Genomic DNA, 113,084 nt, shown 5'->3' with positions numbered 1-113,084 from the left:
ATACCTGAAACCAGCGCGTCTACCAATTCCGCCACCTGGGCACACATTCGAGATAAAAGATGCTTTACAGCGCCGCTCATCTCTACTACAACTTCGGGCTTGTCCGTCGTTGTGGTGCGCACTATACGGACGGTCCGAGGGGCTGTAAACCCCCCAAGCAAAAAATTTTTCAAAAAATTCAACTTGTTGATTCCGAAGGCCTATTGCCCCTCTCTATACCCAGCAGCGGGGGCTGTCCAAGGCTGACATTTCCGGTTTCAATACGCACATGCCAGAATTCATATCTATATACCCCAAGGTGAACCCCTTCTGATGGCCGATTGGCAATCCCTCGATCCCGAGGCCGCTCGCGAAGCGGAAAAATACGACAACCCCATTCCCAGCCGTGAGCTGATCCTGCAGCGCCTTGCCGACCGTGGCGAACCGGCCGCGCGCGAGGAGCTGGCGGCAGAGTTCGGTCTTCATGAAGAAGACCAGATCGAAGCCCTGCGCCGCCGGCTGCGTGCCATGGAGCGTGACGGCCAGCTTATCTATACCCGGCGTGGCACCTATGCCCCGGTAGACAAGCTGGACCTGATCTGCGGCCGTGTCTCCGGCCACCGTGACGGCTTCGGCTTCCTTATCCCGGATGACGGCAGCGACGACTTGTTCCTCAGCCCGTCGCAGATGCGCCTGGTATTCGACGGCGACCGCGGCCTTGCCCGCGTCTCGGGTGTCGACCGCCGCGGCCGCCGTGAAGGCGTGCTGGTCGAAGTCATCTCCCGTGCCCATGAGAGCGTGGTCGGCCGCTACTTCGAAGAAGGCGGCATCGGCTACGTGACCCCGGACAACCCGAAGATCCAGCAGGAAGTGCTGGTCACCGCCGGGCGTAACGGTGGCGCCAAGATCGGCCAGTTCGTCGAGATCAAGATCACCCACTGGCCGACGCCGCGCTTCCAGCCCCAAGGTGATGTGGTCGAGGTGATCGGCAACTACATGGCGCCGGGCATGGAAATCGACGTTGCCCTGCGCAGCTACGACATTCCGCATGTGTGGCCCAACGATGTGGTCAAGGAAGCGCGCAAGTTCCGCTCCGAAGTCGAAGAGAAGGACAAGGAGAAGCGCATCGACCTGCGCCACCTGCCGTTCGTCACCATCGACGGCGAGGATGCCCGCGACTTCGACGACGCCGTTTACTGCGAACCGCTGGGCAAGCTGCGCATGTTCTCTGGCGGCTGGCGCCTGTATGTGGCGATCGCCGACGTTTCCAGCTATGTGCGCCTGGGTTCGGCTCTGGACAACGAAGCCCAGCAGCGTGGCAACTCGGTGTACTTCCCCGAGCGCGTGGTGCCGATGCTCCCCGAGGAGCTGTCCAACGGTCTGTGCTCGCTGAACCCGCACGTCGATCGCCTGGCCATGGTCTGCGAGATGACCATGAACAAAGCCGGCCAGATGGTCGACTACCAGTTCTACGAAGGCGTCATCCACTCCCATGCCCGCCTGACCTACAACAAGGTCAGCAGCATGCTCGAGCATGCCCGTACCCGGGAGGGCAAGGCGCTGCGCGAGGAGTACAAGGAAGTCCTGCCGGACCTGAAGAACCTGTACAACCTGTACAAGGTGCTGCTGGATGCCCGCCATGCCCGGGGCGCTATCGACTTCGAGACTCAGGAAACCCGCATCATCTTCGGCGACGAGCGCAAGATCGCGGAAATCCGCCCGACCGTGCGCAACGATGCCCACAAGTTGATCGAGGAGTGCATGCTGGCCGCCAACGTCGCCACTGCAGCGTTCCTGCAGAAGCACGAAGTACCAGCCCTTTACCGCGTGCACGACGGCCCGCCGCCGGAGCGCCTGGAAAAACTGCGCGCCTTCCTCGGCGAGCTGGGCCTGACCCTGCACAAGGGCAAGGACCCGTCGCCGAAGGATTACCAGGCCCTGCTGGCAAGCATCGCCGGGCGCCCGGATTTCCATCTGATCCAGACCGTGATGCTGCGCTCGCTGAGCCAGGCGGTGTACAGCACCGACAACAATGGCCACTTCGGCTTGAACTACGAGGCGTATACCCACTTCACCTCGCCGATCCGCCGTTACCCGGATCTGCTGGTACACCGCGCCATCCGCAGCGTCATCCGTTCCAGGGTCGATACCCCGCACGTCAAGCGTGCCGGTGCCATGAGCATTCCCAAGGCGCGTATCTACCCGTACGACGTCAATGCCCTCGAACAGCTCGGCGAGCAGTGCTCGATGACCGAGCGCCGCGCCGACGAAGCTACCCGTGACGTGGTCAACTGGCTCAAGTGCGAGTTCATGAAGGACCGCGTGGGCGAAACCTTCCCGGGTGTGATCACCGCGGTCACCGGTTTCGGCCTGTTCGTCGAACTGACCGACATCTATGTGGAAGGCCTCGTGCACGTCAGCGCGCTGCCGGGCGACTACTACCACTTCGATCCGGTGCACCACCGCCTGTCGGGCGAGCGTACCGGGCGCAGTTTCCGCCTGGGCGATACCGTCGAGGTCAAGGTCATGCGCGTCGACCTCGACGAGCGCAAGATCGACTTTGAAGTCTCCGAGCAGCAGCTCAAGGCGCCGATTGGTCGCAAAGGGCGTGGTACTGCCGCGCCAGCCGCCGAGAAGCCCGAGCCGGCGGTAGAAGCGAAGGCCACGCCAAAACCGCGTAGTCGCAAGAGCGAAACGGCCGAGGCGTACTTCCCGAAAGATGCCGTGCAGCGCAATGCCGAAGTGCGCAAGAGCCGTGAAATGAAAAAGGCGCTGATGACCGAGGCGCGCAGCGGCGGCCACGCCAGCAGCAAGTCGGACAAGGGCGGCAAGCCGTCCGGCAAGCCGACCAAGCACCGTAAAGGCCCGCCGAAGTCCGGTGCGCCACGCAAGAGCAAGAGCAAGTCATGAGTCAGCTGGAAAAGATCTACGGCGTGCACGCCGTGCAGGCATTGCTGCAGCACCATCCCAAGCGGGTCAAGCAGATCTGGCTGTCGGAAGGGCGCAGTGAGCCGCGCATCCAGGCGCTGCTGGAGCTGGCTGCGGAAAACCGCGTGCCGGTCGGCCAGGCCGAACGCCGTGAGCTGGATGCCTGGGTCGAGGGTGTGCATCAGGGCGTGGTCGCCGAGGTCAGTCCGAGCCAGGTGTGGGGCGAGCTGATGCTCGAAGAGCTGCTCGAGCGCAGCGAAACGCCGCCACTGATCCTGGTGCTGGACGGCGTGACCGACCCGCATAACCTTGGCGCCTGTCTGCGCACCGCCGATGCAGCCGGTGCCACGGCAGTGATCGTGCCCAAGGACAAGTCGGCAACCTTGACCCCTGTGGTGCGCAAGGTGGCCTGCGGCGCGGCGGAGGTGATTCCGCTGGTGGCCGTGACTAACCTGGCGCGCACGCTGGAGAAACTGCAGCAGCGTGGCCTGTGGGTGGTCGGTACCGCTGGCGAGGCCGAGCAGGAGATTTACCAGCAGGACCTGACAGGTCCGCTGGTGATGATCATGGGCGCGGAAGGCAAGGGCATGCGCCGGCTGACCCGCGAGCATTGCGATTTCCTGGTGAAATTGCCGATGAGCGGTAGCGTCAGCAGCCTGAACGTGTCGGTGGCAACCGGCGTGTGCCTGTTCGAGGCCGTGCGTCAGCGTCAGGCCAAGCGCTGATGGTGATCTTTGACCGTGCGCCAGCTCTTGTAGGAGCGGCCTTGTGTAGCGAAAGGACCGCGAAGCGGTCCCGGCGATCTGTATCTTGATGCAAAAACCCTGGGGCCGCTTTGCGGCCCTTTCGCGACGCAAGGCCGCTCCTACAGGCGATCAATGCCAGCTCAGCAATAAAGTGTTTCCTGCTGTTCAAATAATCACCAGTGACCTTGCTTGTGCGCCCCGCCTTCTCTACAATTGCGCCCCTTGCCGAGCTGGCAGGCGCACATGTGCCTCCCCTCCGTGCAAGACATACAGTGTCATTCACTCCTTGTCTGACCAGATTCGCTGGCAGACTACTAACCCGTAAGGAGCATTCATGCGTCATTACGAAATCATCTTCCTGGTTCACCCGGACCAGAGCGAGCAAGTCGGCGGCATGGTTGAGCGTTACACCAAGCTGATCGAAGAAGATGGCGGCAAGATCCACCGCCTGGAAGACTGGGGCCGTCGTCAACTGGCCTACGCAATCAACAATGTTCACAAGGCTCACTACGTGATGCTGAACGTTGAGTGCACCGGCAAGGCCCTGGCCGAGCTGGAAGACAACTTCCGCTACAACGATGCCGTTATCCGTAACCTCGTCATCCGTCGCGACGAAGCCGTAACCGGCCAGTCCGAGATGCTGAAGGCTGAAGAAAACCGCAGCGAGCGCCGTGAGCGTCGTGAGCGTCCTGAGCATGCTGAATCCGCCGACGGCGACGACAGCAATGACAGCGACTCCAGCGATAACGCTGACGAGTAATCCACGGACCTTTAGAGGAGCCTATTAAATGGCACGTTTCTTCCGTCGTCGTAAATTCTGCCGCTTCACTGCTGAAGACGTGAAAGAGATCGACTTCAAAGATCTCAACACCCTGAAAGCTTACGTATCCGAAACCGGCAAGATCGTTCCAAGCCGTATCACCGGTACCAAAGCTCGTTATCAGCGTCAGCTGGCTACCGCTATCAAGCGCGCCCGCTTCCTGGCCCTGCTGCCCTACACCGACAGCCACGGCCGCTGAGACCGGGTCGTCGACAAGCAGTAAGGGACTAGCATGCGAGCGTTAGCAAGTTTCATCATGCGCGGTCGTGTGCAGGCCACCCTGGTGGTGGTCATCAGCGCGGTACTGCCGCTGCTGTTCTGGTTGAGTGCCGCTGCCTGCAGCCTTGTGCTGCTGCGGCGTGGGTTCAAGGATGCTTCAACGGTCATTGCCGGCGGCCTGCTGGCCGGGCTGGCCGTGTGGTTCATGGGCGATCCGATCACCTTTTTGGTGATTGCCGGTGCCCTGGGCCTGGCGGCGCTGTTGCGCGCCGAGCATCCCTGGAGCCGTGTGCTGGTTGCCAGTGCCGTGTTTGCCGTGGTTTTCAGCCTCGTGCTCGACATGGCCCTGGCGCAGACCTTCGATGTGCTGGCCAAGGCGTTTGCCGAAGCCATGCCGAAAATCGAAGGTGAGCCGGTGCTCTCCGGTGAGCTGATCCGCCCTGTGCTGGTCGCTTCCACAGCAGTGACGGTGCAATTGTTCAGCGTGTTGGCCCTGGTGCTGGCGCGTTATTGGCAGGCAGCGTTGTACAACCCTGGAGGCTTCGGCCGCGAGTTTCGCGAGCTGAAGTTGCCGAAACAGACCATGGCGGTCTTGGTGGCAGTAATGGTGGTGGCGCCGTTTATCGGCTCGCAGTTCATCATTCTGGCATCGGCGTCGAGCCTGGTTCTGGTGCTGGCTGGCATCGCCTTGATGCACGGGCTGGTGGCACAGGGGCGACTGGCCGGTTTCTGGCTGGTGGGCATGTACGTGACGTTGCCGCTGATCATGCAGCTGATCTACCCGTTGCTGATGGTCCTGGCCATTGTCGACAGCCTGATTGATTTTCGCGGTCGCAAGTCCCCTCCGGGGAAAGACTCCGCGAACGGTGAAGGTTAAAAGTTAAGAGGTTTTACCAAATGGAACTGATCCTGCTGGAAAAAGTCGCTAACCTGGGCAACCTGGGCGACAAAGTTAAAGTTAAGGCTGGTTACGGCCGTAACTTCCTGCTGCCATTCGGCAAGGCCACCGTTGCCAACGCCGCCAACCTGGCTGCGTTCGAAGAGCGTCGCGCCGAGCTGGAAAAAGCAGCAGCTGACCGTAAATCGTCGGCTGAAAGCCGCGCTGCCCAACTGGCCGAGCTGGAAGTGACCATCACTGCCACCGCTGGCGACGAAGGCAAGCTGTTCGGTTCGATCGGCACCCACGACATCGCTGACGCCCTGACCGCCTCCGGCGTTGAAGTGGCTAAAGCTGAAGTTCGTCTGCCGAACGGCACCATCCGTCAGGTTGGCGAATACGACGTAGCCGTGCACCTGCACAGCGACGTTGAAGCCACCGTACGTGTGGTCGTCGTAGCTGCCTAAGCTGCGCTGACGGGTGGTCCCTCACGGGATAGCCGGTTAACATCGGGCACGGTCCTGTTCATTCAGGCCGTGCCCTTTGTCTTTTTCATCCTCCAGAATTCTTTCGTGGCCATGAACGAGATCACCAACTCCGAACAGCTCGACCTGCAAACCGCTGCCCTGAAGGTGCCGCCGCATTCCATCGAGGCCGAACAGGCCGTGCTCGGTGGCCTGATGCTGGACAACAATGCCTGGGAGCGGGTGCTGGACCAGGTGTCGGATGGCGATTTCTACCGGCATGACCACCGCCTGATCTTCCGTGCCGTGCACAAGTTGGCCGACGCCAACCAGCCATTCGACGTGGTGACCCTGCACGAGCAGCTGGACAAGGAAGGCCTGTCGTCCCAGGTCGGCGGCCTGGCGTACCTGGCCGAACTGGCCAAGAACACCCCGTCGGTGGCCAACATCAAGGCCTATGCCGCGATCATTCGCGAGCGGGCAACCTTGCGTCAGCTGATCAGCATCAGCACCGACATTGCCGACAACGCTTTCAACCCGCAGGGGCGCAACGCCGAAGAAATCCTCGACGATGCCGAACGGCAGATCTTCCAGATCGCCGAGGCGCGTCCGAAGACCGGTGGCCCGGTGGGGGTCAACGAACTGTTGACCATGGCCATCGACCGTATCGACACGTTGTTCAACTCCGACAGCGACATCACCGGTATCTCGACCGGTTACACCGACCTCGACGAGAAGACCAGCGGTTTGCAGGCTGCGGACCTGATCATCGTCGCGGGCCGTCCGTCGATGGGCAAGACCACCTTCGCCATGAACCTTGTGGAAAACGCCGTGCTGCGCAGTGAGAAGGCAGTGCTGGTGTTCTCCCTCGAGATGCCAGGTGAATCGCTGATCATGCGTATGCTTTCGTCGCTTGGGCGCATCGACCAGACCAAGGTGCGTTCCGGCCAGCTCGATGACGACGACTGGCCGCGGCTGACCTCGGCGGTCAACCTGCTTAACGATCGCAAGCTGTTCATCGACGATACCGCCGGCATCAGCCCCTCGGAAATGCGCGCGCGTACCCGCCGCCTGGCCCGTGAGCATGGTGAAATCGGCATGATCATGGTCGACTACCTGCAGTTGATGCAGATTCCTGGCTCGGCCGGTGACAACCGGACCAACGAGATTTCCGAGATCTCGCGCTCCCTCAAGGCCCTGGCCAAGGAATTCAACTGCCCGGTCATCGCCCTGTCGCAGCTGAACCGCTCCCTGGAGCAGCGCCCGAACAAACGCCCGGTGAACTCCGACTTGCGTGAATCCGGTGCAATCGAGCAGGACGCCGACGTGATCATGTTCGTGTACCGCGACGAGGTGTACCACCCCGAGACCGAGCACAAGGGCGTGGCGGAAATCATCATCGGTAAACAGCGTAACGGCCCCATCGGCTTCGTGCGCCTGGCGTTCATTGGCAAGTACACCCGCTTCGAGAACCTCGCGCCGGGCATGTACAACTTCGACGATGACGAATAAGGGCTGAGCGAGAACCCTGTGGGATCGGGTTTATCGGGGCGCCGAACCGCCGCGAATGCGATGTCAGCTCTTACGCCGCATTCGCGGGTAAACCCGCTCCCACAGGGAGTGAAGTTTTGTTTCGTCGATCATCATGAATCCGACAACCACCGTCGGATTTGGTCAAAATTTGTGCTATATTCCGCGCCCGCGATTTCCCTGCACACCAGAACCGGTCACTGACATGCAAGCAGCCAAACCACTCTACGACTATCCCAAGTACTGGGCCGAATGCTTCGGGCCAGCACCATTCCTGCCGATGAGCAGGGAGGAGATGGATCAGCTCGGCTGGGATTCCTGCGACATCATCATCGTGACCGGTGATGCCTACGTCGACCACGCATCGTTCGGCATGGCCATCATCGGCCGCCTGCTGGAAGCCCAGGGCTTCCGTGTGGGCATCATCGCCCAGCCGAACTGGCAGTCCAAAGACGACTTCATGAAGCTCGGCGAGCCGAACCTGTTTTTCGGCGTCGCGGCCGGCAACATGGACTCGATGATCAACCGCTACACCGCGGACAAGAAGATCCGCTCCGACGACGCCTATACCCCAGGTGGCCTGGCGGGCAAGCGGCCGGACCGTGCCAGCCTGGTGTACAGCCAGCGCTGCAAGGAAGCCTACAAGCACGTACCGATCGTGCTCGGCGGCATCGAGGCCTCGCTGCGTCGTATCGCCCACTATGACTACTGGCAGGACAAGGTTCGTCACTCGATCCTGATCGACGCCAGCGCCGATATCCTGCTGTATGGCAACGCCGAACGGGCCATCGTTGAAGTGGCCCAGCGCCTGTCGCAGGGTGAAAGCATCGAGCAGATCACCGATGTGCGCGGCACCGCCTTCGTGCGCCGTGACACGCCGCAAGGCTGGTTCGAGATCGACTCCACCCGTATCGACCGCCCGGGCCGCGTCGACAAGATCATCAACCCGTACGTGAACACCCAGGACACCCAGGCCTGTGCCATCGAGCAGGCCAAGGGCGACCAGGAAGACCCGAACGAAGCCAAGGTCGTACAGATCCTCGACAGCCCTAGCGTCACCCGGGAAAAGTCGGTGATTCGCCTGCCGTCGTTCGAAAAAGTGCGTAACGACCCGGTGCTCTACGCCCACGCCAACCGCGTTCTGCACCTGGAGACCAACCCGGGTAACGCCCGTGCGCTGGTGCAGAAGCACGGCGAAGTGGACGTGTGGTTCAACCCGCCACCCATTCCCATGACCACCGAGGAAATGGACTACGTGTTCGGTATGCCCTACGCGCGTATTCCGCATCCGGCCTATGGCAAGGAGCGCATCCCGGCTTACGAGATGATCCGTTTCTCGGTGAACATCATGCGTGGCTGCTTCGGCGGCTGCACCTTCTGCTCGATCACCGAGCACGAAGGCCGCATCATCCAGAACCGCTCCCACGAGTCGATCCTCAATGAGATCGAGGAAATGCGTGACAAGGTGCCGGGCTTTACCGGCGTGGTTTCCGACCTTGGCGGCCCGACCGCCAACATGTACCGCATCGCCTGCAAGAGCCACGACATCGAGAAGCATTGCCGCAAGCCGTCTTGCGTGTTCCCGGGTATCTGCGAGAACCTCAACACCGACCACAGCTCGCTGATCGAGTTGTACCGCAAGGCCCGTGCCTTGCCGGGTGTGAAGAAGATCCTGATCGCCTCGGGCCTGCGCTATGACCTGGCGGTGGAGTCACCGGAATACGTCAAGGAGCTGGTCACCCATCACGTTGGCGGCTATCTGAAGATTGCCCCGGAGCACACCGAGCGTGGCCCGCTGGACAAGATGATGAAGCCGGGCATCGGCACCTATGACCGCTTCAAGCGCATGTTCGAGAAGTTTTCGAAGGAAGCGGGCAAGGAGCAGTACCTGATCCCGTACTTCATCGCCGCCCACCCAGGCACCACCGACGAAGACATGATGAACCTGGCCCTGTGGCTCAAGGGCAACGGCTTCCGCGCCGACCAGGTACAGGCGTTCTACCCGTCGCCGATGGCTTCGGCCACGGCCATGTACCACTCGGGCAAGAACCCGCTGCGCAAGGTCACGTACAAGAGTGAAGGGGTGGAGATCGTCAAGAGCGACGAGCAGCGCCGTCTGCACAAGGCGTTCTTGCGCTATCACGATCCGAAGGGCTGGCCGATGCTGCGTGAAGCCTTGCAGCGCATGGGCCGTGCCGACCTGATCGGGCCGGGCAAGCACCAGCTGATCCCGCTGCACCAGCCGCAGACCGACACGTACCAGAGCGCGCGCCGCAAGAATTCGACCCCGGCCGGCAGCCACAAGGTGGGCAAGGAGCAGAAGATCCTCACCCAGCACACCGGCCTGCCGCCGCGTGGCAGCGATGGCAGCAAGCCGTGGGACAAGCGCGAGAAGGCCAAGGCCGAGGCGTTTGCCCGCAACCAACAGGCGGCCAAGGAGCGCAAGGAAGCGGCCAAGGGTGGTGGTGGCAAGGGCAAGAAGCCGCGTCAGCCGGTCATCCCTCGCTAACTGATCCAGTTTGGGACCGCTTTGCGGTCCTTTCGCGACACAAGGCCGCTCCTACAGGAGAACGCGTACTTCTGTAGGAGCGGCCTTGTGTCGCGAAAGGGCTGCAAAGCAGCCCCAAATCTGAGGTTCAATCAGGCTTCTTGCCGACCCACTTGGGCAGCACCGGCGATTCGAACCGCTCCATCCCGTCCAGCAGCTCATCTGCCTGCTGGGCCAGCAGCAACATGGCCCGATGCTGCGGCCGCACGAATCCTTCTTCGACGATATGGTCGAGGAACCCACCCAGTTTTTCATAGAAGCCATTCACATCCAGCAGCCCCAGTGGCTTGGCGTGATAGCCCAGTTGCCCCCAGGTCCACACCTCGAACAGCTCTTCCAGCGTACCCAGGCCACCCGGCAGGGCGATGAAGGCGTCGCTCAGCTCTGCCATGCGCGCCTTGCGCGCATGCATGCCGTCGACTACTTCCAGGCGGCTCAGGCCCTTGTGGCCGATTTCCGCATTCATCAAGCTTTCGGGGATGATCCCGACCACTTCGCCACCCGCTGCCATGGCCGCGTCGGCCACCACACCCATCAAGCCGACCGCGCCACCGCCATACACCAGGGTCAGGCCACGGCGAGCAATGGCTTCGCCCAGCGCGACGGCTGCTTCACGGTAGGCAGGGTTGGCGCCGATGCTGGCGCCGCAGAACACACACACGGAACGTACAGGCATTGCTCATCTCCAGTCATTCAGGGTGACAGGGTAGGACGTCTGCCTGTGGGTTCCAAGGGCGGTTTCACTCCGGACGGGAGAACTCGCAGCTGGCGCCAGTGGCGCCGTGGGCGTAGGCGGCGAGCAAGCTGTTCATGAAACTTGAAAGGGACATTGTGTTTGCTCCTAAATGAGAGGTTGTCCCATCGTCTATTAAAAGGGCATGATGTGCCCTTACATTGGTTGTATACAATCCATTGAACAATTCTACTGGCTGGCCACTTGACACCCCCTTGACCCATATCAGCAGGGGGCTGAACGGTTTCAGGCAGTCTCGCAATTGATAAAACCCTGCCAAGGAGATTCATGATGTTTGCGAAAGCTGTAGCGGTATCCCTGCTGACCCTCGCCAGCGCCTCCGTCTTCGCAGCCGAGTGCTCGGTGACCGTTGACTCGACTGACCAGATGTCCTACACCAGCAAGGAAATCACCGTCGACAAGAGCTGCAAGGAATTCACCGTCAAACTGACCCACTCCGGCAACCTGCCGAAGAATGTCATGGGCCACAACCTGGTGATCAGCAAGACTGCAGACATGCAGGGCATTGCTACCGAAGGTATGAGCCAGGGTCTGGAAAAGGACTACATCAAGGCCGACAACGCGAACATCATCGCCCACACCAAGATGATCGGCGCGCCGGAGAAGGAAACCGAAGTGAAGTTCGACACTTCCAAGCTGGAAGCTGGTGGTGACTACAGCTTCTTCTGCACCTTCCCGGGCCACATCTCGATGATGAAGGGCAAGGTTGTCGTCAAGTAATGACGGCTGTGTAGGCTTCTCAGGCCTATTCGCGGGCACGCCCGCTCCCACAGGTACTCCACAGATGCTGAATTTTGGGTACTTGTGGGAGCGGGCGTGCCCGCGAAGCTTTTAAGGAGCGAACGGCAGTTCGCGCTTGTGCTGGGTCTTGCGGTAGGTAGCGACGATGATGTCGAACGCTTCCTGATCCACCGGCAATCCGTGCAGGAAAGCATCGATCTGCTGGTAGGTCACGCCATGCGATGCCTCGTCAGGCTTGCCCGGCTCCAGATCTTCCAGGTCCGCAGTCGGTACTTTCTCCACCAGTGACTCCGGCGCACCGAAGCTGCGCGCTATCGCCCGTACCTGGTTCTTTACCAGCCCGCTCAGCGGCGCCAGGTCGCAGGCACCATCACCGAACTTGGTAAAGAAGCCCATCACCGCCTCGGCGGCATGGTCGGTGCCGATCACAAGGCCTGCGCGAGCGCCGGCGATGGTGTACTGGGCAACCATGCGCGTGCGTGCCTTGACGTTGCCGACCACGAAGTCCACCAGGGTGGGCGAGCCATTTTTCAACTCCACCACTTCCGCTGCCAGTGCCCGTACCGCCGGGGCGATGTCCACGGTGTGCACTTCATCGGCCTTGATCACCTCCAGGCAGGCCTGGGCGTCGTGCTCGTCGTGCTGTACCTGGTACGGCAGGCGCACGGCGATGAAGGTGTACGCCTTGTCGCCGGACTCGGCGCGCAGCTCGCTGACGGCGCGCTGGGCGAGCAGGGCGGCGGTCAGCGAATCGACGCCGCCGCTGATGCCCAGCACCAGGGTCTTTAGCCGGGCGTTGGCCAGGCAGTCCTTGATGAACGCCACGCGACGGGCGACTTCGGCCTCGAGCGCAGCGGCATCGGCGAACGGCGGCTGTACTTTCAGCGCCTGGGCAATCTCTTGCTGAACCGCTTGCATGGGTTACTCCTTGCTGGGGACTTTGAATACGTGACGCATGTAGGCGACGAAGTTCTCGTCGCGGCATTGGGTCTTGGCGGCTTCGTCCGAGATCTTTGCCACCGGCGAGCCGTTGCAGTCGGTCATTTTAAGCACGATGTTCATGGGCGCCACACCGGGGATGTCACAGGTGAGGTTGGTGCCGATGCCGAAACTGACGTTGATGCGACCGCGCAGGGCACGGAAGATTTCCAGCGAGCGGGTCAGGTTGAGGCCGTCGGAAAACACCAATGTCTTGGTCATCGGGTCGATACCCAGCTTCTGGTAATGGCCGATGGCCTTTTCCGCCCAAGCCACCGGCTCACCCGAGTCATGGCGCAGGCCGTCGAACAGCTTGGCGAAGTACAAGTCGAAATCGTTGAGGAAGGCATCCATGGTGATGCAGTCGGTCAGGGCGATGCCGAGCAGGCCGCGGTACTCGCGGACCCAGCAATCCAGCGCGGCGATCTGGCTGTCGATCAGGCGCGGGCCGAGTTGCTGATGGGCCATGATCCATTCGTGGGCCATGGTGCCCAGTGGCTTGATATCCAGCTTCCAGGCCAGGTCGACGTTGCTGGTGCCGACGAAGCGGCCCGGAAACTCGTCGCGCAGCGCGCGCACCACGTCCTCCTGCACACGGCTGGAAAAACGCCGACGGGTGCCGAAATCGGCCACCTGCAGCTCGGCCAGTTCGTCGTCGCTGGCGTGGGCGCGCAGCCAGTCGAACTTGCGGTACAGCTGATCACGGGCCTCGGCCAGGCGCATGCGCGGGTGCAGGTGGCGGTTGCGCACCTCGCTGATGATGGCCAGCAGTGGCACTTCGAAAAGGATCACATGCAGCCATGGGCCTTTCAGGCGCAGAAACAGCTGGTCGTGTTCGATGCCGATGCGCACATAGCGCAGGTTGAAGCGGAATAGACGCAAAAAGCGCAGGAAGTCGGGCTTGAGGAAGCTGATGCGCTCAAGAAAGCCCAGCTGGCCATCATCGAGAGTGAGGTCGCCTAGCAGGTCGAGCTGGTGGCGAATCTCGCCAAGATAGGGACGCAGATCCTCACCGTTGCGGCAGCGGAATTCCCATTCGACGTCGGCGTCCGGGTAGTTGTGTAGCACGCCCTGCATCATGGTCAGCTTGTAGAAGTCGGTGTCGAGCAGGTTGTGCACGATGCGCTCGGCGAATGCGCTCTCGCTCATCAAAAAGGGCTCCAGAAGCGGCGAATGGCGGACATTGTGCCAGTCTTTGGCCTTGTTGTACCGGTTCCGGCCGCATCACGGGCAGGCCCGCTCCCACAGGGCCAAATCAGGTGTTTTTCCGTGCACCAGCTAGCCTTGAAACAGTGCTGCCTGTAGCAGTCGCGCACCAGCGGTGTGCACTTCGGTGACGTCAGTTGTTACAGGGCGGTTGCACGTAAACACTTGCCGGGGTTGCAATGATGGCACCAGATGGTTGCTCCTTGTCTGTACGTGTGGTGGCGCCTGTCGCGTGGCAGACGGTTGCACGCTCAGTAAAGGAAAGGCCGTCGGTCGCCTGGGGGCGACCTCTGCAGTGTGTTTTCCCGGAAGACAAAACCGATGGCACGGCCCTTGCTCTGAGCACAGGGCTGAGAAGTTGTAGTGCCACACTAAAAAAACTCTAGGAGCACCACCTCATGTCGCAGACGTTTTACAAGAAAGGTTTCCTGGCTCTGGCCGTAGCTACGGCACTGGGTGTTTCTTCGTATGTTCAGGCCGACGTCAAGATCGGCGTCGCGGGCCCCATGACCGGGGCCAACGCAGCGTTTGGCGAGCAGTACATGAAAGGTGCGCAGGCAGCGGCCGACAAGATCAACGCCGCAGGCGGCGTCAATGGCGAGAAGATCGTCCTGGTGAAAGGCGATGATGCCTGCGAGCCGAAGCAGGCCGTGGCCGTGGCCAACCGCCTGGTCGACCAGGACAAGGTGATCGGTGTGGTCGGTCACTTCTGTTCCTCCAACACCATCCCGGCCTCCGAGGTGTATGACGAAGCCGGTGTGATCGCCATCACCCCGGGCTCCACCAACCCGCAGGTCACAGAGCGCGGCCTTTCCGCCATGTTCCGCATGTGCGGCCGCGACGACCAGCAGGGCATCGTTGCCGGGGACTACATCGTAGACGTGCTCAAGGGCAAGAAGGTCGCGGTGCTGCATGACAAGGACACCTACGGCCAAGGCCTGGCAGATGCGACCAAGGCACAGCTGGAGAAGCGCGGCGTCAAACCGGTGCTGTATGAAGGCCTGACCCGCGGCGAGAAGGACTTCAGCGCCGTGGTCACCAAGATCCGTGCCGCCGGTGCCGACGTGGTCTACTTCGGTGGCCTGCATCCGGAAGCCGGCCCGCTGGTGCGCCAACTGCGCGAGCAGGGCCTGAAAGACGTCAAGTTCATGTCCGATGATGGCATCGTCACCGACGAGCTGGTGTCCACCGCTGGCGGCGCGCAATACGTCAATGGCGTGTACATGACCTTCGGCGCCGACCCGCGCATGCTGCCCGACAGCAAGGCAGTGGTGGAAGAGTTCCGCAAGGCAGGTACCGAACCTGAGGGCTACACCCTCTACGCCTATGCCTCGCTGCAGGCCCTGGCCGCCGCGTTCAACGGCGCCAAGTCGAACAAGGGCGAAGACGCCGCCAAATGGCTCAAGGCCAACCCGGTCAAGACCGTCATGGGCGAGAAGAAGTGGGACCAGAAGGGCGACCTGACCGTCTCCGACTACGTGGTCTACCAGTGGGACAAGGACGGCAAGTACCACCAGCTGGAAAAACAAAAATAATAACGGCCCACGGCCCGGGGCCTTGCTTCGGGCCGCAGTCCCTGCGGTACCTGTCTTTTTTCGGAGATCTGCACGGTTTTGCGCCGCTTGAGGCCGCTTCATCCGTGGCCGGCGTCCGTGCAGTCTCGCTCAGGTGAGATTGCGTTATGGATGGTATTTTCCTGCAGCAACTGGTCAACGGCCTGACCCTCGGGTCGGTCTATGGCCTGATCGCCATCGGCTACACAATGGTCTATGGCATCATCGGCATGATCAACTTCGCGCACGGCGAGGTGTACATGATCTCCGCGTACCTCGCGGCGATCAGCCTGGCATTGCTGGCCTACTTCGGTATCGAGTCGTTCCCCCTGCTGATGCTGGGCACGCTGTTGTTCACCATCGTCGTCACGGGCGTGTATGGCTTCACCATCGAGCGCATCGCCTACAAACCCCTGCGTAACTCCACCCGGCTGGCACCGCTGATCAGTGCCATCGGCATTTCGCTGATCCTGCAGAACTACGCGCAGATCAGCCAGGGCGCCCGCCAGCAAGGCGTGCCGACCCTGCTCGAAGGCGCCATGCGCATCGAGGTCGGCACCGGCTTCGTGCAGCTGACCTACACCAAGATCTTCATCCTGGTGGCGGCTTTCGTCGGCATGGGCCTGCTCACCTACGTGATCAAGTACACCAAGCTCGGCCGCATGTGCCGCGCCACCCAGCAAGACCGCAAGATGGCCTCGATCTTAGGGATCAACACCGACCGGGTCATTTCCTATGTGTTCGTCATCGGTGCAGTGATGGCTGCGCTGGCCGGGGTGCTGATCACCCTGAACTACGGCACCTTCGACTTCTACGCCGGCTTCATCATCGGTATCAAGGCGTTCACCGCTGCGGTGCTTGGCGGCATCGGTTCACTGCCTGGCGCGATGCTTGGCGGGATCATACTGGGGATTTCCGAGTCGCTGTTCTCTGGCCTGATCAACTCTGACTACAAGGATGTGTTCAGCTTCTCGCTGCTGGTGATGATCCTTATCTTCCGCCCACAAGGCCTGCTGGGTCGCCCGCTCGTGGCGAAGGTGTAAACATGTCGATTGCCAAAATTGCCTCTGCCTCCGAAACCAAAGGTTTCGATATCAAACGCAGCCTGCTCGAAACCATCGTCGCCGGCCTGCTGGCGCTCATCGTCTTCGGCCCGATCGTCGGCGTGGTGCTCGACGGCTACACCTTCAATGCCGAACCCCGCCGGGTGGCGTGGCTGGTCGGCGGGGTGATGCTCGGGCGCTTCCTGCTCAGCCTTTACGTGCAGACCGCCGCCGGGCGGCGCATGCTCGAAGGCTTCGACAGCGGTGGCTCGGGTGTGCACGTCAACTCGCCGGACTACAAATCGCGGTTGCGTTACATCATCCCGGCGCTGGTGGTCATTGCCATCATCTTCCCAGTGTTCGCCAACAAGTACCTGCTGACCGTGGTCATCCTCGGCCTGATCTACGTGCTGCTGGGCCTGGGCCTGAACATCGTGGTCGGTCTGGCCGGTTTGCTCGACCTGGGCTACGTGGCGTTCTACGCCATCGGTGCCTATGGCCTGGCGTTGGGTTATCAGTACCTCGGCCTGGGCTTCTGGAGCGTGCTGCCGCTGGCGGCCATCGCTGCTGCGCTGGCGGGGTGCATCCTCGGGTTCCCGGTGCTACGGATGCACGGTGACTACCTGGCGATCGTGACCCTGGGCTTTGGTGAGATCATCCGCCTGGTGCTGAACAACTGGCTGTCCTTCACCGGCGGCCCGAACGGCATGCCGGCACCGTCGCCGACCTTCTTAGGCCTCGAGTTCGGCCGCAGGGCCAAGGACGGCGGTGTACCGATTCACGAATTCCTCGGCATCGACTACAACGCCAACCTCAAGTTCGTGTTCATCTACGCCGTGCTGTTCATGGTGGTGCTGGCGGTGCTGTACATCAAACACCGGCTGACCCGCATGCCCGTCGGCCGCGCCTGGGAAGCGCTGCGCGAAGACGAGATCGCCTGCCGCTCGATGGGCCTCAACCATGTGCTGGTGAAACTTTCGGCCTTCACTCTCGGTGCTTCCACCGCAGGCCTGGCAGGGGTGTTCTTCGCCACTTACCAGGGCTTCGTCAACCCGTCGTCGTTCACCTTCTTCGAGTCTGCGCTGATCCTCGCCATTGTCGTGCTCGGCGGCATGGGCTCGACCGTTGGTGTAGTGATCGCAGCATTCGTGCTGACCGTGGCGCCGGAGCTGCTGCGCAGCTTCTCGGAGTACCGCGTGTTGCTGTTCGGCGTGCTGATGGTGCTGATGATGATCTGGCGACCGCGGGGGCTGATCCGCATCAGCCGTAGCGGTGTGACCCCGCGTAAAGGAGTGGCGCCATGAGCGACGAAATCATTCTCTCGGTCGACAACCTGATGATGCAGTTCGGCGGCATCAAGGCGCTCAGCGACGTCAGTCTGAAGGTCAAGCGCAACCAGATTTTTGCCCTGATCGGCCCCAACGGTGCCGGCAAGACCACCGTGTTCAACTGCCTGACCGGCTTCTACAAGGCCAGTGGCGGGCGCATCGAGCTGAATGTGCGCGGTAGCCATACCAACGTCATACAGCTGCTCGGCGAGCGCTTCCAGGCAGCGGATTTCGTGTCGCCTGCGCGCTTTGCCAGCCGCCTGTACTACAAGATGTTCGGTGGCACCCACCTGGTCAACCGCGCCGGTCTGGCGCGGACCTTCCAGAACATTCGCCTGTTCAGGGAAATGTCGGTGGTGGAGAACCTGCTGGTTGCCCAGCACATGTGGGTCAACCGCAACCTGCTGGCCGGCGTGCTCAACACCAAGGCCTACCGCAAGGCCGAGAGCGATGCCTTGGACCACGCGTTCTACTGGCTGGAGGTGGTCGACCTGGTCGATTGCGCCAACCGCCTGGCCGGTGAACTGTCGTACGGCCAGCAGCGCCGCCTGGAAATCGCCCGGGCCATGTGCACGCGGCCGAAGATCATCTGCCTGGACGAACCGGCCGCGGGCCTCAACCCGCAGGAAACCGAAGCCCTGAGCCGCATGATCCGCGTGCTGCGTGACGAGCACGACATCACTGTGGTGCTGATCGAACACGACATGGGCATGGTCATGAGCATTTCCGACCACATCGTGGTGCTCGACCACGGCAACGTGATTGCCGAAGGCGCGCCGCAGGAAATCCGCCACAACCCGACGGTGATCGCCGCCTACCTGGGTGCCGACGAAGAGGAGCTGGTATGAGTGCACCCATTCTCGAACTGAAGGAACTGGACGTGTTCTACGGGCCGATCCAGGCGCTGAAAAAGGTTTCGATGCACATCAACGAGGGCGAGACGGTGAGCCTGATCGGGGCCAACGGCGCCGGCAAGTCGACCCTGCTGATGTCGATCTTCGGCCAGCCGCGGGCGGCGGCGGGGCATATCGTCTACCGAGGGACCGACATCACCCGCAAGTCGTCGCACTACATCGCCTCCAACGGCATCGCCCAGTCACCGGAAGGGCGCCGGGTGTTCCCTGACATGACTGTCGAGGAGAACCTGATGATGGGTACCATCCCGATCGGCGACAAATACGCCGGCGAAGACATGCAGCGCATGTTCGAACTGTTCCCGCGCCTGAAGGAGCGGCGCAATCAGCGGGCCATGACCATGTCCGGTGGCGAGCAGCAGATGCTCGCCATTGCCCGCGCGCTGATGAGCAGGCCGAAGCTGTTGCTGCTGGACGAGCCATCGCTGGGGCTGGCGCCGATCGTGGTCAAGCAGATCTTCGCGACCCTGCGCGAACTGGCCAGGACCGGCATGACCATCTTTCTGGTGGAGCAGAATGCCAACCATGCGTTGAAGCTGTCGGACCGGGCTTATGTGATGGTCAACGGTGAGATCCGCATGAGTGGCACGGGGCAGGAGCTGCTGGTCAACGAGGAAGTGCGCAACGCCTATCTCGGCGGGCATTGAATTGTGCCTGGGGCTGCATTGCGGCCCCTTTTGCAATGTGGACAACTTGTCGCATATCTTTCTCGAGGTACTCCACAATTCCCTCGCAAGCCCTTGTTTCCACAGGTTGAAACTTTTCCACGATTAGTGTGGAACCGCCTGTGGAAAACATGGTGGCACCTCGCTCTATCCCTTTATTTTCATGGCTTGCAGGGTTCTGTTCATAATTTGATCAGTTGCCCTTTATGCATGATTTCACAGGCATTTTCCAAGCAGCGCAGATCCTGGGCATAAAAGTCGAGGGTCTGTGGATAAGTCTGTGGGAAACCCTTGGACAGACCGCTGCAGGCGGCATACTTGAAAGCGTTGCGCCATCACCGCAAATGTCTCCAGCGACCATCATTCGCTGAAAGGGTTCCGCGCAATGGACAAGTTGCCCCCAATCCGTGGGGAAAGCCTTGTGGATAACATGCGCATAGCTGGCGCAGAGCCCTCTGCCACAAGGGTTTGCCACATATGAACAAAAAATGAACAACGACCCGAACGGCTTGCTGCCGGCGCTCGGCACGGGCATGCTGCAAAGCTGCCGATGACAACCTACCGTGAGGAAACAGAGCATGACGTCCACCGTATTCATCACTGGCGCGACTTCCGGTTTTGGCGAGGCCACTGCCCGGCGCTTCGCCGAGGCCGGCTGGAAGCTTGTACTCACCGGTCGTCGCAAGGAACGCCTGGATGCCCTGTGCGCAGAACTGTCGGCCAAGACCGAAGTGCATGGTCTGGTGGTCGACGTGCGTGATCGCAAGGCCATGGAGCAGGCCATCGCCAACCTGCCGGCCGGCTTCGAGAAAATTCGCGGCCTGGTCAACAATGCCGGCCTGGCGCTGGGTGTGGATGCGGCGCAGAACTGCAGCCTGGACGATTGGGAGACCATGGTCGACACCAACATCAAAGGCCTGATGTACACCACCCGCCTGCTGCTGCCACGGCTGATCGCCCACGGCCGTGGTGCGTCGATCCTCAACGTCGGTTCGGTGGCGGGCAACTACCCGTACCCGGGCAGCAACGTGTATGGCGGCACCAAGGCCTTTGTCGCCCAGTTCTCGCTGAGCCTGCGCTGCGACCTGCGCGGCACTGGGGTGCGGGTGAGCAATATCGAGCCGGGGTTGTGCGAGAGCGAGTTTTCGCTGGTACGCCATGGTGGGGACCAGGCCAAGTACGACGCCACTTACGCGGGCGCCGAGCCGATCCAGCCGCAGGACATCGCCGAGACCATCTTCTGGATTCTTAACCAGCCGGCACACATCAATATCAACAGCCTCGAGCTGATGCCGGTGAGGCAGGACTTCGCCGGGCTCTCGATCGACCGTTCGGTCAAGGGCTGATCGGGGGCCCTTACGCCGACCTGTGGGAGCGGCCTTGTGTCGCGAAAGGGCTGCGAAGCAGCCCCGGGGGTTTCAGCGCTAATGCACAAATTGCTGGGGCTGCTTTGCAGCCCTTTCGCGACACAAGGCCGCTCCTACAGGGGATGTGTCAGGCTAGGCGCTGCAGACCTTCCAGGCAGGTCGCCAGGTGATAGGGCGTAGTCGACGGCATGTCATGCCGGCTCACCGTCCCTTCACCATCGCGGCACTCATACCAGCCACCTGCATGCAGGAACTGTTGTTCCATCGCCTTAAGCTGGACCAGCAGCTTCGCCTCGTTGCCCGAACGCAACACCAGTGCCCGCAAGTATTCCGCCTGTGCCCAGATCCGCTGGGTCGCGTCGAGCACATTGCCTTCTACATCGAGCATCGCCAGCACTGCCGCATTGTTCACCCCGCACAGCTCGGCATAGCCGAAGGCCCGTTCGATTGAAGCATGCAGTGGCGTCCCCCGCAGCAGCGGCGAAGTTTCCAGCAGGTAGAACCATTCGAACTGATGCCCCGGCTCGAACCAGTTATCCACAGCGCCCCGTGGCTTCTCCAGCATCAGCCCATGCTGGGGTTCGATAAAGTGTTCCTGCAGCGCCTCGCACAGTTGCAGCAGCGATTGCTGCACGTGCTCGTCCTCGCGAACCGCCAGCACCTGCAGGAAGGCCTCGGCCAGATGCATCTGCGGGTTCTGCAGCGGGCCGCTGCCGAGGTCGGCCCAGTCTTCGCCCAGGCTGGCTTCATACAGGCCATCATCCCGGGCGAACTGCTCATCTACCACTTCCAGGGCGGCATTGAGGGTGGCTTCCACCAGCCCTTCGCCGACCTTGCCCCAGTAGTGCGCGCAAGCAAACACGATGAAGGCGTGGGTGTAGAGGTCCTTGCGCCGGTCCAGCGGCTTGCCCTGGGCGTCGATGCTGTAGAACCAGCCGCCGTGCTCGGCGTCGTGGAAGTGCTTCTGCAACGAACGAAACAGCGCCGCCGCCCGCTCGGCCGCGCCCGGTTGCTCGATACGGCTGCTGAACAGGTACAGCTGACGGGCGCAGGCCATGGCCCGGTAGCGCTGCACAGGCAACGGACGGTGCTGGGCGTCCAGGGCCTCGTAGGGCAGGGCCATGTCGGCGTTCCAGCCCGGGCCTTGCCACAGCGGCACGATGCGTTCGGCGAAATGCTGGTTGAAGCGGGCCAGTTCGGGCAGGGTGGGGCGGGGGTTGGGCATGTTGGCGCTCGTCGCTTTCGGGCAGGGCGCCATGGTAGCAGAACTAAGGTTGCGGGTTGCCCAGCCCTTGCCAGTGGCGCGCGCCGACGAAGATGAAGCGCAGCTGTTGGGTGATCTTTTCCTGTGCCGTCAGCGCCTGTGGATAACCTGGCTCCGGGCTGTCGATCAATTCCGGCAGGGTGGCGAACACGGTCTTCACTACCAGGTCGGCCATCACCGCCAGCGCGGCGTTGTCCAGATGCTGCCAGCGCTGCATGCGGGCAAGGTCAGTGGCCAGGTCGTCGCTGATGTCCTGGCGCAGGCGGGCGATAGCCTGGCGCACGGCGTGCGAACCGCCGTACTGCTCGCGGGCGAGGAACAGGAACTGGGTGCGATGGGCGGCGACCACGTCGAGGAAGATCCGCACGGAAGCATCGGTGATGCCACCGAGTTCGAATTCGTTTTGCCGCACCAGGCGGATGGTCTGGCGGAACGTGGCGTCGACTTCGGCCACCAGCGCCAGGCCCAGGGCGTCCATGTCGGGGAAGTGGCGATAGAAGCCAGTGGGCACGATGCCTGCCGTCTTGGCCACTTCGCGCAGGCTGATGCCGCCGAATCCGCGGCCGCTCTCCATGAGCAGGCAGGCGGCGTCCAGCAGGGCCTGGCGGGTTTGTAGCTTCTGTTCGGCGCGCGGCAGCATGGGGCATGCTTCTATGACGGTGAGGCTGGGCACTCTAGATAAAAAAACGAAGCCCGGTCAATGGACCGGGCTGGGAGGGGAGCAAGCCGTGTGACAGCGGTTGTTCTTTTCGGCCATGGCGATCAGCTCACGTGGCTGATTTCAACCAGGCGATCCGAGCCACCTTCGGCAACGCGGCCACTGCGTTCGATCAGGCGATCCGAACCACCTTCGGCAACACGGCCACTGCGTTCGATCAGGCGATCCGAACCACCTTCGGCAACACGGCCACTGCGTTCGATCAGGCGATCCGAACCACCTTCGGCAACGCGGCCACTGCGTTCGATCAGGCGATCAGAGCCCCCTTCGGCAACGCGGCCACTGCGTTCGATCAGGCGGTCCGAACCACCTTCGGCTACGGTTTTCAGCGGTTGGGCTATTTCCGCAGCGCTGGAGCGCGATTCGGCGGTCAGATGCTGGTCGGCAGCTGGCAGGGCGAAAGCGTTGGCTGCAAGGATGGACAGGGTCAGGGTCAGCAGGGTGCGTTTCATGGTTCGGTGCTCCTCTCGGGGGCTGGAAAGTGGGTACGAAGCCAATGCTACGCGCGGTGACGCCAGAGAGAAGTTCATACGGGTAATGGTAACAATCGACGGTATTGATAGCGTCTTGTGAAGGCTCTATCTCAACTGTTTGGTCATGGCGTGCGGCTTTTTGCCAGCAATGAATTCTGGTAACACCCGAGTCGAGGCATGAGCCAAGCCCGAGCAGGAAAGCCGAAAAAACTCGCTATCATGGCCCTCTTCGATAAAACCCAGCGGGTTTTCATCAGTCCGAGATATTGAGTGCCATCGTTACGCCCGCTTTGTGCCATGCCGTCAGGAGAATCACGCAATGACGCGTCCCGCCAGAATCCTCGTCTGGACCCTAACCACCTTGTTGACCCTGCTGGCGATCCTGGTCGTGATAATCGCTACGTTCGACTGGAACCGCGTCAAGCCGCTGCTCAATGAAAAGGTGTCCGAGGCCTTGCACCGGCCGTTCGCGATCAATGGCAACCTCGCCGTGCACTGGCGTACCGAGCCGGAAGAAGGCGGCTGGCGCGCCTGGGTGCCGTGGCCGCATTTCATTGCCGAAGATCTGACCTTGGGCAACCCGGAGTGGCTCGAGGAACCGCAGATGGTCGGCCTTGAGCGTGTGGAGTTCCGCCTGGCGCCGCTGCCGCTGATGTTCCAGCAGATCAGCATCCCGCGCATCGACCTGACCAAGCCCACCGCCAGTCTCAAGCGCCTGGCGGATGGTCGCGCCAACTGGACATTCGACTTCGGCCCCAAGGATGAAAACGAGGAACCGTCCAAGTGGCAGCTGGACATCGGCGCCATCGGTTTCGACCAGGGCAACGTCAGCTTCGACGACCAGACCTTGAAAACCAGCATGAAGGTGCAGATAGACCCGCTGGGCAAACCGATCCCCTTCAGTGAGATCGTCGGCAAGGCCAGCGCCGAGAAAGCGGGAGGTGCCCAGGATTATGCGTTCGGGCTCAAGGCCCAAGGCCGCTACAAAGGCCAGCCGGTATCCGGCACCGGCAAGATCGGCGGCTTGCTGGCGTTGCAGGATGCCAGCCAGCCATTCCCGCTGCAGGCAGACCTGCGCATCGCCGATACCCATGTGGTGCTGGCCGGCACCCTGACCGACCCGCGCAACCTCGGTGCGCTGGACCTGCGCCTGCGCCTGTCCGGCGCCAGCCTGGGCAACCTCTACCCGCTGACCGGCGTGACGCTGCCCGACACCCCGGCCTACGCCACGGATGGCCGGCTCAGCGCTAACCTGCATGCCGCTGAAGGCGCCACCTTCAATTATCAGGGCTTCAACGGCAAGATCGGCGACAGCGACATTCATGGCGACCTGACCTTCGTCGCCAGCCAGCCTCGGCCCAGTCTGTCCGGCAACCTGGTGTCCAACCAGCTGTTGTTCAAGGACCTGGCCCCCTTGATCGGCGCTGACTCCAATGCCGAACAGAAAGCCCGCGGCGGCGCCAGCAAGCAGCCGGCCGACAAGGTGCTGCCGGTGGAAGAGTTCCGTACCGAGCGCTGGCGCGCCATGGACGCCGACGTCACCTTTGCCGGCAAGCGCATCGTGCACAGTGAAAAACTGCCCTTCAACGACCTGTCGGCCCACGTGATTCTCGATGACGGCCTGCTACGCCTGGAGCCGCTGCGCTTTGGCGTGGCCGGTGGCAACCTGGCGTCCAACATCCGCCTCGACGGCCGCAATGTACCGCTGCAGGCCCGTGCCCAGGTCACGGCCCGTGGCTTCAAGCTCAAGCAACTGTTCCCGACCTTTGCGCCGATGCAGACCAGCTTCGGCGAGCTCAACGGCGATGCCGACATCAGCGGCCGTGGCAACTCGGTGGCGGCGTTGCTGGGCACGGCCAACGGCAACCTGCGCATGCTGATCAATGACGGTGCCATCAGCCGCAGCTTGATGGAGATTGCCGGGCTGAATGTGGGTAACTACGTGGTAGGCAAGCTGTTCGGCGACGAGGACGTGAAGATCAACTGTGCGGCAGCGGATATCGGCATCAAGGACGGGCTGGCGACCACGCGGTTGTTCATCTTCGATACCGAGAACGCGATCATCTACATCAACGGTACGGCCAACTTTGCCAGTGAGCAGCTGGATATGAAGGTTACCCCGGAGTCCAAGGGGCTGCGTTTGTTCTCGTTGCGCTCGCCGCTGTACGTGCGCGGGCCGTTTGCCAAGCCGAGTGCAGGGGTGCAGGCGGTGCCGCTGGCGTTGCGTGGGGCGGGGATGGTGGCCCTGGGTGTGGTGGCGGGGCCGGCAGCGGGGTTGCTGGCGCTGGTGGCGCCGAGCAGTGGTGATGAACCCAACCAGTGCACGCCGTTGTTGCAGCAGATGAAAGCCGGAAAGGCGCCGGCTGCGGTGAAGAAGCAGAAATAGCAGGGGGCCGCTTCGCGACCCTTTCGCGACGCAAGGCCGCTCCTACAGGGGATCGCGTACTCCTGTAGGAGCGGCCTTGTGTCGCGAAAGGGGCGCAAAGCGCCCCCAGCAATTACAGCCCCTGAAGCAAATCGGACATGTCGTCCGCGTGCTCTTCTTCCTGAGCCAGGATGTCTTCGAAGATGCGCCGGGTAGTTGGATCTTTATCACCAATGTACTGAATGATCTCGCGGTAGCTGTCGATGGCGATCCGTTCCGCCACCAGGTCCTCCAGCACCATCTCCTTCAGCGAACTGCCCGCCACATACTGCGCATGGGAATTCTTGGTCAGGTTGTCCGGATTGAAGTCCGGCTCTCCACCGAGTTGCACGATGCGCTCGGCCAGCTTATCGGCGTGCTCGGCTTCCTGGTTGGCATGCTCGAGGAACTCGCTCGCCGCCACACTGGCCTTGATGCCGCTGGCCATGAAGTAATGGCGTTTGTAGCGCAGCACGCAGACCAGCTCGGTGGCCAGCGACTCGTTGAGTAGCCGCAGGATCTCCTGGCGGTCAGCGTGGTAACCCTCGGTCACTGCACCTTGCTCGACGTGCTGGCGGGCACGCTCGCGCAGGGTTTGCACATCGGTCAGTTCAACGTTGCTCATGATTGTCTCCAAACAGATCAGGACGGGTGGTGAAGGCGAACGGGAGGCTTAAGCGCCCTGGGCGGCTTTGCTGTCCTCTTCTCGTTGTTTGCAGGTCTTGAAACCCTTGGCATCGACGTGGCCAGTGGCATCGAACCGCACGTAGTACGGCTGCTGGTGGCCGTCGCGGTTGAGGATGTAGTCGTTACAGGTGCCGCCGTGTGGCAGGTCGATCGCATTCGATGGGCTGCCGCCGATGGCGATGACCTTCTGCATGGTCATGCCGTTTTCCACCTGCTTGACCAATGGCTCGTCGCGGAATGTGACGTAGTCCACCGGGTTTTCCGGGCGGTTGCTGCTGCAGGCGGCCAGGGCCGCGCTTGCCAGAAGGACTGCCAGGGTCTGCTTGTACATGGTCCCGCTCCTTGCAAAGGGTCTGTTCAGGATTGGAACCGCACGGCGCGTCGGGAGTTCGATTGCGATCGTCACCTAAGCGGCGCTAGTGTTGGCCGATCGTCCACGGCAAGGAGCTCGAGCCATGCAGCAGGATTTGGCCACGCGATACCCGTTGGTGCTGGTACCGGGCATGCTCGGATTCGTTCGGGTGCTGCTCTACCCCTACTGGTTCGGCATCGTGCCTGCGTTGCGTAAGGGCGGCGCGCAGGTGTTCCCGGTGCAGGTCTCGCCGCTGCATTCCAACGAAGTGCGCGGCGAACAGTTACTGGCGATCATCGAAGACATCTGCCAGCGCACGGGGGCGCACAAGGTCAACCTCATCGGCCACAGCCAAGGTGCGCTAAACGCCCGCTATGCAGCAGCCAGGCGCCCGGACCGGGTGGCATCGGTCACTTCGGTGGCCGGGCCCAACCATGGCTCGGAACTGGCCGATCACCTTGAACGCACGGCGCCAGGTGATTCCCCTCAAGGGCGCATCCTCAAGGCCATCCTGCATGGCCTGGCGGTGTTGCTGGTATGGCTGGAAACCGGCTGGCGCCGCGACCCGCTGCCCGTCGACGTGCATGCTTCGCACCAGGCGCTGACCAGCGACGGCGTGGCCCTGTTCAACCAGGCTTATCCACAAGGGCTGCCGGAAACCTGGGGCGGGGAAGGGGCGTACGAGGTGAACGGCGTGCGCTACTATTCCTGGTCCGGCACCTTGCAACCCGGGCTGACCGATCGAGGGCGCAACCGTTTCGACGGCAGCAACCGCTTCTGTCGGCTGTTCGCGCGCAGTTTCGTCAGGGAAAAGGGCCATTGCGACGGCATGGTCGGGCGTTTCAGCTCGCACCTGGGGCAGGTGATCGGCGATGACTTCCCGCTCGACCACCTGGATATCGTCAACCAGTCGCTGGGCGCCGTGGGCAAGGGCGCCGAGCCGCTGCGGCTGTTCACCGAACATGCCGCGCGGCTCAAGGCTGACGGGCTCTAGCGGCGTACCGGTGTGGTCCAGCGCTCGGCGAGGATGACGCCGACCAAGGTCAGCAAACCACCGATCAGATGGTAGCTGGCCAGGCGTTCGTCGAGGACCACGGCGGCGATAACCGCGGTCACCACCGGCAGCAAGTTGAAGAACAGCGTGGTCCGGCTTGGCCCTAGACGGTGCACGGCCTGCATCCACAGCAGTGGGGCGATCATCGAGGCGAGCACGCAGGCGTACAGCACCAGGCCGATGTTGTGGCCGTTCAGGCCGGTCTTGTCCGACAGCAGGAACAACGGCAGCAGCACCAGAATGGCCACCAGCACTTGCAGGTACAGCAGCTGCAACGGCGGCAGGCGCAATTGCCACTTCTTCAGCAGGAAGCTGTACAGCGCGTAGGCCAGGGTGGCCACCAGCATCAACAGGTCGCCGCTGTTCAGGCCTTGCGTCAGGAGGATGCCGGGTTGGCCTGCGGAGACTACTTCGAGCACACCGACGAACGACACCACGGCGCCTGCCAGGGCACCATAGCTCAGGCGCTGGCCCAGCCAGGCGATGGACAGGGCCAGTGACATCAGCGGCATCAGCGAGAGGATGATGCCCATGTTGGTGGCGCTGGTGATGCCGGCGGCAAAGTACGCCAGGCTCTGATAGACCGCCATGCCCAGCACGCCGAGGATGGCCACCTTGCCCAGGTGCGGGCGGATGGCCGCACGGTTGCGCCACACGGCGGGCAGCAGGAACGGGGTGAACAGTGCGCCAGCCAGCAGCCAGCGATAGAAACCGATTTCGGCGGGGAAGATGGCGCCGGCCGACATCTTGGTGACCACGGTATTGCCGGCCCAGATGAGGATGGCGAAAAGGGGGAACGCGTAATTCATGCAGCGAAAGACTCTTTCGTTTGGCGGTAACGCCTTGGCTCGCCATTATGAAGGCCCACGCCCGGGCAGAATGTAAAAAATCTTGTCTACACTCAGGCGCATGTCCGTGCATCGGGCGCGGAGCCGAGGAGACCACTCCATGAAGATGCTGCACGTGCCACTGCTGGCGCTGGCTGTGCTGTTCAGCGCGCAAGGGTTCGCCGCGACCCCTCAGCAGGAGAAAATGAAAACCTGCAACACCGATGCTACCGCCAAGGCCTTGAAAGGCGATGAGCGCAAGGCATTCATGAGCACCTGTCTGAAGAAGGACGTGCCGCAAACTCAGCAGGACAAGATGAAGACCTGCAACGCCGACGCCACCACCAAGGCGCTCAAAGGTGACGAGCGCAAGGCGTTCATGAGCGACTGCCTGAAGAAGAAGTGACCTGCGCCCGGAAGGCTGGCAGACTGCGGGCACTCCCGCTGTCTGCCGTCGAGGCTGTATGACTTTCACCCCCCGTCAGATCACTCTGGCCAGCCTGATCATCGTCATGGCTGGTCTGTTGCTGGCCTTGCCCCTGAAGTTGCTGCCCAGCCTGCTGGCGGGCCTGCTGGTGTTCGAACTGGTCAACATGCTCACCCCGCGCCTGCAGCCACTGATCGCCGGGCAACGTGCGCGCTGGCTGGCGGTGGCGCTGCTGGGGGTGCTGGTGGTCAGCGTCCTGACCCTGCTGATTGCCGGTGCCTTCAGCTTCCTGCTGCACGAAGCCGAGAACCCTGGCGCCTCGCTGGACAAGTTCATGACCTTGGTCGAACGCGCCCGCAGCCAGTTGCCGCCGTTCATCGAAGCCTACCTGCCGGCCAGTGCGGCGGAGTTCAAGGTGGCCATTGGTGACTGGATCAAGAGCCACCTGAGCGACCTGCAACTGGTGGGCAAGGGCATGGCGCACATGTTCGTGACGCTGCTGATCGGCATGATCCTCGGCGCCATCATCGCCCTGCAGCGCATCCCCGACATTTCCCGGCGCAAGCCGCTGGCGGCGGCCCTGTTCGAGCGGTTGAACCTGCTGGTGCAGGCGTTTCGCAACATCGTCTTCGCGCAGATCAAGATTTCGATGCTCAACACCGCATTCACCGGCATTTTCCTCGCCGTGGTGATGCCGTTGTTCGGTGTGCACCTGCCGCTGACCAAGACGCTGATCGTGCTGACCTTCCTGCTCGGGCTGCTGCCGGTGATCGGCAACCTGATGTCCAACACCCTGATCACTATTGTCGGCATGTCGTTGTCGATCTGGGTGGCGGCGGCGGCGCTGGGTTACCTGATCGTGATCCACAAGGTGGAGTACTTCCTCAACGCGAAGATCGTCGGTGGGCAGATCAGTGCCAAGGCCTGGGAACTGTTGCTGGCAATGCTGGTGTTCGAGGCGGCGTTCGGGCTGCCCGGGGTGGTGGCGGGGCCGGTCTATTACGCCTACTTGAAGAGTGAGCTCAAGCGCGCCGAGCTGGTCTGACAGGTTGCTGGGGCCGCTTTGCGGCCCTTTCGCGACACAAGGCCGCTCCTACAAATGAACGCGCTCTCCTGTAGGAGCGGCCTTGCGTCGCGAAAGGGCTGCAAAGCAGCCCCCAAATGGCTCAGGCAGCGCCGTAGCGCTTGCGGGCCTCGATAGCCAACCCGCTACCGATGCTGCCAAAGATGTTGCCTTCCACATGCCGCGCATTCGGCAGCATCGCCGCCACGCTGTTGCGCAGGGCCGGAATGCCGCTCGAACCGCCGGTGAAGAACACCGTGTCGACCTGGCCCGCGCTCACGCCAGCCTTGGCCAGCAACTCGGTCACACTGCCGCGCACGCGCTCCAGCAGCCCTTCGATGGCTTCCTCGAACAGCACCCGCGTCAGGTCCACACCCAGCTCGCGCTCGACACGGCTGAGGTCGACGCGGCGGCTGGTCTGCTCGGTCAACTCGATCTTGCTGGCCTCCACTTCCATCGCCAGCCAGTGCCCGGCGCGCTCTTCGATCAGCTTGAACAGGCGATCGATGCCCAGCGTGTCCTCGATGTCGTAGCGCATGCTGCCCAAGGCCAGTTGCGACTTCTGCGAGTAGAGAGCGTTGATGGTGTGCCAGGTGGCCAGGTTCAGGTGGTAGCTGGTCGGCATCAGTGCGCCGCTTTTCATCCGGCTGCCATAACCGAACAGCGGCATCACGCCCTGCAGGCTCAGCTGCTTGTCGAAGTCGGTACCGCCAATGTGCACACCACCGGTGGCGAGGATGTCGCTCTGGCGCTCGGCCACCAGATGCCGCTCGGGCGACAGGCGGATCAAGGTAAAGTCCGAAGTACCACCGCCGATATCGACGATGAGCACCAGTTCTTCACGGCTGATGCCCGACTCATAGTCGAACGCCGCGGCAATCGGCTCGTACTGGAACGACACCTCCTTGAAGCCGATCTTGCGCGCCACCTCGGCCAGGGTATCCTCGGCCTCCTGGTCGGCAGCCGGGTCTTCGTCGACGAAGAACACCGGGCGGCCCAGCACCACCTGGTCGAATTCACGACCTGCGGCAGCTTCGGCGCGCTTCTTCAGCTCGCCGATGAACATGCCCAGCAGGTCCTTGAACGGCAGGGCGCTGCCCAGCACGCTGGTGTCATGCTTGATCAGCTTGGAGCCCAGCAGGCTTTTCAGCGAGCGCATCAGGCGGCCTTCGTAGCCTTCCAGGTACTCGTGCAGCGCCAGACGGCCATACACCGGGCGGCGCTCCTCGATATTGAAGAACACCACCGACGGCAGGGTGATCTTGCCCTCTTCCAGGGCGATCAGCGACTCAGCGCCGGGGCGGTGCCAGCCGACTGTGGAGTTGGAGGTGCCGAAGTCGATACCCAGAGCACGGGCCGGCGATACGTCAGACATGGGAAAAGGCTTCCGGAGGCAAAACGGCCGCGCAGTTTATGCCAGTTGGCTACAGAATCAAGACCGATCGTCTGCCTTGAGGCAACCCCAAGCGCACCTTGAAAGGCTATGCTTGACCCCTATCTTCAGATGCAACACGAAAATTCACATTGGTGATCCACAGATGGACTTCAAAGACTATTACAAGATACTCGGCGTAGAGCCCACGGCGGATGACAAGGCGATCAAGGCCGCGTACCGCAAGCTGGCGCGCAAGTATCACCCTGACGTCAGCAAGGAGCGCGACGCCGAGGACAAATTCAAAGAGGCCAACGAGGCCTACGAGGTGCTGGGCGACGCGCAGAAACGCGCCGAATTCGACGAGATCCGCAAGTACGGCGGCCAGCATGGCCGGCCGTTCCAGGCCCCACCAGGCTGGCAGAGCCGTGGCGGCGCGGGCGGTGCTGGCGGCGGCTTCGAAGGCGGCGATTTCTCCGATTTCTTCAGCTCGATCTTCGGTGCCCGCAGCGGTAACCCGTTCGGTGGTGGCGGCCGGCAACAACAACGCAGCGCCGGCAGGCGAGGGCAGGACGTGGAACTGGAACTGGCGATCTTCCTGGAAGAAACCCTGAGCAAGGAATCCAAGCAGATCAGCTTCCAGGTACCGCAGACCAACGCGGCCGGCCAGCGCACCGGGTTCACCACCAAGACCCTGAACGTGAAGATTCCGGCCGGGGTCACCGACGGCGAACGCATCCGCCTCAAGGGCCAGGGCGCGCCGGGTGTCGGCGGCGGCGCCAACGGCGACTTGTTCCTGACCGTGCGCATGGCACCGCACCCACTGTTCGATGTCGAAGGTCATGACCTGATCATCACCGTGCCGCTGGCACCGTGGGAGGCTGCGCTGGGCACCAAGGTGGCCGTGCCGACCCTGACCGGCAAGATCAACCTGACCATCCGACCCGACAGCCAGAGCGGCCAGCGCTTGCGCGTACCGGGCATGGGCCTGGCGAACAAGAGCGGCGAGCGCGGCAACCTTTACGCGCAGCTGAAAGTGGTGATGCCGCCGGCGTCTGATGCTGCGACCCGTGAACTGTGGACCCAGCTTTCCGAGAAAGCGGCGTTCGACCCGAGGACACAATGGAGTAAGTGATCATGAGCAGCACCCTGATCGTTCAACTGGACATGCGTACCCTGTGTCAGGAGGCCGATGTCACGGCCGACTGCGTGATCGAAATCGTCGAGCACGGCATTGTCGAACCTTCGGGGCGAACGCCCGAGGACTGGGTGTTCGACGATCAGGCGCCGCTATTGGCCAGGCGCGCGGCGAAGCTGCATCAGGAGCTGGAACTGGAATGGGAAGGGGTGGCGCTGGCGCTGGAGCTGTTGCAAGAGGTGCAGCAGTTGCGCAGTGAGAACAGCATGTTGCGCCAGCGGCTGGGCCGATTCACCCAGATGTAGGCCGCACTCCTGTAGGAGCGGCCTTGTGTCGCGAAAGGGCTGCAAAGCAGCCCCGGCAATCTTGCAGTGGGATAAAAATCTGGGGCTGCTTTGCAGCCCTTTCGCGACACGAGGCCGCTCCTACAAGGGATCGCATTTCAGGTGGGTTGGGCACCCGGGTTCAGCACCAGCTGCATGAAGGTCAGGTCCAGCCAACGGCCAAACTTCACCCCCACCTGTGGCATCTGCCCGGTCACCACGAAGCCAAGACGTTCATGAATGCGCACCGACGCCGCATTGCCGCTTTCAATGGCCGCAACCATCACATGCTTGCCGCACGCACGCGCCCGCTCGATCAACGCCGCCATCAGCACCGGCCCCAGCCCCTTGCCGCGCTGGTCACCGCGGATATACACCGAATGCTCCACGGTCAGCCGAAAACCCTCGAATGGCCGCCAGTCGCCAAACGAGGCATACCCCAGCACACCGCTTTCATCCACCGCCACCAGTATCGGATAACCCTGCTGCGCCCGTGCTTCGAACCATGCCTGGCGGTTACCCAGGTCCACCGGGGTTTCGTTCCAGATCGCCGTGGTGTTGCGCACGGCGTCGTTGTAGATGTCGAGGATGCCCAGCACGTCGGTGGGCAGGGCGTCGCGTATTTCGTAACTCATGACAGCGTCTCGCAGGATCGTTGCTTGCAGATTAAATGGTTACCAGCCCGCGTACACCTTCGGCTTGCATGTTTTCGCCACGCCCGTGCTGGATGATCTCGCCGCGGGCCATGACCAGGTACTGGTCGGCCAGCTCCTCGGCGAAGTCGTAGAACTGCTCTACCAGCAGGATGGCCATGTCACCACGCTCGGCCAGGCGCCGGATCACCGCACCAATCTCCTTGATCACCGAGGGCTGGATACCTTCGGTCGGTTCGTCGAGGATCAGCAACCGCGGGCGGCTTGCCAGGGCGCGGCCGATGGCCAGCTGTTGCTGCTGGCCACCGGACAGGTCGCCGCCACGGCGTTGCTTCATCTGCTCCAGTACCGGGAACAGCTCGTAGATGAACGCGGGCACCTCCCGCGCCTCGCGGGCCGGGAAGCGTGACAGGCCCATCAGCAGGTTTTCCTCGACGGTCAGGCGCGGGAAGATCTCGCGGCCTTGGGGCACGTAGGCGATTCCGGCGTGAACGCGTTGCTGGGGCTTGAGCGTGGTGATCGGCTTGCCTTCCCACTCGACGCTGCCTTCACGGGCTGGCACCAGCCCCATCAGGCAGCGCAGCAGCGTGGTCTTGCCCACACCGTTGCGGCCTAACAGGCAGGTGACCTCGCCGACCTTGGCTTCGAAGGACAGGCCGCGCAGGATGTGGCTGCCGCCGTAGTACTGGTGCAGGGTGTCGATTTTCAGCATGTCTTGTCCTTGATAATGATCAGCGACCCAGGTAAACCTCGACCACCCGCTCATCCGCCTGTACCTGCTCCAGCGACCCTTCTGCCAGCACGCTGCCCTGGTGCAGCACGGTGACATGGTCGGCAATGCTGCCGACAAAACCCATGTCGTGCTCCACCACCATCAGCGAATGCGTACCGGCCAGGCTTTTGAACAGCTCTGCGGTGAACTCGGTCTCGGCATCGGTCATGCCCGCCACCGGTTCGTCGAGCAGCAACAGTTGCGGCTCCTGCACCAGCAGCATGCCGATCTCCAGAAACTGCTTCTGCCCGTGCGACAGCAGGCCCGCCTGGCGCTGAGCCAGTGGCAGCAGGCGCAAAGTGGTGAGCACTTGCTCGATGCGGTGCTGTTGTTCGCCGCTCAGGCGCGTGGCCAGGCTGGCCCACACCGACTTGTCGGTCTTCAGGGCCAGTTCAAGGTTCTCGAACACGGTCAGCGCTTCGAACACCGTGGGCTTCTGGAACTTCCGACCGATCCCTGCCTGGGCGATCTGGTATTCACTCATGCGGGTCAGGTCGAGGGTGTCGCCAAAGAAGGCGCTGCCGGTGTCGGGGCGGGTCTTGCCGGTGATCACGTCCATCATCGTGGTCTTGCCGGCGCCGTTGGGGCCGATGATGCAACGCAATTCGCCGACGCCGATGTACAGGTTCAGCGCGTTGAGGGCCTTGAAGCCGTCGAAGCTGACGCTGATGTCCTCAAGGCTCAGCACCGTGCCGTGGCGGGTGTCGAGGCCGGCCTTGCGGCTTTGGCCCAGGCCAATGGCGTCGCGGCCGGCGCCGAGGGTGTCGAACACAGGTTCGAGCATGAATTCCGGATGTACCGGGGGTACGCCTCTCATGGCTGAGTCCTCTTCTTCAACAGACCGACCACGCCTTTGGGCAGGTACAGGGTGACGAGAATGAACAGCGCGCCGAGGAAGAACAGCCAGAACTCCGGGAAGGCCACGGTGAACCAGCTCTTCATGCCATTGACCAGGCCGGCACCGAGCAGCGGGCCGATCAAGGTGCTGCGCCCACCCAAGGCGACCCACACGGCGGCTTCGATGGAGTTGGTGGGCGACATCTCGCTGGGGTTGATGATGCCCACCTGCGGCACGTACAGCGCCCCGGCCAGGCCGCACAGCACGGCGCTGAGCACCCACACCAGCAGCTTGAAACCGCGTGGGTCGTAGCCGCAGAACATCAAGCGGTTCTCGGCGTCGCGCACGGCGGTGAGCAGGCGGCCGAACTTGCTCCGGGTCAGGCGCCAGCACAGGTACAGGCTGGCCAGCAGCAGGCCGACAGTCAGCAGGAACAGTACGGCCCGGGTGCCTTGCGCGGTAATTTCGAAGCCGACGATGGTGCGGAAGTTGGTAAAGCCGTTATTGCCGCCGAAACCCGTTTCGTTGCGGAAGAACAGCAGCATGCCGGCGAAGGTCAGGGCCTGGGTCATGATCGAGAAGTACACGCCTTTGATCCGCGAGCGGAAGGCGAACCAGCCGAACACCAGCGCCAGTAGCCCGGGCGCCAGCACCGCCAGGCACAGGGCCCAGGCGAAGTATTGGGTGCCGGCCCAGTACCAGGGCAGCTCGGTCCATGAGAGGAAGGTCATGAACCCCGGCAGGCCGTCATCGGCAGCCTGGCGCATCAGGTACATGCCCATGGCGTAACCCCCCAGGGCGAAGAACAGGCCGTGGCCCAGCGACAGCAACCCGGCATAGCCCCAGACCAGGTCCAGCGCCAGGGCGACGATGGCGTAGCAGAGGATCTTGCCGACCAGGGTCAGGGTGTAGGCGGATACCTGCATGGCGTGGTCTGCCGGCAACAGTGAGAGCAACGGCAGGGCGACGAGCAGCAGCACGACGATGGCGCCGATGGCCAGGGTCAGCCTTGGCCCGGCCTTTTGCGTAGCGGTGACAAGCAGTGGCTGGTTCATCAGTCGATTACCCGTCCCTTGAGGGCGAACAGGCCTTGCGGGCGCTTCTGGATGAACAGAATGATCAACGCAAGGATGAGGATCTTGCCGAGCACCGCACCGATCTGTGGCTCCAGCAGCTTGTTGGCGATGCCAAGACCGAAGGCGGCCCAGAGGCTGCCGGCCAGTTGCCCGACACCGCCGAGCACCACCACCAGAAACGAGTCGATGATGTAGCTCTGACCCAGGTCCGGGCCGACGTTGCCGACCTGGCTCAGGGCCACGCCACCAAGCCCGGCGATGCCCGAGCCGAGGCCGAAAGCGAGCATGTCGACGCGCCCGGTGGCGACGCCGCAGCAGGCGGCCATGTTGCGGTTCTGGGTGACTGCGCGCACGTTCAGGCCCAGCCGCGTGCGGTTGAGCAGCAACCAGGTGAACAGCACCACGGCGAGGGCGAAGCCGATGATCACCAGGCGGTTGTACGGCAGCACCAGGTTGGGCAGCAACTGGACGCCGCCGGACAACCAGGCCGGGTTGCCGACTTCGACGTTCTGCGCGCCGAACAGCAGGCGGATGGCCTGGATCAGGATCAGGCTGATGCCCCAGGTCGCCAGCAGGGTTTCCAGTGGGCGCCCGTAGAGGTGGCGGATTACCGTGCGCTCCAGGGCCATGCCGACCCCGGCGCTGACCGCGAAGGCTACCGGTAGGGCGATCAGCGGGTAGAACTCGATGGCGCCCGGGGCGTAGCGCTGCAACAGTACCTGGACCATGTAGGTGCTATAGGCGCCTAGCATGAGCATCTCGCCATGGGCCATGTTGATCACCCCGAGCAGGCCGAAGGTGATCGCCAGGCCCAGTGCGGCCAGCAGCAGGATCGAACCCAGGGACAAACCGCTGAAGGCCTGGCCGAGCAGTTCGCCGACCAGCAACTTGCGCTTGACCTGGGCCAGGCTGGTTTCGGCGGCGGTGCGTACGGCCGCGTCACGCTCGGCGTCGGGTTGCAGCAGGGCTTCGAGGCGGGTGCGGGCCAGCGGGTCGCCGGTTTCGCCGAGCAGGCGCACGGCAGCCAGGCGCACCGCAGGTTCGCTGGCGCCCAGTTGCAGGTTGGCCAGGGCCAGTCCGAGGGCAGCGTGCACAGCGGCGTCCACTTCGATGGCGAAGCGCCGGTCGAGGAAGGCCATCTGCGCAGGTTGTGCGCTCTTCTGCAGCTGTTGGGCGGCTGCCAGGCGCGTCGCGCTGATGTCGCTGAGCAGTTGGTGGCTGGCCAGGGCGTTGTCGATCAGGCCGCGCAGGCGGTTGTTCAGGCGCACCTTGCGCGAGTCATCGGCGGCGATGCGGCCCTGGCGCAGGTTGTTCAGCAGCGGCAGGCGCGCGGCGTCGGGTTGCGCCGCCCAGCTTTCGAGCAGTCGGGCCTGCTCGGCAGGTTTGGCGGCGAGGAAGAATTCGCCCTCGTTGGCCTGGGTTGCCAGAGGGATTAGCAGGAACAGGGTGAGCAGCAGTCTGAGCATGCGGATAATCCTGAAAATCGGCGGTGGATTCTTCGCGGGCATGCCCGCTCCCACAGGTACTGTGCAGGTCTTGAACACTGCATGGCCCCTGTGGGAGCGGGCGAGCCCGCGAATGGGCTGCAGATTAGCCCCAGTGCACTCAGTTACCTTTCACTGCATAGTCCGGCCGCTTGTCGTTACCTGGAATGAACGGGCTCCAAGGCTGCGCCCGCAGCGGCTGCTCGGTCTCCCACACCACACTGAACTGCCCGTCATCCTGGATCTCGCCGATCATCACCGGTTTGTGCAGGTGGTGGTTGGTCTTGTCCATGGTCAGGGTGAAGCCCGACGGTGCCTTGAAGGTCTGCCCGGCCAGGGCCTCGCGTACCTTGTCGACATCGGTGGACTTGGCTTTCTCGGCAGCCTGAGCCCACATGTGGATACCCACGTAGGTGGCCTCCATCGGGTCGTTGGTCACCGCCTTGTCGGCGCCCGGCAGGCCCTTGGCCTTGGCGTAGGCCTTCCAGTCGGCGACGAACTTCTGGTTGACCGGGTTATCCACCGACTCGAAGTAGTTCCACGCCGCCAGGTGGCCCACCAGCGGCTTGGTGTCGATGCCGCGCAGCTCTTCTTCACCCACCGAGAACGCCACCACCGGCACGTCGGTGGCCTTCAGGCCCTGGTTGGCCAGCTCCTTGTAGAACGGCACGTTGGAGTCGCCGTTGACGGTGGAGATGACTGCCGTTTTGCCGCCGGCGGAGAACTTCTTGATGTTGGCGACGATGGTCTGGTAATCGGCGTGGCCGAACGGGGTGTAGACCTCTTCGATGTCCTTGTCGGCCACGCCCTTGCTGTGCAGGAAAGCGCGCAGGATCTTGTTGGTGGTGCGCGGGTAGACGTAGTCGGTGCCCAGCAGGAAGAAGCGTTTGGCGCTACCGCCGTCTTCGCTCATCAGGTATTCGACGGCCGGGATGGCCTGCTGGTTGGGCGCGGCGCCGGTGTAGAACACGTTTGGTGACATCTCTTCACCCTCGTACTGCACCGGGTAGAACAGCAGGCCGTTGAGCTCCTCGAACACCGGCAGCACCGACTTGCGCGACACCGAGGTCCAGCAGCCGAACACTACCGCGACCTTGTCCTGGGTCAGCAGCTGGCGGCTCTTTTCGGCGAACAGCGGCCAGTTGGAGGCCGGGTCGACCACCACAGGTTCGAGCAGCTTGCCGTTGACCCCGCCTTTGGCGTTGATCTCGTCGATGGTCATCAGCGCCATGTCCTTGAGCGACGTCTCGGAAATCGCCATGGTCCCGGACAGCGAATGCAGGATACCGACCTTGATGGTTTCGGCGGCCTGGATGCTCCAGCTCAGGCCCATCGCCGCGAGCGATGCGCTGAGGGTAAAGGCCTTGATCAGACTACGACGCTTCATGTGCTCTCTCCGCTGAGTTTTTATGGTGTTGGCCAAAGCGGGGAGGGGCGTTGCAAGGGGTGTGCCTAAGGGCCAGAGGCGCGTAGTAGAGGGGTTGTGCGAGGTGTTGGGGCGTTTTGCCGGGCCAGGTTGGTGCCTGGAAGATTTGCGTGCACAGCATTGGGGCCGCGTAGCGGCCCCAGCAGAATCAGCCGTTACGCACAGCGGTGCGTGGGTGGCGCTTGCTCCGCACGAACTGGTAAGTCACTGCCAGCAGCACAAACCAGATCGGCGTCACCACCAGCGCCGAGCGGGTGTCCGCTTCCAGGCTCAGCAATACCAGGATGAAGGCGAAGAACGCCAGGCACACGTAGCACATGAAGCGCCCGCCCGGCATCTTGTAGTTCGATGCCTGGTGCAACGCGTCGCGCTGCTTGCGGTACTTCAGGTACGACAGCAGGATCAGCGTCCAGACGAACATGAACAGCACCGCCGAAACGGTAGTCACCAGGGTGAACGCCTCGACCACGTTTGGCACCAGGTAGATCAGCACCGCGCCCAGCAGCAGGCAGGCGCAGGAGAAGAACAGGCCGTTGGCCGGCACCGAACGGTTCGACAGTTTCTCGAACGCCCGTGGCGCGTCACCTTCCTGGGACAGGCCGTAGAGCATGCGGCTGGTCGAAAACACGCCGCTGTTGGCCGACGAGGCCGCCGAGGTCAACACCACGAAGTTGATGATGCTCGCCGCCGCCGGCAGGCCGGCCAGCACGAACAGTTCCACGAACGGGCTCTTGCCCGGCACCACGTCGCGCCATGGGGTCACCGCCATGATCGCGATCAGGGCCAGCACGTAGAACACGATGATCCGTACCGGGATCGAGTTGATCGCCCGTGGCAGGGTGCGCTCGGGGTTCTTCGCTTCTGCGGCCGTGGTGCCTACCAGCTCGATACCGACGAAGGCAAACACGGCAATCTGGAAGCCGGCGAAGAATCCCATCAGGCCATTGGGGAACATGCCGCCGTCGTTCCACAGGTTGGCCAGCTGCGCCGTGCGCCCGCTTGGCGAAGTGAAGCCGGTGATGACCATGTACAGGCCGGTGGCGACCAGGCCGAGGATGGCGACGATCTTGATCAGGGCGAACCAGAACTCCATTTCACCGAACATCTTCACCGTCACCAGGTTCAGCGACAGCAGTACCGCCACGCAGGTCAGCGCTGGTATCCACTGCGGAAGGTCCGGGAACCAGAATTGCGTGTAGGCGGCGATGGCGACCACGTCGGCGATACCGGTGACCACCCAGCAGAACCAGTACGTCCAGCCGGTGAAGTAGCCGGCCCAAGGGCCGAGCAGGTCGGCGGAAAAGTCGATGAACGACTTGTAGTTGAGGTTCGACAGCAGCAGTTCGCCCATGGCGCGCATGACGAAGAACAGCATGAAGCCGATGATCATGTAGACGAAGATGATCGACGGCCCTGCCAGGCTGATGGTCTTGCCCGAGCCCATGAACAGGCCGGTGCCGATGGCACCACCGATGGCGATCAGCTGGATGTGGCGGTTGGTCAGGTTGCGCTGCAGATGTTGCTCATCTGGCGCGGTGGGAGAAGTGTGCGTCATCAAGCTGCATTCCCTTGAAAGGTCAGTCTTCTTGTCAGAGGTAGCCGGCAAGGCTAACACGCTCGTGCCAGATAGGCGCGCGACAGATCGACTCGACCTTTCTGTAGGAGCGGCCTTGGGTCGCGAAAGGGGCGCAAAGCGCCCCCCGGCGATCTCAAGCTTGAGCCAGCACCCGGCGGCGCCTGACGACCAGGCTATCCACCACCCACATCACCACCATCGACACCCCCACCAGCGGGAACATCACGCCCAGCACCAGCATCACCCCCACTGCGGTCTTCCAGCGCGGCAGGTCATGGCGCAGCGGCGGCACCCCCAGCCCACCCTCGGGCCGGCGTTTCCACCACATCACCAGCCCGCTCACCGAGCCCAGCAGGATCATCAGGCACACCAGCAGGATGATGATCTGGTTCAACGCCCCGAACATCTTGCCCTCGTGCAGCATCACGCCCAGCTCGGTCGCACGGGCCACCGGGCTGTAATCCTGCCAGCGCACATCGGCCAGGACCTTGCCGGTGTATTGGTCGACATGCAGGGTGGCGTCGTTGCGCGGGTCGTCGGCGAACACGGCGATGGTGTACACGCCTTCTGCAGTGGTCGGGGCGGTGATGCTGTAGCCTGGTTCAACCTGGCGTGCTGTGGCGATATCCTGCACCTGCTGCAGGCTTACCTGTGGCGCAGCCGGTGCACTGTCCATCATGTGGTGCCCGCCATGCTCGGCATGCGCGCCGGATTGCGGCATCGGTGTGTTCTCCATCGCCCACGGCACGGTCTGGCGGTGCGCACTGTTCAATGCGCGGGCCTGCTGGTCCGACTTGGGCACGTCATTCCACATGGCCGCCGGGAAGCGGTTCCACAGGTCGGCGTACTGCTTGCCCCACATGCCGGTCCAGGTCATGCCGCTGACCAGCATCAGCAACAGCAGGGCAGAGCCCCAGAACCCGGTCACCGCATGCAGGTCGCGCCAGAACAATCGACCTTTCGCCGCGAACCGTGGCCACAGCACGCCGGCACCGTTACGTCCGCGTGGCCACCAGAGGTACAGGCCAGACACCACCAGCACGATGCCCCAACCGGCGGCCAACTCAACCAGGCGGTCACCGACGGTGCCGACCATCAGTTCGCCGTGCAGAGCGCGGGCGATGGCCTGCAGGTTCTGCTTGCCGTCCTGCTCGCCAAGGATCTTGCCGCTGTACGGGTCGACAAACACGTTCAGCTCGCGGCCACCGTCATGCACCACGAACTGCGCGCTGCGCTCGGCATCGATCGGCGGCAGGTACTGGCCGACATGGCCTTTCGGGTAGGCCTGGCGCACTTCAGCCAGCAGTGTGTCAGCGCCCTGTCGATGATGGCCGGCTTCGACCACCATCAGGTCTCGGTACAGCAGCGGGTCGAGCTGCGGCTTGAACAGGTAGATGATCCCGGTGAGCGCCAGCAGGATCATGAACGGGGCCACGAACAGCCCCGCATAGAAGTGCCAGCGCCAGGCCAGGTTGTAGAAGGAAACGCGTGTTCCGCTCATGGGAACCTCCTGTTTGACCAGCTGAAGGGCGCCACCGAAGCCGCGCCCGTTGTTGTTGTCAGAAGCTGAAATCGACCTTGGTCCAGAAGGTCCTGCCTGGCTCGTTCACCGGCTGTGGATCAGCGGCCGGGTAGCCGAACCCGGCATTCCCGGCCAGGTTCAGGTGCTCGGCGTAGGTTTTGTCGAACAGGTTGTCGACCCCCGCGCTGAGCTTGAGGTTGTGGTTCACCTTGTAGGCGCCGTTTAGCGAGAACACGCCGAAGCCGGCGCTGGTGCCGAAGTCCTTGCCCACCACGTTGCCCTGGTTCTCGGCGATGCGGTTCTGCGCCGCTACCAGGCGCCACAGGGCACCGGCGCTCCAGCTGTCGCGGCTGTAGGTCAGGCCCAGGCGGCTTTCCAGTGGCGGCATCTGCGGCAGTGCCTTGCCGTCGCTGCTGTTCTTGCCCCAGGCGTAGGCCAGGGTGGCATCGGCCTTCCAGCGCTCGCTGAGCCTGTAGGCCGCACCCAGTTCGCCGCCCATGATGCGGGCGTCGATGTTCTGTGCCTGTGAGGTGCTCATGCCCATCATCCCGGTGCGGTAGTCGAACAGGATGTAGTCACGGATCTGCCCGACGTAGCCCGAGGCCCAGGCTTCCAGACGCTCGTCGCGGTACTGGATGCCGAAGTCGAGCTGGGTGGTCTTCTCTGGCTTGATGCTGTCGAAGGCATTCACCGAGCCGGCCGGGCCCTGGTCCGGGGAGAACAGCTCCCAGTAGTCAGGGAAGCGCTGGGCATGGCCGAGGCCGATGTAGGCGGTGGCCGGCAGTGCCGTCAGGTCGTGCTCGTAGCGCACGAAGCCGCTGGGCAGCGTGTCGGCGCGGGTGTTGCCGTTGGTGGCGCTGTCATCGCGAAAATCTCGGGCCGAGGCGCGGTCCAGGCGGGCGCCGGTGATCAGGCGATCATCACCTGTGACGTACCAGGTCAGCTCGCCGAAGGCACCGTAGTTGTGGAAGTCGGCATCCTTTTCCCACGGCTTGTCCTTGTAGGTGTCGATGCCCATGGCACTGCGTGCGCGGTGCTCGTTGGTCTGCGCGTCGATGCCACTGACCAGCTGCACGTCGGCCCAGCGCCAGGTAGCCTTGATGCGTGCACCCAGGGTGCGGCGGTCGACGGCGGCGGCCATGGGGCTGGCCATCATGCCGGTGCCCGAGGGGGTGCGCAGGCTGTAGTTGTCCATCACGTGGTCGGCGTAGTTGTAATAGACCTGCGCTTCGACCTTGTCGAGCACCTCGCCGAGGTTGGACTTTTCAAAGCGCAGGCCCAGGCTTTCGCGCTTGAACTGCGCGCCATCCATGCCACGCCCGGCATAGCGCGCCTCGCCGTCACCCTTGCCCGCAGTGAGCTCGAGCAAGGTGTCCTGGTCGGGCGTCCAGCCCAGGGCCACGTCGCCGTTCCACTTCTCCCAGCGCGAGGGCACGGTGTCGCCATTGCCGTCGTCATAATCGTCCGAGCGCGACTGGTTGCCAACGAAGCGCGCGTAGCCCTGGCTGTTGCCGGCCGCAGCATCCAGCACCTTGTCGAAGCGGCCATGGGAGCCGGCCAGCAGGCTGGCGTTGACCCGGCTGCCGAGGGTGCCGAACTTTTCCGGCTCACGCTCGAAGAGGATGGTGCCCGCCGAGCCACCTGGCCCCCAGATCACGCTTTGCGGGCCTTTGATCACGGTCAGGCGGTCGTAGGTTTCCGGTGCAATGTAGGAGGTCGGGGCGTCCATGCGGTTTGGGCAGGCGCCAAGCATCACGCCACCGTTGGTGAGGATGTTCAGGCGCGAGCCGAACATGCCGCGCAGCACCGGGTCGCCATTGGTGCCACCGGCGCGGATGGCCGAAAAGCCTGGGATGGTTTTCAGGTAGTCGGCACCATCGCTGGCCGGCACGGGCTGGCGCGGGTCCTTGGGGTTGGTGACGACGGTCAGCGGCGAGCTCGGCGCAAGCGCGGTGATCACCGTAGGGCTCAGCTCGGCCTCGTGGCCTTCATGGCCAGGTTCGGCGGCCATGGCCATGGGCGCGAGCAGCGAGCCGCACAGTGCGGCGAATGTCCCTCGCAGGAAGGGAGCTGATACAGGGGTGCAGCCGGACATAGTGATTCCAGTCGATCAGTCATGGGTGTGCGCGAAGCCTTCTGGCTCCGTGCGATAACGGGGTGTCAGACGATGATCGAAAGGGGCGGCGCGCGGCTGCGCGCACCGGGGAAGACAGCCTGCAGGGCATGGCCCTGGCGCGTAGGGGGTGGGGTCAGGGCGGGGGGAGCTGCGCTGGCGACACTGAGCGGGCTGAGGGTTTGCGGCAGGGCGGGGCAGTTGAACAACAGGCTGCAGTAACCGCACTTTTCCCACATCACATGCAGCTGGCCGTCGTCGCCGTGGCCATGATGGCTGTCGCCTCCATGGGCGTGCTCGGCCGGCATGGACATCGACATGTCCATCGGCATGCTCATGCCGGTGTGATGGTCCATCGGCATCGACTGGGAAATCAGCGGACCGATGAAGATCATCCACATGGCGAACAGGCTCAGCCAGCCGCCACCGACGCGCCTGCGTTCAGGGCGGGTGGTACGGCTGAGGCTGTTGCGCGGCTGGCTCATGTAGGCGAGCGCCTGTCAGCGGACGTCAGTGCGCGTGTTCGTGGGTTTGGTCCGCCGGCGCCTGCTTCTGAACGGCCACGTCGACGGTGATGTCGCCGGCCTTCTGGAAATGCAGGGTCAGCGGGAAGCGCTTGCCATCGCTGAGCAGGCTACGGTCCTTGGGCTGCATGAGCATCACATGGTAGGCGCTGGGCGCGAAGGTCAGGTCCTTGCCGGCGGGCACCACCACGCTTTGCACCTGCTGCATCTTCATGGCGCCGCTGGCGCTCATGGCATGTTCGTGCAGTTGCGCGTCATCGCTGATCGGGCTGTCGACGCCCAGGAGGCGGTCATCGGCCTTGCCGTTGTTATGCACGACGAAATAGGCGGCGACGTTGGGGGCATTGGGCGGTAGTTGCAGCGACCACGGGTGGGCGATGTGCAGGTCGCCCACGGTGTATTCATGAGCGTTGGCGTAGGCGCCGGGCAGCAGCAGGGCCGCCAGTACAAGGGCTTGCTTGAGCATGGTGAGTCTCCGATCGGTTCAGGTTCAGGCACACAGCGTGAGGAACTCAGACCAGGGGAGAGGCTCGGGGATTGATCGCAGGCCAGAGCAGGCGCGGCGTGGGCTGGTAGTCGCCCACCGGCGGTGGATGCCCGGCCAGCAGCGTGAGCGGGTTGTGCAGCTGTGGCGGATAACCCGGCAGCGCCAGCAACGGTGCTGCGCCCGAGCAGCACCAGCAGTGCTGCATGTTGGCGTGCTGGTCGCTTTGCGTGGTCAGGTCGATCTTGGCCAGGGCCTGGACATCGGCCTTGGCCTTGCCCGCCAGGCTGGAACAGAAAGCCCCCCACAGCAGCTGCTCGGCCGGGCCTTTGGGCGCGGCAGAAGACAGCGGCATGGCCAGCAGGTTGAACAGCACTGCAAGGCAGGCTATCCAGGCAATGTGCCGACGTGGGGGCATGGAGAGATCCGGTCAGGAATCGTGGGCGTTATTGTAAGGCGCAGTATAGGTAAAAAAGACGGGGTGCGGTGAAGTGACGCAGGTGGCTGGTATTTGGGCTGCTGAGGAGCCCATCGCGACACAAGGCCGCTCCTGCAGGAGAACGCGTTCCCTTGTAGGAGCGGCCTTGTGTCGCGAAAGGGGCGCAAAGCGCCCCGGCATTCTCAACCCTTGTTACGGCCCATCAGGCCACGCACGGTTTCCTGCAGGTCCGCTGGCAGCACCACGACCTTGGCATTGCTACTGCTGGCCAGGTTCTCCATGGCCCCCACATAACGCTCACCGAGCAGGTACATGGCCGGCACGGTCTCGTTGCCCACCGCTTCCTTGACCAGCGAGATCGCCCGCGCCGAAGCCTCGGCCAGATTGATCTGCGCTTCGGCGTCCAGCTTGGCCGACTGCAGGCGCGCTTCGGCTTCGAGGATGGCCGCCTGCTTGGCACCTTCGGCGCGGGTCACGTCGGCTTTACGCTCACGCTCGGCGGCCGCCTGGCGTTCCATGGCCAGCTGCATGTTCTCCGACGGCTTGATGTCCTGGATCTCCACCGAACGCACGGTCACGCCCCAGTCTTCGGTCTGCTCGGACATGGCCTCGCGCAGGCGCGCCTTGATCTGCTCACGGCTCGACAGTGCCTCGTCCAGGTCCATGGCGCCAACGATGGCGCGCAGCGAGGTCATGGTCAGGCTGGTGACGGCGAAGGAGAAGTTCTGCACGCCATAGGAGGCCTTCTGCGGGTCGACCACCTTGGCGAAGCACAGGGCATTGGCGACGATCACCGCGTTGTCCTTGGTGATGATTTCCTGTTCCTGCACGTCGAGGATGATGTCCTTGGTCGGCAGGCGATAGGCGACCACGTCCATGTACGGGATGACGATGTTCAGGCCGGGCTTGAGGGTGCTGTTGTAGCGGCCCAGGCGCTCGACGATCCACTCTTCGCCCTGGGGCACGATACGCACCCCCTTGAACACGGTGATCAGGACGAACACGGCGAGGGCGCCGACGACGATGAGACTGGTCATGATGCTGGCTTCCTTTTGAATGCGATTCAGGCCCGGACGACCCGGGCGATGTTGCCTTCGATGGCGACGAGGCGCACACGCTCGCCGGCGGGGATGTCGCCGTCGGCGACGCAGGTCCACTCTTCGTTGCCGAGCAGCGGCTTCTGGAAGCGCACGTGGCCTTTCTGGAATTGCGAGACGCTGCTGGTCAGCAGCCCGACTTCACCGATCACGCTGTCGGCGGTCCAGCGCACGTCGGGTTGCTTGCGCTTGAACAGCTTGAACCAGAGGAAGGTGGTCACCGAGGAGAACAGCACCCACAGCAGCACCTGCATGTCCAGCTGCAGGGCGGGGGCGGCGAGGGCGATGAGCGATACCAGTACGGCACCGATACCGAACCAGAGGATGAAGAACGTGGGCAGGACCAGTTCGAGCAGGATCAGGCCGATGCCGAACACCAGCCAGATCCACCATTGCATTTCCATATGAGTGACGCCTTCCGGGAGAGGGAGGGCCTGAGTTTACGGCAGCGAAGCGGCACAGGGCCACTTCATGCCCTGAAGGAAAAGTCTGAAATAGCTGTGATCATTTGAGCAACGGATGTGAAATCCCGATCCACCGCCTGAAGTACCGGACGTTTCAGGATCAGCACCGGTACGCCACGCTCCCGCGCCACGTCCAGCTTCGGCTCGGTTGCGACGCTGCCGCTGTTCTTGCTGACCAGCACATCAATGTGGCGTCGCTCGAACAATACCCGCTCGTCCTCGATGAGGAAGGGGCCGCGTGCACCGATCACCTCGCAGCGTTGATTGCCAGCGCAGGCCTCCAGCGCCCGCAAGGTCCAGAACTGCTCCGGCGGAATTTCCTCGAGATGTTGCAGCGGCTCGCGGCCTAGCGTGAACAATGGTCGCTTGAATGGCTTCAGCGCTTCGATCAGGCCAGCCCAGTCTTCCACCTCTCGCCAATCGTCCCCTGCTTGCGCTTGCCAGGCCGGGCGGCGCAAGGCCCAGCAGGGGATGCCGACGGCCCGTGCGGCGTTGGCGGCGTTTCGGCTGATCTGCGCGGCATAGGGGTGGGTGGCATCGATGAGCAGGTTGATGCCGGCCTCACGCAGGTAAGCGGCTAGTCCGTCAGCGCCCCCATATCCACCGACCCGTACCTGACAGGCCAGGTCCTGCGGCACGCGGCCGATGCCGGCCAGGCTGTAGACGTGCTCGGGGCCGAGCTGGCGGGCGATGGCAAGCGCTTCGGTGACACCGCCGAGCAGCAGGATGCGGCGGGTCATTGCACACCGGCCTTGCCGACGATGCCACCCTGGCGGTCGATGGCAAATACTTCGACTTGCACCTGAGCCGGCACCACGCTGCGGGCGAAGGCCAGGGCATGGGCGCACACCGCATCGCCCAGGGCGATGCCGGCGGCGTGCGCCAAGGCCAGGGCCTGCTGGCTGGTGTTGGCGGCAATGATGGCCGCTTGCAGCTCGGCGTCGGCGCCGATGTCCGCTGCCCAGCCGGCCAGCTGTGGCAGGTCGATGCTCGAGTGGCGGCTGTGCAGGTCCATGTGCCCGGCAGCCAGCTTGCTGATCTTGCCGAAACCGCCGCACAGGGTCAGGCGTGGCACCGGCACTTTGCGCACGTGTTTGAGCACGGCGCCGACGAAATCGCCCATTTCGATCAGGGCGATCTCGGGCAGGTCATAGACCCGGCGCATGGTGTCTTCGCTGGAATTGCCGGTGCATGCAGCGATATGGGTGTAGCCGTTGGTGTGGGCGACGTCGATGCCCTGGTGGATCGAGGCGATGTACGCCGAGCAGGAGAAGGGCCGGACGATGCCGCTGGTGCCGAGGATCGACAGCCCGCCGAGGATGCCCAGGCGCGGGTTCATGGTTTTCAGCGCCAGCGCCTCACCGCCTTGCACATTGACCGTGACCTCGAAGCCGCCCGGATAGCTGCACTCGTCGGCCAACTGCTGCAAGTGCTCGCTGATCATCCGCCGTGGCACCGGATTGATGGCCGGCTCACCCACTGCCAGCACCAGGCCGGGGCGGGTGACGGTACCGACGCCAGAGCCTGCGACGAAGCGTATGCCAGGTTGCGCCTGCAGGCGGATCTGGCTGTAGAGCAGGGCGCCGTGGGTGACGTCAGGATCGTCGCCGGCATCCTTGAGCGTGCCCGCTTCGGCGCGCTCGTTGATCAGGCGACAGAATTCCAGGCGCATCTGCACCACCTTGCCCTTGGGCAGGGTGATGCTCACCGCGTCGTCGCGCTGGCCGGTCAGCAGCAACTTGGCGGCCGCGAGACTGGTGGCGGTGGCGCAGCTGCCGGTGGTCAGGCCGCTGCGCAGGGGCGCGGGTTGCTCGCGGGTTTCTTCACGCATCGAGGGGTTTCACCACGTCGAGCAAGGTGATCGGCAACGCCTGGCGCCATGTGTCGAAGGCACCCAACGGCTGGGCCTGGGCGACATGGATACGGGTCAGTTCGCCACCATGCTGTTCACGGAAGTGCCCCAGGGCCAGCTCGCTTTGCAGTGTCACCGCATTGGCCACCAGCCGCCCACCGGGGCGCAAGCGCTCCCAGCACAGCGGCAACACGCCTTCGCGGGTGACGCCGCCACCAATGAAGATGGCATCCGGGCGTTCCAGTTCGGGCAGGGTGTCGGGTGCCTTGCCGCGAACCAGCTGAAGGCCCGGCACGCCGAGGGCATCGCGGTTGTATTCGATGAAGCCCTGCCGACCTTCGTCGGCTTCGATGGCCAGGGTGCGGCAGGCCGGGTGAGCGCGCATCCATTCGATGCCGATCGAGCCGCAACCGGCGCCGACATCCCACAGCAATTCACCGGGCTGCGGCGCCAGGCGCGCCAGGGTGATGGCGCGCACGTCGCGCTTGGTCAGCTGGCCATCATGGCGGAAGGCGCTGTCCGGCAGTCCGGGCACACGTGACAGACGCATGGCGTCCGGACTGGCCAGGCACTCGATGGCGACCAGGTTGAGGGCGGCGACTTCCCTGTGTGGCCAGTCATCGGCTGTGCCGCAGAGGCGCTGTTCGGCCGCACCACCGAGGTGCTCAAGCACGTGCAGGCGGCTGGGCCCGAAACCGCGCTCGCGCAGCAGTGCAGCAATAGCCGCCGGGCTATCGCCGTCGTTGCTCAGCACCAGCAGGCGCTGGCCGCTGTACAGGTGGGCGTTGAGCGCCGCCAGGGGGCGTGCGACCACGGACACCACGTGTACGTCCTGCAGCGGCCAGCCCAGGCGGGCGGCGGCCAGGGCACAGGACGAGGGCATCGACAGCACTTGCATTTCTTCGGCCGGCACCTGCCGCGCCAAGCTGGCGCCGACGCCATAAAACATCGGGTCACCGCTGGCCAGTACGCAGGTCGGCTGTCCGCGCAGTGCAAGTACCGGGGCGAGGGAGAACGGGGTTGGCCAGTCTTGTCGCTCGGCACTGATGCAGCGCGGCAACAGGGCCAGCTGGCGTGGGCTGCCGATGATCTGCGAGGCACCCAGCAGGGCGCGCCGGGCCTGTTTGCCCAGGCCGCTGAAGCCGTCTTCGCCGATGCCTACTACTGTCAGCCAGGGGGTCATGTGTTGTGTTCCGCCATATGTGGGGCCGCTCCGCGCCCCATCGCGGGTGAACCCGCTCCTACAGGTATTCGGGATCCTGTGGGAGCGGGTTTACCCGCGAAGAGGGCGACGCTTTCCTGAATTTCTGCTCGATCGCTGTCGATGCTCGACCACCGGCTTTTCATGCCGCCGGACAAAGCAGGCATAATACCGCGCCTTCTACACTCAAGCGCATTTTCAGCGATTGCCGGACGCCCCTTTGACGCCAGCCAACACGCCCTTTGCATCACCCCGTCCCTCGGCCTGCCCGGGGTTGTGGCGCATCGTCAGCGCCCGTGACGGTGGCATCTGCCGCATCAAGCTGCCCGGCGGCCTGCTGCTGGCCGACCAGGCAGACGCGGTGGCGGCGGCAGCCGAGCGTTTCGCGGGCGGGGTGATCGAGGCCACCAACCGCGGCAATCTGCAGATCCGCGGTATCGGCAGCGATCATGCCGGGCTGGTCGCAAGCCTGCTGGCCGCAGGCCTCGGTCCCCGTGACGCGGCCAGCGACGACGTGCGCAACCTGATGCTCAGCCCCCTTGCCGGGCATGACCCGGCAATGCTGCTGGATGTGCGTCCGCTGGCGGGGCAGATCCTCGACCTGCTGCAAGGTACGCCGCGCTTCCATCAGTTGTCGGCCAAGTTCGCCGTGCAACTCGATGGGGGTGAAGGCGTGGCGATGCTCGATCACCCTCACGACCTGTGGCTCTCGGCACTGCGCCTGGAGCAACGCGATTGGCTGGCTTTCGGCCTCGCCAGTTGCCCGGCTGAGGGCCCGGTACTGGGTGCGGTGCCGCTGGAGCAGGGGCTGGCGCTGGTGCGCGCGGTGCTCGACCGTTTCCTCGACCTGGCCAGCCCGGAACAGTCGCGCATGCGCCAGCTGCTGCAAGGTACCCCGATCGATGCCTTCATCGACGGACTCGGCTTGCCAGTGCGCCGCGATACGGCCGTGCTCCAGTGGCAGCGCGAAGTCGCGCAAAGCCCATGGCTGGGTGCCGTGACACAGCAGCACGGCATCGCGCTGGGCGTCGCGCCGCCGTTGGGCCGCCTGTCACCGACCATGTTGCGCGGCGCTGCCCGGGTGGCCCGCCAATGGGGCGACGGCAGCCTGCGCCTGAGCCCATGGCAAAGCCTGATGCTGACCAATATCGCCGCTGCCGGCCTCGAACAGGCCCGTGTCGAGCTAGCGGCGCTGGGCCTGCTGTGCCAGGCCGATGAGCCCTTGGCGCGACTGGTCGCCTGCACCGGTAGCAGTGGCTGCGCCAAGGCCCTGGCCGAGACCAAGGCCGATGCCGTCGAGCTGGCGGCGCTGCTGGGCAGTGGCGCACCTGCCAGCGTGCACCTCTCCGGCTGCCCGCGCTCCTGTGCCGTGGCCCATGTTGCCCCGGCCACCTTGCTGGCCCGTTCAGCGGGCCGCTATGACCTCTATCTGCGTGACGCGCACCTGCCGGGCCTGGGCGCCCTGCGTGCCACCGACCTTACCTTGAATGAAGCAGGCGCCATGCTCGCCCTGCCGACGGAGCACCATGATGATTGACTATATCCGCGATGGTCAGGAGATCTATCGCAATTCCTTCCGGATCATCCGCGAGGAAGCCCGGCTCGAGCGGATTCCCGCAGACCTGGAAAAGCTCGCTGTCCGCGTGATTCATGCCTGCGGCATGGTCGATGCGATCGACGGCCTGCAGTTCTCCGAAGGTGCCGGCCGTGCCGGTCGTGAAGCCCTGGCCAACGGCGCGCCGATCCTCTGCGATGCGCACATGGTTGCCGAAGGCATCACCCGCGCGCGCCTGCCCGCCAACAACCCGGTGATCTGCACTCTGCGCGACCCGAGCGTGCCAGGCCTGGCCAAGGACGCCGGCAACACCCGCTCCGCCGTGGCCCTGGAACTGTGGCGCCCGCACCTCGAAGGCAGCGTGGTGGTGATCGGCAATGCCCCGACCGCGCTGTTCTACCTGCTGGAGATGATCGATGCCGGTGCACCAAAGCCCGCGCTGATCCTCGGCTTCCCGGTCGGCTTCGTCGGCGCTGCCGAGTCCAAGGCGATGCTTGCCGCCGACAGTCGCGGCGTACCGTTCGTGATCATGCAGGGCCGCCTGGGCGGCAGCGCGATGGCCGCTGCCGCGGTCAACGCCCTGGCCACGGAGGTGGAATAATGACGCCGCGCGGACGTCTGCTTGGCCTGGGCGTTGGCCCCGGCGACCCTGAACTGATCACCGTCAAGGCGCTGCGCCTGCTGCGCGAGTCGCCAGTGGTGGCGTACTTCGTGGCCAAGGGCAAGCGCGGCAACGCCTTCGGCATCATCGAGGCGCACCTGCAAGCCGAGCAGACCTTGCTGCCGTTGGTGTACCCGGTGACCACCGAGGCACTGCCCGCGCCATTGTCCTACGAGCAGGTGATCAGCGATTTCTACGATGAAGCGGCCGTGCAGGTAGCCGAGCACCTGGATGCCGGTCGCGATGTGGCCGTGATCTGCGAGGGTGATCCGTTCTTCTACGGCTCCTACATGTACCTGCACGATCGCCTCGCCCAGCAGCATGAAGCCGAAGTGGTCCCGGGCGTGTGCTCGATGCTCGGTGGCGCTTCGGTACTGGGCGCGCCTTTGGTGTATCGCAATCAGAGCCTGTCGGTGCTGTCAGGCGTGCTGCCTGCCGAAGAACTCAAGCGCCGTCTGGCTGATGCCGATGCGGCGGTGATCATGAAACTGGGCCGCAACTTCCCCAAGGTGCGCCAGGTGCTGGGCGAGCTGGGGCTGGACGGGCGTGCGCTGTATGTCGAGCGGGCGACGATGGCCAACCAGAAGATCGTGCCGCTGGATAAGGTAGACCCGCAGTCCTCGCCGTACTTCTCGTTGATTATCGTGCCGGGGGAAAAATGGCAGGGCTGAACAAGAACCCGGCGCCGGCCATCGTCATTCTCGGTGCCGGTAGCCTGGCGACGGCGCAGCGCATCCAGCAGCGCTACCCACAGGCGACCATTCATGGCCTGCGTGGCCGGGTAGAGGGCGCCGATCAGTATTACGACGGCTTCGGTGAGACCCTGCGCAGGCTGTACCAGCAGGCCACCCCGATCATCGCGCTCTGCGCCGCCGGCATCGTCATCCGCAGCCTCGCCAGCCTGCTCGATGAGAAAGGTGCCGAGCCGCCGGTGCTGGCTGTGGCCGAGGACGGTAGCGCGGTGGTGCCGCTGTTGGGTGGCCTGAGTGGGGTCAACGTCATGGCGCGTGAACTCGGGGAGGCGCTGGGTGTGGCGGCAGCGATCACCACCAGTGGCGAGTTGCGCTTCGGCACCTGCCTGCTCAACCCGCCGGAAGGTTATGCCCTGGCGGACCTGGAGCAGGGCAAACGCTTTGTCTCTGACCTGCTGGCCGGCGAGCGCGTGCGCATCGAGGGTGACGCACCCTGGCTCGCGCAGGCACAACTGCCAGCCAGTGACACGGCCCAGCGCACCATCCATGTGGGTTGTGACGCGCGCGTGGCCAGCCGTGACGAGCTGCTGATCCACCCGCGTTCAGTGGTGGTGGCGCTCGTGGCAGGTGGCCCCTATCTGGCCGAACAGGTGCGTGGTGCTTTGCGTGAGGCTGGCATTGCCGAGCCCTCGCTGGCTTGCCTGCTGGTCGCCGAGCAGGCGATGGCCGAGCCTTCCTTGCACGAGGCCGCAGCAGAACTGGGCGTCGTGCTGCGCTTCGCGGCAATGGACGGCACGCTGGCCAGCATGGCGGCGCAAGCGTTGCCCGAAGCTCGCCTGATTGAGCAGTCGGGCCTGGTCATTGCATTGGCCCCACTGCCGGTCGACACGGCCCGCCTGGGGCGCAAGCGTGGTCGTCTGGCGGTGATCGGCCTGGGCCCTGGTGCGGCCGAGCTGATGGTGCCGGCGGTGAAAACCGAGCTGGCGCGTGCCGAAGACATCCTCGGCTACGAGACCTACGTGCGCATGGCCGGGCCGTTCCGTGACGATCAGGTGCAACATTGCACCGACAACCGCGAAGAGATGCAGCGTGCTCGCCATGCGTTCGAGCTGGCCGCCCAAGGGCGCTCGGTGGTGGTGGTGTCGTCCGGGGACCCCGGTGTGTTCGCCATGGCCGCCGCCGTGCTGGAAGCCCTGCATGCCTCCACCGACCCAGCCTGGCATCGGGTCGACCTGGAGATCCTGCCAGGCGTCTCGGCTTCGCTGGCGACTGCCGCTCAGGCCGGTGCGCCGCTGGGGCATGACTTCTGCGTGATGTCGCTGTCGGACAACCTCAAGCCCTGGTCGATCATCGAGAAACGCCTGGACCTGGCGGCCCAGGCCGACCTGGTGTTGGCGTTCTACAACCCGATCTCCAGGTCCCGGCCACACCAGCTTGGTGTGGCGCTGGAGGTCGTGCGCCGGCACCGCGACGGGCAGACGCCTGTCGTGCTGGGCCGTGATATCGGCAGGCCCGGGCAGACACTCAGCACTGTGACGCTCGCCGAGCTGACGCCGGCGATGGTCGACATGCGCACCATGGTGCTGGTCGGCTCGTCCACCACCTGCACCTTTGCCCGCGCCGATGGCGGGCAATGGGCCTACACCCCGCGCTGGTACCCAGCCGCGCCGTGAGCCGGAGGGCTAGCCGACAAGGTAGCCCCTGATACCGGTGAAGATGATCTGCGCCGCCAAGGCGCAGACAAAAAGCCCCATCAAACGGCTGACAATCTGCAGGCCCTGATCGCCGAGCAGTTTTTCGATGCCATGCGAGAGGTACAGCACCAGGCCCACGGTGAAGCTGGCCAAGGCAATGCCGACGATGGCCAGCAGCTTGTCGTCCCAGTGCGGTTGGCCCACGCCCATTACCAGCAAGGCACCGATGGTGCCGGGGCCGACCGTAAGCGGAATGGTCAGCGGCACGATGGTCACATCCTGCTGCACGTTGTCGGCCTGCACCGCCGGTTTGCCTTGGGCCATGCCCAGCGCAGAGATGAACAGCACGCTGCCGGCACCGATGCGGAAGGCGTCGGCGGTGATGCCGAAAATGCCGAAGATCACCCGCCCGAACTGATAGAGCAGCACGCTGGCCACCAGTGCGGCGAATGCCACCTTCCAGGCCAGTTGCTTGCGTTCCTTGCTGGAGTGGCCGCGGGTCAGGCTGATGAAGCATGACAGCACGAAGAACGGGCTATAGAGCACCAGCATCTTGAGGTAGACACTGAACAACTCGTGGAGCATGGGATGATCCTTGAGGGATGAGGCCGGCGCGATCGGCTTGGCTATGAAGTATGTGCCGGATCAGCCTTGGCTTCGCGCTGATTGGCCCAGTACTGGATCAGTTCGCGCAATTGCGACAGCTCTACCGGCTTGGCCATGTGCCCGTCCATGCCGGCCAGCCGCGCGCGCTCCTTGTGCTCTGCGAGTATATGCGCGGTGAGCGCCACCACTGGAGTTCGCTGGCGCTGGTGGGTGGTTTCCCAGGCACGCAGCTGCTGGGTCGCAGAGAAACCGTCCAGCACCGGCATTTCGCAATCCATCAGCACCAGGTCATAACGTTGTGCCTTCATCGCCTGCAAGGCCTCCTCGCCGTTGCTGGCGGTATCGGGCTCCAGGTTGAGCTTGCCGAGCATGCCGCGGATGACCTTGGTCGAGATGCTGTTGTCTTCGGCCACCAGCACACGGAAGTCGCTCGGCAATTCTAGAATGGCCTGCGCACCGGGCAGTGGTGCCGGGATGGCCTGCTCGCGACCGCGTTGGGCCAGTTCTTCGGCCAGGGTGGTCTTGAGTGTGTAACCGGCAACCGGCTTGGCGAGGATGCGCTTGACCCCGGCATTGCGCGCGATGACCTTGCTGGGCGCATTGCTGATGCCGGTGAGCATCACCACCAGGATGTCGTGGTTCAGGCTCGGGTCTTCCTTGATCTTGGCTGCCAGCTGCATGCCGGTCATGCCGGGCATGTTCTGGTCCAGCAGCACCGCGTCGAAGTAGTCGCGCAGGTGCGCTTTGGTTCGCAGCAGGGCCAGCGCTTCCTTGCCGGACGGCACCGCGCTGACATTCATGCCCCAGGCGCTGCACTGCTGCACCAGTACCTTGCGACAGGTGTCGTTGTCGTCCACCACCAGCACCCGGGCGTCGCGCAATGGGCCATCGAGGTCCGCCGGCGGTTGTTCCAGGCGTGACGGGTCGAGCGGCAAGGTCAGCCACAGGGTGTTGCCCATGCTGGTACTGCTCTTGATGCCGAATTCGCCTTGCATCAGGCCAATCAGTTGCTTGGCGATGACCAGCCCGAGGTGGCCGCCGAGCTTGTTGCTGGAGAGGAAGTGGTGACTGTGCAGTTCGGCTTGCAGCAGGGCTTCACGCTCGGCAGCTGGCAGCGGCTCGCCACTGTCCTGTACGGCGATGCGCAGACGCGGGATTTCGCCACGCTGGTCCAGTGCCACCACCAGCAGGATCTCGCCCTGGGAAGTGTTCTTCAGGGCATTTTCCAGCAGGCTCGAGAGCGCCTGGCGCAGGCGCGTGGGGTCACCGCTGATCACCCGCGGCACCTGCGGCTGGGTGAAGCTGATCAGTTCGATGTTCTGCTGCTCGGCCTTGGCGCGGAAGATGTTCAGGCAGTCTTCGATCAGGGCGTTGAGGTCGAACTGCACATCATCCAGCTCGATCTGCCGCGATTCGAGCTTGGAAATGTCGAGGATCTCGTTGATCAGCGTCAGCAGCTCGTTACCGGCGCTGTGGATGGTCTGCACATAGTCGCGCTGCTTGACCGACAGCGGTGTGCCGAGCAGCAGTTCGGTCATGCCCAGCACGCCGTTCATGGGGGTGCGGATTTCGTGGCTGATCTTCGCCAGGAACTCCGCCTTGGCGTTGATTTCGGCATCGCTGGCCGCCAACGCACGGCTGGCGCTGAAACGTTCTTCGTTCATGCGCCGCAAGCGTTCGCTGACCGCCAGGTTGAGCAGCAGGCCACTGGCCACGGTCATGCCCAGGAGGATGCACAGCAGCCACGGCGTCGAGGTACGGGTCAGCCCGAGCAGGGCGGGCAGCAACACCAGGCCGCCGAGGTTGAACACCAGCATGGCGATGCTGAACAGCCGAGCGGGAGCATAGCCCTTGTACCAGTGGTAACTGCTGGCCAGCAGCATGGTCACACTGCCGATGGCCAGCAGGGCATAGGTCATCAGGTTGAGCGGCAGGGTATCGACGAACAGCAGGATCAACCCGCTGACCGCGGCGACCAGCATTTCGCCCTGCAGCAGGCGGTTGAGCCGCGGCGAGTTGCAGGGTGAGAAGAAGTGCTGGGTAAAGTACAGCCCCGACAACCCGGCCAGCACCAGGGTCAGGTAGGCGGCCGGGGTCTGCGCGCTGTGCCACAGGTGCCACCACGGGCCGCTGAGGTTGAGCAGGATCAGGCCGCTGAGCATCATCAGCCCGTGGTACAGGGCGAGGTACAGCGTGGTGCTGGAGCGGGTGTAGAGGAAGCGGATAAGGTTGTGCAGGATGAGCATCACCAGGCCGCCGAACAGCATGCCGAACAGTAGGGGCTGGCTGTGGTCGGACGCGGCTACCGCTGCGGGTTCCAGGCTGATGGCCGGGCGCAGTTGGTGTTCCGAGACCAGGCGCAGGTAGATGTCCAGCGCATGCTGGCTGTTGGGCAAGGGTAATACATGGTCACTGCCGCGCAGGGTGGGGCTGGCGTTGCCGGCCTGGCGCCCATGGTGCAGCTGGCGCAGTAGCCTGTCGCCATCCAGGGCGTAGAGATCGAGACGGGACAGGTCGGGAGCGAACACCCGCAGCAGCTGCTCCTGGTCGCCCGGCTCCAGGCGATAGTGCAACCACAGCGCTTGTTCGGCCGGTGCGGCGTCGAGCTCGCCGAGGGTGGTCGGGCTGAACTGGCTGCGATAGCGATCGGAGCGCACGTCGCTCAATTGCAGGTTGGCCTGTTCATCGAGCAGAAGGGACCAGCCTGCGCCCTGTTCGGCCGAAGCCGGGAGCAGGCAGAGCATGGTCAGCAAGCTGACGATCAGAGCTGTGGCAATCCGAAGCCGACGCACTACGAGATCCCTTCCTAGCCGATGTGCCAGATGCTAACTATGCGCGGCGCGCCAAGTCGAAGGCAAGGCCCCCAGGGGGCCCTGTCGACGAGCCGGAGGCCGCAGGCACGAGGCCCAGCGGCACGCTGCGGCAAACCGGTACAACTTACTGCTGCTCACCGCGCTCGCGGGCGATGGCCCGGTAGCCGATGTCGGTGCGATAGAAGCTGCCGTTCCAGCTCACTTCCTTGGCCACGCGATACGCCTGTTGCTGGGCGTCGGCAACGCTCGCACCCATGGCGGTGGCGCACAGCACGCGGCCGCCGTTGGTGACCACCTGGCCGTCTTTCAGCGAAGTACCGGCATGGAACACCTTGCCTTCGACCTTGGCCGCAGCCTCCAGGCCGTTGATCACGTCGCCCTTGGCGTAGTCGCCCGGGTAACCGCCGGCAGCCAGTACCACGCCCAGGCTCGGGCGCGGGTCCCACTGGGCTTCGACCTTGTCCAGGGCCTTGGCGAAGGCGGCTTCGATCAGCAGCACCAGGCTCGACTCCAGGCGCAGCATGACGGGCTGGGTCTCAGGGTCGCCGAAGCGGCAGTTGAACTCGATGACCTTGGGGTTGCCCGCCTTGTCGATCATCAGGCCTGCGTACAGGAAGCCCGTGTAGACGTTGCCTTCTTCGGCCATGCCACGCACGGTCGGCCAGATCACCTGGTCCATCACGCGCTGATGAACGTCCGGAGTTACCACCGGGGCAGGCGAGTAGGCGCCCATGCCGCCGGTGTTCGGGCCGGTGTCCTGGTCGCCGACGCGCTTGTGGTCCTGGCTGGTCGCCATTGGCAGCACGTTGTGGCCGTCGACCATGACGATGAAGCTGGCCTCCTCGCCGTCGAGGAATTCCTCGATGACCACACGCGAACCGGCTTCGCCGAAGGCATTGCCGGCCAGCATGTCACGCACGGCGGCTTCGGCTTCTTCCAGGGTCATGGCGACGATCACGCCTTTGCCCGCAGCCAGGCCGTCGGCCTTGATCACGATCGGTGCGCCTTTTTCCTGCAGGTAGGCGAGGGCCGGCTCGATCTCGGTGAAGTTCTGGTAGTCGGCGGTCGGGATCTTGTGGCGCGCCAGGAAGTCCTTGGTGAAGGCCTTGGAACCCTCCAGCTGGGCTGCGCCCTTGGTCGGGCCGAAGCAATCCAGGCCACGGCTGCGGAACAGGTCGACCACGCCGATCACCAGTGGCGCTTCCGGGCCAACGATGGTCAGGTCGACGTTCTTCTCGGCGAAGTCGGCCAGTTGCTCCAGCGCGCAGACGTCGATGGCGACGTTCTCGCACTTGGCTTCAATGGCGGTGCCGGCGTTGCCCGGGGCAACGAAGACTTTTTCAACGCGTGGGTCCTGGGCGACTTTCCAGGCCAGGGCGTGCTCACGGCCGCCGCTGCCGATGATCAAAACTTTCATGTCAAAACCTCGAATTCTGTTTGGCGCCGATTCTGGCTCTTGTGTGGGAGCGGCCTTGCGTCGCGAAAGGGCCGCAAAGCGGCCCCGGCAGTTTCTGCTGCGAAGCTGAAATCCGAGGCTGCTTTGCAGCCCTTTCGCGACGCAAGGCCGCTCCCACAAAAAGGCCGGGATCGGCCTGACATCTGATTAGTGGCGGAAGTGGCGCATGCCAGTAAAGACCATCGCGATGCCGGCTTCATCAGCGGCAGCGATCACCTCGGCATCACGCATCGAACCACCCGGCTGGATCACGGCGCTGATACCCACTTTAGCCGCATTGTCGATGCCGTCACGGAACGGGAAGAACGCGTCCGAAGCCATGACCGCACCCTGTACCTGCAAGCCGGCATGTTCGGCTTTGATGGCAGCGATGCGGGCGGAGTTGACGCGGCTCATCTGGCCTGCGCCGACGCCGATGGTCTGGCGCTGCTTGGCGTAGACGATGGCGTTGGACTTGACGAACTTGGCCACTTTCCAGGCAAACACCAGGTCGTGGACCTCTTGCTCGGTCGGCGCACGCTTGGTGACGATTTTCAGGTCATCGGCGGTGATCATGCCGATATCACGGCTCTGTACCAGCAGGCCACCGTTGACACGCTTGAAGTCCCAACCGGCAGCGCGCTCGGCTGGCCACTCGCCACATTCCAGCAGACGCACGTTCTGCTTGGCTGCCACCACGTCGCGGGCAGCCTGGGAGATTTTTGGCGCGATGATCACTTCGACGAACTGACGGTCGACGATGGCCTGGGCGGTATCGCCGTCCAGCTCGCGGTTGAAGGCGATGATGCCGCCGAACGCCGACTCGGTGTCGGTGGCATAGGCCAGGTCGTAGGCCTTGCGGATGCCGCCTTCGTCTTCAGGTACGACGGCAACGCCGCACGGGTTGGCGTGCTTGACGATAACGCAGGCTGGCTTGACGAAGCTCTTCACGCACTCCAGCGCGGCGTCGGTGTCGGCCACGTTATTGAACGACAGTTCCTTGCCCTGCAGCTGGACAGCAGTGGAAATGCTGGCTTCGCCTTTTTTCGCTTCAACGTAGAACGCCGCGCTCTGGTGCGGGTTCTCGCCGTAGCGCATTTCCTGGGCCTTGACGAACTGGCTGTTGAAGGTACGCGGGAATTCGCTGCGCGCTTCCGTGCTCAGGGTTTCTTTGGCCTGGTCGATGGTGCCCATGTAGTTGGCGATCATGCCGTCATAGGCGGCCGTGTGCTCGAACGCCTTGAGCATCAGGTCGAAGCGCTGGGCGTAGGTCAGGCCGCCGGCCTTCAGGCCTTCCAGCACGCCGGCGTAGTCGCTGGCGTTGACCACGATGGCGACATCCTTGTGGTTCTTGGCAGCCGAACGGACCATGGTCGGGCCGCCGATGTCGATGTTCTCGATGGCGGTCGGCAGGTCACAGCCTGGCTTGGAAATGGTGGCTTCGAACGGGTACAGGTTGACGGCGACCAGGTCGATCGGCTTGATGCCGTGCTCGTTCATGATGGCGTCGTCGGTGCCGCGGCGGCCGAGGATGCCACCGTGGATCTTCGGGTGCAGGGTCTTGACCCGGCCATCCATCATTTCGGCGAAGCCAGTGTAGTCGGCCACTTCCACCGCGTTCACACCGTTGTCCTTGAGCAGCTTGTAGGTGCCGCCGGTGGACAGGATCTCGACACCGAGCTGTTGCAGCTCACGGGCGAATTCGAGGATACCGGTCTTGTCGGAGACGCTGATCAGGGCGCGGCGGACTGGCAGGCGGGTAGTCTGGTCGGTCATTTCGGATTCCAATAACGCGGTGGAGTCAGCAAAAAAGGCGTCTCTTCACAGAGGCCGCCTTTTCTGATCGGGATTCTGGCTTACAACAAGTCGTACTGCTTGAGCTTCTTGCGCAGGGTGCCACGGTTGAGCCCGAGCATCTCGCTGGCCTTGGTCTGGTTGCCCTTAACGTAGTTCATCACGCTTTCGAGCAGGGGCGCCTCGACTTCGGAGAGCACCAGGTTGTACACGTCGGTGACGGTCGCGCCTTCCAGGTGTGCGAAGTAGTTGTGCAGCGCCTTCTCGACGCTGTCGCGAAGGGTCTGGCCCTCTTCGCTCGGCGTGTTGAGGTGCTGTTTGAGGTTGGCGTTGTCGCTCACGGGCGTTGTTCCACTCACTAATGTCTCGGTCATCATCGTCATGCGGCCACCCCTTGTCCGTCCTCTGTATCAAGGCTCTGTCGACGTTCGCTGAAATACGCGCGAACGTTGGCGCACTGCGCTTGTGTGTCTTCCAAAGCGTTGAACCGGGAGCGAAACTCCTTGCCACCGGGTCGTGTTGCCAGGTACCAGCCCACGTGCTTGCGGGCAATACGTACGCCCATCACATCGCCATAGAAGGCATGCAGCGCGGCCAGGTGCTCTAGCAGGATGCGTTCCACTTCGTCCAACTGCGGGGCCGGCAAATGCTGGCCAGTCCCCAGAAAATGTTCGATCTCACGAAAGATCCACGGCCGCCCCTGGGCAGCCCGGCCAATCAGCAAACCGTCGACACCGGTGGCGTCCAGCACCGCCCGGGCCTTTTCTGGCGAAGTGATATCGCCATTGGCAAAAACCGGAATGGACACTGCCTGCTTGATGGCAGCGATGGTGTCGTATTCGGCATCACCGGTGTACAGGTCGGCGCGCGTGCGGCCATGCACCGCCAGCGCCTGGATGCCGGCCTGTTCGGCAATCTTCGCCACGTTCAGGCCGTTCTTGTTCGCCCGGTCCCAGCCGGTGCGGATTTTCAGCGTCACCGGTACGTCCACCGCGCCGACCACGGCATGGAGGATTTCGGTGACCAGAGCTTCATCTCTCAATAAAGCAGAGCCTGCAGCTTTGTTGCAGACTTTTTTTGCCGGGCAGCCCATGTTGATATCGATGATCTGGGCGCCTGCCTCGACGTTGGCCCGGGCCGCCGCCGCCATCATCTGCGCATCCCCGCCGGCGATCTGTACCGAGCGCGGCTCGGGATCACCTTCATGGATGCGGCGCAGGCTGGACTTGCGGCTGTTCCACAGGCTCATGTCGCTGCTGACCATCTCCGACACCACCATGCCTGCGCCCAGGCGCTTGCAAAGTGTACGGAAAGGCTGGTCCGTGACCCCGGCCATGGGCGCGAGGATCAGGTTGTTGCGTAGTGTGTATGGGCCGATGCGTACCGCCGACATAGGTGTTCCCTGTTGTGGGGCCGAATCATTGGAGTCGAAAAAGGGTTGGCATGATACCCGCTCTCGGTGACCGGATAAAGATGGATTTGGATAAATTCTGAACAATCGGGCGAGCTGCAAGTGGCAAGCTTCAAGCTGCAAGAGGATGCAGACCGGCTATCGGCTTGCGCGTCTTGAGGCTTGCAGCTAGCCGCTTGTCGCTTATTCCGGCGAGCGGAAGCTGAGGCTGTAATTAACGGCCTTGGGGCCCGGGTCGAGTATGTCGAGGGCGATGTGGATCGGAGTCTGGCTGGGCATTTCACCGCGCCCGGCCAGCTCACCCGACAGGTACTCGCTGGGCTTGAAGCGACGGCTGGCGATCAGCTGGCCGTTGAGGTCGGCGAAACGCAGCTCCAGCAGCGGGAACGGCTGGGCGAACGGTGCGCGGTTGTAGATGATCGCGTCGACGATCAGTGCACCCTTGAAGTCCGGGTGGCTGCGCACGACCAGGTTGCTGCTCTTGATCCGGCCGATATCGACGCGGGTTGGCACTTCGCAGCCGAGCATCGGGCATACCTGCAGGAACACCGGCCGGTACTGATCCTGGCGGGCCATTTCGTCGAAGTGGAACCACACATACTGGAACGCCAGCAGGCCAGCGGCCAGCAGGGTCAGGAAACCCCACAACAGGCGTTTGCCCCAATTGGGCTGGGGTTTCTCCCAGCCCAGCTGCAGCGGGTCGTCGACCACGTCGACCAGCGGTTCCTTGCGCGACGGGCGCTCGGGCCTGGCAGCGAAACCAGGCTCAAGGCGTTCGCCGGGCAGTGGCTCGTGCGGGTCGTCGTCGCGGGCCGACAGGTGGAGGCCGGTGTCGTCGTCATCACGGGCACTGAGGCCCTTTTCGTGGATGACATCGTCATCGGGCTCGTCGAGCCGCTGTGCAGGCTCTGGTTTGCCAGCGTGGTGCGCGGCCGGTTCGTCGTCGAGGTCGAGGTCGAGGTTGCCGCCGAGGGTCGGCTCGGTACGATCGCCCGGCTCAGGCTCCAGTGGCTGCTCTTCCAGCAGGACCGGCGCCGGCTCGTGGGCCGCGAGCGGATCGTCTGGGTCGTCGGTGGCGGTGCCGAACAGTTCGTCGCCATGCTCGTCGGCAGCCGGTTCGTCGCGGCGGGCCTGCAGGGCATCGGCCTTGGCGTCCGGCCGCTGTTCGGCTGCATCGTCACGGCGCTCCAGGCGGGCGAGCTCCTGGTCCAGGTCAAGTTCATCCAGTGCCTGGGCGGTAGTCGCCCACTCTTCATTCTTGACCGGCGCCGGCTCGTTGGCGACCGGTTCAGGCGCAGCGGCAGGGGCTGCCACCGCTGGCGGTGGCGGCACGGGGGCGACGCCAGCCGCGGCGCGGTTCTGCTCCAGCAACTGCTTGGCCGCATTGAACACCTGCAGGCAGTGACCGCAGCGCACGACGCCGCGAGCCACGCTCAACTGGTGATGGGTGACGCGAAAGCTGGTCTGGCAATGCGGGCACTGGGTGACGAAACTGTCGGTCATGCGGCAATCCGGGAGCTGTGCAGAGAAGTATTCTAGGCCCGCTTAGCGGCGCCGACCACTGATGCGTACCCAGCCGTCGCGTACGACGATCGGGTCCAGATCGAAGTCGGCAGCGTAGGCGGCAGCCACCTCCTCACCCTGTTCGGCCAGGATGCCCGACAGCGCCAGCAAGCCACCTGAGCGGACCAGGCCGGCCAGCTGCGGCGCCAGCGACACCAGCGGGCCGGCGAGGATGTTGGCGACCAGTACGTCGGCCTGCATGGCCGGCATGTGCTCGGGCAGGTACAGCGCCAGCTTGTCGTCGGCGATGCCGTTGCGCTGGGCGTTGTCACGCGAGGCTTCGATGGCCTGCACATCGATGTCGGTGCCGACGGCTTCGCGAGCACCCAGCAACAGGGCTGCGATGGCGAGGATGCCCGAGCCGCAGCCGAAGTCCAGCACCTGGGTGTCTTGCAGCTGCTGGCCGTCGAGCCATTCCAGGCACAGCGCGGTGGTCGGATGGGTGCCGGTGCCGAAGGCCAGGCCCGGGTCGAGCAGCAGGTTGACCGCGTCCTTTTCCGGGGCATCGTGCCAGCTCGGCACGATCCACAGGCGCTGGCCGAAGCGCATTGGCTGGAACCCGTCCATCCAGCTGCGCTCCCAGTCCTGGTCTTCGATCACCTCGGCCTGATGCTCGGGCAACTCGGCGCCGGTCAGCAATTGCAGGTGGGCGAATACCGCTTCAGGCTCGGCGTCGGCTTCGAACAGTGCCAGCAGGTGGGTGTGCGACCACAACGGGGTGGTGTTGAGGTCGGGTTCGAAGATCGGCTGGTCTTCGGCATCCATGAACGTGACCGATACGGCGCCGACTTCGAGCAGGGCGTCTTCGTAGGTTTCGGCTTGTTCCGGGCTGATGGCCAGGCGTACTTGCAGCCAAGGCATGGCGGGCACCTTTGGTAAATCGACAGGGGCAGCCCGAGGCTGCGCGAAGGCTGGCAGTTTACGCGAGTGTGGGAGGTTTGTAGAGCAGGGCAGAAGGCGCTGGAGCAGGCCGCTCCTACAGGGCAATAAAAAACCCCGGAACATGTCCGGGGTTCTGATGCATCACGCTGCCGAGATCACTCCTGGTTAGCCAGTTTGTGCTCGAGGTAGTGGATGTTGACGCCGCCTTTGCAGAAACCTTCATCACGCACCAGGTCACGGTGCAGCGGGATGTTGGTCTTGATGCCGTCGACGACGATTTCGTCCAGGGCATTGCGCATGCGCGCCATGGCTTCGTCGCGGTCTTTGCCGTAGGTGATCAGCTTGCCGATCAGCGAGTCGTAGTTCGGCGGAACCGAATAGCCGCTGTACAGGTGCGAATCGACGCGAACGCCGTTGCCGCCCGGGGCGTGGAAGTGCTTGACCTTGCCTGGGCTCGGAATGAACTTCTTCGGGTCTTCGGCGTTGATCCGGCATTCCAGCGAGTGACCACGGATGACCACGTCTTCCTGGCGGAACGACAGCTTGTTGCCAGCGGCGATGCTCAGCATCTCCTTGACGATGTCGATACCGGTGACCATTTCCGACACCGGGTGCTCAACCTGTACGCGGGTGTTCATCTCGATGAAGTAGAAACGGCCGTTCTCGTACAGGAACTCGAAGGTGCCGGCACCGCGGTAGCCGATTTCGATGCACGCATCGACGCAACGCTTGAAGACTTCCTGGCGGGCCTTCTCGTCGATGCCCGGGGCCGGGGCTTCTTCCAGCACTTTCTGGTGACGGCGCTGCAGCGAGCAGTCACGGTCGCCCAGGTGGATGGCGTTGCCCTGGCCGTCGGACAGCACCTGAACCTCCACGTGGCGTGGGTTGGTCAGGAACTTCTCCAGGTAGACCATCGGGTTGCCGAAGGCAGCACCGGCTTCGGTACGGGTGAGCTTGGCCGAGGCAATCAGGTCCTCTTCCTTGTGCACCACGCGCATGCCGCGACCACCACCGCCACCGGCGGCCTTGATGATCACCGGGTAGCCGACGTCACGGGCGATCGCCAGGGCGACTTCTTCGTCTTCCGGCAACGGGCCATCGGAGCCTGGCACGGTCGGTACGCCCGACTTGATCATCGCGTCCTTGGCCGAAACCTTGTCGCCCATCAGGCGAATGGTGTCGGCTTTCGGGCCGATGAAGGCGAAACCGGATTTTTCAACCTGCTCGGCAAAATCGGCGTTTTCAGCCAGGAAGCCATAACCAGGGTGGATCGCAGTAGCGCCAGTCACTTCTGCGGCGGCAATGATCGCCGGGATCTTCAGGTACGAATCCTTGGATGGCGCGGGACCGATGCAGACCGACTCGTCTGCCAGGCCCAGGTGCATCAGTTCGCGGTCAGCGGTGGAGTGCACGGCGACGGTCTTGATACCCAGCTCTTTACAGGCACGCAGGATCCGCAGGGCAATTTCCCCGCGGTTGGCGATCAGGACTTTTTCGAGCTTCGCAGACATCGTTGGCTCTCCGCGATTCAAACGATGGTGAACAGCGGCTGGTCGAACTCAACCGGCTGACCGTCTTCTACCAGAATGGCGTCGATGACACCGCCGAAGTCGGCTTCGATGTGGTTCATCATCTTCATCGCTTCGACGATGCACAGGGTGTCGCCTTTCTTCACGCTCTGGCCAACTTCAGCGAAGTTCGGCGAGGTCGGCGAAGGCTTGCGGTAGAAGGTACCGACCATTGGCGAGCGCACCACGTTGCCTTTCAGGGCTGGGGCGGCAGCTTCGGCAGCAGCGGCTGGCGCAGCGGCAGCGGCCGGGGCGGCTACAGGCGCGGCAGCCATCGGTGCAGGTGCGTAGAACTGCTGGGCAGCCGGGGTCTTGCTGTGACGGCTGATACGGACCGACTCTTCGCCTTCCTTGATCTCCAGTTCGTCGATGCCAGACTCTTCCAGCAGCTCGATCAGTTTCTTGACTTTACGGATATCCATTAATCATCAACTCCCAAAGGTTCGGTCAGGGGGCGAAATACAAAAACGTATCTGAACGTTTCTCTCTAACCCCGGCCCACTGAGGCCAGGGTTTTCGTTATCAGGGCTGTGCGTTGGCAGCCAGTTGTTCCAGTGCGGACTCCAGGGCCAGGCGATAACCGCTGGCGCCCAGGCCGCAAATCACACCTACGGCTACATCGGAAAAGTAGGAGTGGTGACGGAACGGTTCGCGTTTGTGCACGTTGGACAGGTGCACTTCGATGAATGGGATGCTCACCGCGAGCAATGCGTCACGTAATGCGACGCTCGTGTGGGTGAAAGCAGCCGGATTGATCAGGATGAAGTCCACACCCTCGTTGCGTGCAGCGTGAATACGGTCGATCAATTCGTATTCGGCATTGCTCTGCAGGTATTGCAGATGGTGGCCAGCGGCGCGGGCGCGTTGCTCCAGGTCCTGGTTGATCTGGGCCAGGGTCACGGCGCCGTAGTGGCCCGGTTCGCGCGTGCCGAGCAGGTTCAGGTTGGGGCCGTGAAGCACCAGTAGGGTTGCCATCTGCGGTTTCCTTGGATTTGTAGGGCAATTCGACACAGCGCGGCGAGTGTGCCGCAAAGCGACGGCAAGTGTCCAGTTCCCGGCAATAGCCAGCACGTTGCCCGAGGTTCGCGCGAAGTATGTGACCAAATAATTAAATCTGGTCACTGATTGGGAGAAAATTCCCGGCTCGCGGGAAGTTATAGACCGAGTTTGCCCCGAACGCGCGTCAGAATTTGCGCAAATTCCCCGGCGTTTATCTCGCCAATGACCCGATCGGTGGTCATTTCGCTGCCGTTCGCAGCAAAGAACAGTAGCGCTGGTGGGCCGAACAGCTGGTATCGGTCAAGCAGCGTGCGCTGTTCGGCGCTGCTCTCGGTAAGGTCGAAGCGCAGCAGCTTGAAGGCGCCCAACTGCCCTTGAACCTGCGGTGCATTGAGCACTTCGTGTTCGATCACCTTGCAGCTGATGCACCAGTCGGCGTACCAGTCCAGCAGTACCGGTTGGCCTGCGGCCTTGGCTTGGGCCAGGGCGGCGTCCAGCGCCGTCGGCGTGGTCACGGTCTGCCAGGCGCCCGAGGTTGCCGCCGCCGGGCTGCTGGCGCTTGCCACGACGCGGGCTGGCAGTGGCCGCAGCGGATCGCCCTGGCCGTTCAAGGCGCCGTACCAGCAGGCCAGGGCATACACCAGCAGGGCCAGGCCGAGCAGCTGTGCCAGGCGTTGATGTGGCGTTTTGACCACCAACTCCAGGGTGCCGAGGAACAACGCCACCCCAGCAGCCAGGAAGCCGACCAGCAGCAAGGTCGCCGGCCCTGGCAGCACGCGGCTTAGCAAGCCGATGGCCAGGCCCAGCAGCAGCACGCCGATGGCGTTTTTAACGGTGTTCAGCCAAGGGCCGCTCTTTGGCAGCCAGGCGGCTCCCCCCGTGGCGATCAGCAGCAAGGGGGCGCCCATGCCCAGGCCCAGGGCGAACAGCTTGAGCGCCCCGCCCACGGCGTCGCCGCTGGCGCTGATGTACAGCAAGGCACCGGCCAGCGGCGCTGATACACAGGGCGAGACCAGCAGGCTGGAGAGTACGCCGAGCACTGCCGCACCGAGCAGTGAGCCACCCCTGGTGTGGTTGGCGACGTTGTTAAGGCGGTTGCTCAGGCCCTGGGGCAACTTGAGTTCGAACAGGCCGAACATGGCCAGGGCGAACACCACGAAGAACAGCGCGAAAGGCACCAGCACCCAAGCCGATTGCAGGCGTGCCTGCAGGTTCAGACCGGCGCCGAACAGGCCCATCAGCGCGCCAAGCACGGCAAAACTGGCAGCCATCGGCAGCACGTAGGCCAGCGACAGGGCCAGACCGCGCAGGCCGCCGACCTGGCCACGCAGGACCACGCCGGAGAGGATCGGCAGCATCGGCAGCACGCACGGGGTGAAGGTCAGGCCGACCCCGGCGAGAAAGAACAGCAGCAGCGACTTCCAGCTCCAGCCCTGTTCGCTGCCTGCGGGCAAGGCAGTGGCTGCGCTGGCACCTTCACCATTGATACTCAGGCGCTCGGTTTCCGGCGGGTAGCACAGGCCCTTGTCGGCGCAGCCCTGGTAGCCGACCAGCAGAGTGAAGGCGCGGGCGTCGGTGCGTGGTATTTCGATGTCGAGCACGCCGTGGTACACCTCGACGTCACCGAAGAATTCGTCGTGCTTGGCTTCGCCCTTGGGAATGTCGGGCGTGCCCAGGGCGATGTCTGCCGGTTCGGTGCGGAAGTGGAAGCGGTGGCGGTACAGGTAATAACCGTCGGTGGCGACGAAGCGTAGTTTGATGGTTTGCGCGTCGGCCTGCACCAGGCTGAGCTTGAAGGCCTCGTGCACCGGCAGGAAGTCGGCGTTGTTGGACAGCGAAGCGGCGCCGAGGGTGGCGCTGGGGCGGTTGTCGAGCAGGCCCGTGGCGAAAGCAGGGCTGGCCAGCAGCAGGAACAGCAGGAAAAACAGGCGGCGCATGGCGGACTCGCGAGGTGGAACGTGCCCGGCATGATAGCGGAGTTGGCGGTGATTTGGGGGGGCAGTGGGCAGGAGGCCTGTTGCGATCCTGATGCATCCACTGTCCTTGTGGGAGCGGCCTTGCGTCGCGAAAGGGGTGCGAAGCGCCCCCAGGATATGTGCATCAGCGCTGATATTGCTGGGGCCGCGTTGCGGCCCTTTCGCGACGCAAGGCCCCCACATGGGTAGCGTATGCCTTGCTAGACCCTGAAGGCCCGCACCGCCTTGCTCAGCTCCCCGCCCAGGCTCAGCAGCTGCTCACCTTGCTCACGACCTTCGCCGATGCGCTGCAGGTTGTCCTCACCCAATTCATGAATCCGCTCACTGTGATCGCGAATCTCGCTCACCGCACCGCTCTGCTGCGCGGTGACATCGGCAATGCGCACCGCGGTATCGGCAATTGTACGGATAGCGCTGACGATTTCGTCCAGCGCGCCATCGGCGGCCTGAGCCTGATTGGCGGTGGCTTCAGCATGTTCGAGCTGGGTGCGCATCCCGGCCACCGACTCTCGCGCTGCCTGTTGCAGGCGGTCGATCAGGGCCTGGATCTCACCGGTTGCACCCGTGGTGCGCTGCGCCAGTGAGCGCACCTCGTCGGCCACCACTGCAAATCCCCGGCCCATCTCACCCGCACGGGCTGCCTCGATGGCCGCGTTCAGCGCCAGCAGGTTAGTCTGTTCGGCAATCGAGCGGATCACCGTCAGCACGCCACCGATGGTGGCCGATTCCTCGGCCAACTGCTCGATCATCCGTGCGTTGCCCTGGACCTCGTCGACCAGCGCCCGCAGCCCCGAGAGGCTCTGGCCGATCACCGTCTGGCCCTGCTCCACCGCACGCCCGGCGTCGCGGCTGGCATCGGCGGCGGAGCTGGCATCGCCGGCCACTTGCTGGATGGTCGCTTCCAGCTCGCCAAGCGCATCGCGAATCTGCCCGGTGTCACCGGCCTGGCGTTCGGCTCCGTCGTGCAGGGCGGCGCTCATGCCGGCCAGGGCATGGCTGCTGCCAGCCACCTGCTCGGCGTTGTGGCGGATGGTGCCGACCAGCTCCACCAGGTACTGGCGCAGGCGGTTGAGTGATTCCTGGATATCGTGCAGCTCGCGGTAGGTCCTGCCCAGGGCGATGGGCGCGGCGAAGTCGCCTTCGGCCCAGCGCGACAGGGCCGGAGCCAGGCTGGTCAGGGTGCGGGCCAGGCGCCGCTGCAAGGTATCGATGAGCAGGGCGATCAGCAGGATCAGGCCGATCATCAACCCCTGCATGATGCGCACTTCGCCGGCAATCTTCGCGTGCTGGCCGCGGACTTGCGGTTCGAGGCCGGCGATGGCCTGTTGCACGGCATCCAGCCGCTGGTTGGTGCTGGCGGCCAGGGCGGTGCGGCGCTCGATCTGCTCGCGGGTACGCTGCAGCTCGGCGGGGTAGCGGTTGAGCAGGCTTTGCAGCTCGCGTTTGAGGCCGACTGCCACATCTTCCTGTTGCGCGCCAGCCTGGGACTCCAGGCCCATCATGGCTGCGAAGTCGTCGGCGTTGGATTCGGCGGCGCGGGTCACGCCCAGCAGCGGCAGGCCGTCGATGACCTGGGCCTGGGTGCGGATCAGTTGCAGTTCGCGCTCGACTTCGTCGGCCAGTTCGGCGCGGCCGCTGCTGACCAGCTTGTCCCGGGCCAGCGACAGGCGGCCCAGGTGCACGGTGGCGTCGAGCAGTGGCAGCAGGTAATCGTTGGCTGCACTGCTGCCGCTGTCGCGGGCATACCCGGCCAACTGTTCGAAATTGGCCCCCAGCTCACGTTCGGCCTGCAACAGCAGAGCCTGCGGGTCGCCTGCCAGCTTGCCGGCAGCGAGCAGCTCATTGGCACTGAAGGCCTGCAGGGTGTTCAGGCTCGGGCGCAGCTTGGCGGCCAGGTCTGGTGGCCAGTCGGCCAAGGAGGCTTCGAGCTGCTTGTTGGCTTCGACCGCAGCGGCGTGGCGCAAGGCATCGCCGCTGCCCAGGTAGGCCTGGACGTTGCCTGCGGTCTGATACTGGAACTGCTGTGACAGCCCCAGGTAGCGCTCCATCAACTGATAGGGCCGCTCCAGGGCGCGTTGCGACCACCACAAGGTCGCACCCAGGGCAATACACACGGTCACCAGCAACAGGGTGTTGAAATTGGTCAGCCACTTCAGGCGCATAGCCGCGAACTTCCTGCGGGGGAGTCGAGAGATAGGTGCCTGAATTTATGGCGAATTTGTTACCAGGTGATGACGCTGGTGGCGTTGCGCCACTGTTCGAGGCTGTCTACATCGACGAAGCTATGCGGACGATTATTCACTGACAGACTCATTGGTCGCTTATGCGTACGGCGGTGTCTGCTTTATAGTGCTGCGACGCGGGCTTGCCGTGGCACCCTGGCGCTGGCCTGTGGTCCAACCCCGTGAACCGTCGTGACTGATTAAGGACAAAGCCATGCTGGACTGGAAAAACCGCGAGGCCAAAGCCGAGCCTCGCGAGCGTGTGGATGGCCGCGGCGCCGCAGCCCGTAGCTACGTTGGCGGCCTCTGGAGCCGTGCCCTGGGGACGCTGATCGGCTTGTACCTGCTGGTCTGCATCGGCCTGGGCTGGTACTGGAGCGAAGAGCCGGACCTGTTCCCGGTTCAGCAGAATGCCCAGGCCGCCGCCGAGCGCAGCGGCCAGCAGATGGTGGTCGGCTATACCACCATCGAAACCCTCAAGACCGTGGCCAGTACCTTGCTGAACAAGCCGGGCGGTTACATTTCCAACGACCGCTTCCCGCCGGGCCTGTGGATGGACAACATGCCGAGCTGGGAGTACGGCGTACTGGTGCAGGTGCGCGACCTGTCCCGGGCCCTGCGCAAGGACTTCGCCCGCTCGCAGTCGCAATCCACCGAAGACGCCGACCTGGCCAAGGCCGAACCGCGCTTCAACTTTGACAACAAGAGCTGGATCCTGCCATCGAGCGAGTCGGAGTTCGAAGAGGGCATCAAGTCGCTGAGCCGCTACCAGACCCGCCTGGCCGCCGGCGACAAGGGCGCGATCTTCTATACCCGCGCCGACAACCTGAACAACTGGCTGGGTGACGTCGCTACCCGCCTGGGTTCGCTGTCGCAGCGCCTGTCGGCCAGTGTTGGCCGGGTCAAGCTCAACTCCACCCTGAAGACCGAGTCGGTAGTCGCCGGCCAGGCGCCGCAGGTGGATGAAGAGCTGGTGGAAACCCCGTGGCTGCAGATCGACAACGTGTTCTATGAAGCCCGTGGCCAGGCCTGGGCGCTGTCGCATGTGCTGCGCGCCATCGAGGTCGACTTTGCCGACGTGCTGGCGAAGAAAAACGCCACGGTCAGCGTGCGCCAGATCATTCGTGAACTGGAAGCCTCGCAGGAGCCACTGTGGAGCCCGATGGTACTGAACGGCAGCGGGTTCGGCATGTGGGCCAACCATTCGTTGGTCATGGCCAACTACATTTCCCGGGCCAACGCTGCGGTGATCGACCTGCGCCAGCTGCTGTCGCAGGGTTGAGCATGGCCATCAGCGCCAACGAGGCCGCCCACCGGGCGGCTTCTGACCGCGAGCTGGTTGCCTGGGTGGACGAAGCCGACCAGGTGCTCGGCGCGCTGCCCAGGGCCGAGCTGCGTGAGCGCGGCCTGATCGGCCGCTGCACCTTCATTCTGCTGTTCAACAGTGCCGGTGAGCTGTGCGTGCATCGGCGGGCCCTGAGCAAGGCGCTGTACCCGGGGCATTGGGATGTGGCCGCTGGCGGCATGGTGACGGCAGGCGAGGCGTATGACGACTCGGCTGCACGGGAGCTGGCCGAGGAGCTGGGCATCGAAGGCGTCGAGCTGCGCTTTCATGAGCGCTTCTATTTCGATCAGCCAGACAACCACCTGTGGTGCGCGGTGTATTCGGCGGTGTCGGATGCACCATTGCGGTTGCAGCCGGAAGAGGTGATCGAGGCGAAATTCGTCAGCCTTGAGCTGGCTGAGCAGGAAAGCCTGATCAAACCGTATTGCCCGGACTCGCTGGCGGCCTTACAGCGTTACAAGGCCAGCCTGGGATAGTTGTTCTGGCTGTCCCGGCCCTTTCGCGGGCGCGCCCGCTCCCACAGGTGCGGCGCCGGTCTCAAGCGCTGCACAGCCCCTGTGGGAGCGGGCGTGCCCGCGAATAGTCGCAAATCATTCGCAAAATGGCGCATTCCAGTACTTAGCAAGAGACTGATTTATCGTTACACTGCGCGCCCTTTTCGGGCTGCCGCAGGATCTTGCGGCAGTAGCGCCGCCCCTGCCAGAGTGGGGCTTCGCGGTCGGTTCCTGCCCCAGGTACCGACCAGTTTTTGTCCTCAGCACAGAGGAACAAAAGTGGCCAAGAAAGCTTCTTCCTTCGCCGCCCTTGGCGGTCTCGTTTACTCCACCGATGCCGGCCGGCATTGCCCCGACTGTGGCCAACCGGTGGACGCCTGCACCTGCAAGCAGCACGTCATCCCCGAAGGTGACGGCATCGCCCGTGTGCGCCGTGAAAGCAAAGGCCGTGGCGGCAAGACCGTGACCACCGTCACCGGTGTGCCGCTGCCGCTCGACCAGCTCAAGGAGCTGGCCACCACCCTCAAGCGCCGCTGCGGTACCGGCGGCGCCCTGAAGGAGGGGGTGATCGAGATCCAGGGCGACCACGTCGAGCTGCTGATTGCCGAGCTGATCAAGCAGGGCTTCAAGGCGAAAAAGTCCGGCGGCTGATTCGCCGGCGCGATTTTTTGCCCAACGCTTTCTAAACTCGTTCCCGTGACCAGGGTCTACCCCAGGGCACGGACGAATCGTCATTTTTGGCTTTTACACTGCGCCCGCCTGCTTGTGGGGCAGTGTCTTCGACTTATCTATAGGGGACTTGAATGTCCGTACGACGCACACGCAAAGACGATGGTAGCCAATGGACCGTGGCCGACAGCCGCAGTGTTTATGGCATCCGCCATTGGGGCGCTGGTTATTTCGCCATCAATGAAGCCGGGCGCGTCGAAGTGCGCCCCAACGGCCCTGGCAGCGCGCCGATTGACTTGTTCGAACAGGTCGACGGGCTGCGCCAGAGCGGCCTGTCGCTGCCGCTGCTGGTACGTTTCCCCGACATCCTCCAGGACCGGGTGCGTCAGCTGACCGGCGCGTTCGATGCCAACATCGCGCGTCTTGAGTATCAGAGCCAATACACCGCGTTGTACCCGATCAAGGTCAACCAGCAGGAAGCGGTGGTGGAAAACATCATCGCCACGCAAAACGTGTCGATCGGCCTGGAAGCCGGTTCCAAGCCCGAGCTGCTGGCAGTGCTGGCGCTGGCGCCGAAGGGCGGCACCATCGTCTGCAACGGCTACAAGGACCGCGAATTCATCCGCCTGGCGCTGATGGGCCAGAAGCTTGGCCACAACGTATTCATCGTCATCGAGAAAGAGTCGGAAGTGGCGCTGGTGATCGACGAGGCCGCCGAGCTCAAGGTCAAGCCACAGGTCGGCCTGCGCGTGCGCCTGTCGTCGCTGGCCTCGAGCAAGTGGGCCGATACCGGGGGCGAGAAGTCCAAGTTCGGTCTGTCTGCCGCCCAGCTGATTTCGGTGGTGCAGCGCTTCCGCGATGCCGGCCTGGACCAGGGCATCCGCCTGCTGCACTTCCACATGGGCTCGCAGATCGCCAACCTGGCCGACTACCAGCACGGCTTCAAGGAAGCCATCCGCTACTACGGCGAATTGCGTGCGCTGGGCCTGCCGGTCGACCATATCGACGTCGGCGGTGGCCTGGGCGTGGACTACGACGGTACCCACTCGCGCAACGCCAGCTCGATCAACTACGACATGGACGATTACGCCGGCGTGGTGGTGGGCATGCTCAAGGAGTTCTGCGACGCGCAGGGCCTGCCGCACCCGCACATCTTCTCCGAGAGCGGCCGTTCGCTGACGGCGCACCACGCCATGCTGGTGATCCAGGTCACCGACGTCGAGAAGCACAACGACGATGTGCCGACCATCGAGAACAAGGAAGCCCTGCCGGAAACCGTGCAGTGGCTGGTGGACCTGCTGGGCCCGACCGACATCGAGATGGTCACCGAAACCTACTGGCGTGCCACCCACTATATGGGCGACGTGGCAGCGCAGTACGCCGATGGCAAGATCAGCCTGGCCGAAAAAGCCTTGGCCGAGCAGTGCTACTTCGCCGTGTGTCGTCGCCTGCACAACTCGCTCAAAGCCCGCCAGCGCTCGCACCGCCAGGTGCTGGACGAGCTCAACGACAAGCTGGCCGACAAGTACATCTGCAACTTCTCGGTGTTCCAGAGCCTGCCGGACACCTGGGCCATCGGCCAGGTACTGCCGATCATCCCGCTGCACCGCCTGGACGAAGAGCCGATGCGTCGTGCCGTGCTGCAGGACCTGACCTGCGACTCCGACGGCAAGATCAACCAGTACGTCGACGAGCAGAGCATCGAGACCAGCATGCCGGTGCATGCGGTCAACGAAGGTGAGGACTATCTGCTGGGCGTGTTCCTGGTCGGTGCCTACCAGGAAATCCTCGGCGACATGCACAACCTGTTCGGTGACACCGATTCGGTGAACATCTACCAGAACGCCGATGGCAGCGTGTACCACGCCGGTATCGAGACCCACGACACCATCGAAGACATGCTGCGCTACGTGCACCTGTCGCCGGAGGAGTTGATGACTCACTACCGAGACAAGGTGGCCAGCGCCAGGATCAGCGCACGTGAGCGGACCCAGTTCCTCGATGCGTTGCGTTTGGGCCTGACTCGCTCGTCCTACCTCTCGTCGTGATCACAGAGGCCGCTCCTTTGTAGGAGCGGCCTTGCGTCGCGAAATGAGGGCGAAGCCCTCCACTACGTCACACCTGGCAATGGTCTGTACGCGGTCCTTGGGGACACTGGGTCTACCGTTGAACGCAATGTTCAAAGGAAAATGACATGTACGGTCAAGGCAATCACCGCCTGAGGCAAGGGCGCTATTCAGAGCCTGGCAGGCTGTACCTGCTTACCACTGTGACTCGTAATCGAAACCCACTCTTCAGCGACCTGCTGTTTGCGCGAGTTGTCATCAGTCAATTGCGGCAATCCGATGAGGAGGGCAGCTGTCGATCACTGGCCTGGGTGCTGATGCCAGATCATTTGCACTGGTTGATCGAACTTGGCTCAGCGAACCTGGGTAACCTGATGTGCGCATTCAAGTCGCGAAGCAGTTGTGCGCTGTATAAAGCTGGGGCTGAGCGACAACACATCTGGCAACCTGGATTTCACGATAGGGCATTGCGCCGGGAAGAGGATGTGAAGGCAGCTGCGCGATACATCATTGCCAATCCTGTTCGAGCTGGGCTGGTTCGACGTGCAGGCGAGTATTCTCATTGGGATTGTGTGTGGCTTTGAGTAAGCAGTGAGGGCTTCGCCCTCATTTCGCGACACAAGGCCGCTCCTACAAGAGAGCACAATTTCCTGTAGGAGCGGCCTTGCGTCGCGAAAGGGCCGCGAAGCGGCCCCGGCGTCACTGAATCCAGCGCCCTCTTTCCTGCAACCTCCACCCAACCCACCCCAACGTCACCGCCCGCAACGCCATGAACCCAAGAAAGGCCAGCCACAACCCATGGTTGCCAAACCCGCTCATGACCACCCCCAAAGGCAGCGCAATCAGCACTGACAGCAGCATCGCATTGCGCATCTCCCGCGCCCGGGTGGCGCCGATGAACAGCCCGTCGAGCAAGTAGCTCCACACTGCAATCAACGGCAGCAGTGCCAGATACGGCAGGTATGGATAAGCCGCTGCCCGCACGCTTTCGATATCGGTCTGCAGGTCGATGAACAGGTGCCCGCCCAGAAGGAACAAACCGGCAAACCCCAGGCTGGTGATCAATGACCAACCGCAGGCCACCACCAGCGAGCGGCGCAAGGTATCTCGGTCGCGCGCCCCGATGGCATGTCCGCACAGCGCCTCCACGGCATGTGCCAGGCCATCGAGGGCGTAGGCGGTGAGCAGCAGCCCGTTGAGCAGCAGGGCATTGGCCGCCACCGTCGCCTCGCCCAGGCGAGCGCCCTGCACGGTAATCAGCAGGAACACCAGCTGCAGCGCCAGGCTGCGCAGGAAGATGTCGCGGTTCACCGCCAGCAATGGCCGCCAGGCCTGCCAGCGCCTGAGTGCCGCCCAGGCGATCTGCCCGGGGTAGGCGCGCAGGGCCGGGCGGGTCAGGGCCAGGCCGAGCAGGGCAGCGCTCCATTCGGCGATCACCGAGGCACGGGCCGAACCCAGCACGCCCCAGTTCAGGCCCAGCACGAACCACACGTTGAGGGCGATGTTCAGCAGGTTGGTGGTCAGCAGGATCGCCAACGGCGCCCGTGCGTTCTGGGTGCCGAGGAACCAGCCGACCAGCGCGTAGCTGGCCAGCGCCGCCGGCAGGCCCAGCAACCGGGTGTGGAAGAAGTCTTCGGTAGATTGCTGCAACGCCTCGCTCGGTTGCATGGCGTGCAGTGCCAGCTGGCTGAAGGGCAGGGCGAGCAGGCCGATCAGCAGGGCAAAGGCTGCCGCAAGCAGCAGGCCCAGCACCAGCACCTGGCGCAGCGCTGCGCCGTCGGCACGCCCCGCGGCCTGGGCGGCGAAGCCGGTGGAGCCCATGCGCAGGAAGCCCATCAGGCCGACCATGAAGGTGAACAGCGTGGCGCCCACGGCCACTGCGCCGAGTTGGTGGGCGTGGGGCAGGTGGCCGATCACGGTGCTGTCGACAAGCGCCACCAGCGGTACCGAGATGTTGGAGAGGATCATTGGTGCTGCCAGCGCCCAGACCTTGCGGTGGGTGGGGCGGTGCTGCCAGTCGGTGGTCAGTTGCGACATTGAAATTCCTGTGCAGATAGGGCCGTTTTGCGCCCCTCGTGTTTCAGCTGGCCACATTGTAACGGCCAGGCAACCAGCCCGCGTCATTGCGCTATAGTTGCTGCCCTCACGTACACGCTGCCAAAGAGTTCCCACTCCATGTTCAACAAAGGATTGTTGCTGGCCTGCGCGCTGGCCTTGCTCAGTGCCTGTGATTCCTCGACGCCGGACAACCCCGCGCCTGCCGAAAAACCAGCCGCGAGCGCTGCACCGGAGGCCCCTGCGGCCAAGCGCGAGGACCCTGCCGTCCTCGCCAAGCGCTACGAGGGGCGAGAGCTCAGCGTGCTGGACGTCTCGGAAGTGCAGCTCGACGGCGCCAGCACCCTGTCGCTCAGTTTCTCGGCACCGCTGGACGCCAACCAGAACTTCGCCGCCAAGCTGCACCTGGTGGATACCGTCAAAGGCAAGGTCGACGGCGCCTGGGAACTCTCCGACAACCAGATGGAGTTGCGCCTGCGCCATCTGGAACCGCAGCGCAAACTGGTGCTGACCGTCGACAAGGGCCTGCTGGCCGTCAATGGCAACACGCTCGCCAGCGAATCGGTAAGCCGCCTGGAAACCCGCGACATGCAAGCCACGGTCGGCTTCGCCAGCCGCGGTTCTTTGCTGCCTACGCGCCTGGCCGAAGGGCTGCCGGTGATCGCACTGAACGTTGCCAAGGTCGATGTCGAATTTTTCCGGGTCAAGCCAGAAATGCTCTCGACCTTCCTCGCCAGCTGGGGCCGCAACAGCAGCCTGTACTACTACCAGTCCAAGGAAACCCTGGACATGGCCGAGCTGGTCTACAGCGGCCGTTTCGACCTCAATCCGGCACGCAACACCCGTGAGACCGTGCTGCTGCCGATTGCCGGTATCAAACCGTTGCAGGCGCCAGGTGTGTACCTGGCAGTGATGCGTGCCTCGGGTACCTATGATTACTCGCAGCCGGCGACATTGTTCACCCTCAGTGACATTGGCGTGTCCGCCCACCGCTACCGTGACCGCCTGGACGTGTTCGCCCAGGCCCTGGAGGGAGGCAAGGCACTGAAGGACGTCAACCTCGAGCTGCATGACGAAAAGGGCAAGTTGCTGGCCCAGGCCAAGACCGATGGCGCCGGCCATGCCCAGCTGCCGATCACGGCCAAGGCCGACACCCTGATCGCCACCCAGGGCGTGCACACCACCCTGCTGCGCCTGAACACCGCAGCCCTGGACCTGGCCGAGTTCGACATCACCGGCCCCCAGGCCAACCCGTTGCAGTTCTTCATTTTCGGCCCGCGCGACCTCTACCGCCCGGGTGAAACGGTGCTGCTCAACGGCTTGCTGCGCGATCAGGATGGCAAGCCGGTCAAGGCCCAGCCGGTCAGTGTGGAAGTGCGTCGCCCGGATGAGCAGGTCAGCCGCAAGTTCGTCTGGGAGGCAGACGCCAATGGCTTGTACCAGTATCAACTGCAACTGGCCACGGAAGCCCCGACCGGCCGCTGGCAATTGCTGCTCGACCTCGGTGGCGGCCGCAAGCAGGTCTACGAATTCCTCGTCGAAGACTTCCTTCCCGAGCGCCTGGCTCTTGAACTCAAGGGTAGCGACACGCCGCTGTCACCTGAGGAAAGTGCACGTATCCAGGTCAATGGCCGCTACCTCTACGGTGCTCCGGCTGCCGGCAACCGCCTGAGCGGCCAGGCCTATGTGCGCCCGCTGCGTGAAGCGGTACCGGCATTGCCAGGCTACCAGTTCGGCTCGGTCACCGAGACCGAGCTGACCCAGGACCTGGAACTCGACGAGGTAACCCTCGACCAGGCCGGCAAGGCGGTGGTCGATATCGAGAGCCGCTGGGCCGAAGCACGTTCGCCATTGCAGTTGACCGTTCAGGCCAGCCTGCAGGAGTCCGGTGGCCGGCCGATCACCCGCCGGCTGGAGCAACCGATCTGGCCAGCCGAGCGCCTGCCTGGCCTGCGCGGCCTGTTCGACGGCGAGGAAACCGACAGCGATGGCCCGGTGGAATTCGAATTCCTCGTGGCCGACCGCGCGGGTAACAAGCTCGCTGCCAACGACCTGAAAGTGCGCCTGATCCGCGAGCGCCGTGACTACTACTGGAACTACTCGCAGAGCGATGGCTGGAGCTACAACTACAACGAGAAATTCCTCACCCAGAGCGAGGAGACCCTGACCGTCAAGGCCGGCTCCACCGCCAAGATGAGCTTCCAGGTGGAATGGGGGCCGTATCGCGTCGAGGTGGAGGACCCCGAGACCGGGTTGGTTTCCAGCGAGCGCTTCTGGGCCGGTTACCGCGCCCAGGACAACGCCGAAGGCGGCGCGGTGCGACCAGACCAGGTGAAGCTGGCGCTGGACCAGCCGGCCTATGCCGATGGCGCCACCGCCAAGGTCACCGTCACCCCGCCAGCGGCCGGCAGCGGCTACCTGATGATCGAGTCCAGCGATGGCCCGCTGTGGTGGCAGGAAATCGAGGTGCCCGCCGAGGGCAAGACCTTCGATGTGCAGCTGGACAAACAGTGGGCGCGCCACGACCTGTACATCAGCGCGCTGGTGATCCGCCCGGGAGAGCGCAAGGCCAATGCCACGCCCAAGCGCGCCGTCGGTGTGCTGCACCTGCCGCTGGCACGTGCCGAGCGCAAGCTCGCGCTCAGCCTGCAGGCGCCGGACAAGATGCGGCCCAAACAGCCGCTGACGGTGAAGATCAAAGCCGCCAATGCCGACGGCAGCGTGCCGAAGCAGGTGCATGTGCTACTGTCAGCAGTCGATGTGGGCATCCTCAACATCACCGACTTCAAGACCCCCGATCCGTTCGCCAGCCTGTTCGGCCGCAAGGCCTATGGCGCTGACCAGCTGGATATCTACGGCCAGCTGATCGAAGCCGGCCAGGGCCGCCTGGCAAGCCTGGCCTTCGGCGGTGACGCGGCGATGGCCAAGGGTGGCAAGCGCCCCAACACCACGGTGACCATCGTAGCCCGGCAAAGCCTGCCGGTGACCCTGAATGATCAGGGTGAAGGGGAGGCGACCGTCGATATTCCCGACTTCAATGGCGAGTTGCGGCTGATGGCCCAGGCCTGGACCGACGAGCATTTCGGCATGGCCGAGGGCAAGACGGTGGTGGCCGCGCCGCTGATCGCCGAGCTATCGGCGCCGCGCTTCCTGGCCGGTGGCGACCGCACCAGCCTGGCGCTTGACCTGGCCAACCTGTCGGGGCGTGCCCAGCAACTGAGCGTCGAGGTCACTACCGATGGCCAGCTGAGCCTGGCCGCAAATGCCCAGCAGAACGTCGCCCTGGCCGAAGGCCAGCGCAGTACCCTTCTGATCCCGGTGCAGGCCCTCGGTGGCCTGGGGCAGGGCAAGGTGCATGTACGGGTCAATGGCCTGCAATTGCCTGGCGAGCCGGCAACAACCTTCGAGCGCGAGTGGACCCTGGGCGTTCGTCCGGCTTACCCGGCAATGCTCAAGCACTACCGCGTGGCGCTCAAGGACCAGCCATGGACGTTGCCGGAAGCTGATCTGGCGACCTTCGAACCGGCTGGCCTGGAAGCCAGCCTGGCGCTGTCGAGCCGCCCACCGCTGAACCTGGCCGAACAGATCCGCGCCCTCGAAGCCTACCCGTACGGCTGCCTGGAGCAGACCACCAGCGGCCTGTACCCATCGTTGTACGCCGATACCGAAAGCCTCGAGCGCCTGGGCATCAAGGGTGAACCGGCCGAGGTGCGCAAGCGCAAGATCGAGATGGGCATCGAGCACCTGCTGGGCATGCAGCGCTACAACGGCAGCTTCGGCCTGTGGAGCTCGGACAGCGAAGAGGAGTACTGGCTGACCGCCTATGTCACCGACTTCCTGCTGCGTGCCCGCGACCAGGGTTACGGCGTGCCGGCCGAAGCCTTGAAGAAGGCCAATGAGCGCTTGCTGCGCTACCTGCAGGAGCGCAACCTGATCGAAGTCGACTACAGCGAAAATGCCGAGCACACCCGCTTTGCCGTGCAAGCCTACGCCGCGCTGGTGCTCTCGCGCAGCCAGCAGGCACCGCTGGGCGCCCTGCGCAGCCTGTTCGAGCGCCGCGCCGATGCCCGCTCCGGCCTGCCGCTGGTGCAACTGGCGGTGGCGCTGGACGCCATGGGCGACAAGCCGCGCGCCGAGCAGGCGCTGCAAGCAGGGCTGGGCATCAGCCGCAGCAAGGGCTGGATGGCCGACTATGGCAGCAGCTTGCGCGACCAGGCGCTGATCCTGGCGCTGCTGCAGGAGAGCAAACTGGCCAGCAGCCAGGTCGATCAGCGCTTGTTCGCCCTGTCGGATGAGCTGGCGGCCAACCGCTGGTTGTCGACCCAGGAGCGCAACGCTTTGTATCTGGCAGGCCGTGGCCTGCTGGGCAAGCCGGAAGCACCGTGGAAGGCGCGCCTGGACAGTGCCGGTGAGGTGCGTGAGTTCAACAATGCCCAAGCAGGCATGAAGCTCGAAGGGCCGTTGCTGGCCTCGCCGCTGAGCGTGCAGAACGAAGGCAGTGAAACGCTCTACCAGCAATTGACCCTGTCGGGTTATCCACGTCAGGCGCCTGCTGCGGGTGGCAATGGCATGGAAATCCGCCGCGAGTACCTGGACATGAACGGTCAGACGCTAGACCTGCACAACCTGCGTAGCGGCGACCTGGTACTGGTGCACCTGGCACTCAAGGCCACCGATCGCGTGCCCGATGCCCTGGTGGTCGACCTGCTGCCGGCGGGCCTGGAGCTGGAGAACCAGAACCTGGCCCAGAGCGCCGCCAGCCTGGACAACGCCAGCAGCGCGGTGAAGCAGTGGCGCGAGTCGATGCAGAACGCCAGCGTGGTGCACCAGGAATACCGTGATGACCGTTACGTGGCAGCCCTCAAGCTCGACGGCTATGGCACCACGCACCTGTTGTACCTGGCGCGTGCGGTAACGCCGGGCACCTACCGGGTGCCGCCGCCGCAGGTAGAGTCGATGTACCGGCCGAACTTGCAGGCGGTGGGGGATGGGCAGGGCGAGATGACAGTCAAGTCGCGTTGAAGGCTGATGCGGACTTTGTGGGAGCGGCCTTGTGTCGCGAAAGGGCTGCATAGCAGCCCCGGCAATTTCATCTGCCTTGCTGAGATCTGGGGGCGCTTCGCACCCCTTTCGCGACGCAAGGCCGCTCCCACAGAAAAGCAACCCAGCTACTTCAGTGAATGACCCAGCTCATCACCCAGAGACCAAGCACCAGCCAGATGATCCCGAGGATGATCGAGGCGCGCATGAAGGCGCGGATTGCCGAGTACAGCAGCACCAGCCCGATGATCAGGGCAAGGATGCTGACCAGCGAGGTGTCCATGCCCAGTGTGCGTGCCAGGCCATCGATGAAATTGCCCCCGGCGTTGGCCAGCAGGTTGAACAGGCCGCTCAAGGCGTCGACGATGAAGCGGATCAACGACCCCAGTGCCTGACCAAGCCACTCGAAAAAACCTTCTACATGCATAGTTGCTTCCTGATGAACGAATCGGCACGTTTGCCGTTCCCAAGCCTTTGGCCATCACCTGGCCAGGTCGGTTCCCGATGCCAAGCTTAGCCCGGCCGCGCACCCGAGCGGGAAGGGTTGTGCGCGCTGGCGTGATCGGTGTGCTGTTGCTGCTCGGGCTGCTATGGCTGGCCGACCGCATCTGGCCATTGCCGATGCCGGGCAATGACCTGGCGCGGGTGGTGCTGGCCGAGGACGGCACGCCGCTGTGGCGCTTTGCCGATGCCGATGGCGTATGGCGCTACCCGGTAAACCCGGAAGAGGTTTCGCCACTGTACCTGCAGGCCCTGCTGACCTACGAGGACCGCTGGTTCTACCGCCACCCGGGGGTCAACCCGCTGGCGCTGGCGCGCGCAGCCTGGCTCAACCTGCGCGGCGGGCGGGTGGTGTCTGGCGGCAGCACGCTTTCGATGCAGGTAGCGCGCCTGCTGGACCCGCACGACCGCACTCTGGCCGGCAAGCTGAAGCAGCTGTGGCGTACGGCGCAGCTGGAATGGCACCTGTCCAAGCGCGAGATCCTGCAGATCTACCTGAACCGTGCCCCGTTCGGCGGTACCTTGCAGGGCGTTGCCGCCGCCAGCTGGGCTTATCTGGGCAAGTCGCCGCAACACCTGACACCCGCCGAGGCTGCCCTGCTGGCGGTATTGCCACAGGCACCGAGCCGCTTGCGCCCAGACCGCCATCCGGCACGTGCCCAGCGTGCGCGCGACAAGGTGCTGCAGCGACTGGGCGAATATCGGGTATGGCCGGCGCAACAACTCAAGGAGGCTGCCGAAGAGCCGCTGTTGCTGGCTCCGCGTCAGGAACCGGCGCTGGCACCCCTGCTGGCGCGTCGGCTGAACACCCCTGACAGTCCGACATTGATCCGCACCACCCTCGACGCCTCGCTGCAACGGCGCCTCGAAGACTTGCTGCTGGGGTGGCGTGCGCGCCTGCCGGAACGCACCTCGGCGGCGATCCTGGTGGTCGAGGCGCAGAGCATGGCCGTGCGCGCCTACCTTGGCTCGGTCGACTTGAGTGACGCGCGTCGCTTTGGCCATGTCGACATGGTCCGTTCACTGCGCTCGCCAGGCTCGACGCTCAAGCCGTTCCTTTACGGCCTGGCCCTGGATGACGGCCTGATCCACTCCGAATCACTGCTGCAGGATGTGCCGCGGCGCTACGGCGACTATCGCCCCGGTAATTTCTCCATGGGTTTCAGCGGCCCGGTGTCCGCCAGTTCGGCGCTGGCGCTGTCGCTCAACCTGCCGGCGGTGCAATTGCTCGAGGCCTATGGGCCCAAGCGTTTTGCCGCGCAGTTGCGCATGGCCGGCGTGCCACTGGCGCTGCCGCCACTTGCCGAACCCAACCTGGCATTGATTCTGGGCGGTGCCGGTAGCCGTCTGGAGGACCTGGTGGGCGGTTATGCGGCCTTGGCCCGGGGCGGCAACAGCGCCCAGGTTCGCCTGCAACCTCAGGACCCGCTGCTGGAGCGGCGGCTGATGTCGCCGGGCGCGGCCTGGATCATCCGGCGCATCCTCAGTGGCCAGGCACGGCCCGACCGCGACCCGCATGCCGAACTGGTGCAGCGCCCGCAGCTGGCCTGGAAGACCGGCACCAGCTATGGCTTTCGCGATGCCTGGTCGATCGGCGTAGGGCCGCGCTACCTGATCGGCGTGTGGATCGGTCGCCCCGATGGCACGCCGGTACCCGGGCAGTTCGGCCTGGCTTCGGCGGCCCCGCTGATGCTGCAGGTGCATGACGTGCTGAGCAACCGCGACAGCCAGCGGGGCATCCGCGTACCGGTGGAGCGCGTGCCCGAAAGCGTCGGCGTGGCGGCCATCTGCTGGCCGCTGGGCCAGCCCATGAACCGACAGGACCCGAACTGCCGGCGTCAGCGCTTTGCCTGGACCCTCGACGGCACGACGCCGCCGACCCTGCAGGCTGCCGATCAGCCGCTTGGGCTGGGGTTGCGCGAAAGTATCTGGGTCAATGCCCGGGGCCTGCGCGTGGACGGAAGCTGCCCCGGTGCCAAAGCGCGCGAAATCGCTTTGTGGCCAGCACCGCTGGAGCCTTGGTTGCCACGGGTCGAACGGCGTTCAGCGCGGCTGCCGGCGGTGGACCCGAGCTGCCCGCCACAGGTACCGGCCAGTGCGCCGCCGCTTTCCATCGTCGGCGTGCGCCCCGGCGACAACCTGCGGCGCCCGGCCACCAGTAGCGAACCCTTGCAGTTGCGTGTGTCTGCCCTTGGTGGCGGTGGGCGCCGCTGGTGGTTCCTCAATGGTCAGCCGCTAGGTGAAAGCGAGGGGCAGGAAAGCGTGCTGGTGCGCTTCGAACAGGTCGGGCAGTTCGAGCTCAGTGCCCTGGACGAAAGCGGCGAAACGGCGCGGGTGGCGTTTCAGGTCAACGAGTAGGCGTTCGACGTTTACCGGGGCAACACCTACGCTTGCAGGTGACGGGTGAGGCCGGCCGACGCCCCGGTGCCCAAGGGATTGTGGAGCGTCCTATGCGTCTTCTGCTGATGCCCCTGTGGCTGTCGCCCTGGGCCAGCCTGGTGATCGCCGGGCCCTTGCCAGCGTTTCTCGATGGCCATGAATACGAACGCCGCCTGCCCAGCGCGAATCTGCCGATCGGGGCTTATCGGCCACTTGCCCAGAGCCTGCAGTTGAGGCCACCCGCGGCGGCTCCCGATACACTGCCCTTGCGAACGCGCTTCGTGCTGCACAAGGTGCGCTTCGAGGGCGGTACGGTCTACCCATTGAGCGAGTTGCGCGAGCACTACCAGCCTTTGCTCGGCCGCGAGGTGAGTGTCGGCGAGCTGCAACAGTTCACCGCACGCCTCACCCGGCGCTACCAGCGTGACGGCTACCTGCTTTCCCGGGCCTACCTGCCTGACCAGGACTTTGCCGATGGTCGTGTGCATGTCGTGTTGGTCGAAGGGTATATCCACGACGTTCATCGCGAAGGGGATATCGGGCCCGCTGGCGCTTACCTCGACCAGCTGCTGGAGCGCCTGCAGGCGGAACGCCCGCTGACCCGGGCGACGCTCGAGCGGTTCATCGGCCTTGCCCAGCGTATCCCCGGCGTGACGCTGCAGGCCGATCTGAGCCAGGTCGAGCCAAGTGATGAAGACACGCGGCTTACGGTCAATGCCTTGCGCAAGCCCTTCGATGCGGCTGTCACCCTCGGCGATGGCAGCCGCGATGGCCTGCAGGGGCTATTCAAGGTGACCAGCAATGCCCAGACCCGCTGGGCCGAACAGTTGACGGCCAGCGTGCTGCTGCCGCCAGGGGATGACCATAGCCATTATCAGCGCCTCGATTACAGTCAGCATCTGGATGCACAAGGCAGCCAACTGCTGCTTTCGGCCGCTCGCTACCGCAGCGAACCGCGCACGCCTGTGCCTTTGAAGCAGGGTTCACCGTTTTACCAGCGGATTGAAAGCGAGCGCTACGCGATCGGGCTTGGCCAGCCGGTTGTCGTCACGCCGGATGAATGGCTGGCGGTTTCAGGGCATGTGTATTCGGTCAGTGAGCACAATGAAGATGGCTCTGCTGGCCTCGGGCGCAACGATACCTACGTGCGCGCACTGTCGTTCGAAGGCGATTGGCGCAAGGTACAGAGCGGGCGGCTACGCCTGGTCAGCGCCGGGGTGTATCAGGGGCTGGATTATCTGGGCGCTCGCAGCGATGCCGACTACGACATGGACTTCCTGCGCTTTCGCGTGGCCGGGTTGCAGAGCGACCAGCTGTTCCAGCGCTGGCAGGGCGTGTTGTCGGGCGCCTTGTACTGGACGGATGACCGGCTGCCCGACAGTGAGCGAGCGGTATTCGGCGGGCAGCACTTCGGCCATGGCTACCCACAGGACCAGGCCGCAGGGGACAAGGGCTGGGGCGTGGCCTACGAGCTGAACTACAGCATCCAGCCTGGTGCGGGTCGGGTCAGGCTGGTGCAGCCCTATGCGCTGCTGGATGCCGCACAGACCTGGTACAACAGTGGGCCATTCGAGGATGCCAGGATGCGTTCGGTCGCATTGGGGGTGCGGCTTGGGGATGGACGATACGGCAATGTGGCTCTGGAGGTGGCCAAGCCGCTGGCGGATGTGGCGCTCGACAGCATGAATCGAGCGCCGCGCTGGGTGATGACCTTCAGCTATTCGCTGGAGTGACAGCCCGCTCCCACAGAGGTCGCGTCGCGCATGTAAATTGCGTTCTGGGTGTGACAGTGCGTATTCAGTGCGTGGTAAACCGCTGATGCACGGGTGAGGAACTCGGCGTCAACGCCAACGCCAGCTGTGTGCGGTTGTGCATGTGGGTCAGGCGCAACACCTGCGACACGTACAACTTCACGGTGTTTTCGGTGATGCCCAGTTCACAGGCAATCTGGTAGTTGGTCTTGCCCTTGCTCACCAGCCGGGCCACTTCCAGTTGCCGTGGGGAGAGTTTTTCGAACGCTGCAGGCAGCTCGCCTTCAACCTCTTCGACAACATCGGTCGCACGGCGGTGGACGCCCTGGCCGCGGGCCTTCTCCAGGTCCTGATAAAGTTCGTCGATCGAGCCGGCCAGGTCCTGAAGGCGCTGGTTGAGGTTGCCCAGGTCCTGCAGGTTGGCCTTGCGCTCCAGCAGCACCTGCTCCTGCCGGCGCACGCCTTCGAGCAGCTCGTCGAGGTCCATGGGCTTCTGGTAGTAATCGGCGAAACCTTCGCGCAGCGCACGGATCACGTCCTGCTTGTTGGCCCGCCCGGTGAGCATGATCGCTTCGAACATGCGCTGGTGCCCGGCAATGTCCTTCAGCGCGCGAACCAGCTCGATGCCATCGCGTCCGGGCATGTGCAGGTCGCACAGCACCAGGCCAATGCCTTGATCAGCTACGAAACGTTCGATGGCTTCGTCGGTGGAGTGGGCCCCGGCACAGTGGTGGCCCCTGCTTTCGAGAAATTCACATAACTGTTCGACGATCAGTGGCTGGTCATCTACGACCATGACTTTCACGTCACTCAATGGCTTGTTCACGATCAACTCCCTGTTCGTAAGCGGCCCTGCTCCCGGGCCAGACGCTCTGGCAGCTTAAAAATAGACGCTCCTCGCGATTCTGTACAAGTTACGTACAAGTGATCGGACAACAGAAATGATCATTGGATCCATACGGCCGTCAGCAGAAAGCCCGCCAATACGTACGGGACGAAGGCTTGTTTGTCGCCCATTTCTTCGGTAAGGGTGGCCAGGCGCTTCTTCACTTTGGGGTTGAGCAGCGTCCACAGGCGCCTGCGGGCAAGCAGCCACAGCATTACACTGACGCCAGCACCGATGAAGGTGCCGAGTACATATTGCGGGCTGGTGGCCAGGGCCAGTGCACCCATCAACTTGACGTCGTCGGCACCGAAGCGGCCCAGCATGTAGCCTGGCAGCGTCAGCAGCATGACGATGGCAAGGGCCCAGCCGGCATCGCTGGCATCGGCGCCGATCCAGCTGTGGCCCGTGGCGAACAGCCAGACCAGGGCGCCAGTGGCGGCCCCCAGGGTCAGCACATTGGCAATTTGGCGTTCGCGAATATCTTGTTCAGTGCACAAGGCAAGCCACATCAGGAGGACAATGCTTTGCATCGGCAGGCCGCCTTTTCCATTCGTTGAACACTTCTATCCGGTCAGACAGGTTTCCTACTCAGGGTAGACGCGATCTGACGAACGGGCAGGAAAGGGCGGCAAAAAGGTCGGCGCGGAAACGGCCTGGGATCACAATCTGGCCGTTTCCGTAGTGGGACAGGGCTACTTCACCCGGCCCGGTGGGTAATTGCCGAGCACCTGGGCAACGGTCTTCTGGATTGCACTGTTGCGCTCTTCCGGGCTTGGCGGATAGTTGTTCATGATCTGCTCGGCACTGCCGCGCCAGACCAGCTTGCCGTCCCGGCCATCGAACATGTCGACCTGGATGGTGGCCACCTTGTAGTCGACGCTGCGGGTTTCGTTGTACATCGGCCCGCCCCAGTAACCGTTCCAGTATCCGCCCCAGGCACCGCCATAGTTGGTGGTGATCTGTTGCTGGCGTTGTTCGACGATCAGGTAGGAGCGGATCGTGACATCCGCTTTGGTATTGCCCTGGACGGGGCGCAGGCCGCGCTGGTCAAGCTGGTCGGCGACTGCCGCACGGATGCGTTGCTCGGTCAGGTCGCTTTTGATGCGCGGATCATCCGGGCGATATTGCAGGCCCGGCTCCTGCCATGCCCAACTGCGATAGGCGGCAAAATCGCGGCTGGCGTCGAAATCCTGCTGGACGTTGTTACTCGAGCAGGCGGCGAGCAACAGCGCGAATGACAGTAGAACGAGGCGGTGCAACATGATGGTTCTCCGTTAAGCACTAACTGGGAGGATAGCCGCTCAGCGCCTTGTGAACCGATTCGCGCAAGGCGGTTTCACGATCGCGCGGCGAGCTTCTGTCGCTGCCGCTTTCAGCGCTGGCACTCCATACCGGCTGACCATCGCGGGCATCGAACAGGTCGATGCGCACCACCATCACCTCCACTTCGTAGGTGCGTACGATCGGCACGCTGCCGTAGGCGCCGTATCCGTTGCGATAGCCGCCGAAGCCGACACCACCGTAGGGAGAGGGGCCGTAATAGGGGTCGTAATAGTCATAGTCACGCACCTGGCGCAGGCGCCGTTCCAGGCGCATGTCGGCGCTCACCAGCAAGTCACCGGTGGCGCCCCGGGCAGGGCGCAGGCCATGTTGGTCAAGGGCGCCGCTGACGGCGTCGGCAATTTGTGCCGGGTCGGCATCGGCATTGCCGCCTGGCAACTGACCGCCGCGCCAGCTCCAGCTGCGGTAGCGCCCGTAATCGCGCGGCGCTGCCGGGTAGGCACTGGCGTCGAAGGTATTGGCCGCTTGCGCAGGGGCCGGCGGCAATGGCCGGCTGCTGGCCACGTAGGGGTTGCTGGCCTGGCAGGCGGCCAGGGTGAGCGGCAGCAAAGCCAGGCACAACGAACGGTACGGCATGTTTCCCTCCCGGAGGGGCACAATCAGCGGGGACGGCACATCCAGTGCAGGTAACGGCCGAGCCCGGCGAAGCTTGGGTGACGCCGGTGGGCCAGTTCCATTTCCAGCAGGTCGAGCAGCTCGGCCTTGTCCTGGAACTCCTTGGGCATGTAGTCGTGGAAAACGCGTACGCCACTCTCGCTTTCGACTTCCCACATCACTTCAAGTTGCGCCTTGAGTTCCCGTGGATCAAGCGGTTTCTGCGGGGTCAGGCTCTGCTTTTCACCTTCCAGGCGGTTGCTGCGCAGCTTGCGGAAATGGCCCTTGAGCAAGTTGCGGTAGACCAGCGCGTCGCGGTTGTAGAACGCCAGCGACAGCCAGCCACCTGGGGCGGTCAGCTGATGCAGCACCGGCAAGATGCTTTGCGGTTCGGCCAGCCATTCCAGCACGGCGTGGCACAGCACCAGGTCATACGGCTCGGTGAGCTGGCCCAGCAGGTCTTGCCACGGTGCCTGAATGAACGTAGCGGATTGGCCCGCTTCTGCGAAACGCGCCTGGGCGCCCTCGAGCATCGGTGCGGCGGGTTCGGCCAATGTTACGTCGTGCCCGCGCTGGGCCAGCCACAAGGCCATGTGGCCCAGGCCGGCGCCAATATCGAGCACCCGCAGCGGCCGGTCGGGCAGGGCATCGGCCAGGTCGGCCTGGAGCACCGCCAGGCGGATCGCGCCCTTGGCGCCGCCGTAGATCTTCTCGGCGAAGCGGGTTGCCAGTTCATCGAAGTGACGGTCGTTCATCGCGCGAAACGCCTCTCGCTGTCGGCCAGCTTGGCCCGCACCACCTGCTCCATGTCCAGGCCCAGCTCGCTGCACAGCAGCAACAGGTAAAGGACCACATCGCCGATTTCCTGGCCGGCGTGGGCCAGCTGATCGGTGGGCAGCTGGCGCGATTGGTCTTCGCTCAGCCACTGGAAGATTTCCACCAGCTCGGCCATTTCGACGCTGGCGGCCATGGCCAGGTTCTTCGGGCTGTGGAAGCCGCGCCACTCGTTGTTGTCGCGGATCTGGTGCAGGCGTTCGGTGAGTTCGTGCAGGTTCATCGGGGGTCTCCTAATGCTGCATAGCTTCTGCGCAGGCCCGATGCAAAGCAAGTGCTGACAGGGCGCTAGAGCACGGCCCAGCGCCCGGCCATGTGCAGCAATTCACCATGCCCGTCCAGTCGCAGCTCGCCGGCAGGCCCCGCTTCGCTGGCACTGAGGACGACTTCCGATGGCAAACGCACCGGCTTGCGGAAATCCACTTCGAAGCGGTAGCCACTGTTCGGCATGTGTGTACGCAAGGCTGCCAACGCCATGGCATTGCTCCACATGCCGTGGGCGATGGCCTTGGGGAAGCCGAACAGGCGTGCGCTGGCGGCGCTCAGGTGGATCGGGTTGTAGTCGCCACAGACCTTGGCGTAGCGCCTGCCGATATCACCGTCGGCGTACCAGCGGGTGACTTCGGCCAAGGCGCCGGGCACGTTCTCCCCGGTATCGTCCTGCTGGCCTTGCAGCTTCAGGCCACGTACCAGCATGCGGCTGGTCTCGCGCCAGAGCAGGCCAAGGCCATCCTCGGCCTCGGTGACCAGGTCGAAGGTGCCGCCCTTGGCATGTGCCTGCAGATTTCCGGCATACACCGCAAAGTGCAGACCGTCGATGCCCCCCAGCGGGCGGAGTACGTCGATGCGGTTGTGCAGGTGAACCAGCCCGAGCAACGGGAAGGGGAAGTCGTGGCCGGTCAGCAGCTGCAGTTGCAGGGTGAAGGCCATCACGTGCGGGTAAGTGCCAGGCAAGCGGCCATCGTCGGTGAAGTGGCAGAGTCGGCGGTAGGCCGCCAGGTTGTCGGGCTGCACGCGGAGGAAGCTGCGCAGGCCGACGGCAGGCAGGGTATCGCCGCTGATCTTGCGTTTGCTGGCGGCACGCAGGTACAGGCTGACACGTGAATCCGGGCTGTGCAGGTCTTGCCATTGGCGGTTCATGTTCAGGCCCCCATCAAGGCCTGGCCGCAGACGCGCAGCACCTGGCCGTTGACCGCACCGGAGCCCGGCTGGCTGAGCCAGGCAATGGCTTCGGCGACATCTTGCGGGCGCCCGCCCTGGCCGAGTGAGCTCAGGCGTCGCCCGGCTTCGCGCAGGCCGATAGGCATGGCTGCGGTCATGTGCGTCTCGATGAAGCCGGGCGCTACGGCATTGATGCTGCCACCGCGCTCTGCGAGCTTCGCCGCCCAGGCTTCGGCAAAGCCGATCAGCCCGGCTTTGCTGGCCGCATAGTTGGCCTGGCCACGGTTGCCGGCAATACCGCTGACCGACGCCAGCAGGGTAATGCGTGCGTTGTCGCTCAGTGCGCCACCGTCATGCAGGGCCTGAGTCAGCAGCTGCGGGGCCTTGAGGTTGACCGCCAGCACCGCGTCCCAGTATTCAGGGGTCATGTTGGCCAGCGTCTTGTCTCGTGTGATGCCGGCATTGTGCACAACGATATCGATACCGTCGGGCAGTGCTTCGAGCAGCCTGGCCGGGGCATCGCTGGCGCAGATGTCCAGGCCCAGGGCCTTGCCACCCAGGCGGGCGGCGAGGGCATCGAGTTCCTGCTGGGCTTGTGGCACATCAAGCAGCATGACCTCGGCACCATCGCGCGCCAAGGTCTCGGCGATGGCGGCGCCGATGCCGCGCGCGGCGCCTGTGATCAGGGCGCGACGCCCACCAAGCGGGCGGGTCCAGTCTTCGACCTGAGTGGCACAGGCCTGCAGGCGCAGGACTTGGCCAGAAACAAAGGCACTCTTGGGTGACAGGAAGAAGCGCAAGGCGCCTTCGAGCTGAGCATCCGCGCCGGTTGCCACATACAACAACTGCGCGGTAGCGCCATTGCGCAGCTCTTTGGCCAGCGAGCGGCTGAAGCCCTCCAGGGCACGCTGGGCGACACTTGCCAGCGGTTCGTCGAGGGATTCCGGTGCACGCCCAAGGATCACCACGTGGGCACAAGGTGCGAGGCTGCGTAGCAAGGGCTGGAAGAATTCGCGCAACTGCTTCAGCTGGTCGCTGTCGGACAGATGACTGGCATCGAATACCACGGCCTTGAGCTTCGGCCCCAGACCCGCGACCCAGGCGGGGGCCTGCAGGCCGTCGCCATTGAAGCTGTACAGCGCATCGGTCAGGCGTGGCGCTATGGCCTCGACCTGGTTCGCCAGTGGCCCGCCACCCAGCACCAACGCCCCTTCCACCGGGCGCAGGCGGCCTGCCTGCCAGCGCTCCAGCGGCGCGGGGCGCGGCAGGCCAAGCGCATCGACGAGGCGGCGGCCGAGATTGGAGTTGGCAAAGCCGAGATAGCGGTCGCTCATGTGCGGGTCTCCCTGAAGGCAAGCTTGCAAGTGTGGACCAACTTTGTGGCAAGGTCGTTCGACTGCGGTAAAAACACCTAGGCTGTACGGATCGAATGGTTTCAGGAGGAACAAACGCATGCGTTCAACTCGCCGGGTCGCGATCCTGGGCGGCAACCGTATCCCCTTCGCCCGCTCGAACGGTGCCTACGCCAACGCCAGCAACCAGGCGATGCTGACCGCAGCCCTGGAAGGCTTGATCGAGCGTTATCGCCTGCACGGGTTGCGCCTGGGCGAGGTAGTGGCCGGGGCAGTGCTCAAGCATTCGCGGGACATGAGCCTGACCCGCGAATGCGTGCTGGGTTCGCGGCTGTCGCCACAGACGCCGGCCTACGACATCCAGCAGGCCTGTGGCACAGGCCTGGAAACGGCGCTGCTGGTGGCCAACAAGATTGCCCTCGGGCAGATCGACTGTGCTATCGCCGGTGGTGTGGACACCACGTCCGATGCGCCCATCGGCGTCAACGAGGGGCTGCGGCGGATCCTCTTGCAGGCCAACCGCGGCAAGACGCTGGGTGAGAGGCTCAAGCCGTTCCTGCAATTGCGCCCCCGCCACTTGAAACCCGAACTGCCGCGCAATGGCGAGCCCCGCACCGGGTTGTCGATGGGCGAGCATTGTGAACGCATGGCGCAAACCTGGGCGATTGGCCGCGCCGAGCAGGACGCGCTGGCCTTGCACAGCCATCAGCAACTGGCCGCCGCGTACAGCGAGGGCTGGCAGAATGACCTGCTGACGCCGTTTCTGGGCCTGACCCGTGACAACAATCTGCGTGCAGACCTGACCTTGGAGCAGTTGGCCGGGCTCAAGCCGTCATTCGACCGCAGCGGCCAGGGCACATTGACGCCGGGCAACTCCACGCCGTTGACCGATGGTGCATCGATGGTGCTGCTTGGCAGCGAACAATGGGCGCAGCAGCAGGGCTTGCCGGTGCTGGCTTACCTGGTCGACGGCGAAACCGCTGCGGTTGATTTCGTCACCGGGAACGAAGGCTTGCTGATGGCCCCCGTGTACGCGGTGCCACGGCTGCTGGCGCGCAATGGCCTGACCTTGCAGGACTTCGACTATTACGAAATCCACGAAGCCTTCGCGGCGCAGGTGCTGTGCACGCTCAAGGCCTGGGAGGACGCCGACTATTGCCGCGAACGACTCGGCCTGGAGGCGCCATTGGGAGCGATCGACCGCAGCAAGCTCAACGTCAAGGGCAGCTCGCTGGCGGCCGGTCACCCGTTCGCGGCTACAGGAGGGCGAATATTGGCCAACCTGGCGAAGTTGCTGGCCAAGGCCGGAAAAGGGCGTGGCCTGATATCCATCTGCGCAGCGGGTGGGCAAGGCGTGACGGTGATCCTCGAGCGCTGAAGCCGGACCCTGTGGGAGCGGCCTTGCGTCGCGAAAGGGCCGCAGCGCGGCCCCGGCAATATTTGCTGCAGCTCTGAAATCCGGGGCCGCTTCGCGCCCCTTTCGCGACGCAAGGCCGCTCCCACAGGGATCGTACCTGACCTGATCACGCCTCAGCTGTTAGGCTTGTCTGCTCAGAACTACAAGAATCCGCTATGCCGACGATCGGACATCCCCGTGCCATTCCTGCCCTGGACCAGTTGCCCCGGCCCCTTTATGCCCGCGCCGAAAGCCTCGGCGCCGGTTCCTGGACAACTCGCCATAGCCACGACTGGGTGCAGTTTTCCTACGCTATCAGCGGTGTATTGGGGGTGTATACCGACGATGGCAGCTACTTCGCCCCACCGCAGTGGGGCGTATGGATACCGGCCGATGCCGAGCATGAAGTGGTGACCTCCGGGCAGGCTGAAATGCGCAGTCTGTATATCCGCCGTGATGTGTGCCTGTGGGCGCCGGCGCAATGCCGGGTGCTGGAGGTGACGCCATTGGCACGGGAGCTGATCAAGCAGTTCTGCCTGTTGCCGGCTGAATACACTGAAGGTGACAGCGTCGAGGGGCGATTGGTCGCCGTCTTGCTCGATCAGTTGCGCACCTTGCCCGAGGTGGGGTTCTCGCTGCCGCTGCCGCGCCATCCGGGGTTGTTGGCGTTGTGCAATGGCCTGATTGCCGAGCCGGACCAGGTGCAGACCTTGCAGCAGTGGGCGGTGCAGTTGGGGTGTTCGGAAAAGACCTTGATGCGGCTGTTCCAGCGTGAGACGGGGTTGAGTTTTCGTAATTGGCGCCAGCGGATGCGGCTGCTGTCGTCGCTGGCGTTGCTGGAGGCGGGGGAGAGTGTGACCGAGGCGGCGTTGGGCTGTGGGTATGATTCGACTTCGGCTTACATTGCGGCCTTCAAGCAGTTGTTCGGGGCGACCCCGGGTGAACTGAAACTGTAGCGCTGTCAGTACCGGCCTATTCGCGGGTGAACCCGCTCCCACAGAGATCGCACAGATTTCAAATGCTGTGCGGTACCTGTGGGAGCGGGTTCACCCGCGAAAGTGCCGGTACAGGAGGACTCAGGTACGGAAGCGACGCACCAGCGAGTCCAGCTCATTGGACAGCCCAGCCAGGCTCTCGGAGTCCTGACGTGCCGCCTGGGCCAGTTCGGCCACCAACTGCGCATCCCCGTGAATCTGGCTGATATGGCGGTTGATGTCCTCGGCCACCTGGTGTTGTTCTTCCGCCGCCGTGGCGATCTGCGTGTTCATGTCGCGGATGATGTCCACCGACTCGCGGATCTGCCCGAAGCTGTCACGGGCCAGGCCGATGCGGCTGACCGACTGCTGCGACACTTCCAGGCTGGCATGCATCTGCTCGGCCACTTCGGCGGTACGGCTGGCCAGGTTGCCCAGCAAACCATCGATCTCGGCAGTGGAGTCGGCTGTGCGTTTGGCCAGCGCGCGCACTTCGTCGGCCACCACGGCAAAGCCGCGGCCCTGTTCCCCGGCCCGCGCGGCTTCGATGGCTGCGTTCAGCGCCAGCAGGTTGGTCTGTTCGGCAATCGAGCGGATGGTGCCGAGGATCGACTGGATGGCGTTGCTGTCGCGCTCCAGCTGCTGGATCGACTGGGCCGACTGCTCGATTTCCTGGCTCAGGCGGTCGACGCTGTTGACCGCCGCGTCGATCTGCTGCTGCCCTTCACGGGCCTGTTGCTGACCGCTGTCGGCCGATTGCGCGGCCTGGCTGCACGAGCGGGCCACTTCGTTGGCGGTGGCGACCATTTCGTGGAACGCGGTGGAGACCATGTCCACGGCTTCACGCTGGCGCCCGGCAGCCTCGGCCATGTCGCTGGAGACCCGGGTCGAGCTGCTGGACGTGCTGAGGATCTTGCTGGCGGCCGAGCCGATATGCTGGATCAGGCTGCGGATGGCGCCGAGGAACTGGTTGAACCAGTTGGCCAGTTGTGCGGTTTCGTCGCGGCCGCGCACCTCGAGGTTGCGGGTCAGGTCGCCTTCACCCTGGGCAATGTCTTCCAGGCCGCTGGTGACGCTGTTGATCGGGCGCACGATGAGTTTGGCGAAGGCTGCGCCGACCACGGCGAACAGTGCCGCCAGCACCAGCGCGATGGCACCGATCAGCCAGGTCAGGCGGGTGGTGGTCTGCATCACTTCGCCTTGCTGGATCAGGCCGATGAAGGTCCAGCCCAGCTTCTCGTCAGGGTAGACGTTGGCCATGTAGCGCTCGCCGTCGATCTCGACCTCGACCAGGCCTTTGCCGGCCTTGGCCAGTTCGGCATAGCCGCCGCCAAAGCTGGCCAACTGCTTGAAGTTGTGGCTGGCATCGCGTGGGTCGACCATCACGTTGCCGTTGTTTTCAACCAGCATCAGGTAGCCGCTTTCGCCCAGCTTGATCTGCTTGACGATCTCGGTCAGGCCCTTGAGTGAAACATCGATATTGACCACCCCGCCCGGGTTGCCGAGCTGGTTGGCCACGGCGCGCACGGTGCTGATCAGCACGGCATCGTCTGCGGCCCAGTAATAGGCACCGGTGCGCACGGTCTTGCCGGGGTTGGCCATGGCCAGCTGGTACCACGGGCGTGGGCGCGGGTCATAGTTGACGAACTTCTGCCCGGCCGGCCAGCCGACGTAGCCTCCATCACTTACGCCGTAGGAAACATAGGCATAGCCAGGGTGAGACTCTGCCAGGCGGGTGAAGAATTCCAGCAGTTGCTTGTCCTGATCGCCCAGCTCGTAGGAAGGGGTGGCGCTCATGAATTTGTTCAGGTTATTGCCGGTGGCCGCCACCATGGGTTGCGAGGCCAGATAGGCAACGTTCTGGTCGATGCCCTGGAAGAAGAGGTTCATGGCGTTGCCGACCTGGCGGATTTCCCGGCTGCTGCTGTCGAGGAAGCCATCGCGGGCATCGCCGCGCAGGTTGATCACCACCAATGTGGCCACGAGGACGATGGGCAAGCCGGCGATGATCGCAAATGCCCACGTCAGTTTCTGTTTGATGTTCATCAACGCTCCCGGATTTTATTTTTTGCACGCGAGGCAGGTAGTGACTACATCGGCAGCATCCGGGTAATTCTTAGGCATGGTGCCCGTATTTGTTGGGCGAAGTCGCATTTGACGACTAATCGGTCGGCTTTGGGCTAATATGGCATACCAAATGCGTGTGGCGTGCTGATGACAGCACGCCACACGCCCTCAACGGCAGCAGCTTGCGCCATTGGCCAGGTCTTTCAGAATCGGGCAATCCGGGCGGTCATCGCCCTGGCAGCTGGCAACCAGATCGCTTAGCGTGTCGCGCAGGCTCACCAATTCCTCGATTCTGCGGTTCAGTTCATCGATATGCTGCATGGCCAGCGCTTTGACGTCGGCGCTGGCGCGTCCGCGGTCCTGCCACAGGGTCAGCAGTTTGCCCACCTCTTCCAGTGAAAACCCAAGGTCTCGAGAGCGCTTGATGAACGCCAGGCTGTGCAAGTCCTCGGCCTGGTACACGCGGTAGCCACTGTCGCTGCGGGTGGCCGGCTTGAGCAGGCCGATGGACTCGTAATAGCGGATCATCTTGGTGCTGAGCCCACTGCGGCGGGCTGCCTGGCCAATGTTCATCGGGCCTCCTGCGAGGTGCTGGTGGGTTTCCAGGTCTTCAGCCACAGGGCATTGCTGACCACGCTGACACTGGACAACGCCATGGCGGCGCCGGCCAGTACCGGGTTGAGATAGCCCAGTGCGGCCAGGGGAATGCCGATCAGGTTGTAGATGAAGGCCCAGAACAGGTTCTGGCGGATTTTTGCATAGGTCTTGCGGCTGATTTCCAGCGCAGCGGGCACCAGCTGCGGGTCGCCGCGCATCAGCGTGATGCCGGCAGCCTGCATGGCCACGTCGGTGCCGCCGCCCATGGCGATGCCGATATCGGCGGCGGCCAGGGCAGGGGCATCGTTGATGCCGTCACCGACCATTGCCACCACGCCGTCCTTTTTCAGAGCGGCCACGGTGGCGGCCTTGTCGGCTGGCAGCACTTCAGCGTGCACGTCGTCGATGCCCAGCGCTTGGGCCACCACCTTGGCACTGCCGCGGTTGTCACCGGTCAGCAGGTGGCTGCTGATGCTGCGGGCGTGCAGGGCGGCGATGGCCTGCCCGGCGCCGGGCTTGAGGCTGTCGCCAAAGGCGAACAGGCCGAGTACGCGCGGGGCTGCACCGCGCTCGATGAGCCACGACAGGGTGCGGCCTTCGGCTTCCCAGGCTTGAGCCTGGGTAGCCAGCTCACCAGGTTGCAGGTTGCTGTCTTCGAGCAGGCGGCGATTGCCCAGCGCCAGTTCGCGGCCTTCCACCCGCCCGGCAATGCCGCGGCCGGTGAGTGACTGGCTGTCTGTCACTGTGGGCACGGCCAGACCTTGCTCGGCGCAAGCATCCAGCACCGCCTTGGCCAAAGGGTGCTCGCTGCCGCGTTGCAGGGCACCGGCCAGGCGATGGAGGTCGCTGGTATCCCCGGCCAGTGCCTGGCTGTGGACCACGCGAGGACTGCCGGAGGTGAGGGTGCCGGTCTTGTCGAACACCACGCGGTTGACCGCGTGGGCACGCTCCAGTGCTTCGGCGTCCTTGATCAGGATGCCGTGGCGGGCAGCGACACCGGTACCGGCCATGATTGCCGCCGGTGTGGCCAGGCCCAGGGCACAGGGGCAGGCGATCACCAGCACCGCGACCGCATTGATCAGCGCGGTCTCCAACGCTGCACCCGCCAGCCACCAGCCAATCAAGGTGGCCAGTGCCAGCACCAGCACGGCTGGCACGAACACCTGGCTGACCCGGTCGACCAGTTTCTGGATTGGTGCCTTGGCAGCTTGTGCATCCTCGACCAGGCGGATGATCCGGGCCAGTACGGTTTCCGTACCCAGCGCCTGGGTACGCACCAGCAGCCGACCTTCGCCATTGATGGCACCGCCGGTGACACTGTCGCCGGGTTGCTTGGGCACCGGCAGGCTTTCGCCGCTGATCAGTGCTTCATCGGCGTGGCTGCTGCCTTCTTCTACAGTGCCGTCGACCGGGAAACGTTCGCCGGGTTTGACCAGCACCAGGTCGCCGAGGCGCAACCGGGCGATCGGTATGTCCTCTTCGCGGCCTTCGACCACACGCACGGCGCGCTCTGGCCGCAGCGCTTCAAGGGCGCGGATGGCACTGGCGGTCTGGCGCTTGGCCCGGCTTTCGAGGTATTTGCCCAGCAGCACCAGCGCGATGACTACCGCCGAAGCCTCGAAATAGAGATGGGGTGCCATGCCGGCGGGGGCCTTGGCCCACTGGTACAGGCTCAGGCCATAACCCGCACTGGTGCCCAGCGCGACCAGCAGGTCCATGTTGCCGGCACCGGCACGCACGGCTTTGTAGGCGGCTTTGTAGAAGCGTGCGCCGAGCACGAATTGCACCGGGGTAGCCAGCACGAACTGCGCCCAGGCCGGGAGCATCCAGTGCAGGCCAAGCGGCTGCACCAGCATCGGCAGCACCAGGGGCAGGGCCAGCAACAGCGCGGCCGCAACGGCCAGGCGCTCGTTGCGCAGGCGCCGTTGGGCATCTCGCTGATCGTCCATGGCTGCTTGCGGCAGGCTGGCGCTGTAGCCGGCTTTTTCCACAGCGGCAATCAGCAACGAGTCTTCGAGCGCCTGCAGCACTACAAGGTGGGCACGCTCACTGGCCAGATTGACGCTGACCTGTTCGACCCCCGGCAACTTGCCCAGCGCGCGTTCGACACGACCGACGCAGCTGGCGCAGGTCATGCCGCCGATCTGCAGCTCCACGGTTCGGCTCGGCACGCCGTAGCCGGCGCCGCGCACGGCCTCGACCAGGGCTGGCAGGCTGTCGGCTGGTGCCTGGACCCTGGCATGTTCGGTGGCGAGGTTGACGCTGACCTGATCAGCGCCGCTGACTTTACGCAAGGCGCGCTCGACACGGCCCGCGCAGCTGGCGCAGGTCATGCCGGAGATCGGCAGGTCGAACGTGGTAGATGCGGACATGGCTCTCTTCCTTGGCAGGGCTTGAGCATCAGCATCAACCTTGCCACGCAGGGAAGGTCAATAGCCCAGGCCGGCTCGCTTCAATTCAAGGCCATTGTGGCCCATGGCGATGCGGTACTTGCTGATCTGCCCCGCTTGCAGGTTGAGCCGGGTACTGCGCTGGTCCTCGACGCCGGGAGCGCAGCCTGGCATCTGCCCGGGCAGCAGACGCAGGCGCACGTCGATAGGGCCGGGCGGCAGGTTGAAGGATGTGGACTGCTCCTGGAATACGCGACCGGAGAGCTGATCGTTGAGGTACACGCCGATTTCGCAGCTGGTGGCCACTTCCAGGCGCTCCCGGGAAATGATCAGCACGCTGTAGTCCGAGTTGCCCTCGGCGCTGGCCTGCGGCACTGCGGCCAGCGCGGCCAACAGCCCGACAACGCCCACTGCTGTCCTGAACATGAAAAATCTCCTGCTTGCACAAATCGTCAAAGGCGCAGCTTGGCTGAGGTCTGCGCGGATTTCCAGCCCGGCCGGTTCAGCCAGAACTTGACCTTGCCCCGATGGCAAGCTTGAAACTGGCTAAAACCCTGAAAGAGGCAGTAACCATGCAAGTGTTCAATGTTCAAGGCATGACCTGTGGCCATTGCGTGAAAGCAGTGACTCGTGCGGTGCAGGAGCAGGATGCGCAGGCGCAGGTCGAGGTCGACCTCCCAGGCAAACAGGTACGTGTGCGCACTTCGCTGGACGCCGCGCAGGTGTTGGCGGCCATTCGTGAGGAAGGTTACACGGCCGAGGTGGCCTGAACCGCAGCGGGCGCATTGCGACCCTGTTTTGTTGCAAATGTTTTCGTACTGAAGGTGCCCAGTGCAGGTAGACTTGGCGGCTTGCTTAGCCTGCTATGGATTCCTGATGAACCTGCGAATGGTGCTGATTCTGGGCGCACTGAGTGCGTTCGGCCCCTTGGCGATCGACTTCTACCTGCCTGCCTTCCCGGCGATGGCACAGGCGTTCGCCACCGATGAAAAACATGTACAGACCACCCTGGCGGCCTATTTCCTTGGCCTGTCGATCGGCCAGCTGGCCTACGGGCCGGTGGCTGACCGTTTCGGTCGACGCACGCCGCTGCTGTTCGGCGTGGCGCTGTTCACCCTGGCTTCGCTGGCCTGTGCCTACGCGCCCAACCTCGACACCTTGATCGTCGCGCGGTTTGTTCAGGCGCTGGGCGGTTGTGCCGGCATGGTGCTGTCGCGCGCCATCGTCAGTGACAAGTGTGACCCGGTGGCCTCGGCCAAGGTGTTCTCGCAGTTGATGCTGGTGATGGGCCTGGCGCCGATCCTTGCGCCGATGCTGGGCGGTGTGCTGGTGAACGTGGCCGGTTGGCAGTCGATCTTCCTCGCACTGAGCCTGTTCAGCGCTGCCAGCCTGTTGGCGGTAAGCCTGGGCCTTCCGGAAAGCCTGCCGACGCACATGCCGCGTCAGCCGCTGTCAGGTGCATTGCGCCAGTACCTGCGATTGTTGGCTGATCGGGTGTTCATCGGTCATGCGTTGACCGGTGGTATTGCCATCGCCGGGATGTTCGCCTACATCGCCGGTTCGCCTTTCGTATTCATCAAACTCTATGGCGTACCTGCGGAACACTATGGCTGGCTGTTCGGCACCAACGCCGCAGGCTTCATTCTGGTAGCCCAGGTCAATGCGCGCCTGCTGGCCAAACGCGGCCCGGCATTCTTGCTGGTGCGCGCGGTCTGGCTCTATCTCGCAGCAGGCCTGGTGCTGCTGGGCGTGGCAGCCCTGCGCCCGGCCCAGTTGTGGCCATTGCTGGTGCCGCTGTTCGTCTGCATTGCCAGTTTGGGCTGCATCATACCCAACGCTTCGGCCTGCGCCATGAGTGGCCAGGGCGCGCGGGCGGGCAGCGCCTCTGCAATGATGGGCTGCCTGCAGTTCAGCGTCGCGGCCGCGGCGGCGTCGCTGGTTGGCGTACTGCATGATGGCAGTGCTGTGCCCATGACCTTGGTGATCAGCCTGTGCGGGGCACTGGTGGTCAGTGTCGCGCTGTTGACCCGGCGTTTGCAGGCCACGCGTCCGGCATGAGTGGGTGAGGTGCCTGCAGGCGGGTTTCCAGGGTGGCAACGAAGGCACGTGCTTCGGCCTCGCTGCGGAAACTCACCACATGCTGGTCGAGCCTCACCTGCCAGGGGCAGTTGGGGTTGCGGTTCGACGCACTGACGACAATTTTCATCGCGGCATACCTCCGATTCGGGGGAGAGCGGGTCAAGTGTAGCGCTGCAGCACCCCCGCGCCACGACATGCATCAGCGCCCTGACTGGCGGTCATGGCGCTTTCCCAACGGCTTGTCCGACGTTTCTGCGGCTATTGCCTGGATTGCTGTAGAAGCTTCACTTTGATTTGCGCTATTTGAGGAAGCTCGCTGTCAGCAGAGTCGCTGCCCGCTCAGGGCCATTCTTCCCCATGCCCTGTATTTTCCTTTCTGCGTCAGGTCGGAGAGCCTTTTTGCAGGCACCGATTCGCTTGTGGGGTGCCCCACCCAACGACAGGTGCGCCCGTCCAGGCATGCGCGGGCCTGCCAAGAGCGAGGCGGGTGCCGCTTATACTGGCGCCTGGGCAGTTTGCTTGAGGGGCGATCGGCGTAGCCAAGGCTGGCCTCTGGAAACCAGACGTGATCATGCAGGGAGATGAAGGGACATGAATGCAGTCAGCAGTATCAGTCAGATTGCCGGCCTGATGGCCGACCCCAAGCGTAGCGCAATGTTGTGGGCGCTAATCGATGGCACATCGCGACCGACCGATGAACTGGCGATGATGACCGGGCTGACCTCGTCTTCGGCCTGTGCCCATCTGTCGCTGTTGTATTCGGCGGGCCTTCTCAGGCTTGAGGCGCGTGGCCGCAAACGCTACTTCAGGCTCGCTACACCACAGGTGGGCGTAGCCGTCGAAGCGTTGGCCAGCGTCCAGCTGGCGTCGGGGAAGGGGCCGCGTACAGAGACGTTGCAGTTGCCGGTATCGATGCGCAGGGCACGTCGCTGCGGTGATCACCTGGGCGGCGAGCTGGCGGGTGAGTTGTATCACCGGCTGGTAGTGGCGAACTGGCTGGAGGGCAGCGAGAGGAAACTGATGGTCAGCGAGGAGGGGCGAACGCAGTTGGCTGCCATAGGCGTCTACATAGACGCGCTGGCATCACGCCGACAGAACGGCTGTGTGATCTGCCATTGCAATGAGTGGAACGACCAAGGGCCGCACCTGGGCGGCAGCCTTGGTCAGGCATTGCTCAAACTGTTTCTGCAGTCTGGCTGGATACGCGAGCCCGAAGGCTCGCGGGTACTGCAGATTTCCGCCGAAGGCGTGCAGCAGATCAACCGCATCGCCCGCGTGACGACGATGCAGGTCGGTTAGCGGCTTCAGACCAGGCGAGCATCCAGGCTGTTTTGCGCGAGCCGACGGGCCTGGTCTTCGGTCATGCCCAAGTGAGTGTGCAAGGCGTGGAAGTTCTCGGTGACGTAGCCGCCGAAGTAGGCCGGGTCGTCCGAGTTCACCGTCACCTTCACGCCGCGTTCGAGCATGTCGAGGATGTTGTGCTGGCTCATGTGGTCGAACACACAGAGCTTGGTATTGGACAGCGGGCAGACGGTGAGCGGGATCTGTTCGTCGATGATGCGTTGCATCAGGCGTTCGTCTTCGATGGCGCGTACGCCGTGGTCGATGCGCTTGATCTTCAGCAGGTCGAGGGCTTCCCAGATGTACTCGGGTGGGCCTTCCTCCCCGGCATGGGCCACTGCCACAAAACCTTCGCTGCGGGCGCGGTCGAACACGCGCTGGAACTTGCTCGGCGGGTGGCCCATTTCCGAGCTGTCCAGGCCGACGGCGATGAAGGCGTCGCGGAAGGGCAAGGCCTGGTCGAGGGTCTTCTGCGCTTCTTCTTCGCTGAGGTGGCGCAGGAAGCTCAGGATCAGGCCGCTGCCGATGCCCAGTTGCTCGCGACCGTCCTTGAGTGCCTGGTTGATGCCATTGAGCACGACTTCGAACGGGATACCACGGTCGGTGTGGGTCTGCGGGTCGAAGAACGGTTCGGTGTGGATAACGTTCTGCGCTTTGCAACGCTGCAGGTAGGCCCACGTCAGGTCGTAGAAGTCCTGCTCGGTGCGCAGTACGTCGGCACCCTGGTAGTACAGGTCGAGAAATTCCTGCAGGTTGTTGAAGGCGTAGGCGCTGCGCAGGGTTTCCACGTCGTTCCATGGCAGGGTGATCTTGTTGCGCTCGGCCAGGGCGAACAGCAGTTCAGGCTCCAGCGAACCTTCGAGGTGCAGGTGCAATTCGGCCTTGGGCAGGGCATTCAGCCAGTCATACATAAGGGGGATGTCTCAGATCAGGTACGGTTGCCACCATTCTACAGGGCCTGGCCGGGCATTGCGCCCGGCCGGTCGGTATTCACCTCACCAGGTGAGCGAATCGCCCTTGTAGTTGATGAAGCGCAGGCCACCGTGGCCGCTTTGGGCATAGATCTGCTCGAGCATGCCACGGGTGCTGGTGAGCACGTCGATTTCGGCATTTTCGCCACCCATGTCGGTTTTCACCCAGCCCGGGTGCATGGCCAGCACACACAGGTCAGGGCGCTGCAGTTCGACCACGAAGCTGTTGATCATCGAATTGAGCGCGGCCTTGCTGGCCTTGTACAGGCAAATCTCGCCGCCGTCGGGGATGGTGACGCTACCGAGGATCGAGCTCATGAACGCCAGCACGCCGCTGCCTTCGCGCACTTGACCGGCCAGGCGGCGAGCGACGCGGATAGGGGCCACGGCATTGGTCATGAACAGCTCACCGAGGGCCTGGGTTTGCACGCTTTCCAGGTCTTGCGGCAAGGGGCCCATGACGCCGGCGTTTACGAACACCAGGTCGAACACTTCACCTTGCAAGCGCTGCTGGAGGCCGTCGAGTTGGGCGGTGTCGTTCATTTCCAGCTGTTCGATACGCACGCCGGGTACTTCGGCAAGGTCGCCAGGCGCTTGTGGGTTGCGCACAGTTGCAGTGATATTCCAGCCGTGTTCTTGCAGGCGTTGCACCAGGCCCAGTCCAAGACCACGAGACGCGCCGATGATGAGGGCATTTTTTGGAGTTGCCATAGCAACGTTCCTTTCTATGTGGGAAATGGAATTGAGCATACTGCAGACTTGCCGAGTACGCCTGTCCTACGGCTGGTTAAAAAATAGACAGTTCTGCCTGGCCGTTTACGGGCGGGCGCTTGGCTTGTTGGCTAACGGGTTATCCACAGGCTCGTCCACAGTTACTGTGCGCAAACGGGGCGTGCGCCTCGGTGCAAGCGGCTTGTGGTATTGGGGATAAGTAGTGATGGATCAGTTGTTTAGGGCTGTCATCAAACCGTGATCAAAATATGATCAATGCTCTGCAGGCCTTGCAGAGCGTGGTTTACAAGGGAGTGCCCCAAGCTTATCCACAGGCCAGCCCACAGTTGTTGTGAGCAAAATCTCACCTTGCTTCGAGAATGATCCGGCCCCGGCTCAAGTCCGCCAGCTGTTGCTGCAATGCGGGCAGGTGCGCTTCGCCCACGGCGATCTGCAGCTCGACGCCATTGGCGGTGAACTGCTCGTCGAGCACCAGGCCATCCACGTCCGCCAAGCGCAGTTTCACCAGTGCCAGTTCGCTGAAGGTGCAACTGCACGCGTACTCGCTGCGCTGCACCAGCAGCCGTTTGGGGGCTTGCTGCAGGCACTTGTTGGCGCCACCACCGTAAGCGCGCGCCAGCCCACCGGTGCCCAGCTGGATACCGCCGTACCAGCGAATCACCAGTACCACCACCTGGTCGCAGTCCTGCGCTTCGATGGCCGCAAGGATGGGTCGCCCGGCGGTACCGCCCGGTTCGCCATCGTCATTGCTGCGGTATTGCCCGCCGATCTTCCACGCCCAGCAATTGTGCGTGGCGGCCAGGTCGCTGTGGCGTTCGATGAAGCTCATCGCCTCGGCGGCGCTGTTGATCGGGCCGGCGAGGGTGATGAAGCGGCTCTTGCGGATCTCCTCGCGAAATTCGCAGAGGTCGAGCAGGGTAGAAGGCATAGATGAACGTCAGGCACTCGGCTTTATGCCGCACCCCTTGAGAATGATGTGGATAAGGTTGCTGCTGGCATCTTCCATGTCTTGCTTGGTCAGGCGGCTGCGGCCGGTGACCTGGCAGATCTGGGTGGCGAAGTCGGCATAGTGCTGGGTACTGCCCCAGAGCAGGAAGATCAGGTGCACCGGGTCGACGGTGTCCATCTTGCCGGCTTCCATCCAGGCCTGGAACACGGCGGCCCGGCCGCGGAACCATTCGCGGTAGTCAGCGCTGAAATACTCCGTCAGGCAGGTACCACCGCTGATCACTTCCATCGCGAAGATCCGCGAGGCCTGCGGGTTGCGCCGGGAAAACTCCATCTTGGTGCGGATGTACTGGCTTAACGCTTCACCCGGATCGTCATCGACGCTCAGGGCGTTGAAGGTGCTGTCCCACAGCTCGATGATGTTGCTCAGCACGGCAATGTACAGGCCGAGCTTGTTGGTGAAGTAATAATGAAGGTTGGCCTTGGGCAAGCCGGCTTTCAGCGCGATGGTGTTCATGCTGGTGCCTTTGAACCCATGGCGGGCAAATTCGTCCTCGGCGGCCTGGATGATGGCCTGTTCGTTCTTCTGGCGGATGCGGCCGGCGGGTTTGCCCGAGGCGGCGAGGCGATGCGCAGGGACTTCTAGGGTCATGGACGATTCCGGACAGGTCTGTGGCAACGAATGTCGGACAAGATTACCTGCCTGTGCTGGCGTGACAAGCCTTAGCGTCAGAAGCAGGCATCAGCGTGTCGCAGCCAGGCTCTCCAGGAAGCTTTCCAGCACCAGGTTCGGCCGCCGCCCCTTGCGGGTTACCCAGCTCAGGCTCAGGTCGTAATAGCGTTGCGCCGGCTTGAGTGCACGCAGGCGACCTTGCTGGACCCAGAACATCGCGTAGTGGTCGGGCAGGTAGCCGATGTAGCGCCCGGTGAGGATGAGGAACGCCATGCCTTCGCGGTCCGAGGCACTGGCGGTGCAGTTGAGCGCCTGGTAATGCGCCTGGATTTCTGCGGGCAGGCGGAAAGTCGGCGCAATGGCTTCCTGGCTGTTGAGGCGCCCATCGTCGATCTGCTGGTTGTCGGCGTAGAACAACGGGTGGCCAACTGCGCAGTAAAGTTGTGAACGTTCACTGTACAGCGGTTGGTATTCCAGGCCGGACAGCGGGCTGGTCTGTGGCACCACACCAACGTGCAGGCTACCGTCCAGTACCCCCTGCTCGACCTGGCTGGGGGCGATCATGCGGATCTGGATGCGCACATCCGGGCCGCGGTCCTTGAGCTCGGCCAGGGCATGTGTAATGCGCATGTGCGGCAGGGTGACCAGGTTATCGGTCAGGCCGATGTTCAGCTCGCCGCGCAAGTGCTGGTGCAGGCCATTGACCTCGGTGCGGAAGCTTTCCAGCGCACTGAGCAGCTGCAGTGCCGAGTGATAGACCTCGCGTCCTTCCTCGGTCAACGAAAAACCGGCCCGGCCGCGCTGGCACAGGCGCAAGCCCAGGCGTTGCTCAAGGTCGTTCATCTGCTGGCTGATGGCCGAGCGGCCGATTCCCAGCACGTTCTCCGCAGCCGAGAAGCCGCCGCATTCAACCACGCTCCGGTAGATTTTCAGCAGGCGGATGTCGAAATCGCTGACTTGTGCGAGAGGGTCGGGGCGTCGGCTCATAAGTTTAGTCTTGCGCTACCTGAAGATTAGAAATGTAGGCTTTTTCAGACTTTATCCGCGTGCGAGTTTAGCTGCAACAACATCCATCGTTGCCCGATCGTCTTCCGAGGAACCGCCGATGAACATGCCCGAAACCGCTACCACCGGCATCGCCAGCCAGCTGAAGCTGGACGCCCACTGGATGCCCTACACCGCCAACCGTAACTTCCAGCGCGACCCGCGCCTGATCGTGGCGGCTGAAGGCAACTACCTGGTCGATGACAAAGGGCGCAGGATCTTCGACGCCCTCTCTGGCCTGTGGACCTGTGGCGCCGGGCATACCCGCAAGGAGATCACCGAGGCGGTCGCACGCCAGGTTGGCACTCTCGATTATTCCCCGGCGTTCCAGTTCGGCCACCCGCTGTCGTTCCAGCTGGCCGAGAAGATCGCCGACCTGACCCCGGGCGACTTGAACCACGTCTTCTATACCAACTCCGGCTCCGAGTGCTGCGACACTGCGCTGAAAATGGTGCGTGCCTACTGGCGCCTGAAGGGCCAGGCCAGCAAGACCAAGATCATTGGCCGTGCCCGTGGCTACCACGGCGTGAACATTGCCGGCACCAGCCTGGGGGGCGTCAATGGCAATCGCAAGATGTTCGGCCAGCTGCTGGACGTAGACCACCTGCCTCACACCGTGCTGCCGGTGAACGCCTTCTCCAAAGGCATGCCGGAAGAGGGCGGTATTGCCCTGGCTGATGAAATGCTCAAGCTGATCGAACTGCACGATGCGTCGAACATCGCGGCGGTGATCGTCGAGCCGCTGGCTGGCTCTGCCGGTGTGCTGCCGCCGCCGAAGGGTTACCTGAAGCGCCTGCGCGAAATCTGCAGCCAGCACAACATCCTGCTGATCTTCGACGAAGTGATCACCGGCTTCGGGCGCATGGGCGCCATGACCGGTTCCGAGGCCTTTGGTGTCACCCCTGACCTGATGTGCATCGCCAAGCAGATCACCAACGGTGCTATCCCGATGGGTGCAGTGATCGCCACCAGCGAGATCTATCAGACCTTCATGAACCAGCCGACCCCGGAATATGCGGTGGAATTCCCCCACGGCTACACCTATTCCGCGCACCCCGTAGCCTGCGCCGCCGGCCTCGCCGCGCTCGACCTGCTGCAGAAGGAAAGCCTGGTGCAGTCGGCTGCCGAACTGGCACCGCACTTCGAGAAGCTGCTGCACGGCGTGAAGGGCACCAAGAACATTGTCGACATCCGTAACTACGGCCTGGCCGGCGCGATCCAGATCGCTGCCCGCGATGGTGATGCGATCGTGCGGCCTTACGAAGCAGCGATGAAGCTGTGGCAAGCCGGCTTCTATGTGCGCTTCGGTGGCGACACCCTGCAGTTCGGCCCAACCTTCAATACCCAGCCGCAGGAACTGGACCGCCTGTTCGACGCGGTCGGTGAAGCCCTCAACCAGATCGACTGATCTTTCCGCTTTTGACGTAGGGCGCGTGAGCTAACCACGCGCCTGACTCAACCTTTTTTATCTGGAGTTTTGCATGAGCATTGTTCAGCACCTGATCCACGGCGAACTGGTTACCAAAGGTGAGCGCACCGCCGATGTCTTCAACCCATCCACTGGCCAGGCGGTACGCAAGGTCGAACTGGCCAGCCGCGCGACCGTGCAGGAAGCCATCGATTCGGCCAAGGCCGCCTTCCCGGCCTGGCGCAATACGCCACCGGCCAAGCGCGCCCAGGTGATGTTCCGTTTCAAGCAACTGCTGGAGCAGAACGAAGCGCGCATCTCGCAGATGATCAGCGAAGAGCATGGCAAGACCCTGGAAGACGCTGCCGGTGAACTGAAGCGCGGCATCGAGAACGTCGAGTTCGCCTGCGCGGCACCGGAAGTGCTCAAAGGCGAATACAGCCGCAACGTCGGCCCGAACATCGATGCCTGGTCCGACTTCCAGCCGCTGGGCGTGGTTGCCGGTATCACCCCGTTCAACTTCCCGGCCATGGTGCCGCTGTGGATGTACCCGCTGGCCATTGCCTGCGGTAACGCCTTCATCCTCAAGCCCTCCGAGCGTGACCCGAGTTCGACCCTGTTCATCGCCCAGTTGCTGCTGGAGGCTGGCCTGCCGAAGGGCATCCTCAACGTGGTGCATGGTGACAAGGAAGCTGTTGATGCACTGATCGAAGCACCGGAGGTGAAAGCACTGAGCTTTGTCGGTTCGACCCCGATTGCCGAGTACATCTATGCCGAAGGCACCAAGCGCGGCAAGCGCGTGCAGGCCTTGGGCGGTGCGAAGAACCACGCGGTACTGATGCCCGATGCCGACCTGGACAACGCGGTCAGTGCGCTGATGGGTGCAGCCTACGGCTCCTGCGGCGAGCGGTGCATGGCTATTTCGGTGGCGGTGTGTGTGGGTGACCAGGTTGCCGATGCACTGATCGCCAAGCTGGAGCCGCAGATCAAGGCGCTGAAGATTGGCGCTGGCACTTCGTGCGGCCTGGACATGGGACCCCTGGTAACGGCCGCTGCACGCGACAAGGTCGTTGGCTATATAGACGATGGCGTTGCTGCTGGCGCCAGGTTGGTGGTCGATGGCCGTGGATTCCGTGTGGCAGGTAATGAAGATGGCTACTTCGTCGGTGGCACGCTGTTCGACAACGTGACCCCGGAAATGCGCATCTATAAAGAAGAGATCTTCGGCCCGGTGCTGTGCGTGGTGCGCGTGAACAGCCTGGAGCAGGCCATGCAACTGATCAACGATCACGAGTACGGTAACGGTACCTGCATCTTCACCCGTGACGGTGAAGCGGCGCGCCTGTTCTGCGACGAGATCGAAGTGGGCATGGTCGGTGTCAACGTACCGCTGCCGGTGCCGGTTGCCTACCACAGCTTCGGTGGCTGGAAGCGTTCGCTGTTCGGCGATCTGCATGCCTATGGCCCGGATGGTGTGCGCTTCTATACCCGTCGCAAGGCGATTACCCAGCGTTGGCCGCAGCGGGCCAGCCATGAGGCGTCGCAGTTTGCATTCCCTAGTTTGTAAGGGGCGTAGATGAAGCGGGGAGGCCGGTAGGCCTCCCCGCTTTGTTTTTCAGCGATATTAAAGTTTCTTGAAATTAAGGGTTGACGGGGTTCTAAATCCCCTTATAATGCGCCCCACTTCCAGCGACATCGGAACGACAAACTCCTTGAAATTCAATGAGTTAGATTGTTAAGAGGTCATTGAAAGGGCTTCGATCGAATGATCGATAGCGGTCGAGATGAAGGTTGACAGCGGTTTTAAACGCTGTATTATTCGCCTCCCGCTACGAGAGATCG

Annotated in this window: 100 protein-coding genes, 1 tRNA gene and 1 pseudogene (1 of these 102 running past the window's edge); 40 read left to right on the top strand and 62 right to left on the bottom strand. The window is 63.7% G+C overall.

Annotated elements, in window-relative coordinates:
- Positions 1–41: transfer RNA gene (locus tag ACIPW4_RS08395), tRNA-Leu, on the bottom strand (it extends 46 nt beyond the left edge of the window).
- Between the two features lie 271 nt (positions 42–312).
- Between ACIPW4_RS08395 and rnr the strand changes: the two genes are divergently transcribed.
- The 8 genes from rnr (at position 313) to ACIPW4_RS08355 (ending at position 10,072) form a co-directional block, all read left to right on the top strand.
- Positions 313–2,889: a ribonuclease R gene (rnr, locus tag ACIPW4_RS08390; protein ID WP_400656625.1), complete on the top strand. Its 2,577-nt coding sequence runs from the start codon at positions 313–315 to the stop codon at positions 2,887–2,889.
- Complete coding sequence (gene rlmB, locus ACIPW4_RS08385; RefSeq protein WP_027920757.1) at positions 2,886–3,632, top strand: 23S rRNA (guanosine(2251)-2'-O)-methyltransferase RlmB; 747 nt, start codon at positions 2,886–2,888, stop codon at positions 3,630–3,632. The genes rnr and rlmB overlap by 4 nt, the downstream gene beginning before the upstream one ends.
- A 355-nt stretch (positions 3,633–3,987) precedes the next feature.
- On the top strand, positions 3,988–4,413 hold the full coding sequence (rpsF, locus tag ACIPW4_RS08380; RefSeq protein WP_013974420.1) for a 30S ribosomal protein S6: 426 nt from the start codon (positions 3,988–3,990) through the stop codon (positions 4,411–4,413).
- 28 nt (positions 4,414–4,441) lie between these two features.
- Positions 4,442–4,672 (top strand): 30S ribosomal protein S18, encoded by a 231-nt coding sequence (rpsR, locus tag ACIPW4_RS08375; RefSeq protein WP_003249563.1) that lies wholly within the window; start codon positions 4,442–4,444, stop codon positions 4,670–4,672.
- 33 nt (positions 4,673–4,705) lie between these two features.
- Positions 4,706–5,569, top strand: coding sequence for a hypothetical protein (locus ACIPW4_RS08370; protein WP_400656623.1), 864 nt, complete (start codon positions 4,706–4,708; stop codon positions 5,567–5,569).
- Between the two features lie 20 nt (positions 5,570–5,589).
- Positions 5,590–6,036, top strand: a complete 447-nt coding sequence (gene rplI, locus ACIPW4_RS08365) for a 50S ribosomal protein L9 (RefSeq protein WP_012316464.1) — start codon at positions 5,590–5,592, stop codon at positions 6,034–6,036.
- Between the two features lie 111 nt (positions 6,037–6,147).
- On the top strand, positions 6,148–7,545 hold the full coding sequence (gene dnaB, locus ACIPW4_RS08360) for a replicative DNA helicase (protein WP_201202901.1): 1,398 nt from the start codon (positions 6,148–6,150) through the stop codon (positions 7,543–7,545).
- A 223-nt stretch (positions 7,546–7,768) separates the two neighbouring features.
- Positions 7,769–10,072, top strand: coding sequence for a YgiQ family radical SAM protein (locus tag ACIPW4_RS08355; RefSeq protein ID WP_400656620.1), 2,304 nt, complete (start codon positions 7,769–7,771; stop codon positions 10,070–10,072).
- A gap of 127 nt (positions 10,073–10,199) precedes the next feature.
- Here the strand turns inward: ACIPW4_RS08355 and ACIPW4_RS08350 are convergent, their stop codons facing one another.
- Positions 10,200–10,787, bottom strand: coding sequence for a TIGR00730 family Rossman fold protein (locus tag ACIPW4_RS08350; RefSeq protein ID WP_400656618.1), 588 nt, complete (start codon positions 10,785–10,787; stop codon positions 10,200–10,202).
- Between the two features lie 348 nt (positions 10,788–11,135).
- Between ACIPW4_RS08350 and azu the strand changes: the two genes are divergently transcribed.
- Positions 11,136–11,585, top strand: coding sequence for an azurin (azu, locus tag ACIPW4_RS08345; RefSeq protein WP_400656617.1), 450 nt, complete (start codon positions 11,136–11,138; stop codon positions 11,583–11,585).
- A gap of 111 nt (positions 11,586–11,696) precedes the next feature.
- Here the strand turns inward: azu and nadE are convergent, their stop codons facing one another.
- Positions 11,697–12,524 carry an ammonia-dependent NAD(+) synthetase gene (gene nadE / locus ACIPW4_RS08340; RefSeq protein ID WP_400656615.1) on the bottom strand — a complete coding sequence of 276 codons (828 nt, stop codon included), beginning with the start codon at positions 12,522–12,524 and terminating at the stop codon, positions 11,697–11,699.
- A 3-nt stretch (positions 12,525–12,527) separates the two neighbouring features.
- Complete coding sequence (gene pncB, locus ACIPW4_RS08335; RefSeq protein WP_400656614.1) at positions 12,528–13,733, bottom strand: nicotinate phosphoribosyltransferase; 1,206 nt, start codon at positions 13,731–13,733, stop codon at positions 12,528–12,530.
- Between the two features lie 455 nt (positions 13,734–14,188).
- Between pncB and ACIPW4_RS08330 the strand changes: the two genes are divergently transcribed.
- The 6 genes from ACIPW4_RS08330 to ACIPW4_RS08305 all read left to right on the top strand — a co-directional run bounded on the left by ACIPW4_RS08330 (position 14,189) and on the right by ACIPW4_RS08305 (position 20,639).
- Positions 14,189–15,325 (top strand): branched-chain amino acid ABC transporter substrate-binding protein, encoded by a 1,137-nt coding sequence (locus ACIPW4_RS08330; protein ID WP_400656611.1) that lies wholly within the window; start codon positions 14,189–14,191, stop codon positions 15,323–15,325.
- Positions 15,326–15,471: 146 nt separating this feature from the next.
- Positions 15,472–16,386, top strand: a complete 915-nt coding sequence (locus ACIPW4_RS08325) for an ABC transporter permease subunit (RefSeq protein ID WP_054887845.1) — start codon at positions 15,472–15,474, stop codon at positions 16,384–16,386.
- Positions 16,387–16,388: 2 nt separating this feature from the next.
- The gene (gene livM, locus ACIPW4_RS08320) at positions 16,389–17,690 is read left to right on the top strand and encodes a high-affinity branched-chain amino acid ABC transporter permease LivM (RefSeq protein WP_400656609.1); all 1,302 of its coding nucleotides are present in this window, start codon (positions 16,389–16,391) and stop codon (positions 17,688–17,690) included.
- Entirely contained in the window at positions 17,687–18,562 is an 876-nt protein-coding gene (locus tag ACIPW4_RS08315) for an ATP-binding cassette domain-containing protein (protein WP_400656607.1), read from the top strand. The genes livM and ACIPW4_RS08315 overlap by 4 nt, the downstream gene beginning before the upstream one ends.
- Complete coding sequence (locus ACIPW4_RS08310) at positions 18,559–19,275, top strand: ABC transporter ATP-binding protein (RefSeq protein ID WP_400656605.1); 717 nt, start codon at positions 18,559–18,561, stop codon at positions 19,273–19,275. Before ACIPW4_RS08315 ends, ACIPW4_RS08310 begins: the two co-directional genes overlap by 4 nt.
- Positions 19,276–19,871: 596 nt before the next feature.
- Entirely contained in the window at positions 19,872–20,639 is a 768-nt protein-coding gene (locus ACIPW4_RS08305) for an SDR family oxidoreductase (RefSeq protein ID WP_400656603.1), read from the top strand.
- A 148-nt stretch (positions 20,640–20,787) separates the two neighbouring features.
- Here the strand turns inward: ACIPW4_RS08305 and ACIPW4_RS08300 are convergent, their stop codons facing one another.
- The 3 genes from ACIPW4_RS08300 to ACIPW4_RS08290 form a co-directional block, all read right to left on the bottom strand.
- Positions 20,788–21,885, bottom strand: a complete 1,098-nt coding sequence (locus ACIPW4_RS08300) for an AGE family epimerase/isomerase (protein ID WP_400656602.1) — start codon at positions 21,883–21,885, stop codon at positions 20,788–20,790.
- Between the two features lie 43 nt (positions 21,886–21,928).
- Positions 21,929–22,564, bottom strand: a complete 636-nt coding sequence (locus ACIPW4_RS08295; RefSeq protein WP_400656600.1) for a TetR family transcriptional regulator — start codon at positions 22,562–22,564, stop codon at positions 21,929–21,931.
- Between the two features lie 122 nt (positions 22,565–22,686).
- The gene (locus ACIPW4_RS08290; RefSeq protein ID WP_400656599.1) at positions 22,687–23,094 is read right to left on the bottom strand and encodes a phage infection protein; all 408 of its coding nucleotides are present in this window, start codon (positions 23,092–23,094) and stop codon (positions 22,687–22,689) included.
- Positions 23,095–23,434: 340 nt separating this feature from the next.
- Between ACIPW4_RS08290 and ACIPW4_RS08285 the strand changes: the two genes are divergently transcribed.
- Positions 23,435–25,501, top strand: a complete 2,067-nt coding sequence (locus tag ACIPW4_RS08285; RefSeq protein WP_400656597.1) for an AsmA family protein — start codon at positions 23,435–23,437, stop codon at positions 25,499–25,501.
- Positions 25,502–25,613: 112 nt separating this feature from the next.
- On the opposite strand, the gene ACIPW4_RS08280 is transcribed toward ACIPW4_RS08285, so the two are convergent.
- Both ACIPW4_RS08280 and osmE read right to left on the bottom strand, forming a co-directional pair.
- Complete coding sequence (locus tag ACIPW4_RS08280; protein WP_085676790.1) at positions 25,614–26,144, bottom strand: bacterioferritin; 531 nt, start codon at positions 26,142–26,144, stop codon at positions 25,614–25,616.
- Between the two features lie 48 nt (positions 26,145–26,192).
- The gene (osmE, locus tag ACIPW4_RS08275) at positions 26,193–26,537 is read right to left on the bottom strand and encodes an osmotically-inducible lipoprotein OsmE (RefSeq protein WP_400656594.1); all 345 of its coding nucleotides are present in this window, start codon (positions 26,535–26,537) and stop codon (positions 26,193–26,195) included.
- A gap of 124 nt (positions 26,538–26,661) precedes the next feature.
- Between osmE and ACIPW4_RS08270 the strand changes: the two genes are divergently transcribed.
- Positions 26,662–27,552 carry an alpha/beta fold hydrolase gene (locus ACIPW4_RS08270; RefSeq protein ID WP_400656593.1) on the top strand — a complete coding sequence of 297 codons (891 nt, stop codon included), beginning with the start codon at positions 26,662–26,664 and terminating at the stop codon, positions 27,550–27,552.
- Here the strand turns inward: ACIPW4_RS08270 and ACIPW4_RS08265 are convergent.
- Positions 27,549–28,421 carry a DMT family transporter gene (locus ACIPW4_RS08265; protein ID WP_400656591.1) on the bottom strand — a complete coding sequence of 291 codons (873 nt, stop codon included), beginning with the start codon at positions 28,419–28,421 and terminating at the stop codon, positions 27,549–27,551. The genes ACIPW4_RS08270 and ACIPW4_RS08265 overlap by 4 nt on opposite strands.
- Positions 28,422–28,560: 139 nt before the next feature.
- Here ACIPW4_RS08265 and ACIPW4_RS08260 point away from each other — a divergent pair, with 139 nt between their 5' ends.
- Together ACIPW4_RS08260 and ACIPW4_RS08255 are read left to right on the top strand one after the other, a co-directional pair.
- Complete coding sequence (locus ACIPW4_RS08260; protein WP_400656589.1) at positions 28,561–28,845, top strand: PsiF family protein; 285 nt, start codon at positions 28,561–28,563, stop codon at positions 28,843–28,845.
- 58 nt (positions 28,846–28,903) lie between these two features.
- On the top strand, positions 28,904–29,911 hold the full coding sequence (locus ACIPW4_RS08255; protein WP_054887833.1) for an AI-2E family transporter: 1,008 nt from the start codon (positions 28,904–28,906) through the stop codon (positions 29,909–29,911).
- A 121-nt stretch (positions 29,912–30,032) separates the two neighbouring features.
- On the opposite strand, the gene ACIPW4_RS08250 is transcribed toward ACIPW4_RS08255, so the two are convergent.
- Complete coding sequence (locus ACIPW4_RS08250) at positions 30,033–31,304, bottom strand: Hsp70 family protein (protein WP_400656588.1); 1,272 nt, start codon at positions 31,302–31,304, stop codon at positions 30,033–30,035.
- Between the two features lie 163 nt (positions 31,305–31,467).
- On the opposite strand from ACIPW4_RS08250, the gene cbpA reads away from it, so the two are divergent.
- Together cbpA and ACIPW4_RS08240 are read left to right on the top strand one after the other, a co-directional pair.
- On the top strand, positions 31,468–32,436 hold the full coding sequence (gene cbpA / locus ACIPW4_RS08245; RefSeq protein ID WP_400656586.1) for a curved DNA-binding protein: 969 nt from the start codon (positions 31,468–31,470) through the stop codon (positions 32,434–32,436).
- Between the two features lie 2 nt (positions 32,437–32,438).
- A complete protein-coding gene (locus ACIPW4_RS08240) occupies positions 32,439–32,744 on the top strand; it encodes a chaperone modulator CbpM (protein WP_400656584.1) in 306 nt (101 codons plus the stop codon).
- A 137-nt stretch (positions 32,745–32,881) separates the two neighbouring features.
- Here the strand turns inward: ACIPW4_RS08240 and ACIPW4_RS08235 are convergent, their stop codons facing one another.
- The 17 genes from ACIPW4_RS08235 to cbiE form a co-directional block, all read right to left on the bottom strand.
- Complete coding sequence (locus ACIPW4_RS08235) at positions 32,882–33,397, bottom strand: GNAT family N-acetyltransferase (protein WP_400656582.1); 516 nt, start codon at positions 33,395–33,397, stop codon at positions 32,882–32,884.
- 31 nt (positions 33,398–33,428) lie between these two features.
- Complete coding sequence (urtE, locus tag ACIPW4_RS08230) at positions 33,429–34,127, bottom strand: urea ABC transporter ATP-binding subunit UrtE (protein ID WP_400656580.1); 699 nt, start codon at positions 34,125–34,127, stop codon at positions 33,429–33,431.
- A gap of 19 nt (positions 34,128–34,146) precedes the next feature.
- Positions 34,147–35,004 carry an urea ABC transporter ATP-binding protein UrtD gene (urtD, locus tag ACIPW4_RS08225; protein ID WP_400656577.1) on the bottom strand — a complete coding sequence of 286 codons (858 nt, stop codon included), beginning with the start codon at positions 35,002–35,004 and terminating at the stop codon, positions 34,147–34,149.
- Positions 35,001–36,080: an urea ABC transporter permease subunit UrtC gene (gene urtC, locus ACIPW4_RS08220; protein ID WP_400656575.1), complete on the bottom strand. Its 1,080-nt coding sequence runs from the start codon at positions 36,078–36,080 to the stop codon at positions 35,001–35,003. The genes urtD and urtC overlap by 4 nt, the downstream gene beginning before the upstream one ends.
- Positions 36,080–37,609 (bottom strand): urea ABC transporter permease subunit UrtB, encoded by a 1,530-nt coding sequence (gene urtB / locus ACIPW4_RS08215; protein WP_400656574.1) that lies wholly within the window; start codon positions 37,607–37,609, stop codon positions 36,080–36,082. Before urtB ends, urtC begins: the two co-directional genes overlap by 1 nt.
- Positions 37,610–37,706: 97 nt before the next feature.
- Complete coding sequence (gene urtA / locus ACIPW4_RS08210) at positions 37,707–38,972, bottom strand: urea ABC transporter substrate-binding protein (RefSeq protein WP_110633610.1); 1,266 nt, start codon at positions 38,970–38,972, stop codon at positions 37,707–37,709.
- 187 nt (positions 38,973–39,159) lie between these two features.
- Positions 39,160–40,566: a D-serine/D-alanine/glycine transporter gene (cycA, locus tag ACIPW4_RS08205; RefSeq protein WP_400656572.1), complete on the bottom strand. Its 1,407-nt coding sequence runs from the start codon at positions 40,564–40,566 to the stop codon at positions 39,160–39,162.
- 154 nt (positions 40,567–40,720) lie between these two features.
- Positions 40,721–42,088 carry a PepSY-associated TM helix domain-containing protein gene (locus ACIPW4_RS08200; protein ID WP_400656570.1) on the bottom strand — a complete coding sequence of 456 codons (1,368 nt, stop codon included), beginning with the start codon at positions 42,086–42,088 and terminating at the stop codon, positions 40,721–40,723.
- 58 nt (positions 42,089–42,146) lie between these two features.
- Positions 42,147–44,204 carry a TonB-dependent copper receptor gene (locus ACIPW4_RS08195; RefSeq protein ID WP_400656569.1) on the bottom strand — a complete coding sequence of 686 codons (2,058 nt, stop codon included), beginning with the start codon at positions 44,202–44,204 and terminating at the stop codon, positions 42,147–42,149.
- A gap of 65 nt (positions 44,205–44,269) precedes the next feature.
- Positions 44,270–44,707 carry a DUF2946 domain-containing protein gene (locus tag ACIPW4_RS08190; protein WP_400656567.1) on the bottom strand — a complete coding sequence of 146 codons (438 nt, stop codon included), beginning with the start codon at positions 44,705–44,707 and terminating at the stop codon, positions 44,270–44,272.
- A gap of 25 nt (positions 44,708–44,732) precedes the next feature.
- On the bottom strand, positions 44,733–45,212 hold the full coding sequence (locus tag ACIPW4_RS08185; RefSeq protein WP_400656566.1) for a copper chaperone PCu(A)C: 480 nt from the start codon (positions 45,210–45,212) through the stop codon (positions 44,733–44,735).
- Positions 45,213–45,258: 46 nt separating this feature from the next.
- Entirely contained in the window at positions 45,259–45,648 is a 390-nt protein-coding gene (locus ACIPW4_RS08180; protein WP_400656564.1) for a DUF2946 domain-containing protein, read from the bottom strand.
- Positions 45,649–45,851: 203 nt separating this feature from the next.
- A complete protein-coding gene (locus ACIPW4_RS08175) occupies positions 45,852–46,706 on the bottom strand; it encodes an SPFH domain-containing protein (RefSeq protein WP_400656563.1) in 855 nt (284 codons plus the stop codon).
- A 26-nt stretch (positions 46,707–46,732) separates the two neighbouring features.
- Positions 46,733–47,170, bottom strand: coding sequence for an NfeD family protein (locus ACIPW4_RS08170; protein ID WP_400656561.1), 438 nt, complete (start codon positions 47,168–47,170; stop codon positions 46,733–46,735).
- 65 nt (positions 47,171–47,235) lie between these two features.
- On the bottom strand, positions 47,236–47,970 hold the full coding sequence (locus ACIPW4_RS08165; protein ID WP_400656560.1) for a cobalt-precorrin-6A reductase: 735 nt from the start codon (positions 47,968–47,970) through the stop codon (positions 47,236–47,238).
- On the bottom strand, positions 47,967–49,061 hold the full coding sequence (locus ACIPW4_RS08160) for a cobalt-precorrin-5B (C(1))-methyltransferase (RefSeq protein WP_400656559.1): 1,095 nt from the start codon (positions 49,059–49,061) through the stop codon (positions 47,967–47,969). The genes ACIPW4_RS08165 and ACIPW4_RS08160 overlap by 4 nt, the downstream gene beginning before the upstream one ends.
- Positions 49,054–50,265, bottom strand: a complete 1,212-nt coding sequence (gene cbiE, locus ACIPW4_RS08155) for a precorrin-6y C5,15-methyltransferase (decarboxylating) subunit CbiE (protein WP_400656557.1) — start codon at positions 50,263–50,265, stop codon at positions 49,054–49,056. Before cbiE ends, ACIPW4_RS08160 begins: the two co-directional genes overlap by 8 nt.
- Positions 50,266–50,488: 223 nt before the next feature.
- Between cbiE and cobG the strand changes: the two genes are divergently transcribed.
- From cobG to cobJ, 4 genes are read left to right on the top strand one after another with little or no spacing between them, the layout of a single operon-like run.
- Positions 50,489–51,820 (top strand): precorrin-3B synthase, encoded by a 1,332-nt coding sequence (cobG, locus tag ACIPW4_RS08150; RefSeq protein ID WP_400656555.1) that lies wholly within the window; start codon positions 50,489–50,491, stop codon positions 51,818–51,820.
- On the top strand, positions 51,813–52,439 hold the full coding sequence (locus tag ACIPW4_RS08145; RefSeq protein ID WP_103445841.1) for a precorrin-8X methylmutase: 627 nt from the start codon (positions 51,813–51,815) through the stop codon (positions 52,437–52,439). Before cobG ends, ACIPW4_RS08145 begins: the two co-directional genes overlap by 8 nt.
- Positions 52,439–53,170, top strand: coding sequence for a precorrin-2 C(20)-methyltransferase (locus ACIPW4_RS08140; RefSeq protein ID WP_400656553.1), 732 nt, complete (start codon positions 52,439–52,441; stop codon positions 53,168–53,170). Before ACIPW4_RS08145 ends, ACIPW4_RS08140 begins: the two co-directional genes overlap by 1 nt.
- Positions 53,158–54,864, top strand: coding sequence for a precorrin-3B C(17)-methyltransferase (gene cobJ, locus ACIPW4_RS08135; RefSeq protein ID WP_400656550.1), 1,707 nt, complete (start codon positions 53,158–53,160; stop codon positions 54,862–54,864). Before ACIPW4_RS08140 ends, cobJ begins: the two co-directional genes overlap by 13 nt.
- Before the next feature lie 9 nt (positions 54,865–54,873).
- Here cobJ and ACIPW4_RS08130 read toward each other — a convergent pair whose 3' ends face one another.
- The 13 genes from ACIPW4_RS08130 to ACIPW4_RS08070 all read right to left on the bottom strand — a co-directional run bounded on the left by ACIPW4_RS08130 (position 54,874) and on the right by ACIPW4_RS08070 (position 71,980).
- Positions 54,874–55,470: a MarC family protein gene (locus tag ACIPW4_RS08130; RefSeq protein ID WP_400656548.1), complete on the bottom strand. Its 597-nt coding sequence runs from the start codon at positions 55,468–55,470 to the stop codon at positions 54,874–54,876.
- A 41-nt stretch (positions 55,471–55,511) separates the two neighbouring features.
- A complete protein-coding gene (locus ACIPW4_RS08125; protein ID WP_400656547.1) occupies positions 55,512–58,283 on the bottom strand; it encodes a response regulator in 2,772 nt (923 codons plus the stop codon).
- A 145-nt stretch (positions 58,284–58,428) separates the two neighbouring features.
- Positions 58,429–59,721: a phosphoribosylamine--glycine ligase gene (gene purD / locus ACIPW4_RS08120; RefSeq protein ID WP_400656544.1), complete on the bottom strand. Its 1,293-nt coding sequence runs from the start codon at positions 59,719–59,721 to the stop codon at positions 58,429–58,431.
- 186 nt (positions 59,722–59,907) lie between these two features.
- Positions 59,908–61,515, bottom strand: coding sequence for a bifunctional phosphoribosylaminoimidazolecarboxamide formyltransferase/IMP cyclohydrolase (purH, locus tag ACIPW4_RS08115; RefSeq protein ID WP_400656542.1), 1,608 nt, complete (start codon positions 61,513–61,515; stop codon positions 59,908–59,910).
- Between the two features lie 80 nt (positions 61,516–61,595).
- A complete protein-coding gene (gene fis / locus ACIPW4_RS08110; protein WP_008093076.1) occupies positions 61,596–61,916 on the bottom strand; it encodes a DNA-binding transcriptional regulator Fis in 321 nt (106 codons plus the stop codon).
- Positions 61,913–62,926 (bottom strand): tRNA dihydrouridine synthase DusB, encoded by a 1,014-nt coding sequence (gene dusB / locus ACIPW4_RS08105; RefSeq protein WP_400656540.1) that lies wholly within the window; start codon positions 62,924–62,926, stop codon positions 61,913–61,915. The genes fis and dusB overlap by 4 nt, the downstream gene beginning before the upstream one ends.
- 201 nt (positions 62,927–63,127) lie before the next feature.
- Positions 63,128–64,447 (bottom strand): DUF3426 domain-containing protein, encoded by a 1,320-nt coding sequence (locus ACIPW4_RS08100; RefSeq protein ID WP_400656538.1) that lies wholly within the window; start codon positions 64,445–64,447, stop codon positions 63,128–63,130.
- A gap of 42 nt (positions 64,448–64,489) precedes the next feature.
- Positions 64,490–65,368, bottom strand: coding sequence for a 50S ribosomal protein L11 methyltransferase (gene prmA, locus ACIPW4_RS08095; RefSeq protein ID WP_400656536.1), 879 nt, complete (start codon positions 65,366–65,368; stop codon positions 64,490–64,492).
- Between the two features lie 176 nt (positions 65,369–65,544).
- Positions 65,545–66,900, bottom strand: a complete 1,356-nt coding sequence (accC, locus tag ACIPW4_RS08090) for an acetyl-CoA carboxylase biotin carboxylase subunit (protein ID WP_400656534.1) — start codon at positions 66,898–66,900, stop codon at positions 65,545–65,547.
- A 17-nt stretch (positions 66,901–66,917) separates the two neighbouring features.
- Positions 66,918–67,379: an acetyl-CoA carboxylase biotin carboxyl carrier protein gene (accB, locus tag ACIPW4_RS08085; protein ID WP_400656532.1), complete on the bottom strand. Its 462-nt coding sequence runs from the start codon at positions 67,377–67,379 to the stop codon at positions 66,918–66,920.
- A gap of 100 nt (positions 67,380–67,479) precedes the next feature.
- Positions 67,480–67,932 carry a type II 3-dehydroquinate dehydratase gene (aroQ, locus tag ACIPW4_RS08080; protein ID WP_008093086.1) on the bottom strand — a complete coding sequence of 151 codons (453 nt, stop codon included), beginning with the start codon at positions 67,930–67,932 and terminating at the stop codon, positions 67,480–67,482.
- Between the two features lie 179 nt (positions 67,933–68,111).
- A complete protein-coding gene (locus tag ACIPW4_RS08075) occupies positions 68,112–69,893 on the bottom strand; it encodes a protein-disulfide reductase DsbD (RefSeq protein WP_400656530.1) in 1,782 nt (593 codons plus the stop codon).
- Between the two features lie 239 nt (positions 69,894–70,132).
- Positions 70,133–71,980 carry a methyl-accepting chemotaxis protein gene (locus ACIPW4_RS08070; protein ID WP_400657228.1) on the bottom strand — a complete coding sequence of 616 codons (1,848 nt, stop codon included), beginning with the start codon at positions 71,978–71,980 and terminating at the stop codon, positions 70,133–70,135.
- A gap of 388 nt (positions 71,981–72,368) precedes the next feature.
- Between ACIPW4_RS08070 and ACIPW4_RS08065 the strand changes: the two genes are divergently transcribed.
- The 5 genes from ACIPW4_RS08065 to ACIPW4_RS08045 all read left to right on the top strand — a co-directional run bounded on the left by ACIPW4_RS08065 (position 72,369) and on the right by ACIPW4_RS08045 (position 77,312).
- Positions 72,369–73,436, top strand: a complete 1,068-nt coding sequence (locus ACIPW4_RS08065) for a DUF2333 family protein (RefSeq protein ID WP_400656528.1) — start codon at positions 72,369–72,371, stop codon at positions 73,434–73,436.
- 2 nt (positions 73,437–73,438) lie between these two features.
- Positions 73,439–73,975, top strand: a complete 537-nt coding sequence (locus ACIPW4_RS08060; protein ID WP_400656526.1) for an NUDIX hydrolase — start codon at positions 73,439–73,441, stop codon at positions 73,973–73,975.
- A gap of 297 nt (positions 73,976–74,272) precedes the next feature.
- On the top strand, positions 74,273–74,644 hold the full coding sequence (locus ACIPW4_RS08055) for a translation initiation factor Sui1 (RefSeq protein ID WP_400656524.1): 372 nt from the start codon (positions 74,273–74,275) through the stop codon (positions 74,642–74,644).
- A gap of 152 nt (positions 74,645–74,796) precedes the next feature.
- Positions 74,797–76,710 carry an arginine decarboxylase gene (gene speA, locus ACIPW4_RS08050; protein WP_400656522.1) on the top strand — a complete coding sequence of 638 codons (1,914 nt, stop codon included), beginning with the start codon at positions 74,797–74,799 and terminating at the stop codon, positions 76,708–76,710.
- A gap of 146 nt (positions 76,711–76,856) precedes the next feature.
- A complete protein-coding gene (locus tag ACIPW4_RS08045; protein ID WP_400656519.1) occupies positions 76,857–77,312 on the top strand; it encodes an REP-associated tyrosine transposase in 456 nt (151 codons plus the stop codon).
- Between the two features lie 115 nt (positions 77,313–77,427).
- Here ACIPW4_RS08045 and ACIPW4_RS08040 read toward each other — a convergent pair whose 3' ends face one another.
- On the bottom strand, positions 77,428–78,765 hold the full coding sequence (locus ACIPW4_RS08040) for an MATE family efflux transporter (RefSeq protein ID WP_400656517.1): 1,338 nt from the start codon (positions 78,763–78,765) through the stop codon (positions 77,428–77,430).
- Between the two features lie 138 nt (positions 78,766–78,903).
- Here ACIPW4_RS08040 and ACIPW4_RS08035 point away from each other — a divergent pair, with 138 nt between their 5' ends.
- A complete protein-coding gene (locus ACIPW4_RS08035; protein WP_400656515.1) occupies positions 78,904–83,805 on the top strand; it encodes an alpha-2-macroglobulin family protein in 4,902 nt (1,633 codons plus the stop codon).
- Positions 83,806–83,956: 151 nt separating this feature from the next.
- Here ACIPW4_RS08035 and ACIPW4_RS08030 read toward each other — a convergent pair whose 3' ends face one another.
- Complete coding sequence (locus ACIPW4_RS08030) at positions 83,957–84,250, bottom strand: hypothetical protein (RefSeq protein ID WP_400656513.1); 294 nt, start codon at positions 84,248–84,250, stop codon at positions 83,957–83,959.
- A gap of 77 nt (positions 84,251–84,327) precedes the next feature.
- Here ACIPW4_RS08030 and pbpC point away from each other — a divergent pair, with 77 nt between their 5' ends.
- Positions 84,328–86,682 (top strand): peptidoglycan glycosyltransferase PbpC, encoded by a 2,355-nt coding sequence (pbpC, locus tag ACIPW4_RS08025; protein ID WP_400656512.1) that lies wholly within the window; start codon positions 84,328–84,330, stop codon positions 86,680–86,682.
- 92 nt (positions 86,683–86,774) lie between these two features.
- On the top strand, positions 86,775–88,436 hold the full coding sequence (locus ACIPW4_RS08020; RefSeq protein ID WP_400656510.1) for a ShlB/FhaC/HecB family hemolysin secretion/activation protein: 1,662 nt from the start codon (positions 86,775–86,777) through the stop codon (positions 88,434–88,436).
- 64 nt (positions 88,437–88,500) lie between these two features.
- Here the strand turns inward: ACIPW4_RS08020 and ACIPW4_RS08015 are convergent, their stop codons facing one another.
- The 8 genes from ACIPW4_RS08015 to ACIPW4_RS07980 form a co-directional block, all read right to left on the bottom strand.
- Complete coding sequence (locus ACIPW4_RS08015) at positions 88,501–89,250, bottom strand: response regulator transcription factor (RefSeq protein ID WP_400657226.1); 750 nt, start codon at positions 89,248–89,250, stop codon at positions 88,501–88,503.
- Between the two features lie 149 nt (positions 89,251–89,399).
- Positions 89,400–89,870, bottom strand: coding sequence for an A24 family peptidase (locus tag ACIPW4_RS08010; protein ID WP_400656508.1), 471 nt, complete (start codon positions 89,868–89,870; stop codon positions 89,400–89,402).
- A gap of 162 nt (positions 89,871–90,032) precedes the next feature.
- Complete coding sequence (locus tag ACIPW4_RS08005) at positions 90,033–90,602, bottom strand: DUF4136 domain-containing protein (RefSeq protein WP_400656506.1); 570 nt, start codon at positions 90,600–90,602, stop codon at positions 90,033–90,035.
- Between the two features lie 19 nt (positions 90,603–90,621).
- A complete protein-coding gene (locus tag ACIPW4_RS08000; protein WP_400656504.1) occupies positions 90,622–91,257 on the bottom strand; it encodes a DUF4136 domain-containing protein in 636 nt (211 codons plus the stop codon).
- Between the two features lie 23 nt (positions 91,258–91,280).
- Positions 91,281–92,030, bottom strand: a complete 750-nt coding sequence (locus tag ACIPW4_RS07995) for a methyltransferase domain-containing protein (protein WP_400656502.1) — start codon at positions 92,028–92,030, stop codon at positions 91,281–91,283.
- A complete protein-coding gene (locus tag ACIPW4_RS07990) occupies positions 92,027–92,332 on the bottom strand; it encodes a MazG-like family protein (RefSeq protein ID WP_400656501.1) in 306 nt (101 codons plus the stop codon). Before ACIPW4_RS07990 ends, ACIPW4_RS07995 begins: the two co-directional genes overlap by 4 nt.
- A gap of 65 nt (positions 92,333–92,397) precedes the next feature.
- Entirely contained in the window at positions 92,398–93,249 is an 852-nt protein-coding gene (locus tag ACIPW4_RS07985) for a MaoC family dehydratase (RefSeq protein ID WP_400656499.1), read from the bottom strand.
- Positions 93,250–93,251: 2 nt separating this feature from the next.
- Positions 93,252–94,604 carry a 3-oxoacyl-ACP reductase gene (locus ACIPW4_RS07980; protein ID WP_400656498.1) on the bottom strand — a complete coding sequence of 451 codons (1,353 nt, stop codon included), beginning with the start codon at positions 94,602–94,604 and terminating at the stop codon, positions 93,252–93,254.
- A gap of 118 nt (positions 94,605–94,722) precedes the next feature.
- Here ACIPW4_RS07980 and ACIPW4_RS07975 point away from each other — a divergent pair, with 118 nt between their 5' ends.
- On the top strand, positions 94,723–96,000 hold the full coding sequence (locus ACIPW4_RS07975) for an acetyl-CoA C-acetyltransferase (RefSeq protein ID WP_400656496.1): 1,278 nt from the start codon (positions 94,723–94,725) through the stop codon (positions 95,998–96,000).
- A gap of 194 nt (positions 96,001–96,194) precedes the next feature.
- The gene (locus ACIPW4_RS07970; protein ID WP_400656494.1) at positions 96,195–96,974 is read left to right on the top strand and encodes an AraC family transcriptional regulator; all 780 of its coding nucleotides are present in this window, start codon (positions 96,195–96,197) and stop codon (positions 96,972–96,974) included.
- Positions 96,975–97,094: 120 nt separating this feature from the next.
- On the opposite strand, the gene ACIPW4_RS07965 is transcribed toward ACIPW4_RS07970, so the two are convergent.
- The 5 genes and pseudogenes from ACIPW4_RS07965 to ACIPW4_RS07945 form a co-directional block, all read right to left on the bottom strand.
- Positions 97,095–97,823, bottom strand: a complete 729-nt coding sequence (locus ACIPW4_RS07965; RefSeq protein WP_371856896.1) for a methyl-accepting chemotaxis protein — start codon at positions 97,821–97,823, stop codon at positions 97,095–97,097.
- A 129-nt stretch (positions 97,824–97,952) separates the two neighbouring features.
- A pseudogene (locus ACIPW4_RS07960) lies at positions 97,953–98,882 on the bottom strand (cache domain-containing protein); the annotation flags it as partial.
- A gap of 345 nt (positions 98,883–99,227) precedes the next feature.
- A complete protein-coding gene (cueR, locus tag ACIPW4_RS07955) occupies positions 99,228–99,632 on the bottom strand; it encodes a Cu(I)-responsive transcriptional regulator (RefSeq protein ID WP_400656492.1) in 405 nt (134 codons plus the stop codon).
- Positions 99,629–102,028 carry a heavy metal translocating P-type ATPase gene (locus ACIPW4_RS07950; RefSeq protein ID WP_400656490.1) on the bottom strand — a complete coding sequence of 800 codons (2,400 nt, stop codon included), beginning with the start codon at positions 102,026–102,028 and terminating at the stop codon, positions 99,629–99,631. Before ACIPW4_RS07950 ends, cueR begins: the two co-directional genes overlap by 4 nt.
- A 57-nt stretch (positions 102,029–102,085) precedes the next feature.
- On the bottom strand, positions 102,086–102,472 hold the full coding sequence (locus ACIPW4_RS07945) for a hypothetical protein (protein WP_400656488.1): 387 nt from the start codon (positions 102,470–102,472) through the stop codon (positions 102,086–102,088).
- Between the two features lie 146 nt (positions 102,473–102,618).
- On the opposite strand from ACIPW4_RS07945, the gene ACIPW4_RS07940 reads away from it, so the two are divergent.
- Positions 102,619–102,816 (top strand): heavy-metal-associated domain-containing protein, encoded by a 198-nt coding sequence (locus ACIPW4_RS07940; protein ID WP_400656487.1) that lies wholly within the window; start codon positions 102,619–102,621, stop codon positions 102,814–102,816.
- 106 nt (positions 102,817–102,922) lie between these two features.
- Positions 102,923–104,104 (top strand): multidrug effflux MFS transporter, encoded by a 1,182-nt coding sequence (locus tag ACIPW4_RS07935; protein WP_400656485.1) that lies wholly within the window; start codon positions 102,923–102,925, stop codon positions 104,102–104,104.
- Here ACIPW4_RS07935 and ACIPW4_RS07930 read toward each other — a convergent pair.
- Complete coding sequence (locus tag ACIPW4_RS07930) at positions 104,055–104,252, bottom strand: hypothetical protein (RefSeq protein ID WP_240349693.1); 198 nt, start codon at positions 104,250–104,252, stop codon at positions 104,055–104,057. The genes ACIPW4_RS07935 and ACIPW4_RS07930 overlap by 50 nt on opposite strands.
- Before the next feature lie 464 nt (positions 104,253–104,716).
- Here ACIPW4_RS07930 and ACIPW4_RS07925 point away from each other — a divergent pair, with 464 nt between their 5' ends.
- Entirely contained in the window at positions 104,717–105,424 is a 708-nt protein-coding gene (locus tag ACIPW4_RS07925) for an ArsR/SmtB family transcription factor (RefSeq protein WP_400656482.1), read from the top strand.
- A gap of 5 nt (positions 105,425–105,429) precedes the next feature.
- On the opposite strand, the gene ACIPW4_RS07920 is transcribed toward ACIPW4_RS07925, so the two are convergent.
- The 5 genes from ACIPW4_RS07920 to ACIPW4_RS07900 all read right to left on the bottom strand — a co-directional run bounded on the left by ACIPW4_RS07920 (position 105,430) and on the right by ACIPW4_RS07900 (position 109,777).
- Positions 105,430–106,377: an adenosine deaminase gene (locus tag ACIPW4_RS07920; protein WP_400656480.1), complete on the bottom strand. Its 948-nt coding sequence runs from the start codon at positions 106,375–106,377 to the stop codon at positions 105,430–105,432.
- 84 nt (positions 106,378–106,461) lie between these two features.
- Positions 106,462–107,148, bottom strand: coding sequence for an SDR family oxidoreductase (locus ACIPW4_RS07915; RefSeq protein ID WP_400656478.1), 687 nt, complete (start codon positions 107,146–107,148; stop codon positions 106,462–106,464).
- Positions 107,149–107,512: 364 nt separating this feature from the next.
- Positions 107,513–108,097, bottom strand: a complete 585-nt coding sequence (locus tag ACIPW4_RS07910) for an IMPACT family protein (RefSeq protein WP_400656476.1) — start codon at positions 108,095–108,097, stop codon at positions 107,513–107,515.
- A gap of 9 nt (positions 108,098–108,106) precedes the next feature.
- Positions 108,107–108,769 carry a TetR/AcrR family transcriptional regulator gene (locus ACIPW4_RS07905; RefSeq protein WP_400656475.1) on the bottom strand — a complete coding sequence of 221 codons (663 nt, stop codon included), beginning with the start codon at positions 108,767–108,769 and terminating at the stop codon, positions 108,107–108,109.
- 90 nt (positions 108,770–108,859) lie between these two features.
- Entirely contained in the window at positions 108,860–109,777 is a 918-nt protein-coding gene (locus ACIPW4_RS07900; protein WP_400656473.1) for a LysR family transcriptional regulator, read from the bottom strand.
- A 118-nt stretch (positions 109,778–109,895) separates the two neighbouring features.
- Here ACIPW4_RS07900 and ACIPW4_RS07895 point away from each other — a divergent pair, with 118 nt between their 5' ends.
- A complete protein-coding gene (locus tag ACIPW4_RS07895; RefSeq protein ID WP_400656472.1) occupies positions 109,896–111,242 on the top strand; it encodes an aspartate aminotransferase family protein in 1,347 nt (448 codons plus the stop codon).
- A 73-nt stretch (positions 111,243–111,315) separates the two neighbouring features.
- On the top strand, positions 111,316–112,809 hold the full coding sequence (locus tag ACIPW4_RS07890) for a CoA-acylating methylmalonate-semialdehyde dehydrogenase (protein WP_400656470.1): 1,494 nt from the start codon (positions 111,316–111,318) through the stop codon (positions 112,807–112,809).
- Positions 112,810–113,084: the final 275 nt, after the last annotated feature.

This window comes from Pseudomonas sp. NPDC089996 (assembly GCF_044748405.1).
Taxonomy (GTDB): Bacteria; Pseudomonadota; Gammaproteobacteria; order Pseudomonadales; family Pseudomonadaceae; genus Aquipseudomonas.
Note: the sequence above shows the minus strand (reverse complement) of the source record. Positions and strands in the feature narration are given on the sequence as shown.

Bases quoted from the DNA above. Each gene is read 5' to 3' on its own strand.
- ACIPW4_RS08305 (WP_400656603.1), top strand. From the start codon at position 19,872: ATGACGTCCACCGTATTCATCACTGGCGCGACTTCCGGTTTTGGCGAG.
- cbpA (WP_400656586.1), top strand. From the start codon at position 31,468: ATGGACTTCAAAGACTATTACAAGATACTCGGCGTAGAGCCCACGGCG.
- cbiE (WP_400656557.1), bottom strand. From the start codon at position 50,265: ATGACCCCCTGGCTGACAGTAGTAGGCATCGGCGAAGACGGCTTCAGC.
- ACIPW4_RS08075 (WP_400656530.1), bottom strand. From the start codon at position 69,893: ATGCGCCGCCTGTTTTTCCTGCTGTTCCTGCTGCTGGCCAGCCCTGCT.
- ACIPW4_RS07940 (WP_400656487.1), top strand. From the start codon at position 102,619: ATGCAAGTGTTCAATGTTCAAGGCATGACCTGTGGCCATTGCGTGAAA.
- ACIPW4_RS08180 (WP_400656564.1), bottom strand. From the start codon at position 45,648: ATGCCCCCACGTCGGCACATTGCCTGGATAGCCTGCCTTGCAGTGCTG.
- accB (WP_400656532.1), bottom strand. From the start codon at position 67,379: ATGGATATCCGTAAAGTCAAGAAACTGATCGAGCTGCTGGAAGAGTCT.
- ACIPW4_RS07915 (WP_400656478.1), bottom strand. From the start codon at position 107,148: ATGGCAACTCCAAAAAATGCCCTCATCATCGGCGCGTCTCGTGGTCTT.
- ACIPW4_RS08030 (WP_400656513.1), bottom strand. From the start codon at position 84,250: ATGCATGTAGAAGGTTTTTTCGAGTGGCTTGGTCAGGCACTGGGGTCG.
- ACIPW4_RS08100 (WP_400656538.1), bottom strand. From the start codon at position 64,447: ATGACCGACAGTTTCGTCACCCAGTGCCCGCATTGCCAGACCAGCTTT.
- ACIPW4_RS08020 (WP_400656510.1), top strand. From the start codon at position 86,775: ATGCGTCTTCTGCTGATGCCCCTGTGGCTGTCGCCCTGGGCCAGCCTG.
- ACIPW4_RS08015 (WP_400657226.1), bottom strand. From the start codon at position 89,250: ATGGTCGTAGATGACCAGCCACTGATCGTCGAACAGTTATGTGAATTT.
- ACIPW4_RS08310 (WP_400656605.1), top strand. From the start codon at position 18,559: ATGAGTGCACCCATTCTCGAACTGAAGGAACTGGACGTGTTCTACGGG.
- ACIPW4_RS08185 (WP_400656566.1), bottom strand. From the start codon at position 45,212: ATGCTCAAGCAAGCCCTTGTACTGGCGGCCCTGCTGCTGCCCGGCGCC.
- ACIPW4_RS07945 (WP_400656488.1), bottom strand. From the start codon at position 102,472: ATGTTCAGGACAGCAGTGGGCGTTGTCGGGCTGTTGGCCGCGCTGGCC.
- ACIPW4_RS07925 (WP_400656482.1), top strand. From the start codon at position 104,717: ATGAATGCAGTCAGCAGTATCAGTCAGATTGCCGGCCTGATGGCCGAC.
- ACIPW4_RS07985 (WP_400656499.1), bottom strand. From the start codon at position 93,249: ATGAACCGCCAATGGCAAGACCTGCACAGCCCGGATTCACGTGTCAGC.
- ACIPW4_RS07990 (WP_400656501.1), bottom strand. From the start codon at position 92,332: ATGAACCTGCACGAACTCACCGAACGCCTGCACCAGATCCGCGACAAC.
- ACIPW4_RS08270 (WP_400656593.1), top strand. From the start codon at position 26,662: ATGCAGCAGGATTTGGCCACGCGATACCCGTTGGTGCTGGTACCGGGC.
- livM (WP_400656609.1), top strand. From the start codon at position 16,389: ATGTCGATTGCCAAAATTGCCTCTGCCTCCGAAACCAAAGGTTTCGAT.
- urtC (WP_400656575.1), bottom strand. From the start codon at position 36,080: ATGAACCAGCCACTGCTTGTCACCGCTACGCAAAAGGCCGGGCCAAGG.
- ACIPW4_RS08060 (WP_400656526.1), top strand. From the start codon at position 73,439: ATGGCCATCAGCGCCAACGAGGCCGCCCACCGGGCGGCTTCTGACCGC.
- ACIPW4_RS08330 (WP_400656611.1), top strand. From the start codon at position 14,189: ATGTCGCAGACGTTTTACAAGAAAGGTTTCCTGGCTCTGGCCGTAGCT.
- nadE (WP_400656615.1), bottom strand. From the start codon at position 12,524: ATGCAAGCGGTTCAGCAAGAGATTGCCCAGGCGCTGAAAGTACAGCCG.
- ACIPW4_RS08240 (WP_400656584.1), top strand. From the start codon at position 32,439: ATGAGCAGCACCCTGATCGTTCAACTGGACATGCGTACCCTGTGTCAG.
- pbpC (WP_400656512.1), top strand. From the start codon at position 84,328: ATGCCAAGCTTAGCCCGGCCGCGCACCCGAGCGGGAAGGGTTGTGCGC.
- ACIPW4_RS07920 (WP_400656480.1), bottom strand. From the start codon at position 106,377: ATGTATGACTGGCTGAATGCCCTGCCCAAGGCCGAATTGCACCTGCAC.
- ACIPW4_RS07900 (WP_400656473.1), bottom strand. From the start codon at position 109,777: ATGAGCCGACGCCCCGACCCTCTCGCACAAGTCAGCGATTTCGACATC.
- ACIPW4_RS07980 (WP_400656498.1), bottom strand. From the start codon at position 94,604: ATGAGCGACCGCTATCTCGGCTTTGCCAACTCCAATCTCGGCCGCCGC.
- prmA (WP_400656536.1), bottom strand. From the start codon at position 65,368: ATGCCTTGGCTGCAAGTACGCCTGGCCATCAGCCCGGAACAAGCCGAA.
- ACIPW4_RS08195 (WP_400656569.1), bottom strand. From the start codon at position 44,204: ATGTCCGGCTGCACCCCTGTATCAGCTCCCTTCCTGCGAGGGACATTC.
- urtD (WP_400656577.1), bottom strand. From the start codon at position 35,004: ATGAGAGGCGTACCCCCGGTACATCCGGAATTCATGCTCGAACCTGTG.
- ACIPW4_RS08290 (WP_400656599.1), bottom strand. From the start codon at position 23,094: ATGAAACGCACCCTGCTGACCCTGACCCTGTCCATCCTTGCAGCCAAC.
- dnaB (WP_201202901.1), top strand. From the start codon at position 6,148: ATGAACGAGATCACCAACTCCGAACAGCTCGACCTGCAAACCGCTGCC.
- ACIPW4_RS08010 (WP_400656508.1), bottom strand. From the start codon at position 89,870: ATGCAAAGCATTGTCCTCCTGATGTGGCTTGCCTTGTGCACTGAACAA.
- ACIPW4_RS07965 (WP_371856896.1), bottom strand. From the start codon at position 97,823: ATGGTCTCCACCGCGTTCCACGAAATGGTCGCCACCGCCAACGAAGTG.
- ACIPW4_RS08070 (WP_400657228.1), bottom strand. From the start codon at position 71,980: ATGGAGCGCTACCTGGGGCTGTCACAGCAGTTCCAGTATCAGACCGCA.
- ACIPW4_RS07975 (WP_400656496.1), top strand. From the start codon at position 94,723: ATGCGTTCAACTCGCCGGGTCGCGATCCTGGGCGGCAACCGTATCCCC.
- cueR (WP_400656492.1), bottom strand. From the start codon at position 99,632: ATGAACATTGGCCAGGCAGCCCGCCGCAGTGGGCTCAGCACCAAGATG.
- accC (WP_400656534.1), bottom strand. From the start codon at position 66,900: ATGTCTGCGAAGCTCGAAAAAGTCCTGATCGCCAACCGCGGGGAAATT.
- ACIPW4_RS07970 (WP_400656494.1), top strand. From the start codon at position 96,195: ATGCCGACGATCGGACATCCCCGTGCCATTCCTGCCCTGGACCAGTTG.
- osmE (WP_400656594.1), bottom strand. From the start codon at position 26,537: ATGTACAAGCAGACCCTGGCAGTCCTTCTGGCAAGCGCGGCCCTGGCC.
- urtA (WP_110633610.1), bottom strand. From the start codon at position 38,972: ATGAAGCGTCGTAGTCTGATCAAGGCCTTTACCCTCAGCGCATCGCTC.
- ACIPW4_RS08160 (WP_400656559.1), bottom strand. From the start codon at position 49,061: ATGCGTGAAGAAACCCGCGAGCAACCCGCGCCCCTGCGCAGCGGCCTG.
- ACIPW4_RS08005 (WP_400656506.1), bottom strand. From the start codon at position 90,602: ATGTTGCACCGCCTCGTTCTACTGTCATTCGCGCTGTTGCTCGCCGCC.
- ACIPW4_RS08140 (WP_400656553.1), top strand. From the start codon at position 52,439: ATGACGCCGCGCGGACGTCTGCTTGGCCTGGGCGTTGGCCCCGGCGAC.
- rlmB (WP_027920757.1), top strand. From the start codon at position 2,886: ATGAGTCAGCTGGAAAAGATCTACGGCGTGCACGCCGTGCAGGCATTG.
- ACIPW4_RS08190 (WP_400656567.1), bottom strand. From the start codon at position 44,707: ATGAGCCAGCCGCGCAACAGCCTCAGCCGTACCACCCGCCCTGAACGC.
- ACIPW4_RS08235 (WP_400656582.1), bottom strand. From the start codon at position 33,397: ATGAGTTACGAAATACGCGACGCCCTGCCCACCGACGTGCTGGGCATC.
- ACIPW4_RS08260 (WP_400656589.1), top strand. From the start codon at position 28,561: ATGAAGATGCTGCACGTGCCACTGCTGGCGCTGGCTGTGCTGTTCAGC.
- ACIPW4_RS07895 (WP_400656472.1), top strand. From the start codon at position 109,896: ATGAACATGCCCGAAACCGCTACCACCGGCATCGCCAGCCAGCTGAAG.
- ACIPW4_RS07935 (WP_400656485.1), top strand. From the start codon at position 102,923: ATGAACCTGCGAATGGTGCTGATTCTGGGCGCACTGAGTGCGTTCGGC.
- pncB (WP_400656614.1), bottom strand. From the start codon at position 13,733: ATGAGCGAGAGCGCATTCGCCGAGCGCATCGTGCACAACCTGCTCGAC.
- ACIPW4_RS08165 (WP_400656560.1), bottom strand. From the start codon at position 47,970: ATGACCCGCCGCATCCTGCTGCTCGGCGGTGTCACCGAAGCGCTTGCC.
- urtE (WP_400656580.1), bottom strand. From the start codon at position 34,127: ATGCTGAAAATCGACACCCTGCACCAGTACTACGGCGGCAGCCACATC.
- ACIPW4_RS08325 (WP_054887845.1), top strand. From the start codon at position 15,472: ATGGATGGTATTTTCCTGCAGCAACTGGTCAACGGCCTGACCCTCGGG.
- ACIPW4_RS08130 (WP_400656548.1), bottom strand. From the start codon at position 55,470: ATGCTCCACGAGTTGTTCAGTGTCTACCTCAAGATGCTGGTGCTCTAT.
- ACIPW4_RS08175 (WP_400656563.1), bottom strand. From the start codon at position 46,706: ATGACCAGTCTCATCGTCGTCGGCGCCCTCGCCGTGTTCGTCCTGATC.
- fis (WP_008093076.1), bottom strand. From the start codon at position 61,916: ATGACGATGATGACCGAGACATTAGTGAGTGGAACAACGCCCGTGAGC.
- speA (WP_400656522.1), top strand. From the start codon at position 74,797: ATGTCCGTACGACGCACACGCAAAGACGATGGTAGCCAATGGACCGTG.
- ACIPW4_RS08170 (WP_400656561.1), bottom strand. From the start codon at position 47,170: ATGGAAATGCAATGGTGGATCTGGCTGGTGTTCGGCATCGGCCTGATC.
- ACIPW4_RS07930 (WP_240349693.1), bottom strand. From the start codon at position 104,252: ATGAAAATTGTCGTCAGTGCGTCGAACCGCAACCCCAACTGCCCCTGG.
- ACIPW4_RS08295 (WP_400656600.1), bottom strand. From the start codon at position 22,564: ATGCTGCCGCGCGCCGAACAGAAGCTACAAACCCGCCAGGCCCTGCTG.
- ACIPW4_RS08145 (WP_103445841.1), top strand. From the start codon at position 51,813: ATGATTGACTATATCCGCGATGGTCAGGAGATCTATCGCAATTCCTTC.
- ACIPW4_RS08350 (WP_400656618.1), bottom strand. From the start codon at position 10,787: ATGCCTGTACGTTCCGTGTGTGTGTTCTGCGGCGCCAGCATCGGCGCC.
- ACIPW4_RS08300 (WP_400656602.1), bottom strand. From the start codon at position 21,885: ATGCCCAACCCCCGCCCCACCCTGCCCGAACTGGCCCGCTTCAACCAG.
- cobJ (WP_400656550.1), top strand. From the start codon at position 53,158: ATGGCAGGGCTGAACAAGAACCCGGCGCCGGCCATCGTCATTCTCGGT.
- urtB (WP_400656574.1), bottom strand. From the start codon at position 37,609: ATGCCCGCGAAGAATCCACCGCCGATTTTCAGGATTATCCGCATGCTC.
- ACIPW4_RS08280 (WP_085676790.1), bottom strand. From the start codon at position 26,144: ATGAGCAACGTTGAACTGACCGATGTGCAAACCCTGCGCGAGCGTGCC.
- ACIPW4_RS08200 (WP_400656570.1), bottom strand. From the start codon at position 42,088: ATGAGCGGAACACGCGTTTCCTTCTACAACCTGGCCTGGCGCTGGCAC.
- ACIPW4_RS08065 (WP_400656528.1), top strand. From the start codon at position 72,369: ATGCTGGACTGGAAAAACCGCGAGGCCAAAGCCGAGCCTCGCGAGCGT.
- ACIPW4_RS08040 (WP_400656517.1), bottom strand. From the start codon at position 78,765: ATGTCGCAACTGACCACCGACTGGCAGCACCGCCCCACCCACCGCAAG.
- ACIPW4_RS08315 (WP_400656607.1), top strand. From the start codon at position 17,687: ATGAGCGACGAAATCATTCTCTCGGTCGACAACCTGATGATGCAGTTC.
- ACIPW4_RS08000 (WP_400656504.1), bottom strand. From the start codon at position 91,257: ATGCCGTACCGTTCGTTGTGCCTGGCTTTGCTGCCGCTCACCCTGGCC.
- rnr (WP_400656625.1), top strand. From the start codon at position 313: ATGGCCGATTGGCAATCCCTCGATCCCGAGGCCGCTCGCGAAGCGGAA.
- ACIPW4_RS08285 (WP_400656597.1), top strand. From the start codon at position 23,435: ATGACGCGTCCCGCCAGAATCCTCGTCTGGACCCTAACCACCTTGTTG.
- ACIPW4_RS08035 (WP_400656515.1), top strand. From the start codon at position 78,904: ATGTTCAACAAAGGATTGTTGCTGGCCTGCGCGCTGGCCTTGCTCAGT.
- ACIPW4_RS07910 (WP_400656476.1), bottom strand. From the start codon at position 108,097: ATGCCTTCTACCCTGCTCGACCTCTGCGAATTTCGCGAGGAGATCCGC.
- ACIPW4_RS08265 (WP_400656591.1), bottom strand. From the start codon at position 28,421: ATGAATTACGCGTTCCCCCTTTTCGCCATCCTCATCTGGGCCGGCAAT.
- ACIPW4_RS07950 (WP_400656490.1), bottom strand. From the start codon at position 102,028: ATGTCCGCATCTACCACGTTCGACCTGCCGATCTCCGGCATGACCTGC.
- rpsR (WP_003249563.1), top strand. From the start codon at position 4,442: ATGGCACGTTTCTTCCGTCGTCGTAAATTCTGCCGCTTCACTGCTGAA.
- ACIPW4_RS08045 (WP_400656519.1), top strand. From the start codon at position 76,857: ATGTACGGTCAAGGCAATCACCGCCTGAGGCAAGGGCGCTATTCAGAG.
- dusB (WP_400656540.1), bottom strand. From the start codon at position 62,926: ATGTCGGCGGTACGCATCGGCCCATACACACTACGCAACAACCTGATC.
- ACIPW4_RS08355 (WP_400656620.1), top strand. From the start codon at position 7,769: ATGCAAGCAGCCAAACCACTCTACGACTATCCCAAGTACTGGGCCGAA.
- ACIPW4_RS07995 (WP_400656502.1), bottom strand. From the start codon at position 92,030: ATGAACGACCGTCACTTCGATGAACTGGCAACCCGCTTCGCCGAGAAG.
- ACIPW4_RS08255 (WP_054887833.1), top strand. From the start codon at position 28,904: ATGACTTTCACCCCCCGTCAGATCACTCTGGCCAGCCTGATCATCGTC.
- rpsF (WP_013974420.1), top strand. From the start codon at position 3,988: ATGCGTCATTACGAAATCATCTTCCTGGTTCACCCGGACCAGAGCGAG.
- rplI (WP_012316464.1), top strand. From the start codon at position 5,590: ATGGAACTGATCCTGCTGGAAAAAGTCGCTAACCTGGGCAACCTGGGC.
- ACIPW4_RS07905 (WP_400656475.1), bottom strand. From the start codon at position 108,769: ATGACCCTAGAAGTCCCTGCGCATCGCCTCGCCGCCTCGGGCAAACCC.
- ACIPW4_RS08370 (WP_400656623.1), top strand. From the start codon at position 4,706: ATGCGAGCGTTAGCAAGTTTCATCATGCGCGGTCGTGTGCAGGCCACC.
- purD (WP_400656544.1), bottom strand. From the start codon at position 59,721: ATGAAAGTTTTGATCATCGGCAGCGGCGGCCGTGAGCACGCCCTGGCC.
- cycA (WP_400656572.1), bottom strand. From the start codon at position 40,566: ATGACGCACACTTCTCCCACCGCGCCAGATGAGCAACATCTGCAGCGC.
- ACIPW4_RS07890 (WP_400656470.1), top strand. From the start codon at position 111,316: ATGAGCATTGTTCAGCACCTGATCCACGGCGAACTGGTTACCAAAGGT.
- ACIPW4_RS08250 (WP_400656588.1), bottom strand. From the start codon at position 31,304: ATGTCTGACGTATCGCCGGCCCGTGCTCTGGGTATCGACTTCGGCACC.
- purH (WP_400656542.1), bottom strand. From the start codon at position 61,515: ATGACCGACCAGACTACCCGCCTGCCAGTCCGCCGCGCCCTGATCAGC.
- azu (WP_400656617.1), top strand. From the start codon at position 11,136: ATGTTTGCGAAAGCTGTAGCGGTATCCCTGCTGACCCTCGCCAGCGCC.
- aroQ (WP_008093086.1), bottom strand. From the start codon at position 67,932: ATGGCAACCCTACTGGTGCTTCACGGCCCCAACCTGAACCTGCTCGGC.